General features: G+C 61.4%; 82 protein-coding genes, 1 other RNA gene and 3 pseudogenes. 57 read left to right on the top strand and 29 right to left on the bottom strand.

Annotation, left to right across the window (positions count from 1 at the left end):
• Positions 1-175: 175 nt before the first annotated feature.
• The gene (locus EP30_RS01685) at positions 176-334 is read right to left on the bottom strand and encodes an anion permease (protein WP_258185304.1); all 159 of its coding nucleotides are present in this window, start codon (positions 332-334) and stop codon (positions 176-178) included.
• 171 nt (positions 335-505) lie between these two features.
• Between EP30_RS01685 and EP30_RS01680 the strand changes: the two genes are divergently transcribed.
• Together EP30_RS01680 and EP30_RS01675 are read left to right on the top strand one after the other, a co-directional pair.
• The gene (locus EP30_RS01680) at positions 506-2,188 is read left to right on the top strand and encodes an NAD-dependent malic enzyme (protein WP_258185312.1); all 1,683 of its coding nucleotides are present in this window, start codon (positions 506-508) and stop codon (positions 2,186-2,188) included.
• A gap of 82 nt (positions 2,189-2,270) precedes the next feature.
• Entirely contained in the window at positions 2,271-3,236 is a 966-nt protein-coding gene (locus EP30_RS01675; protein WP_181160740.1) for a LysR family transcriptional regulator, read from the top strand.
• 416 nt (positions 3,237-3,652) lie between these two features.
• Here the strand turns inward: EP30_RS01675 and EP30_RS01670 are convergent.
• Positions 3,653-5,437: pseudogene (locus EP30_RS01670) on the bottom strand (bifunctional ADP-dependent NAD(P)H-hydrate dehydratase/NAD(P)H-hydrate epimerase); the annotation flags it as partial.
• A 220-nt stretch (positions 5,438-5,657) separates the two neighbouring features.
• On the opposite strand from EP30_RS01670, the gene EP30_RS01665 reads away from it, so the two are divergent.
• Together EP30_RS01665 and EP30_RS01660 are read left to right on the top strand one after the other, a co-directional pair.
• Positions 5,658-6,329 carry a GNAT family N-acetyltransferase gene (locus tag EP30_RS01665; protein WP_140555565.1) on the top strand — a complete coding sequence of 224 codons (672 nt, stop codon included), beginning with the start codon at positions 5,658-5,660 and terminating at the stop codon, positions 6,327-6,329.
• Entirely contained in the window at positions 6,326-7,045 is a 720-nt protein-coding gene (locus tag EP30_RS01660) for an SGNH/GDSL hydrolase family protein (protein WP_140555563.1), read from the top strand. Before EP30_RS01665 ends, EP30_RS01660 begins: the two co-directional genes overlap by 4 nt.
• Positions 7,046-7,056: 11 nt before the next feature.
• Here the strand turns inward: EP30_RS01660 and EP30_RS01655 are convergent, their stop codons facing one another.
• Positions 7,057-8,127 carry a glycosyltransferase family 2 protein gene (locus EP30_RS01655; protein WP_258185302.1) on the bottom strand — a complete coding sequence of 357 codons (1,071 nt, stop codon included), beginning with the start codon at positions 8,125-8,127 and terminating at the stop codon, positions 7,057-7,059.
• 146 nt (positions 8,128-8,273) lie between these two features.
• Here EP30_RS01655 and EP30_RS01650 point away from each other — a divergent pair, with 146 nt between their 5' ends.
• The 5 genes from EP30_RS01650 to EP30_RS01630 all read left to right on the top strand — a co-directional run bounded on the left by EP30_RS01650 (position 8,274) and on the right by EP30_RS01630 (position 13,199).
• Positions 8,274-9,263: a tyrosine recombinase XerC gene (locus EP30_RS01650; RefSeq protein WP_140555699.1), complete on the top strand. Its 990-nt coding sequence runs from the start codon at positions 8,274-8,276 to the stop codon at positions 9,261-9,263.
• 87 nt (positions 9,264-9,350) lie between these two features.
• Entirely contained in the window at positions 9,351-10,211 is an 861-nt protein-coding gene (locus tag EP30_RS01645; protein WP_140555561.1) for an exodeoxyribonuclease III, read from the top strand.
• A gap of 50 nt (positions 10,212-10,261) precedes the next feature.
• Complete coding sequence (locus EP30_RS01640) at positions 10,262-11,122, top strand: DUF3710 domain-containing protein (RefSeq protein WP_140555559.1); 861 nt, start codon at positions 10,262-10,264, stop codon at positions 11,120-11,122.
• A 6-nt stretch (positions 11,123-11,128) separates the two neighbouring features.
• Positions 11,129-11,878, top strand: a complete 750-nt coding sequence (locus EP30_RS01635) for a DUF3159 domain-containing protein (RefSeq protein WP_258185301.1) — start codon at positions 11,129-11,131, stop codon at positions 11,876-11,878.
• A 37-nt stretch (positions 11,879-11,915) separates the two neighbouring features.
• Positions 11,916-13,199: a class I SAM-dependent RNA methyltransferase gene (locus EP30_RS01630; RefSeq protein ID WP_140555556.1), complete on the top strand. Its 1,284-nt coding sequence runs from the start codon at positions 11,916-11,918 to the stop codon at positions 13,197-13,199.
• Positions 13,200-13,493: 294 nt separating this feature from the next.
• Here EP30_RS01630 and EP30_RS01625 read toward each other — a convergent pair whose 3' ends face one another.
• The 8 genes from EP30_RS01625 to EP30_RS01590 all read right to left on the bottom strand — a co-directional run bounded on the left by EP30_RS01625 (position 13,494) and on the right by EP30_RS01590 (position 23,840).
• Positions 13,494-15,881 carry a peptidase domain-containing ABC transporter gene (locus tag EP30_RS01625; protein ID WP_140555554.1) on the bottom strand — a complete coding sequence of 796 codons (2,388 nt, stop codon included), beginning with the start codon at positions 15,879-15,881 and terminating at the stop codon, positions 13,494-13,496.
• A 53-nt stretch (positions 15,882-15,934) separates the two neighbouring features.
• On the bottom strand, positions 15,935-16,741 hold the full coding sequence (locus EP30_RS01620) for an ATP-binding cassette domain-containing protein (RefSeq protein ID WP_258185300.1): 807 nt from the start codon (positions 16,739-16,741) through the stop codon (positions 15,935-15,937).
• Between the two features lie 3 nt (positions 16,742-16,744).
• Positions 16,745-17,479, bottom strand: a complete 735-nt coding sequence (locus tag EP30_RS01615) for a flavodoxin family protein (RefSeq protein ID WP_140555551.1) — start codon at positions 17,477-17,479, stop codon at positions 16,745-16,747.
• A 1-nt stretch (position 17,480) separates the two neighbouring features.
• Entirely contained in the window at positions 17,481-20,519 is a 3,039-nt protein-coding gene (gene lanM, locus EP30_RS01610) for a type 2 lanthipeptide synthetase LanM (RefSeq protein ID WP_181160739.1), read from the bottom strand.
• Positions 20,520-20,717: 198 nt separating this feature from the next.
• A complete protein-coding gene (locus EP30_RS01605; protein ID WP_140555547.1) occupies positions 20,718-21,353 on the bottom strand; it encodes a hypothetical protein in 636 nt (211 codons plus the stop codon).
• A gap of 92 nt (positions 21,354-21,445) precedes the next feature.
• Positions 21,446-21,646 carry a lichenicidin A2 family type 2 lantibiotic gene (locus EP30_RS01600; protein ID WP_140555544.1) on the bottom strand — a complete coding sequence of 67 codons (201 nt, stop codon included), beginning with the start codon at positions 21,644-21,646 and terminating at the stop codon, positions 21,446-21,448.
• 391 nt (positions 21,647-22,037) lie between these two features.
• Positions 22,038-23,150 (bottom strand): hypothetical protein, encoded by a 1,113-nt coding sequence (locus tag EP30_RS01595; RefSeq protein WP_140555541.1) that lies wholly within the window; start codon positions 23,148-23,150, stop codon positions 22,038-22,040.
• 18 nt (positions 23,151-23,168) lie between these two features.
• The gene (locus tag EP30_RS01590) at positions 23,169-23,840 is read right to left on the bottom strand and encodes a response regulator transcription factor (protein ID WP_181160738.1); all 672 of its coding nucleotides are present in this window, start codon (positions 23,838-23,840) and stop codon (positions 23,169-23,171) included.
• 135 nt (positions 23,841-23,975) lie between these two features.
• Here EP30_RS01590 and EP30_RS01585 point away from each other — a divergent pair, with 135 nt between their 5' ends.
• The 4 genes from EP30_RS01585 to EP30_RS01570 all read left to right on the top strand — a co-directional run bounded on the left by EP30_RS01585 (position 23,976) and on the right by EP30_RS01570 (position 30,611).
• The gene (locus tag EP30_RS01585; protein WP_181160737.1) at positions 23,976-24,485 is read left to right on the top strand and encodes a substrate-binding domain-containing protein; all 510 of its coding nucleotides are present in this window, start codon (positions 23,976-23,978) and stop codon (positions 24,483-24,485) included.
• A gap of 159 nt (positions 24,486-24,644) precedes the next feature.
• Positions 24,645-27,083, top strand: a complete 2,439-nt coding sequence (locus EP30_RS01580) for an HAD-IC family P-type ATPase (protein WP_094665191.1) — start codon at positions 24,645-24,647, stop codon at positions 27,081-27,083.
• 41 nt (positions 27,084-27,124) lie between these two features.
• Positions 27,125-29,824 carry an aconitate hydratase AcnA gene (acnA, locus tag EP30_RS01575; protein ID WP_094665044.1) on the top strand — a complete coding sequence of 900 codons (2,700 nt, stop codon included), beginning with the start codon at positions 27,125-27,127 and terminating at the stop codon, positions 29,822-29,824.
• Between the two features lie 172 nt (positions 29,825-29,996).
• The gene (locus EP30_RS01570) at positions 29,997-30,611 is read left to right on the top strand and encodes an isochorismatase family protein (protein ID WP_140555536.1); all 615 of its coding nucleotides are present in this window, start codon (positions 29,997-29,999) and stop codon (positions 30,609-30,611) included.
• A 702-nt stretch (positions 30,612-31,313) separates the two neighbouring features.
• Here EP30_RS01570 and EP30_RS01565 read toward each other — a convergent pair.
• Both EP30_RS01565 and EP30_RS01560 read right to left on the bottom strand, forming a co-directional pair.
• Entirely contained in the window at positions 31,314-32,279 is a 966-nt protein-coding gene (locus EP30_RS01565) for a DMT family transporter (protein WP_140555533.1), read from the bottom strand.
• A gap of 122 nt (positions 32,280-32,401) precedes the next feature.
• Positions 32,402-33,355, bottom strand: coding sequence for a Bax inhibitor-1/YccA family protein (locus EP30_RS01560; protein ID WP_140555530.1), 954 nt, complete (start codon positions 33,353-33,355; stop codon positions 32,402-32,404).
• Positions 33,356-33,576: 221 nt separating this feature from the next.
• Between EP30_RS01560 and EP30_RS01555 the strand changes: the two genes are divergently transcribed.
• Complete coding sequence (locus EP30_RS01555; protein WP_140555527.1) at positions 33,577-34,395, top strand: aldo/keto reductase; 819 nt, start codon at positions 33,577-33,579, stop codon at positions 34,393-34,395.
• Positions 34,396-34,531: 136 nt separating this feature from the next.
• Here the strand turns inward: EP30_RS01555 and EP30_RS01550 are convergent, their stop codons facing one another.
• The 9 genes from EP30_RS01550 to deoC all read right to left on the bottom strand — a co-directional run bounded on the left by EP30_RS01550 (position 34,532) and on the right by deoC (position 44,659).
• A complete protein-coding gene (locus tag EP30_RS01550) occupies positions 34,532-35,230 on the bottom strand; it encodes a GTP pyrophosphokinase family protein (protein ID WP_140555524.1) in 699 nt (232 codons plus the stop codon).
• 130 nt (positions 35,231-35,360) lie between these two features.
• Positions 35,361-36,746: an MFS transporter gene (locus EP30_RS01545; RefSeq protein WP_258185299.1), complete on the bottom strand. Its 1,386-nt coding sequence runs from the start codon at positions 36,744-36,746 to the stop codon at positions 35,361-35,363.
• Positions 36,747-36,890: 144 nt separating this feature from the next.
• A complete protein-coding gene (locus EP30_RS01540; protein WP_140555521.1) occupies positions 36,891-37,844 on the bottom strand; it encodes a nucleoside hydrolase in 954 nt (317 codons plus the stop codon).
• Positions 37,845-37,906: 62 nt separating this feature from the next.
• A complete protein-coding gene (locus tag EP30_RS01535; RefSeq protein ID WP_140555519.1) occupies positions 37,907-39,238 on the bottom strand; it encodes a NupC/NupG family nucleoside CNT transporter in 1,332 nt (443 codons plus the stop codon).
• Between the two features lie 163 nt (positions 39,239-39,401).
• On the bottom strand, positions 39,402-40,694 hold the full coding sequence (locus tag EP30_RS01530; RefSeq protein WP_219846784.1) for a pyrimidine-nucleoside phosphorylase: 1,293 nt from the start codon (positions 40,692-40,694) through the stop codon (positions 39,402-39,404).
• Positions 40,695-40,757: 63 nt separating this feature from the next.
• Positions 40,758-41,717 carry a sugar-binding transcriptional regulator gene (locus EP30_RS01525; protein ID WP_140555513.1) on the bottom strand — a complete coding sequence of 320 codons (960 nt, stop codon included), beginning with the start codon at positions 41,715-41,717 and terminating at the stop codon, positions 40,758-40,760.
• A gap of 87 nt (positions 41,718-41,804) precedes the next feature.
• Positions 41,805-42,518, bottom strand: a complete 714-nt coding sequence (deoD, locus tag EP30_RS01520) for a purine-nucleoside phosphorylase (RefSeq protein ID WP_140555511.1) — start codon at positions 42,516-42,518, stop codon at positions 41,805-41,807.
• Between the two features lie 97 nt (positions 42,519-42,615).
• Entirely contained in the window at positions 42,616-43,815 is a 1,200-nt protein-coding gene (locus tag EP30_RS01515) for a phosphopentomutase (protein ID WP_140555509.1), read from the bottom strand.
• Positions 43,816-43,987: 172 nt separating this feature from the next.
• The gene (gene deoC, locus EP30_RS01510) at positions 43,988-44,659 is read right to left on the bottom strand and encodes a deoxyribose-phosphate aldolase (RefSeq protein WP_140555507.1); all 672 of its coding nucleotides are present in this window, start codon (positions 44,657-44,659) and stop codon (positions 43,988-43,990) included.
• A gap of 214 nt (positions 44,660-44,873) precedes the next feature.
• On the opposite strand from deoC, the gene miaB reads away from it, so the two are divergent.
• The 9 genes from miaB to EP30_RS01465 all read left to right on the top strand — a co-directional run bounded on the left by miaB (position 44,874) and on the right by EP30_RS01465 (position 54,704).
• On the top strand, positions 44,874-46,343 hold the full coding sequence (gene miaB, locus EP30_RS01505) for a tRNA (N6-isopentenyl adenosine(37)-C2)-methylthiotransferase MiaB (RefSeq protein WP_140555505.1): 1,470 nt from the start codon (positions 44,874-44,876) through the stop codon (positions 46,341-46,343).
• A complete protein-coding gene (gene miaA, locus EP30_RS01500; RefSeq protein WP_140555503.1) occupies positions 46,327-47,364 on the top strand; it encodes a tRNA (adenosine(37)-N6)-dimethylallyltransferase MiaA in 1,038 nt (345 codons plus the stop codon). The genes miaB and miaA overlap by 17 nt, the downstream gene beginning before the upstream one ends.
• 104 nt (positions 47,365-47,468) lie before the next feature.
• A complete protein-coding gene (locus EP30_RS01495; protein WP_140555501.1) occupies positions 47,469-50,285 on the top strand; it encodes a DNA translocase FtsK in 2,817 nt (938 codons plus the stop codon).
• 136 nt (positions 50,286-50,421) lie between these two features.
• The gene (gene pgsA, locus EP30_RS01490) at positions 50,422-51,105 is read left to right on the top strand and encodes a CDP-diacylglycerol--glycerol-3-phosphate 3-phosphatidyltransferase (RefSeq protein ID WP_140555499.1); all 684 of its coding nucleotides are present in this window, start codon (positions 50,422-50,424) and stop codon (positions 51,103-51,105) included.
• Positions 51,102-51,641 carry a CinA family protein gene (locus EP30_RS01485; RefSeq protein ID WP_140555497.1) on the top strand — a complete coding sequence of 180 codons (540 nt, stop codon included), beginning with the start codon at positions 51,102-51,104 and terminating at the stop codon, positions 51,639-51,641. Before pgsA ends, EP30_RS01485 begins: the two co-directional genes overlap by 4 nt.
• 206 nt (positions 51,642-51,847) lie before the next feature.
• A complete protein-coding gene (locus EP30_RS01480) occupies positions 51,848-52,348 on the top strand; it encodes a helix-turn-helix domain-containing protein (protein ID WP_140555690.1) in 501 nt (166 codons plus the stop codon).
• A gap of 11 nt (positions 52,349-52,359) precedes the next feature.
• Positions 52,360-52,599, top strand: a complete 240-nt coding sequence (locus EP30_RS01475) for a DUF3046 domain-containing protein (RefSeq protein WP_094665077.1) — start codon at positions 52,360-52,362, stop codon at positions 52,597-52,599.
• Positions 52,600-52,840: 241 nt separating this feature from the next.
• Entirely contained in the window at positions 52,841-54,007 is a 1,167-nt protein-coding gene (recA, locus tag EP30_RS01470; RefSeq protein WP_140555495.1) for a recombinase RecA, read from the top strand.
• A gap of 1 nt (position 54,008) precedes the next feature.
• The gene (locus EP30_RS01465; protein ID WP_181160736.1) at positions 54,009-54,704 is read left to right on the top strand and encodes a regulatory protein RecX; all 696 of its coding nucleotides are present in this window, start codon (positions 54,009-54,011) and stop codon (positions 54,702-54,704) included.
• Positions 54,705-54,924: 220 nt separating this feature from the next.
• Here the strand turns inward: EP30_RS01465 and rnpB are convergent.
• Positions 54,925-55,280, bottom strand: an RNA gene (gene rnpB / locus EP30_RS01460) — RNase P RNA component class A.
• 199 nt (positions 55,281-55,479) lie between these two features.
• Here rnpB and hpf point away from each other — a divergent pair.
• From hpf to EP30_RS01440, 4 genes are all read left to right on the top strand, one after another.
• On the top strand, positions 55,480-56,145 hold the full coding sequence (hpf, locus tag EP30_RS01455) for a ribosome hibernation-promoting factor, HPF/YfiA family (protein WP_094665083.1): 666 nt from the start codon (positions 55,480-55,482) through the stop codon (positions 56,143-56,145).
• A 203-nt stretch (positions 56,146-56,348) separates the two neighbouring features.
• A complete protein-coding gene (secA, locus tag EP30_RS01450; RefSeq protein ID WP_140555491.1) occupies positions 56,349-59,291 on the top strand; it encodes a preprotein translocase subunit SecA in 2,943 nt (980 codons plus the stop codon).
• Positions 59,292-59,511: 220 nt separating this feature from the next.
• Positions 59,512-60,570: an anthranilate phosphoribosyltransferase gene (gene trpD, locus EP30_RS01445; RefSeq protein ID WP_094665087.1), complete on the top strand. Its 1,059-nt coding sequence runs from the start codon at positions 59,512-59,514 to the stop codon at positions 60,568-60,570.
• A gap of 294 nt (positions 60,571-60,864) precedes the next feature.
• Positions 60,865-61,815: an ROK family glucokinase gene (locus EP30_RS01440; RefSeq protein WP_094665089.1), complete on the top strand. Its 951-nt coding sequence runs from the start codon at positions 60,865-60,867 to the stop codon at positions 61,813-61,815.
• An 86-nt stretch (positions 61,816-61,901) separates the two neighbouring features.
• On the opposite strand, the gene EP30_RS01435 is transcribed toward EP30_RS01440, so the two are convergent.
• Positions 61,902-62,444, bottom strand: coding sequence for a hypothetical protein (locus EP30_RS01435; RefSeq protein ID WP_094665091.1), 543 nt, complete (start codon positions 62,442-62,444; stop codon positions 61,902-61,904).
• A gap of 50 nt (positions 62,445-62,494) precedes the next feature.
• Here EP30_RS01435 and EP30_RS01430 point away from each other — a divergent pair, with 50 nt between their 5' ends.
• Positions 62,495-63,184 carry a 1-acyl-sn-glycerol-3-phosphate acyltransferase gene (locus tag EP30_RS01430; RefSeq protein ID WP_094665093.1) on the top strand — a complete coding sequence of 230 codons (690 nt, stop codon included), beginning with the start codon at positions 62,495-62,497 and terminating at the stop codon, positions 63,182-63,184.
• Positions 63,185-63,312: 128 nt separating this feature from the next.
• Here EP30_RS01430 and EP30_RS01425 read toward each other — a convergent pair whose 3' ends face one another.
• Together EP30_RS01425 and EP30_RS01420 are read right to left on the bottom strand one after the other, a co-directional pair.
• Positions 63,313-65,337, bottom strand: coding sequence for a PASTA domain-containing protein (locus tag EP30_RS01425; protein ID WP_140555489.1), 2,025 nt, complete (start codon positions 65,335-65,337; stop codon positions 63,313-63,315).
• Between the two features lie 50 nt (positions 65,338-65,387).
• Positions 65,388-66,527 (bottom strand): polyprenyl synthetase family protein, encoded by a 1,140-nt coding sequence (locus EP30_RS01420; RefSeq protein ID WP_258185298.1) that lies wholly within the window; start codon positions 66,525-66,527, stop codon positions 65,388-65,390.
• Between the two features lie 211 nt (positions 66,528-66,738).
• Between EP30_RS01420 and EP30_RS01415 the strand changes: the two genes are divergently transcribed.
• The 7 genes from EP30_RS01415 to EP30_RS01385 all read left to right on the top strand — a co-directional run bounded on the left by EP30_RS01415 (position 66,739) and on the right by EP30_RS01385 (position 79,670).
• Positions 66,739-67,404 (top strand): hypothetical protein, encoded by a 666-nt coding sequence (locus EP30_RS01415; protein ID WP_140555487.1) that lies wholly within the window; start codon positions 66,739-66,741, stop codon positions 67,402-67,404.
• 105 nt (positions 67,405-67,509) lie between these two features.
• On the top strand, positions 67,510-68,823 hold the full coding sequence (locus tag EP30_RS01410) for an RNA polymerase sigma factor (RefSeq protein ID WP_094665099.1): 1,314 nt from the start codon (positions 67,510-67,512) through the stop codon (positions 68,821-68,823).
• Positions 68,824-68,950: 127 nt separating this feature from the next.
• Entirely contained in the window at positions 68,951-71,272 is a 2,322-nt protein-coding gene (locus tag EP30_RS01405; RefSeq protein ID WP_140555485.1) for a type IIA DNA topoisomerase subunit B, read from the top strand.
• Positions 71,273-71,450: 178 nt separating this feature from the next.
• Complete coding sequence (locus tag EP30_RS01400) at positions 71,451-72,755, top strand: hypothetical protein (RefSeq protein ID WP_094665103.1); 1,305 nt, start codon at positions 71,451-71,453, stop codon at positions 72,753-72,755.
• Positions 72,756-72,868: 113 nt separating this feature from the next.
• Positions 72,869-73,858, top strand: coding sequence for a ribokinase (locus EP30_RS01395; RefSeq protein ID WP_094665105.1), 990 nt, complete (start codon positions 72,869-72,871; stop codon positions 73,856-73,858).
• A gap of 4 nt (positions 73,859-73,862) precedes the next feature.
• Positions 73,863-74,879 carry a LacI family DNA-binding transcriptional regulator gene (locus tag EP30_RS01390; RefSeq protein WP_094665107.1) on the top strand — a complete coding sequence of 339 codons (1,017 nt, stop codon included), beginning with the start codon at positions 73,863-73,865 and terminating at the stop codon, positions 74,877-74,879.
• Between the two features lie 51 nt (positions 74,880-74,930).
• The gene (locus EP30_RS01385; RefSeq protein ID WP_181160735.1) at positions 74,931-79,670 is read left to right on the top strand and encodes a DNA glycosylase AlkZ-like family protein; all 4,740 of its coding nucleotides are present in this window, start codon (positions 74,931-74,933) and stop codon (positions 79,668-79,670) included.
• A 145-nt stretch (positions 79,671-79,815) separates the two neighbouring features.
• Here the strand turns inward: EP30_RS01385 and EP30_RS01380 are convergent, their stop codons facing one another.
• The gene (locus EP30_RS01380; protein WP_258185296.1) at positions 79,816-82,437 is read right to left on the bottom strand and encodes a DNA topoisomerase (ATP-hydrolyzing) subunit A; all 2,622 of its coding nucleotides are present in this window, start codon (positions 82,435-82,437) and stop codon (positions 79,816-79,818) included.
• 79 nt (positions 82,438-82,516) lie between these two features.
• Here EP30_RS01380 and EP30_RS01375 point away from each other — a divergent pair, with 79 nt between their 5' ends.
• Positions 82,517-83,737, top strand: a complete 1,221-nt coding sequence (locus EP30_RS01375) for an alkaline phosphatase family protein (protein ID WP_140555481.1) — start codon at positions 82,517-82,519, stop codon at positions 83,735-83,737.
• A 14-nt stretch (positions 83,738-83,751) separates the two neighbouring features.
• Here the strand turns inward: EP30_RS01375 and sepH are convergent, their stop codons facing one another.
• Positions 83,752-84,786, bottom strand: a complete 1,035-nt coding sequence (gene sepH, locus EP30_RS01370; protein WP_140555479.1) for a septation protein SepH — start codon at positions 84,784-84,786, stop codon at positions 83,752-83,754.
• Positions 84,787-84,925: 139 nt separating this feature from the next.
• Here sepH and EP30_RS01365 point away from each other — a divergent pair, with 139 nt between their 5' ends.
• The 3 genes from EP30_RS01365 to EP30_RS01355 all read left to right on the top strand — a co-directional run bounded on the left by EP30_RS01365 (position 84,926) and on the right by EP30_RS01355 (position 88,142).
• A complete protein-coding gene (locus EP30_RS01365) occupies positions 84,926-85,222 on the top strand; it encodes a DUF4193 domain-containing protein (protein WP_093961389.1) in 297 nt (98 codons plus the stop codon).
• A gap of 1 nt (position 85,223) precedes the next feature.
• Positions 85,224-85,697 (top strand): dUTP diphosphatase, encoded by a 474-nt coding sequence (gene dut, locus EP30_RS01360; protein WP_094665115.1) that lies wholly within the window; start codon positions 85,224-85,226, stop codon positions 85,695-85,697.
• A gap of 114 nt (positions 85,698-85,811) precedes the next feature.
• Complete coding sequence (locus tag EP30_RS01355) at positions 85,812-88,142, top strand: bifunctional (p)ppGpp synthetase/guanosine-3',5'-bis(diphosphate) 3'-pyrophosphohydrolase (protein WP_094665117.1); 2,331 nt, start codon at positions 85,812-85,814, stop codon at positions 88,140-88,142.
• 223 nt (positions 88,143-88,365) lie between these two features.
• On the opposite strand, the gene EP30_RS01350 is transcribed toward EP30_RS01355, so the two are convergent.
• A complete protein-coding gene (locus tag EP30_RS01350) occupies positions 88,366-89,784 on the bottom strand; it encodes a DUF349 domain-containing protein (protein ID WP_094665119.1) in 1,419 nt (472 codons plus the stop codon).
• 87 nt (positions 89,785-89,871) lie between these two features.
• Between EP30_RS01350 and hisS the strand changes: the two genes are divergently transcribed.
• From hisS to EP30_RS01260, 18 genes and pseudogenes are all read left to right on the top strand, one after another.
• The gene (gene hisS / locus EP30_RS01345; protein WP_140555476.1) at positions 89,872-91,254 is read left to right on the top strand and encodes a histidine--tRNA ligase; all 1,383 of its coding nucleotides are present in this window, start codon (positions 89,872-89,874) and stop codon (positions 91,252-91,254) included.
• 70 nt (positions 91,255-91,324) lie between these two features.
• Complete coding sequence (gene aspS, locus EP30_RS01340) at positions 91,325-93,124, top strand: aspartate--tRNA ligase (protein ID WP_094665123.1); 1,800 nt, start codon at positions 91,325-91,327, stop codon at positions 93,122-93,124.
• 163 nt (positions 93,125-93,287) lie between these two features.
• Positions 93,288-93,848, top strand: a complete 561-nt coding sequence (locus tag EP30_RS01335) for a YbaK/EbsC family protein (RefSeq protein ID WP_181160734.1) — start codon at positions 93,288-93,290, stop codon at positions 93,846-93,848.
• Between the two features lie 72 nt (positions 93,849-93,920).
• Positions 93,921-94,713 (top strand): annotated as a pseudogene (locus tag EP30_RS01330) (amino acid ABC transporter ATP-binding protein).
• A 92-nt stretch (positions 94,714-94,805) separates the two neighbouring features.
• On the top strand, positions 94,806-95,636 hold the full coding sequence (locus EP30_RS01325) for a glutamate ABC transporter substrate-binding protein (protein WP_140555681.1): 831 nt from the start codon (positions 94,806-94,808) through the stop codon (positions 95,634-95,636).
• 1 nt (position 95,637) lies between these two features.
• Positions 95,638-96,315: an amino acid ABC transporter permease gene (locus tag EP30_RS01320; protein WP_094665129.1), complete on the top strand. Its 678-nt coding sequence runs from the start codon at positions 95,638-95,640 to the stop codon at positions 96,313-96,315.
• A 4-nt stretch (positions 96,316-96,319) separates the two neighbouring features.
• Positions 96,320-97,531 carry an amino acid ABC transporter permease gene (locus tag EP30_RS01315; RefSeq protein WP_094665131.1) on the top strand — a complete coding sequence of 404 codons (1,212 nt, stop codon included), beginning with the start codon at positions 96,320-96,322 and terminating at the stop codon, positions 97,529-97,531.
• Positions 97,532-98,001: 470 nt separating this feature from the next.
• On the top strand, positions 98,002-99,678 hold the full coding sequence (kdpA, locus tag EP30_RS01310) for a potassium-transporting ATPase subunit KdpA (RefSeq protein WP_094665133.1): 1,677 nt from the start codon (positions 98,002-98,004) through the stop codon (positions 99,676-99,678).
• A gap of 75 nt (positions 99,679-99,753) precedes the next feature.
• Positions 99,754-101,850: a potassium-transporting ATPase subunit KdpB gene (kdpB, locus tag EP30_RS01305; RefSeq protein WP_375137727.1), complete on the top strand. Its 2,097-nt coding sequence runs from the start codon at positions 99,754-99,756 to the stop codon at positions 101,848-101,850.
• 24 nt (positions 101,851-101,874) lie between these two features.
• Positions 101,875-102,501: a K(+)-transporting ATPase subunit C gene (gene kdpC / locus EP30_RS01300; protein WP_094665137.1), complete on the top strand. Its 627-nt coding sequence runs from the start codon at positions 101,875-101,877 to the stop codon at positions 102,499-102,501.
• A gap of 152 nt (positions 102,502-102,653) precedes the next feature.
• Entirely contained in the window at positions 102,654-105,497 is a 2,844-nt protein-coding gene (locus tag EP30_RS01295) for an ATP-binding protein (protein ID WP_140555472.1), read from the top strand.
• Positions 105,475-106,182 (top strand): response regulator transcription factor, encoded by a 708-nt coding sequence (locus tag EP30_RS01290; protein ID WP_094665141.1) that lies wholly within the window; start codon positions 105,475-105,477, stop codon positions 106,180-106,182. Before EP30_RS01295 ends, EP30_RS01290 begins: the two co-directional genes overlap by 23 nt.
• A gap of 47 nt (positions 106,183-106,229) precedes the next feature.
• Entirely contained in the window at positions 106,230-106,958 is a 729-nt protein-coding gene (locus tag EP30_RS01285) for a ubiquinone/menaquinone biosynthesis methyltransferase (protein ID WP_094665143.1), read from the top strand.
• Between the two features lie 156 nt (positions 106,959-107,114).
• On the top strand, positions 107,115-108,533 hold the full coding sequence (locus tag EP30_RS01280; RefSeq protein WP_181160733.1) for a bifunctional UDP-sugar hydrolase/5'-nucleotidase: 1,419 nt from the start codon (positions 107,115-107,117) through the stop codon (positions 108,531-108,533).
• Between the two features lie 80 nt (positions 108,534-108,613).
• A pseudogene (locus EP30_RS01275) lies at positions 108,614-109,595 on the top strand (PPK2 family polyphosphate kinase).
• Between the two features lie 61 nt (positions 109,596-109,656).
• Positions 109,657-112,179 (top strand): RNA helicase, encoded by a 2,523-nt coding sequence (locus EP30_RS01270; protein ID WP_094665149.1) that lies wholly within the window; start codon positions 109,657-109,659, stop codon positions 112,177-112,179.
• Positions 112,180-112,246: 67 nt separating this feature from the next.
• The gene (locus tag EP30_RS01265) at positions 112,247-113,665 is read left to right on the top strand and encodes a replication-associated recombination protein A (RefSeq protein WP_094665151.1); all 1,419 of its coding nucleotides are present in this window, start codon (positions 112,247-112,249) and stop codon (positions 113,663-113,665) included.
• Between the two features lie 270 nt (positions 113,666-113,935).
• Positions 113,936-115,249, top strand: a complete 1,314-nt coding sequence (locus EP30_RS01260; RefSeq protein ID WP_094665153.1) for an MFS transporter — start codon at positions 113,936-113,938, stop codon at positions 115,247-115,249.
• Positions 115,250-115,343 lie beyond the last annotated feature (94 nt).

Genomic DNA, 115,343 nt, shown 5'->3' with positions numbered 1-115,343 from the left:
AGTGCCGAAACCCCTGCAGGAGTAACGTGAATATCGTTGGTGGGAAGCCCTGCCTCCGGATGTCGTTTCCCGGATGCAAACGGGGATGAGAAAACCTCTTCGCAGGCAATGATGCGCGAAGAGGTTTTTCTTTGGCCTATAACCCCCCTATAGCCCGTAACCTAGGACTCCGTAATCACCACAGGCCGATGATCTTCCACCATCCCATGCCCACGGTCAGCCATACCGCCACGGTGACGAGGCCGCACAGGAATCCGATCCGGAGAAACTCAGGGGTCTTGAGATATCCGGCGCCGTAGATCAGCGCGGCCGGACCCGAGGCGTAATGCGTCATCGTTCCGAATCGCAGATGTCAGCCGTAATAACCAACGGCAATATGGGGACGACCCACCGAAGAATGATCGTAAACCGTTGCAATATGAGGCATGTTGTCGTATTGCCGTTGATTATTTGTGCCGGTGCGGTCGGCTTCCTAAGTTGAAAGACAACAACCGGGCAACGAAGCCTGAACCACTCGAAGCCCACTCCCGAACACCGTCCAGCGCAAGAAACGAGGATGAACGACATGACCGGATTCACCACACTCAAGGATTCCTTCGCGACTAGGGGGCTTGCCTTCACCGCCGATGAGCGGGTGGCAATGGATGTCGACGGACTGCTGCCGGCCGCCGTGCAGACGCTTGATCTGCAGGAACAGGCCGTGTACGCCCGCTTCCGGAGCCTTGACAAGGACATCGAAAAGCGCCTGTACCTTATGGGCGTCTGCCGTGAGAACCGTCGCCTGTTCTATCACGGCATGGCGAAGCATCTGACCGAATACATGCCGATCGTCTACGCGCCCACCGTCGCCCAGTCCATCCAGCGGTACGGCGAGTTCTACTTCGGATCAGACGTGGCCTATGTGTCGATCGAACACCCCGAGCGAATCAAGGACGCCCTGCGCCATTACGCGCAGGGACGGGACATCGATCTGATCGTCGCCACCGATGGCGAAGGCATTCTGGGCATCGGCGACTGGGGCGCGCAGGGTGCAGAGATCCTCACCGGCAAGCTCGCCGTGTATACGGCTGCCGCAGGCATCGATCCCGCACGTGTGCTGCCCGTCATGATCGACGTGGGCACCGATCGCAGGGAACTGCTTGACGATCCGCATTACGTGGGCAATCGTTTCAAGCGCGTACGCGGCGAGCGCTACGACGATTTCATCGAAACGTTCGTACATGACAGCCTGGAGCTGTATCCGAACGCCCTGTTGCACTGGGAGGATTTCGGCCGTCCGTGCGCCGCTCCGATCCTTGATCGCTACCGTGGCGACGTGCTGACGCTGAATGACGACATCCAGGGCACTGGCGTGACCGTGCTCGCCGCTCTGGTGGCCGCACGTCGCATCGCCGGCACGAGCTATGACGACACCCGCATTCTCGTATTCGGAGCGGGCACAGCCGGCGTGGGCATCGCCGATCAGCTCGTCGACGACATGGTGCTCGAAGGCGGCATGGACCGTGCCGACGCCATGAGCCGTGTGGCGCTTGTGGACCGTTACGGACTCATCCTCGTCGGACAGGAGGGGCTGACCGAAGGGCAGGCCAAGTACGCGCATGATCCGTCCGAATTCGCCGGGCTCGACGACATCACCGACCTTGCGGCCGTGGTCGACGCGTTCAAGCCGTCCGTACTGATCGGCACCTCCACCCGTGCCGGAGCATTCGACGAACGCGTGGTGCGTGCCATGGCCTCCCATGTGGACCGCCCGCTGATCTGTCCGATCTCCAACCCCACCGAACTGGCCGAGGCCAAGGCGGCCGATGTGATCCGCTGGACCGAGGGCCGTGCGTTCGTGATCACCGGAACCCCATCCGATCCCGTGGAATACAACGGCGTGACCTACCACATCGGACAGGGCAACAACGCGCTCATGTACCCGGGCATCTGCTTCGGTGCCATCGTGGGCAAGGCCCGTCTGATCAGTGACCGCATGCTGCTTGCCGCCTCGCACGCCATCTCCGACATGATCGACGTGAACGAACCGGGTGCTGCCGTGCTGCCACCCGTGTCATCCCTCACCGAGATCTCCCGCCGTGTGGCCATCGCCGTCGCCGAGCAAGCCGTCGCCGAAGGACTCAACCGCGAGCCAGTGCCGGATGTGCCCGCAGCAGTGGAGGCCAACATCTGGCATCCCGAGGACTGACCCATGCCGGCATCGCCTCCCCACGCCGCCGAACCGTCCCATACAATGGATGGAGGCAACATGGCGGCAGGGGGAGGTGGCAATGGCGTCGATCGACAATGTGCGCGATATGGAACTGTTCCAATTGGTGGCCGAACTGGGGAGTTTCACCGATGCCGCCGCGGCCGCACGCGTTTCCCAACCCACGGTGTCGTTGGCCATCAAACGGCTGGAACAGCGGCTTGGGGCGACCTTGGTGGAACGTCATCGATTCGGTGCCAAGGGCGGTGTATCGCTCACCGAAGCCGGACTGGTGCTCATGCGGCACACCGCCTCGATTCTCGGCGAACTCGACCGGCTGACGGAGGAGCTGCAGCAGGCAGACCATGCCAGCCGGTACAACGTCGGCCTGCCACCCATCATCTCCGCCTACCTGCTCGGAGCCGAATCCATTGATACGCTCGCCAGCCGACTGGGCGGGGAGGTGGACGTGCAATCCGTGGGGTCACGGAGACTCATGCGACAGATCGAACGGCACGCCGTGGATTTCGGGGCCGTGGCCAGCGTGGGAAGCGCCCCCAGCGTGGGAGGCATCCAGACGTTCCGCATCGCCTCGTTCCCATTCGTGCTCGCCTACGCGGCGGACAATCCTCATGGCGTTACGGCCATCATGGGGGACCGGACGGTGTTCGACATCTCCGATCCCACGATGACCGGTTCGCTGCGGTTCGTCACGTTGGGCGACGATTTCGTTCACTCCAAGGCCGCCACCGCATACCTGCGTTCGCATGTGGATGCGACACGGCTCATCGAAGTATCCGACGTGAACACGATGAAGGCGATCATCATCTCCGGACTGGCCGTGGGACTCATGGCCTCCGTGGCGGTGGATCATGATGACCGTCTGTCGTCCATGCCGGTCGTGGGTGCCGACCTGCCCGACTTCGACGTCTATGTCTTCAATGACGAAACCCGAGAGGACCCCACGCGCGACGGCGACGGTGAACGGCGTGAATCCGCGTCGCAGAGGTTCCTTGGCATCATCGGGGAGCACCTCGCCTCCCGATAGCCGATCATTGGACATATCCGCACCGTCCATGACGAAACCCCCTCGATGCGATCCGCGAGGGGGTTTCATCATGTGGTTCTCGTCATACGGTATTGCGAAATGACAGATGACAGGCGATGGGCGAACGCCCGAACGCGTTACCGCTCGGGATCCTCATACTGGGCGAGAATCGCGTCGGCAAGCGCGTCCAGCTCCTCGTCCGTGTAGTCACGGTCCGCATCGAGCACGATTTCATCGTCATCGTCATCGTCACGCGGTCCGTTCGCCACGGTGCCATCGATGATTCCCGATCCGCCATCGGAGGAATACACGCGCACGGCGTCGGACCCGTCGGGCTTCGGGGAATCAGGAGCGGAACCGCCGTCATCACCGCCGTCGGACGAATCGTCGGAGTCATCGGATTGTTCGTCGTACAGACTCACCAACGTCCCGAACGCCAGCGGCAGCTGATCCGCCACGTCACCGGCGCGGATCGGAGATCCCAGCGTTCCCGTGATGGCATCGTCCGGCACATCGTCCGGCTCCATGGCCTGCAGGAACGCGATCGGATCCCGATCGTCGTACACCACCGGTTCGCACAGACCCGATTGCGTCGACGCGGAGGCCAGCGTCGCCGCCAGACCATGAATATACGCGCCGACCGCCGCATAGATGGCCGTCTGGTCGGGAAGCTGCTCCAGCGTCGCCGCATTCTGCGCCAGCACCGCACCCAACGTGCCGGCAAGCACATCGCCGGCACCCGCGCTCGCCAGCCAGGCCGGTGCGGATCCCGAGACGAAGGCCTGCGCGTTGCCTGTGCCATCATCACCGACCACCACGGTCACCGCTCCCTTGAGCAGCACGGTCGCACCGGTGAGTTCCCATGCGCGAGTAGCCCACGCCAGAGGTTCGGCCATCACATCCTCGGCGGTCACGTCCTCGTCGCGCTCGGAGATGAGTCGTGCGAGTTCGCCGGCATGCGGGGTGATCAGCACCTGAGGCACGCACGATTCGGGCAGCAGATCCAAGGCACCGGCATCTACCACGATCGGCGGCATCTCCTCGCTGCCGGCCTCATCCGCGGCATAATGGGCGAGCAGCGCGCCGATGCGCTTGCGCTGCTGATCCACATCGCCTTCATCAGGTCCGGCGGGCACGCCCGAACCCACCACCCAGGACTGTACATGGCCCTTGCCCATCACCGCCTCCGGCACACGGCGCAGGACCATGTCCTGCGCACGAACCGGACCTACATAGCGGACCATGCCCACGTTCGAGTTCGCGGCGGCCTCGCTGGAGAGCACGGCGGCCCCCGGGTATTCGTCCGAGCCGGTGACCAGTCCGACCACGCCACGCGAATACTTGGCATCGGTGATATGCGGCAGCCGGACGGCCTGCGCGGCGGTACGGCGGGTGACCGCCTCGACGGCCGGGGTGAAGGGCTCGGTGTCGAATCCGAAATCGACCAGCACCTGACGACCACACACATACGTGGCAGGCGGCAGCAGATCACAGGGCTTCAGTGCGCCGAACGTGATCGTCACATCTGCGGGAATATACGGGCCGGGCAATGTGCCGTCGTTGATGCCCACGCCGGACGGCGTATCCACGGCCAGCACAAGAGGGAACTCGTCACCGCTACGGCCATGCGGCAGCGCGATCGTGTCGGGAAGCTCACCATCCTCGCCCACTTCGGCGGCGATATGGGCGGGAATGCCCCGCAACGCTCCGTTGAGTCCGATGCCGGTCATGGCGTCGATGACCAGATGTGAGGTCTCGATCACACCGATCGCATCATCGAACAGGTCAGCAGCCTCCTGCGCGTCCTCGGGACCGGCGAATCCGGGGATATCCGCATCCGGATCGAGCACGATCAGCTCGCCTCCCTCGGCGCGTAACGCCGCAAGTCCCTGCTCGTGCAGGCTTCTGCCGACGGCCACCACGGTCACTTCCACGCCGTCATGCGCGAGTTCCGCCGCGGCGAACAGGCCATCGCCGCCATTGTCGCCGCCTCCGGCCAGCAGCACGATACGAGCGGTGTCAGGGGAGACATGGGCCCGGGCCATCATGACCCGCGCCGTCATGGCGGTGGCGGACGCTGCCATACGCATCAGCGGCATGCCGTCGTCAAGCAACGGCCTTTCCATGGCGCGCACGTCGTCCGAGGTGAATGCTGCGGACTTGAACTCGTCCTCCAGCTCGGCGTCGTCATCGAACAACATCGACATCATCGTACCCAGCCTTCCCGCCGGCGCCATGGTGACTCTTACCGTCGCCGGCCTGCACCCACCATTGTCCCTCACAGCGCGGAAAAACGCGGATGATTCGCTGAACGGCATGTGAATATTCCCGGTGCGTCTGCCGAAGACCATGACGGTGCAGTTGGCGTTCCACGCGGGCATCGGATAAGGTGAAGGTCGATTGAATGGAGGTTGTGCACCAATGTCGTCGCAAGCCGTGTTGAGGGCCATGCGTGCCGAGGACATGCCGAGGATCGAGGAAATCGTCTGCCGAACCTGGGGCTATGACGTCAGCATGTCCGCGCGTAACGCCGCACTGTTGGGAAAGATCGACGCCTACGAATGCCTGTCCCGTCGCACCTATATGAGGGTGGCCGACGTCGACGGAGAGGTGGCCGGACTCATCGTCGCCGCCGATCGTCGTCATCCACACATCGACCGGCGGATGCAGCTGATGCAGCTGGGAGCGGTGTGTGGACTGCTGACCAGCCGCGAAGGACGTCAGGGGCTGGGCATGTTCCGCCAGTACATGGCCGCCGACAAGGAGCTGTCGCGAGACGCCGAATCCCAAGGTAGACGATATGACGGCGAGCTTGTGCTGTTCATCGTCGACGGACAATATCGCGGCTACGGATTGGGACGGATGCTGTTCGACGACGCGATGCGATACTTCCGCGATCAGGGCATCGATGACTTCTTCCTGTACACCGACACCGGCTGCGACTTCGGCTTCTACGGGCATCGGGGCATGACCCGGCGTTGCGCGCGCTCCGTCTCGTTTCCCATAGGTGATCGGATTCGTACCGAGGAGATGTATATTTACGACGATACGGTATCGCATCAGATAAGCGACCATGGGGAGGACAGTCGATGAACGTCGCGCGCAGGGCCAGGGTGCTGGCCGAGGCATGGTGGGCCAAGCATCATGTGCATCTTGCAGCCGAGCCGGCGGGGGATCGTTCCGGCGTGGTCGGCCCGCTAGCCTCCGATCGAAGCCCGCTGAGTCTGGTGGCGGTGGGCGATTCCATGGTCGCCGGCTGCGGTGTCGACGATCAGAAGGACGGGTTCATTCCGGCGATCGCCCAGGAGATCGCCGGCGCATTGGGACGTCAGGTGCAATGGCGGACGTATGGCAAGCTGGGTGCCACCATGCGCCGCGTGCGTTACCGTCTACTTCCCGAGGTGGATGAGTCGCCGGATCTGCTGATCGTATGCGCCGGCTCCAACGACATCATGGCCCAGCGCAGCATCGACGAATGGACGACGGATCTTGCCGCCGTGCTTGACGAGGCCCAGCCGTTGACCGACAACATCGTGGTGTTCAGTTCGGGGCAGCTGTACAACAGCCCGTCGCTCGGACCGGCGTTGAGGGAGTTCCTTGAAGGGCAGATCGATGCGCAGACCAGGGCCAGTCGGAAGATCTGCGCCGAACGTGGCGTGTTCTTCCTCGACATGACCCATGAGGACGTGCGCTCCGACACGGATGCATTCTATGCGTCCGATCACTTCCATCCCGGCGCGTTCGGCTACCGGTACATGGCCGGCCGCAGCGTGGAGCTGCTGGACGACTATCTGCGGCGTTTTCGCTGAATCCTAGTCTCCTAGTTCACGCCGACGATATTGTGGGCGATGCCGTAGCCCACATGGATGAGCATGCGTCCGACGGGCCCGGGAATATTCAGCGCCCGTCCGATCATCGTCCGGCGCACCGCCTTGTCCGCCTCGGGCGCGTGTTCGGCGAGATACGCCCACAGTTCGTCCTTGCGGCGGTAGTTCTCCTTGTCCTTGGACAGCACCATGAACACGGAGTCAATGGCCATGTTGATGGTCAGATAGTGGATCATGTAGCGGTACAGTCCGGTCGGCACGGCATCGGGCGACGGCGTGGCGTCGATCATGGTGCGCACCACGCGGATCAGCTGGTCGATGCGGCGGATCATCGTGTCCTTCTCCACCGACTGCCCTTCGCGGCCGATGAAGTACCGGTACAGGTCCTCGTCCATGTACATGAGCGTGCGCACCTGTGGCAGGGGCGCATACGCATAGATGTTGTCCACGTAGAACGTGTGCTCGGGCAATGCGAGCCTCGCCTTCTCCCGCAGCACCTTGGTGCGGTAGATCAGCGAGTGCATGAGCAGGTTCTGATCGGGACGGAACCGTTTGACGTCGTTCCATCCGAGGGTCCGGTTGACGGGTAGCACGCCACGGTATCGAATCGTCTGCTTGATGCGCTTGCCCTGCTTCTCGTACGTGTAGTTGGTGATGAGCAGATCGATCGGAGCCTTGGCACGGGCCTGCGTACGCAGTTCGGCCAGCACATTGCGCAGCGCCATCATGTCGAGCCAGTCGTCGGCGTCGACGACCTTGACGTACATGCCCCTGGCGTTGGCCACGCCCGTGTTCACCGCGCCGCCATGGCCCTTGTTCTCCTGATCGATCACCCGGATCACGTTCGGATAGCGTTTCTCGTATTCTCGGGCGAGCGCGGCGGTCCCATCCTTGGAACCGTCGTTGACGATGAGGATCTCCGTGTCGCTCAGGTCCTGTTCGATGAGCAGTGAGGAGAGGCAGCGGCCCAGATAGTCCTCCACATTGTAGGAGGGGACCACGAAGGTGAGTACGATGTCGCCGGTTGTCTCGGCGGGGGTGATGGCGTTGTCGGTAGTGTTCACCTTTCTGTTAAACCATAGATTCCGCCGGAGGACAACCACCACGCCCGAAACAACGGCATGTCCTATCGTGGGAATGTCGCACTCGTCGTCATGATCAGGGACATGACCAGTGAGGAGTGCGCTGCATGCCGAAAGTGAGGAGCCGGATGGAGTATGACCGCCAGCTGGACGCGTTTCTGGAGTATTTGACGCGCAATCGCGGCCTGAGTGCGAACACCGTGCGCTCCTATGGGGCCGATCTGTCGGGATGCCTGCACATGCTGCACCTGTACGGCGTGACGTCGCTCAACGCGGTGACGGTGAATGACCTGCGGTCGTGGCTCGCCTTTGAGTCACGATCCCACGCGCGTTCCTCCATGGCGCGCAAGGTGGTGTCCGTGCGGTCGTTCTTCGCGTTCCTGCAGGACCGCGGCATGATCACCTCCGATCCGGCGGCGGGGCTCAAGACGCCGAAGATCCCCTCGACGCTGCCGGCCGTGCTGAGCGAGGAGCAAGCGGAGACGCTGATGAACAGCGTGGATGCCGCATCCGTCGCATCCTCGAAATCAGGCGAGGCCGGGGCGAATACGCCGAATGGGCGTGCCAAGTCGACGGATGACTCACCCGAGGGAACAGCCAAGCGGCATGCACTCGCCCTGCGCGATGCCGCCATCATGGAGCTGCTGTATGCCACCGGCATCCGCGTCTCGGAGCTTATCGGCCTGGATCTGCGGGATGTCGACTTCTCCGCGCGCACCATCCGCGTGACCGGCAAGGGCAACAAGCAGCGTGTGGTGCCGTTCGGCGTGCCGGCGGCCACGGCGCTTTCGCAATGGCTTGATGAGGGACATCCGTGGGTGCTCGAGCATGCCGGGCGCTCGTCGACGGCCGTGTTTCTCGGCGTGCGAGGAGGCCGGTTGGATGCGCGGCAGGCCCGCGCGGTGGTGCATCGCTGTGCGGCGGCCGCCGGCGTACCGGATATCAGCCCCCATGCGTTGCGCCATTCCGCCGCCACCCACATGCTTGACGGCGGCGCCGACCTGCGCGAGGTGCAGGAGATGCTCGGCCATTCCTCGCTGCAGACCACGCAACGCTACACGCACGTCTCCATCGAACAGCTCACCCAGCGCTACAATCAGGCTTTTCCCCGCGCCTGACTTGACACGGCCGCATATTCAGTCACGTGGCACCGTGCCGTCACGATGCCGCTGCCGTCGCATCGTCGCTACTACACTGGAGGAACCATGACGATTACGATCACCACTTCGAACATGAACGGCATTCGCGCCGCCCGACGCAAGAACGTAGGAAAATGGGTTGACGCCCATACCCCTGACGTGTGGTGCATGCAGGAGGTGCGCGCTCCCCAGAACGAGATCGATCCGATCTTCGACGACTTTGCACGACGATATGTCGACGCCGGTGCGCTGTCCGACCCCGGTGACCTGCATCGGCTGAACGAGGTTTGCCGGGTCAAGGGCCGGGCCGGCGTCGGATTGCTGTCCGCGCTGCCTGTAGTCGCCACTCGGCGTGGTCTGCCCGGACTGGACGAGGACGTGGACTCCGGTCGGTGGATCGAGGCCGACGTCACCACGCCGCAGGGCTATACGATCACTATCGCGTGCGTGTACGTGCACGCGGGCAGCGCCGAAGACGAGACGAAGATGGCGCAGAAGTACCGGTTCCTCGACCACATGCTCGTCCGGCTCGGCGAACTGCGCGACGAGGCCGCACGCGGCGGCAGACAGGCCGTGCTGTGCGGCGACTTCAACATCGCGCACACGCCGCTCGACATCAAGAACGCGAAAGGCAACGTCAAACACGCCGGATTCCTGCCGGAGGAGCGTGCCTACGTGGACCGGTGGCTCGACGAATACGAGTTCGTCGACGTGATGCGCGATCTCGCCGGAGACATTCAGGGACCGTACACCTGGTGGAGCCAGCGTGGCCGCGCGTTCGACAACAACGTCGGCTGGCGGCTCGACTACCAGTTCGCCACGCCGGAGCTGGCGGAGACCGCCTGCGGATTCGTCATCGACAAGGCGCCCACCTACGAAGCCCGATGGTCGGACCACGCTCCACTGAGCATCATGTACAACGTGTAGTCTATGTAACGGAAAAACTCACCGTTCGAACGTTTGAGAAACGAGGCACCATGGGACTGTTCGGATTCGGCAGGAAGAAGCACGCCGAGGAGGAAGCCAAGGAGAAGGACAAGGAAACGGACATCGACATCGTCGATGAGTCCAGTGACTCCGACGACGCCGACAAGTCCGCCGCCGAACCGCGTGCCGACCGTCAGCCCACCGCCGATGGCGAGCGCGGCGAGGATCAGGGCCCGTGGGACGTGGATGACGACAACATCCCCGACTACGACGACTACCTCGACATCGGCTCCCTCTACCTGCCGTTCCTCCAGGGCATCGAACTGCGCCTGAAGGGCAACCGCCAGACCAACCAGATTCTGGGTGCCACCATCACCTGGGGCGACTCCAGTCTGGAGCTGGAGGCGTTCGCGGCCCCCAAGTCCTTCGGCCTGTGGGACGACGTGCGCAGCGACCTCATGGACGCCAACCATGACGCCAAGGAGCAGGACGGCACGTTCGGCAAGGAGCTGATCCTTCCCGTCACGGTCGGCAAGAAGGTGCTCAAGACCCGCATCGTGGGCGTGGACGGACCGCGTTGGATGCTGCGCGGCGTGTTCTCCGGCCCTGCCGCCACCGATCCGGACAGCGAGGAGAAGAAGACGCTCGACAAGTACTTCTCCGACGTGGTGGTGGAGCGCGGCGATGAACCGCTTGCCCCCCGTGACCTGATTCCCATGCACCCGCCGATCGGCCCGGCCGAACGTGCCAAGCAGGCTGCGGCTGAAGGCAAGATCGAGGAGGGTGAAGACTCCGGCGAGTCCCAGGCTGTGGAGATCCCCGGCAAGCCCAAGGGACCGCTGAGCAAGACCCTCGAAACGGAAACACAGACCACGCTGCGTCGCGGCCCGTTGTTCTCCGAAGTGCGCTGATCCGGCATGGGCCTGTTCAATCACAAGACCGACCCCGGCGACACCGGCAAACGCAGCGGCATGGCGTCGCTGGCCAACGAGGACTTCTCCGTCATCGACGCCATCGGGGGCCCGCGCGGCGTACTCGAATCCGTACTGCCCGGCGTGGTGTTCGTGGTGCTGTTCGTCGCCACCCGCGACCTGCAGCTGACGATCATGGTTTCCGCGGCGCTCGCCGTGATCCAGGTGATCGTCCGCCTTGTGCAACGGCAGTCGGTCATGGGCGCGCTCGCCGGCGTGTTCGCGGTGGCGATCTGCCTGGTGTGGGCGTGGTTCAGCCATGATGCGCGCAACTACTATCTGCCGGGTTTCCTGGTCAATACGTTCTGGATCGTGGTGTTGGCGATTTCTCTGCTTGTTCGTATCCCGGGCATCGGCGCGCTGGTGGAGTTCGTGCGCAATCCGGTGATCGAGCACCCGCGCGCATGGCTGTCCGCGTGGCGTGACGACAAGCCGCTGCTGCGCGCGTACATGACCGTCACCGGGTTGTGGATCGTGGTGTTCGCCGCCCGTCTTGGCGTGCAGGTGCCCATGTATCTGACGAATCATGTGGGCTGGCTGGGCACGGCGCGGCTCATCATGGGCGTGCCGTTGTTCGCCGCTGCCATCTGGGCTTCGTGGCTGGTCATCGCCACGCCATTGCATCGTCATCGTCTTGCCGAGCGGGCCGCTAATGCAGAGTCCGCTAATGCAGAGTCCGCCGACGAGCAGGCATGACCGTCGCAGCCATCGCAACTGTATGAAAGGAAACCCTATGAACACTCAGGTCCGTATCGAACGCTATGCCGATCAGGGCCGGTGCGTGGCGCATATCGACGGACGGGTGGTGTTCGTTCGTTTCGCATTGCCGGGTGAATTGGTGGACATCCGTCTTGACGAGCCGCATGACCGGGATGACCGGTTCTGGACCGGCGAGGTCGTCGAGGTGATCGAACCGAGCGCCGACCGTGTGGACCCCGTCTGGCCGCTCGCCGGTCCGCTCGCCTGGGGCGGGGGAGTGGGTGGCGCCGACATGGTGCATGTGTCCATTCCGGGACAGCTGCGATGGAAGTCCTCGACGATCGGCGAACAGATGCGTCGTCTCGGCCATGTGGATGTCGAGGTGCCCGTGGTCGGCGTGCCTGATGATGTGGATCGCAACGGTCTCGGCTGGCGTACCCGCATCGAGATGATCGCCGATGATGAGGGCCGTCCGTCCATGCGCCGACGCGAGTCGCACATCCGCGTGCCGCTTGACGCGATGCCGCTCGCCACCGACGCGCTTAACGCCGTGGCTGATCGGCAGCGGGTCTGGGAGGGCGGATTCATCCCCGGATCCCAGATTCGTCTTGCCGTGCCCGAACCGCGCAATAATGCATCGTCGGATGACGATATTCCCGCAGCTGTCGGCGACAATTACGCTCTGCTTGTCGACGGCAAGCTGAAGTCCGGTTCCCAGACGCTCACTGAAACCGTGCGACTCAACGACGGCCATGAGTTTACCTACACCGTGGATGCCGGCGGCTTCTGGCAGGTGCACCATCAGGCGCCGATCGCCTTGGCGAACGAGGTGATCGATCTGGTACGGGAGCGACTTGACGGTGCCGAATCGGCCGTGTTGTGGGATCTGTATTCCGGGTCAGGCCTGTTCACGCTGCCATTGGCCGCCGCGACCGTCGAACGGACGCAGGTGCTCAGCATCGAAGGTGCCAAGACCGCCGTGAAAAGCGCCCAGCGCAATCTGCGTGCCGCCGGACTGGATAATGTGGATTTCCGCGCCGGCGATGTGTCGAAGACGCTGCGCAACATTCCGAAGAATCTCGCCCTGCCGGACGTGGTGGTGCTCGACCCGCCGCGCGCCGGCGCGAAGAGGCGCGTGTGCGAGCAGATCGCCGATTCCGGCACCCGCAGCGTGATCTACGTGGCCTGCGACCCGACGAGCCTCGCCCGCGACACGGCAACGCTCACTGATCTCGGCTACGATCTGGCACACATTCAGGGCTTCGACATCTACCCCAACACCCATCACGTCGAAACGGTGGCCCTCTTCACCAAGTGATGCTCCCGCAGCGTTCCCGCGGAGGCTCCCGTACCGGTGAGCATACTGCCTCGGTGTGTATTCGACGCATGGATACGTCGGATACACACCGAGGGAAGCGCCAGCTGCCCCATCCGACACATGCGTGTGTCAAACAAGTACCAGAGAATGGCCTCGATGCTCATGCGTTGCACACGTGCGACAAATAAGCATCGAGGCGATGGTTTCGTGCTTGTTCGGCGCAATCGTGTGACCAACAAGCATCCGCTGGTCGTGCGCCCCCCGAATCACGCCCATCCGCGATTACTCAGCGCGTCACTGGCCGCGTCCATACAATCCCGCATACACGCCGTCCAGCTGCATGAGCTCATCATGCGTGCCGCGTTCCACGATACGACCATGATCCATGACCAGAATCTCGTCGAACCGTCGGATCGCGTTCAGTCGATGAGCCACCACCGCGCACCCGCACGGCGAGGAGAGCAGATAGTCCATCACCCGCTGTTCGGATCGATTGTCGAGCGCGCTGGTCGGCTCGTCGAGCAGCACAAACGCAGGATCGGTCACCAGCGCACGGGCCAACGCGATCTTCTGCTTCTGCCCGCCGGACAGATTCATGCCGTGTTCGCTGATCATGGTGTCCAAACCCATGGTCGGGCTCATCATCGATTCGTCGATGCCCACGGTCTGGCAGATCTCCGCCAGCCGTTGCGGGGCGATATCGTCTCGATGCAGCAGAATGTTGTCGCGCAGCGTCTCGTTGAACACCATGGAGTCCTGATGCACGAACGCCAGATGTCGGGCTCTCCATTCGGAGGACTGTGCCGTCAGAGGATGCGCCGCGCCCGGCTCCTCCACCAGCATCCGTCCGCTGGTGGGTGCCACCAGTCCGGCGAGTATACGCAACACCGTGCTCTTACCTGAACCGGTCGGTCCGACGATCGCGATCTTTTTCCCTGCATCCAGATCGATGTCGATATGTTCCACCACCGGTTTGCTGAACACCGAATACGAGTAGGACACGTCAGCCGCATGCAGCCGTTGGGGGATCTCCCGAACCGGCAGAGCATTCGGGGAATCATCGGCACGAGCACTGTCTTCGTCGGCACTGTCTTCGTCGTTGGGAATGATCTCCATCACCTTGCGGATGTATGTGCCGATGGCGGCGAACTGACTGATCGACCCCATGATGCCGGCGAACGGCGTGGCGAACGACGATGCCAGTGTCATGAAACCGACGACTCCGCCGAGCCCGATCATACTGTGTCCCGCCAGCAGGGAGCCGAACATCACCACCGCCAGAGGCAGCGCGAAGATCAACGCTCCGGACAGTGACGACAGCCATGCCTCCAGCCGTCCACGCCGGGCTTGGAATCCCAACTGCCGTTCCAACGCGTCATGCCACTGGTCATGGAAATGCGATTCCAGATTGAGGCTTTTCACCGTCTCGATGCCGGAGAAGATCTCGATGAACGACTGCTGCACCGCGGACTGCGCCTGCGTCTCCTTGTCCACCAACATCTTGGACCGTGCCGCATACACCACGGATACGATCAGGATCAGCGCGCACACCGTCAGCGTCATCACGGTGAGCGGCACCGAATAGACGATCATCATGACCAGATACACGATGAGAAACACGAATGAGACGAGTGAGCCGATCAGACCGGTGGTCAGTGTCTGTTCGATCACCATCACCAGATTCGCACGGTAGATCAGATCACCGCTCGATCGGTTGATGAAGAACGCGTAATCGCGATCCAGTACGCCACGCATGTATCGGTCGAACAGGAACCGGCCGAACGATACCTGCAGACGAGTGAGCACCAGATCGTTGAATGCGTTAACGAAATATGACATCGCCAGCGAACCGGCCACCACGCATAGCGCGAGCATGAAGAACGAGTCCGTATCGGCCAACGTCTGATGATCCACCATGAACGTGGTGACCGACGGCACGATCAGCCCCAGACCCTGAATCGCAAACGACAGCAGTAGCGTCGCCGCGAATGCGAAGGGGGAACGTCGGATGAACTGCCCGATATGACGCAACGTGCCGGTGCCGATCAGACGCAACCGCAGACGGATACGATTCCTCAGCTTCCGCATGTCCGGGATCGCATCCTGATTCCCCGTGCCGTTTTCCCCGCCGATACCGGTCCGTTCGGCCTGTTCGGCTTCGGCGCCTTCACGATTCTCCTCATCATCGAATCCGTCGTCCTCGATGCTGGGGGTGCTGATGAGCATGACTCCCGAAAAATGGGCGACGAATTCCTCGTCGGTCAACGCGAGCCGTCCCCTGGCCGGATCAAGGATGCGGAACCGGCCAAACCGATAGCTTTCCAACACCACGAAATGCTGCTGATCCCAGAACATGATCACCGGCACCGCCAGTGACTTCATCGCACGGAGAACCCTAGGGGTCGGCCGGCCGGTCCCCTCGATGGTGGCGGGGCTGACTACGCCACGGCATGAGACACGGAAGTCGGTGAGCACGGTGACGATGTCCTGCATGCTCATGCCCCCGCGCGGCACGCCGTACCGGGTACGTAGATCCTCCAGACTGGTTCGCCGCCCGTAGGCGAGCAGCAGCATGGCGGCGCAGGCGAGCCCGCATTCGCTGTGCTCACCCTGCTCGACCAGCGGCACGTGGTACCGGCGGCGACGGCAGCGCCATAGTCTCAACGGCGACATGATGCGCATGATGAATGAATCCTCCGTAAATGGTTCCGGTCGGCCGAGTAACAGAGTGCCCGTCAGTCGTTGATGCCGAAATCGACGTGCGTCTTCTCCTGACCGAGGGTGGCGGCCTTTTCGAACTCCTCGAACGTGGGGAAATCGGCGATCATGTGATCGGCGATCAGACGCTTGTGATCGAGGATGATGATCCGGTCGGCCACCTCCCAGCAGTAGTGCAGGTCATGCGTGATGGTCAGAATCGTCCGACCATCCGCGCGCAGCTGGTTGATGTAGTCCACAAGCAGCTGTCGGGTGAGCGGATCCACCGAATTCGTCGGCTCGTCGAGCATGATCACATGCGGGTCGAGCAGCATGCCGGCCACGAGTCCGGCGCGTTTGCGCAGTCCCGAACTCAGATCCGACACCTTCTTGTCCAGATGCTCGCCGATGCCGAACGCCTGCACGAGCTTCTGATCCTCCAGCGTGGCAAGATCAATCGTCTTGGCACCGGCCTTGCGGGCCTTGCGATTGTCGAATAGGAGCTTGCGGAACTTGATGTTGTCGCGCACGGTCATCGAATTGATCATGTTCGCCTGCTCAGTCATTTCGAACACGTCGCGCATGGACGGTACGTAACGCTTGTTGATGATCGCCTGACCGGACCATGGGCGCAGCAGTCCGACGATGAGGTTGAACAACGTGGTTTTGCCCACGCCGTTGTAGCCGAGGATCGCCAGCGACTGTCCCTTGGGCACGTCGAAGCTCACGTGTTCGAGCACGCTCTGCTTGCGCTTGTATCCGAAGGTGATGTCCTGCACCGCGATGATCGGGGGTTTGCTCTGCTGGTTCTGTTCGTTTTCGTTCATCATTTCGTTGTCGCTCATCGTTCATCGTCCTTTCTCTGCTGTTTCCCGCTGCGCGACCAGTCGGAAGTATTCCTGCAAGGTGTCGCAGTCGAACATGCCATGCTCCTGCCAGTACCGGTGTTCGGCGTCCTCGTCTGGTCGTTCGATGTATTGCCGCTGATATGACTGGAACATCGCCTCCTGCCGCTCGTTGGCGTGCAGCACGGGATCCGCGCGGTTCAGCGCGGACCAGATCCTGGATGCCGTCTGCCGTGCACGCCTCGCATCAAGCGGGTCAGGAAACGTGGTGTACACGGTCGGGTCGTGGACCACCCCAAGCGTGTCGAGAAACTGTTCGAGCATGCCGCCGACCTTGAGGAACCCGTTGGTGCTGGCGGCCACCACGGCCATGCCTGGCTTGTTCGCCAGCCGGAACAGGTGCCCCCAGTAGGTGAGCCGGTCCATGAGGATCTTCAGATCGCCCGACACGTTGTGACCGTAGGTGGGCGAGCCGAGGACCAGATAGTCGCATTCCTCCATGAGCCGTTTGATCCTGCCGGAATCATCCTTCCCGGAGCGTTCTATATGGTCGATGCCAGTGAAGAATTCACGAGCGGTGCCATCCGACGGCAGAATCGTCAGATCCTGCGGTGTGAGTATCGTCCACTGCGTCGCGTCGGCGGCGATGTCGGTGAGCTGCTCCCAAATAAGTGTGATGGCCTGCAAAGTGCGGGATTCCGGGTTGCGAGACCCGCAATAGGCGAGGATTCGAAACATGTCACACCTCCAGTGACAACAGGGACGGTACGGTAGGGTGAGCGAGCCTCAGCAGCGCGTAGGCCGCACCGAGCGGACCGAGGAACACGGAAAGATCGGGGAACGCTGGGATTCGGCCGAAGTCGAAGCCACCGTGCCGTGCCTGTGCCTCGGCGATCATGCCACGCGCGATCGTGTGGGCAAGATCCCGATAGCGTTCGTCACCGGTGGTGTTCGCCACGGAAACCAGCACGTCGATACCGCCGCTACGTCCATGGCATAGACTGTCGTCCTGCCACCGGGCGTTCGCGAATCGTGCATGAACATCGGCATACGATACGAACGGCTTTTCGACGTCTTCGGTGAAGAAGCGGTGACGGTCATCGCCATACCGTTCCAGCTCGTTCTGCGCCCACAGCACGCCGAGATCACCACGACACCACTTGGAGGGGAAGACGGTGCCAGCGGCGGTCCGCGCGGCGCGGCGCGTCATGGCACGGTCCCATAGCTGGTGCGCGAATCCGGCGAATGTCTCATCTCCAGTGGCTCGAAACAGCCGCCACATCGCCACGGTGATGCCCTCCAATCCATGCGCGGCACCGGTGGGATAGACCGTCTCGCCGTCAACCGTGTCGAGATCCCAGTACTGCTTCACCAGCATGACGAGTTTTCGTCCCAGACATACCGTCTGCAAAAGGATGTCATCATCGCCCAGCTGCCGCCAGGTCTCGAGATAGGCGATGACCATGCCGGCGGCACCGGTCAGATAATCCGTGTGACAGGGCTTGTCGTCCGGCTTTGCCTGGGCGATGCGCTCGTCGAGATCCTTGGTCGTGTACGTGTCGAGATAGTTCACGGCACGCATCAGATAGTCATTGACATCATTGCCGGCCATGCCAAGATTCCTGAGCATCAGTGCAGGATAGAGATGCGAGGCAGGTCCGGTGAATGCGGATAACGAGGCACTGGGCATGACGCGATTGATCAGCGAATGCATCGTCATACGGGCGAGACGCTCATCCGCATCGCCAGATTTCCCCGTGCGAACATTGGCAAGCTGGGCAAGGAACATGGCCGCGCCGCCAGTACCCAGATAGACCTCATCCACAGGTGGAGCGGCGAGAAAATCCGGTTCGACGTCGTCGGCCTGATTTGGGTCGAGAACCCGCTGAGCAGCGACCCATGATACCGTCTTGTGCGTGTCGTCGTACACCGCTTGATCATGCAGATACCGTGCCGCGGCGGCAGGATACGCGGTGATGACTGTCTCGGCATCATCGACATCGAGGTCGGAATCACCGTCGAATTTCGCCATCGGAGATACTGGAAGCGGATCATTCACCGAAAGTCTCAGCGCATTGCGAATCAGCTGACGCTGGAATTCCGCCTCCCGCTCAAGATGCGCATACGTGTCCAGGATCCGTTCCGCCACGCTGCGTTCGAACACCGGTCCGATGGTGCCGCCGCCGGGCTCCTGCATGTCGCGACTGTTGAGCCGCGCAGTGAACATGGGGATGTCTCCCTCCATCATCTGCCGGTACTCGCTGAGGAAAATCGCCTTGTTGTGATAGGGGAACACGTACAGGTTCTCCAGCACGGCCTCCACCTTGGTCATATCCGTCAAAGCCGACGGATGATGGATGAAATCCTGGAACCGGGCATAGATGTTCGTGGCGCGCACCAGAATACGGCAGACATTGGCATCCCGTTCCACAATGCCGCGCAGCTCCGCCTCATCAACGGCGCGCAATGCGTCCATGGCCAGATCGAATCCGTGCAGCATCTCCCCGCCGTATCGGTACGGGTCCGCCAGCATGCCATTGATGTGCAGCAGATATTCACGCTTGCTGAACACACCATCCTGACGCTCGTAGCGAGCCTGATCGCTGTCGAGATCCACGGGAACCGCAATGGTGGATGGAATCCGCTGATCCTCGGGATTCAATGCGCTCAGATCCACGGCATGCCCCGCGGCATCAAGTATCATGCGCGTGGGCAGGAACGAACTGCCGGCAAGGGAGTCGCGGAGTCGTTGCTGCACCACCATGTCTGCGGAATCCTGCGGCAGGTCCATCATCACGTAATTCGTGGCGATGGTTTCATAGTCGATGATCTGCGGATATTCGCCGCATGGAATGATGTTCTCGTAGTGCATGTCATTGCCATGCAGGAACCACACCAGCCCCAACAGCTGACCGAACCGCGTATAGTAGCGGCGGACTTCATCCTCGGTAGTGCAGTCGCGTTTGGCGACGAATTCCTCGAACGCATACGTGCCCTTATCCAGAATGCCGGGCACATGCATCGGCAGAAAACCGGCATGGCGTTCGCAGGCATGAGTCAAATCGGCGAACATGGTGTGAATCGACAGATTACGCGGCTTATAGGCCACCTTGCTATCGTTGATGGTCAGCATCGCGGCGGTGCGACCATGATCATGCGAGTCGCCGCCGTCCAGCTCCATGGATTCCAACCGAAGCGGAGCTTCCGTATGCAGAAGCGTGGCGAGCTCCATGGCGTTGTCGTCCACACGTCGCACGATCTCCGACACGAACGTGATGAAATAATTCGTGGCCTGAGTGAGCATACGGGCAAGGACAGGGTACCGGTCGAACAGTGCGGTCCGGTATTCCGGCTGTGCGGCGATGCGGGTATATGCTGCGAATCGTGCGTGAGAGTCTTCTCCAGACAGGTGCCCATTCATGCGCTCGCGGTTGAGCTCCAATACCAGCGTTTTCAATCCAATGTTGAGCAAACGCGAACCAAGCGCAATCAGGCACTGCTCCATCACAGTGCCGGCATGCTCATTGTTCGCCATGCATATGGCATTGTCGAATGCATCGGAAAGCTTCTGATGCGCATATGCCACGAACGGCATGAATGCATTGAGATATCCGGCCTCCGCGTCGAACGGCGTTGCCTCGTCCGTGTTGCACTCCTCGATGACGGAAAAGAAATGATACCATGCTTCGCGCTCCAACAGCTCTTCATGACTCATTTCAGGAGCCTCGCTGACGCACTGCGCGTATCGATCCTTATCGTATCCGCGCAGTTTCAGCATCGAGTCGAAGTCTTTTGACGTCAACGAGGAGTTGCGGGAAGTCCAAAGGCGGAATGAGTCATATGCCATATTGCAGTGTGTGGAAGACTTGTGATGCTGATATCGTTCCGCGATGGAAAGGGTAGATGAGATTGAGGGGAGATTCATGATATGAAAGCTTTCTTTGATGTCGACATCTACGAAGGCAATATGCGATTCCTACTGGAGATTGGCAGGATACCGATATGCGAGAATGGCGCAGGCGACCGCTCCAATCACTAAGGCAATCATTGCCATAATAAAGGCAAATATTTCAATGGAAATGAGTGGTTTAAGGGCTGCTGGAATAGCCATTACGAGCGCTGGTATGAACATGATGAGTTCATCGGTATGCTGGATTTTCTTCTTGGTTGAGATATACAGTATTGAGATCTCCGTGGAAAAGAAGATGAAGGGAGCCATCCAAAGAATTTGCATGGCGCAGTAGGACAGGAATTTCGTACTCAAGGGCAAAAGACCGCGGTATACGAGGAAAACAGCATTGAGAATGCAGGCGAGAGATGCGGCAGCTAGTGGAAGGGCATTCTTTGCCAGCGCATATTGGACTACTGATCTTTCGGCCTGATGGAACTGTTCTATAATGTTCTCTCTTTTATCCTGCTCAACGGATAGGGTGCAAGCCAATGCAGGAGCATAGAAGAAGAAAAAACTAAGCGTATAGGTTCCTAGGCTCAGGATATTATTCTGGTAGACCGCAACGACTCCCAATGGCATGATGCAGGAAAGCAGGAAAAACAGGAGCAGATTTGTCGGCGTTGTGAAATAGCGAAAATCTTTCCACATGCAAGCTTTCATGATTGTCTCTTTCCTTTTGGTTAAATAGGTATAAATCGGCGTGCCTGTGGGAGGCTCGGAACTCTGCAGGCACGCTGAGTATGGGTTTTAGCTCAGTGCTTGCTGCACTTGAACTTCTTCGTTGCGAACCCGTAGGAAACAGTCACGACAAAACTGACGGTGACGGTTGTTGCCGTCGGTGTGGAGGCAGGTGCGACGTCGTTCGAGCCGCGGCCGGTGAGCATGGCCATGTCTTCGGTGTTGAGATCCTTGAACTCGTCGCCGACGATGCCGGTGATGTCCTTGTTGCTCATAATGAGCTCCTTCTATGTGCATTCATATTGAATGATCCTCCGATTTGGAGGATGACTTCAGTATGAATGCCACGGATATCGCGGGTCGAGCAAAGGTATCCCAAAAGAATACGATGTCGTGAATGCCAAAAGGGTATGTATCCCAGGGGAATACATACCGACGTTATGACAGAGGCGTGTGGCGTATAACAGCGATATCGATATACATCCTATGCAAGGAGGCCTTCTGATATGAAGACGACTGCCGCCATACTCATGACACTGGCTACGTTGTTCGGCTCTATGGCCAGCACGGGGGAGAATGACGCTAATCTCAATGAGCCTCAGCCTACGAATATTGGATGCATTATTCCCTGGCTGTTTCCTCTTGGTTGTCCTCATAGTAAATAAGCTAGCGCAATGGCATTTGAAGTATAACGTTCCATTGGTTGCCGTTTTTATGGCTTGTAAAGGTGCCTCCGAGCGAGGCTATCCGTTTGGTGTGCACCTTTAGCCCTTTGCCGTGGGGAATGGAACAGAGATGTTTGTCGCGGCAAGTATTGCTCGCAAGTATGCTGATGGAATTATCGATACTGATGGAGACCTTGTAGAAGAAATCGGGATTAGCGTGGCGCTCAATGTTGCGATAAATTTCGCTTAGTGCGTCCAATACGGCTTGGCCTCGTTGAGGATCGGATGAGTTGCCGACCCCGGTAATGGACGTAGTACCGACAAATCCGGCATTGTGTAGCGTGGTTTCCTCGAATTTTACGCAGGATTCCAATCGTTCCATGAACGACTGCCGAGGCTCGGTCTTGACCGATTGCTGATCGGCGTCGAGCAAGGCAATCACGTGGTGTACACCGTGGAGAGCCTCGGTCGCCTTGGCATTGATTAATTGCCAGTCGTCCTTACTGGCATCCTCCTTGTTGATGAGATGCATCTGGGTGACCTGCATGATGTTGCTGAGATTGGATGACGTCGTATCGTGGAGGGCAGTGGCAACCGTCAAGGTGTGCTGAAGATGACCGAGCTGCGATTTTAATACTGCGGCTTTGGCTGCTTGGTCTTTCCAACGTAAGGCGTATCCGATGAAGTAGCAGAGTGCCGTCAGCGCACACATGTTAACGGCACTGTATAGGTCAAAGTCCACTGGATATCTAAGCGCGATATTGATAAAAGGACAGACTATTTCCATACACCCGAGTATCAGGCCGAGTTTCGGCCTACAATATCCCAGTAATATCAAAGCGACCATGGCGGTTACTATGGGATTCGGGGAGACTGTTTGAGTGATCAGACTCCCAATGATGGAAAACGCCATCATGGAAACGCTGCCGATCATCGGACGGCAAGCCATGACTGCATCAAGTATCAGAAAAACACCAAAGTACCCGATTCCCAATGGTGTCCATGTTGCGCGCGATATTGCATCGACCATGGCAAGCGCCAATAAGGCCAGCGCGGCACTAAGATAGGGGAACTGTCGTGTAATCCATGCCGTCCATCGTGATTGATGTGTCATGTTACGTCCTCTCGTTTTTCAGCGTTTGTCGGTCCACCAGTGCACGATGACCTGTTGCCTTGAGGACAGGCCGAGCTTCTTCTCCAGTCGTGTGATGTGCGTCTTGACAGTGCCTTCCGATATGGAGAGTTTTTTGGCTACCTCGGCCATGTTGTCTCCATTGGCGTACAATTCCAATACGCGCTGTTCCGTGGGACTCAGCAGCTGGGATGGATCCTGTGCCGTACGGAGCCTCTGATGCGCGGTCTTGGCATCGTCGAACGTGACCGTGGGGGTCATGTCAATCGATGAATCCGAAAGGCTCTCTTTCTTCAGCACCGTGCCTATGGCGAGCGCGATATCGCGCATGTTCTCCTTGCCGAGAATCCCCTGGCCTCCGGCGTCGGCGAATCGTTGCGCATAACGGTCCAATGTGAACGACGTGATGCCCAGTATCCGCACCCGGTCGGTCCTTCGTCTGATTTCACGGCAAACACTGGCCCCGCTCATGTCACCAAGACTCATATCCACGAGCAGTATGTCGGGCTGTGCATCCGGTTCGAACACCTGCTGTATTGCCTTCTCTCCTGTGGTGCATGTCCAGAGAACCTGAATCATTGGATTGGTCTGCTGCAGAAACATGCTCAGGAATTTCAGCGACAGTGCATCATTGTCCACGATGGCGATCCGGATCCTCTGTGGGCGTGACATCTCGTTTCCCATGCAGGCCAGCATACCGTGACGTTGCGTACAATAACGATGATGAACAGTCGAATGGTGAGATGGGGCAGACATGCCATTGCAGTGGCCGCGCTGATGTGCATGATGCTGCCGTTGGCGGGGTGCATGCCGCAGGACAAGGCGGTGGGGGATACGCAGGAGACTGAGGCGGCGATCGCCCATGACGGCATCGACCGTGCCGACGCCACGGTCGGTGTGGTGGGCAGTGCCGATCCCGACAACGCGAATCTTGATTCCCGGATCGTGGAGGCGATCGGCAACGATCGCATGCCCGCGTTGTATGCCGCGGGGAACACGGACGCCGGCAGCCAGCAGCGTGCCGTCAGCGATTTTCTTGATCGCAATGTGAAGGCGATCGTATTGCACGCCGACCAGTCCACAGGCTGGGAGGAAGCGCTCACCAAGGCGCGCAAGGCGGGCATCCCCGTGGTCCTTCTGGCTAGTTCGATCGAACCCGACGACCAGACTCTATATGCGGCACGACTCGTGGTGGTGTCACACGATGCGCAGACCGGCGGGGTGAACTATGCCATCGGCGACGCGCTGATGCGGGTGATCGACGACAAGCCTCACACCAAGACCATGAACGTGCTGCTCACCGGAGTGGCGGAATAATACGTGAGGAGTGAGCGTGCCTGGCTTATCCTTGCTCATCCTCAAGAGTGATTTTCGCGGAGTTTCCGTGTGCGCAGAGCCGGGAGCCGCATTGCCGCTGACATAATGAATACGGTGCAGGAGCGGAAAGGCGGCGCAGTGGTGGCACAGCAGAACACGATGCCCGAAGTAGACATGACGGGACTTACCGGCGAACAGGTGAGCAAACGCGTCATGCAGGGTGAGGTCAACATCACGCAGGACAAGTCGTCCCGTTCGATCGGCCAGATCATCCGATCCAACGTGTTCACGTTGTTCAACGCGATCATCGCCGTGGCCATGGTCATGGTGCTGCTCACCGGACAATGGCGCGACTCCGTGTTCGGATTCGTGATCATCATCAACACGGGCATCGGCATCCTCACCGAGCTCAAGGCCAAGCGTACGCTCGACAAGCTTTCCATCCTCGTCGCATCCACGTATCTGATCCGTCGTGACGGCATCAATCAGGAGATCGCCCACGATCGCATCGTCAAGGACGATCTGCTCTGGGTGCGCGCCGGCGACCAGGTGCCCGCCGATCTGGAGATCCTGCGAACCTGGGGACTGGAACTCGACGAATCCATGCTCACCGGCGAATCCCGAACCGTGCGCAAGAACCCCGGCGACACCGCCTACTCCGGTTCCACCGCGGTATCCGGGCTCGCGCTTGGCCGGGTCACCGCCGTGGGGGCGCGCAGCTACGCGGCTACGCTCACCGCGCAGGCCAAGGTATACAAGAAAACGCATTCCGATCTTAACGCGGGCATCAACACCATCCTCAAATTCATGACGTTCCTCGTTGTGCCGCTGTGCGTGCTGCTCATCTGGACGCAGCTGAACACCGTGGGAGGCTGGGATGTGGCGATCGCCACCGGCGCATGGCGGCAGGCCGTGGTTTCCGCCGTCGCCGGTGTGGTGGGCATGATCCCCGAAGGACTCGTTCTGCTTACATCATTGAACTTCGCCGTGGCGGCCATGCGGCTCGCCCGCAAGAACACGCTCGTGCAGGAACTCGAATCCGTGGAGACGCTCGCCCGCGTGGATGCGCTCAACCTCGACAAGACCGGCACCATCACCGACGGCGGCATCGCCTTCGACCGGCTCGTCATGCTCGACGATGCGGTCGTCCAATCCGAACGGCATGCGGCCGAACAGGCGCTCTACGATCTGGCGAATGAAAGCCAGCCCAACGGCACCGGCCGCGCCATCCTCGCCGGACTGGGGGAGCAGGGCATCACCGCCGGCGATGTCGCGGATCGTATACCGTTCTCATCGGCGCGCAAATGGAGCGCCATCACCACGCCCGACGGTGCCACCTGGTATATGGGTGCCCCCGAAGTGGTGATCGCCGCACTCGCCGACAACCACTCCACGGTATTGCACGAAGCCAACTCCTACGCAGAACAGGGAAGCCGCGTGGTGTTGCTGGCACGATCCACGGCCCCCGTCTCCGGCGACGACCCGGCACTGGATCCATCGGCGGCACCCGTCGCACTCGTCGTCTGCACCGAACGCATCCGACCGGACGCGGAACGGACCCTTGCCTGGTTCCGCGAACAGGGCGTACGCTGCCGCATCATCTCCGGCGACAATCCACGCACCGTCGCTGCCATCGCCGGCAAGGTACATCTGACCGGCGACACAACCCCGCGATACATGGACGCACGCGAACTGCCCGACGACATTGACGCGCTCGCCGAAACCCTCGAGGACGTGGATGTGCTCGGCCGAGTCCTGCCCGACCAGAAGAAGGCCATCGTCCAGGCGTTGCACAAGCGCGATCACGTGGTCGCCATGACCGGCGACGGCGTCAACGACACGCTCGCCATCAAGGAGGCCGACCTCGGCATCGCCATGGGCAACGCCGCCCCCGCCACCAAGGCCGTGGCCCAGGTGGTGCTCGTCGACTCCAAATTCTCCCACCTGCCCGACGTGGTCGCCCGCGGCCGTCAGGTCATGGCCAACATGGAACGCGTCGCCAGCCTGTTCCTGGTCAAAACCGTCTACTCCGCCATCATCTCCATCGGCGTGGTACTCACCGCCATGCCCTACCCGTACCTGCCGCGCCACATCACCTACGTGGGCGCGCTCACCATCGGAGCCCCCGCATTCATCCTCGCCCTCGCGCCGAACACCCGCCGCTACATCCCCGGCTTCCTCAAACGCGTCGTCGCCTTCGCCCTGCCCGGCGGCATCGCCACCGGCCTGTCGGTATTGCTGTGCGCATGGATCGTGCCGCGCGTCATGCACTGGAACCTCGACAATCCCGCCGATCTGGAATCGCTGCGCGCCACCAGCGCCATCATCCTGTTCCTCATGGGCATGTTCGTGCTCTCCCGCGTGGCCAGACCCCTCAACTCGTGGCGTGGCGCGCTCGTCGCATTCTTCGCCATCTGTGGCGTGACCGGCATGCTCATCCCATTCGTCGCGAACTTCTTCGCCCTCATCATCCCCACAGGGCCCATGGTGACCGCAACGATCGCCGCACTGGCCATCGCCACGGTGATCTTCCTCGTCTGCATCTGGATCGTCCCAAAGATCGGGCGCATTATTACACACGAAACAAAAACACGCTAGAACTATGTTGTTATTGATTTCGTAAAGATCACGGAGGCCGTATGTCCATCCATGACGATCAGCTCACCACGCTCAACGTGGCGGGCAAGGATTATGACTACTATGCCATCGCCAACCTGCCCGGCATCGACCACCTGCCCTACTCACTGAAGGTGCTGGTGGAGAATCTCGTGCGCAACATCGACGGCGCCAACATCACCGACGACCACGTCAAGGCGCTGCTCGACTGGGACCCCAACGCCGAACCCAGCCACGAGATCCAGTTCACCCCCTCCCGCGTGGTCATGCAGGACTTCACCGGTGTGCCGTGCATCGTCGACCTCGCCACCATGCGCGACGCCGTCAAGGATCTCGGCGGCGACCCCGAGGTCATCAACCCGCAGGTCCAGTCCGACATGGTCATCGACCACTCCGTCCAGATCGACAAGTACGCGCTCGCCGACGCCGTCGAACAGAACATGGACATCGAATACCAGCGCAACGGCGAACGCTACCAGTTCCTGCGCTGGGGACAGCAGGCCTTCCGCAACTTCCGCGTCGTACCGCCGGGAACCGGCATCATCCACCAGGTCAACATCGAATATCTGGCCAAGGTGATCATGACCCGCGCCGAGGAGAACGGCAACACGCTCGCCTACCTCGACTCCTGCGTGGGCACCGACTCGCACACCACCACCGAAAACGGCCTCGGCGTACTCGGCTGGGGCGTCGGCGGCATCGAAGCCGAGGCGGCCATGCTCGGCCAGCCGATCTCCATGCTCGTTCCGCGCGTCGTCGGCTTCAAGCTCACCGGCTCCATCCCCGAAGGGGTCACCGCCACCGACGTGGTGCTCACCATCACCGACATGCTCCGCCAGCACGGCGTGGTCGGCAAGTTCGTCGAATTCTACGGTGAGGGCATCGCCTCCGTCCCGCTCGCCAACCGTGCCACCATCGGCAACATGAGCCCCGAATTCGGTTCCACCTGCGGCATCTTCCCGATCGACGACGTCACGCTCGACTACCTGCGCCTCACCGGCCGCAGCGACGAGCAGGTCGCCCTCGTGGAAGCCTACGCCAAGGCCAACAAGCTGTGGGGCGACGCCTCCGACCCCGACTACGTGGAACCGCAGTACTCCGAATACATGGAACTCGACCTCGGCACCGTGGTCCCGTCCATCGCTGGCCCCAAGCGCCCGCAGGACCGCATCAAGCTCACCGAATCCAAGCAGACGTTCGAAGACACGCTGCCCGCCTACGAGACCGACAAGACCGTCAAGGAGCCCGTGGCCGTGTCCACCGACTTCCGCGGCGACTTCAACCTCGAAAACGGTGCCGTGGCCATCGCCTCCATCACCAGCTGCACCAACACATCCAACCCGAGCGTCATGATCGCCGCCGGCCTCATCGCCCGCAACGCGCACGCCAAGGGCCTCACCCCCAAGCCGTGGGTCAAGACCTCGCTCGCCCCGGGCTCCCAGGTCGTGGCCGACTACCTCAAGGCCGCCGGCCTCCAGGACGACCTCGACGCCCTCGGCTACCAGCTCGTCGGCTTCGGATGCGCCACCTGCATCGGCAACTCCGGCCCGCTGCTACCCGAGATCAGCGAGGCGATCAACGCCAACGACATGACCGTCACCGCCGTGCTCTCTGGCAACCGCAACTTCGAAGGCCGCATCAGCCCCGACGTCAAGATGAACTATCTGGCATCCCCGCCGCTCGTCATCGCCTACGCGCTCGCAGGCAGCATGGACTTCGACTTCGAAACCCAGTCGCTCGGCACGGACAAGGACGGCAACGATGTGTACCTCAAGGACATTTGGCCCACCAACGCCGAGGTGGAGGCTGTGGTCAACGGCACCGTCAGCCGCGAGATGTTCCTCAAGGACTACGCCTCCGTGTTCGACGGCGACCACCGCTGGAAGGGCCTCGACGTGCCCGAAGGCGAACTGTTCGCCTGGGATCCGAAGTCCACGTACGTGCGTAAGCAGACGTTCTTCGATGGCATGAAGGCCACGCCGGACCCGGTCCAGGATATCCACGGCGCCCGTGTGCTTGCCCTGCTCGGCGACTCCGTGACCACCGATCACATCTCCCCGGCCGGCGCGTTCAAGGCGTCCAGCCCCGCCGGCAAGTACCTGACCGAGCGTGGCGTGGAGCCGAAGAACTTCAACTCGTACGGTTCTCGTCGAGGCAACCACGAGGTGATGGTGCGCGGCACGTTCGGCAACATCCGTCTGCGCAACCAGCTGCTCGCATCCACCGGCAACGAGGTGACGCCCGGCGGCTTCACCTACGATTTCACCACCGGCAAGCCGTCCACCATCTTCGACGCCTCGCTCAACTACAAGGCCGCAGGCACCCCGCTGGTCGTGCTCGCCGGCAAGGAGTACGGCACCGGATCCTCGCGTGACTGGGCCGCCAAGGGCACGCTCATGCTGGGCGTGAAGGCCGTGATCACCGAGAGCTTCGAGCGCATCCACCGCTCCAACCTGATCGGCATGGGTGTGCTGCCGTTGCAGTTCCCGGCCGGCGAATCGTACACGTCGCTCGGCCTGGACGGCACGGAGACGTACGACATCGACGGCATCGAGGAGCTCAACAACGGTGTGACGCCGAGCACGGTGAAGGTCACCGCCACCAAGGCCGACGGCTCCACCGTGAGCTTCGACGCCGTGGTGCGCATCGACACCCCCGGCGAGGCCGACTACTTCCGCAACGGCGGCATCCTCCAGTACGTGCTGCGCAACCTGATGAAGTAGTACGCTCAACGCCATGCCGATAACGGCTGGAATCGGCTGATGCCAGCCAGTGCCGCTGCCGTGACCTCGTGATGACGTGGTCACGGCAGCGGCATATTCATGCGGTTGCGGCAGAATGGAATGAAGCCGTGCACACGGCCATCATCAACGGCATGAAGCAGGGGAGTCAATTATGAGCAGGGCATTGATCATTGTCGACGTGCAGCCCACGTTCTGCGAGGGAGGTGAACTCGGCGTGGACGGCGGCAACGCCGTGGCGGAGCGCATCGCCGACTACGTGCGTGCGCATCGCGACGACTACGCGTTCATCGCCACCACTCAGGATTGGCACATCGTGCCGGGGCGGCATTTCTCCGAGCAGCCCGATTTCGTGGACACGTGGCCGCCGCACGGTGTGGCGGGTACGGTTAACGCGCAGTTGCATCCCGCCATCGCCGCGCTGAATGTGGACCATCATTTCAAGAAGGGTCAGTACTCTGCCGCCTACTCCGGGTTTGAAGGCATTGAGGACAACAGCGACCGTCAGCAGTCGCGCGCCGAAGTGCGCATCGCCACGGAGGAGGGGCATACATTGGTCAACGCACTGCGCAAGGCGGGGATCGACGATGTGGACATGGTCGGTATCGCAGAATCGCACTGCGTCAAGGAGACCGCGTTGGATGCGGTGAAATTCGGGTTCCATGTGCGCGTGTTCACGGATCTCACCGTTCCCGTGAGCGAGGAACTTGGCGAACTGGCCCGTAAGCAGATGGCCGAGGCCGGCGTTGTACTGGAACCGTCGCGCTGACATGTCGTCACGGCATCAAACACGACGCTGATGTGAGATGTGGTTGCCGTCGTGACGATCAGCCGCGTCGCGGACATGATGGGTGGCGAACGATTTCGGTGATTACGGATCGATGTCGATTCGAACGCCGACGGAATCGTAGTGCAAGCGATTGCCTACCAGGTGGAAGGGTGTATGTTTCGGGGGATGTGAGCGTGCACGCAACGACGCGACACGCTGAAACTGTTCATTATCTCACGTTTTCGATACGTGAACTGTACCTGGAGGGGGGATTGGTCTATGCTCGAAACAAGAAGGGCAATGAACGGCGCATGGCAGCGTATTCATCATCTTCAGAGAGAAGCTCATCAATGAGAGAAACCACAGGAACAAGGGGGTCCTTGACATGACAAGCAAACAATGCGCCGTAGTCGGTTGCGATCGACAGGCCGAATCCAACGGGATGTGCGAGATGCACTTTACGCGCGCGCTCATCTATGGCCAGGTGAGGACTCCACAGCACAAGACCGTGCTCGCTGCCACAACGAAAGTACGTTGTGCCATCTGATTGTTCGGATATCGTCCGTGAATCAGTGCATCGAAAGATGGAATGACGAAGGGGCGGATGGCGGGTGAACGACGTTGACGTCGTCCGCTCACCATCCGCCCCTTCATCGTCCTGATGAAAGAATCAGTGAATCGACCACTACGGAAGCATAGCCATCATAATGATTTGCCGGAACGATCGGCTTTGCGTTCCAGCAGACGCTTCGGCAACGACACCGGCATCTGCGCCAGCAGGGTGCCGATGAAGATCAGCGCACAACCCCAGTAGGAGCGGGCGGTCATCACCTCGCCAAGAATGATCGCCCCTCCCAGTGCTGAGAACAACGATTCCAACGACATGATCAGCGATGCCTGCGTTGGCGGCACCCACTGCTGGCCCACCACCTGCAACGTGTAGGCGATACCGACGGAACCGATGCCGGCGTACACGATCGGCATCCAGCCGGCCGCCGCGCCAGCCCAATCGATCGATCCATCGAATGCGGCTCCCACCCAACTGAGTACGGCCGACGTGACGAACTGGCAGAACGACAGCCAGATGGGATCCACCGAGGACCCGAACGTATCGATGATCAGAATATGGGACGCGAACAGCACGGCACAGCCGAACAGTATGAGATCGGCTCCGCTGACGGACCCGAATCCGTCGGTGATGCAGAGCAGGTAGAAGCCGATCACCGCGATGATCACGCTCAATATGGTGACCACCGTGACACGACGTCGAAGAAACACCCACGCCAGCAGCGGCACGATCACGATGTACAACGCCGTGATGAACCCGGCCCGTCCGGCCTCGCGCCCCCACAGCACGCCATACTGCTGCATCGTGCTCGCAGTGAACAGCACCAGACCGCAGATGCCGCCGATCAGTAGCGTGCGCTTCCAAGTGGCAGAGACAGTGGTAGAGTTCCGTGAGTTTCGGGAACCCCGAGACGAGCCGCCGGAGTCCGAGGCAGGAGCGTGCTTCCGACGCACGGTCAGCAGCAGAATCGGTATCAGCGACGCCGCTCCCAGTGTGAATCGTGTGGCATTGAAGAACAGAGGGGACACGGAGTCCATGCCTTGCACCTGAGCCACGAATGCCAATCCCCAGATCAGGGCCGTCAACAGTAGGCAGAACATGCCACCCAATTCTTTTCTCATCACGTCGCACAACCTACCGAGGTCAGATAACGAAAAAGCCGGTCGTCTCGCATAACGAAACGACCGGTCTTCACCGTCGCGGGTGCGATATCGGCGGGCGACTACTCGCGCGAACCGAGCAACTGCAGCAGATTGACGAAGAAATTGATGAAGTCGAGATACAGGTTCAGCGCGCACAGGATCGACACGCGCTTGATCATCGTCGCATCATTCGCATACTGCTGGAACAGCGCTCGCGTGGCCTGCGCGTCATACGCTGTCAGACCGGCGAAGATCACTAGCGCGATCGCGGAGATGATCATCGTCGTGGTCTGACCGGGCATGACGAACATCATGATCAGTTCGGCCACGATCAGCACGATCAGCGCCACCATGAGAATCGGACCGGCCTTGAGCAGATCGGCTTTCGTGGTCAGCGCCACCATCGTCAGGCACAGGAAGAATCCGGCGGTCATCGCCAGTACCAGCACGATGCTGCCCAGCGAGTAGACGGCGAAGATCGAGCTCAGAGTGAATCCCATCAGCGCCGCATACACGTAGAACAGCACGCGTGCGACGGCGGGGTTCATCGTCATCACCTTCCAGCCGAGCACCACGGCAAGCGCCACCTGGGCGATGACTAGGCCGATCCATCCGATCGAACCGAACGCCATAAGAAACGCGTACAACATGCCGGTGGCCTGGGTGAGCAGCGCCACTACGGCGGTAACCAGCAGGCCGGCGGTCATCTCGCCGTATGCCTTGGCCGTGGAAACGCGTGTGGCCTTCAGATAGTTCTCCTGCGTGTAGATGGCCTGTGCATCCATCACCGGCTGGCCATAGGCGGCCCCTGCGTAACCGTTCTGCGCGTATTGAGGCTGACCGTACTGCGGTTGCGTGTACTGGGGCTGTGACTGCTGCGCGTACTGGGGCTGTGCATACTGCGGCTGCTGATAACCCTGCTGACCGTAAGGCTGCTGATACTGCTGCTGTCCATACGGATTCTGCCCATACGGGCTCTGCGCATTATTGGAATTGAATTGATTTCGGGGCTGGCCATTATCACCAAATGCCATGATCGCTCCTTCTGTTCATCATCACGGCCAGTTTACGGGGGTCACCTGAGGAATCCCTGAACACGATTACGCTGAGAACGATACCAAACGGACGTGGGCGGTGTGGCATACCGACGGCACCCACGCGCTCCAATAGGATGGGAATCGGGCTGAACACCCAACGTCATCGCATGATCGCACGGTTTCGGTGCGATCGATCAACGATCGATCAAGGAGGATTCATGGAATTCATCACGCTCAACAACGATGTGACCATTCCGCAACTGGGACTTGGTGTCTTCCAGACACCGGAAGGCGAACAGACCGAAAACGCCGTACGCTGGGCGCTCGCCAACGGCTACCGCCATATTGACACCGCCAAGGTCTACGGCAACGAGGAATCGGTGGGCAAGGGCATCGCCGAATCCGGCGTGGATCGCAAGGACATCTTCCTGACCACCAAACTGTGGAATGAGGACATCCGCCAGCATCGCGCCAAGGCTGCCTTCGAGGAAAGCCTCAGGCGACTCGGCACCGACTATGTCGACCTCTACCTGATCCACTGGCCCGCCGATGGTTGGCAGGATGCGTGGAAGGACATGATCGACCTGTACCACGAGGGTCATATCCGCGCCATCGGCGTGAGCAACTTCCAGATTCATCACCTCGAGGACCTGTTCAAGATCAGCGACGTGGTTCCCGCCGCCAACCAGATCGAATCCTCGCCCGATTTCCCCAACAATGAGGTCATCGCCTACTGCAAGGAGCATGGCATCGCCGTCGAGGCATGGAGTCCGCTCGGCGGTACTGGCGGCAAGCTGCTGTCAAGCCCGGCGCTCGCCGAGATCGGCGCGAAATATGGCAAGTCGGCGGCCCAGGTGGTCATCCGATGGCATCTGCAGCGTGGCGTGGTGGTGATCCCCAAGTCCGTGCACGAGGAGCGTATCCGCCAGAACATCGACGTGTTCGACTTCACGCTCACCGATGCGGATATGGCCGCGATCGAAGCGGCCGGCAGTGGTCACCGCAACGGTTCCAGCCCCGACGATTTCGACTTCTAATCGATCTCAATCGCCCTCATTGGGCTTGGTGAAGTCGGTGGTGCACGTGTGTGTCATCAAGGCGCGGACGGTGAAGGCGTACAAATGGTACGTCGGGCCGTCCGCAACGCGGATGACACTCCGTGCACCACCGACTTCACCCGATTTCCTGGTGGATTTGTTGCATCCTATCCTCAATATCGGCAAGTTGCCGTGCGCATTCCTTGAGTGTTTCGAAGTGCCGTTCCCTTGCCGTGTCCTCGATGCTGTTCTTGTAGCGGAGACGATGTTCGAGGCTCGCCCAGTAGTCCATGGCGCTGGTGCGGAACTGGACTTCCACGGGTGTGGGGTGAGGGCCGTCGGAGAGGAATACCGGGACCTGGTAGATCACGTGGAGACTGCGGTAGCCGTTGGGCTTGGGATTGCGAATGTAGTCCTTGATGCGGATCACTTCGATATCGGACTGTTCGGACAGCGTGTTCGCTACGGCATACACGTCGGTCACGTAGTTGCAGATCACGCGGATGCCGGCGATGTCGTACAGATTCTGTCGGATCGATTCGACAGACAGCGGTAGATTGCGTTTACGGAGCTTGCCGATGGTCGAGTCGATGCTTTTGAGTCGGCATTCCATGTGGTGGATCGGATTGTGCTTGTTCTTTAGCTGGAATTCGTCGTCGAGGTTCTCCAGCTTGGTGCCGATCTCGCGCATGGCACCGGAATAGATCTGCTCAAGTTCGGCGTATGCCAGAATCTGTGAGCCTTGGAATACGTCGACGCCGATGTTGGTGGAGATCTGCTCTATCTTGGAACGGATCTCGGGAACGTTGAATCGTTGTTTGCGTTCGAGCATCATGGGAACTGTTCTCCTTGCTAGGGCCGAGGGGAGTTTAGCAAACGTTCCGGAGAGTTTGCTGAAAAGATCCGTTTCGGCCCAAGCGGGCGATACCAGGCATATGCGAACGGCTGGCGGTTTCGGTTGACGGCTACTTCCGGTTGGCGATCGACCTGCGGAAGACCAGGAACCATGCGACACCGAACGCCATGATCGCCGCGTAGACGAGCAGTAGGTTGGAGGCGTTCGCCGCCGCGCCGGTGGCTCCGATCAGACTGCCGGAGGCGAATGGCTGCATGACGATCGGACCGCCGAACACGGCGATGCCGATGGCACCGGCTCCCTGCATGGCCAGATCGTTGAGTCCCACGCCACGGCCGGACTGCTCGTGGGTGAGCGTGCCGAGCACTGTATCCACGGTGGGGGAGTACAGCATGGCCATGCCTCCGTAGAACAGGCACATCGTTATCGCCACGGCGATAGGGCCGAGTCCGAGGCAGAACGCGCTGCCGAGCATGCCGAGTCCCATGAGCGAACCGCCGGTGAGGATGGCGTGCTCGCGGCCGATCGCCTTGGCGATCCTGCCGGAGCAGGTGCCGGAGACCGTGGCGAGGATCAGGGCGGGCAGCAGCATCAGCGAGATCTGCGAGCTGGTCATGCCGTAGACCTCGGATCCGAAGGCGTTGACGAGAGGGGTGACCGAGAAGTTGATGAAGTAGAAGATCACGATGAGCATCACCGACTTGATCCAGCGGGCGTTGCGGAAGAAGTCCGGCGTGATGAACGGGTCCTTGGCCTTGGTGATGTATATGGCGAACGCCGCGAAGAACGCCAGCGACACCACGATCATCCACCATTGCAGCATGGAGAAGAACAGGGTGAGCAGCAGCACCGCCACGCCGAAGATCGCGAATCCGGGAACGTCCACATTGCCGTGGCCGCTGTGGGAATCGGGAAGATCCTTGATCAACGGCACGAGGACGAGCAGGGAGATCAGGGGAATGAGGAACAGGTACGCCCAGTCGATGGAGACGAACAGGCCTCCGGACAGCACGCCGATGGCCGTGGCCAGCTGATAGTCGGCGGTGAACAGTCCGAAGTACAGCAGTTTCTCCTCCGGTTTCAGATACTTCGCCACGATGACCAGATACACGGATCCGGCGGCTTGGAATCCGATGGTTTGGATGATGCGGAATGCGATCACCAATGGAAGATTGCCGTGCAGCAGGAATCCCAGAACGGATCCGGCGCAAAGCAGTGTCACACCGAACAGGGTGATGCGTTTCAGTGACAGGAAGTCGCCGAGCGATCCATAGATGAAGCAGACGATGCCCAGCACCACTCCGGGGATGGCGGTGATCAGCGAGGCCTGGTCGGGTGCGCCCAGATCGGAGCCGATGTGTTGAAACACCAGATTGAACGCTTGCAGGCATACGGTGCCAAGCAGGTAGATGACCAGCAGGGGGATGAGGGTTCGGCGGGCTTTCGCCGCCGTGGTGTTGCTGTCATGGGTGGTCATGGAACGGTCCTTAATCATTGATTTTCCTTGCAGAAATGACTCAGTCTTGTGCGGGGGAGTCGGAGGGCCGCGGGTAGCAATCCACGGACAATGATGCCCCGCGTCTTCGACAGGAGAGCGGGGCATCGGAATGGTCGCCGATGATTCATCGGCAACCGGGCATCACGCCTTGGCGAGGTTGGTGATGCGGGTCATGAACTCGTTCAGGAAGCGAGGCACGTCGACGCCCACCGCGACCTGCATGGTTTTGACCGGATCGTTGAGGCGATCGTTGTCGCCGATGGTGCGTCCACGGGTGGGACCATCCACGTCGACCTTCATGTTGATCTTCAGTGTGTCCACCAGGGTCGGGTCCACAGCCACGCCCACGGCGAGCGGATCGTGCAGTCCGCATCCGCCGAGCTTCGGGGCGGTGGTCTCGTAGGCCTTGATGTAGAAGTCGGTCATATCGGCGAGGAAACGACCTGCTGGGGTGCCCAGTTCACGCCACGTGGCGGTCTCCTTGTATGTGAGCAGCGTCTGCAGCGTCACGTCGAGGCCGACCATCGTCACCGGCGCGCCGGAGCGGAACAGCTCATCGGCGGCGTCCGGATCCTGCGAGATGTTTGCCTCCTGCCACGGGTCGACGTTGCCGCATACGGTCAGCGCGCCACCCATGAGCACGATCTTGCCGATCTCATCCTTGATCTCCGGGGCCTTGGCCAGTGCGGCGGCGATGTTGGTCATCGGGCCGGTGGGCACGTAGACCAGATCCTCGCCGTAGGTCTTGACCGCGTCGATGATGAAGTCCACGGCGGAACCGGACTCGGGGGAACGATCCGAGTCGGGGATGTCCACGTCGCCGATGCCGTTCTGCCCGTGGATGAACGCGGACACGGGCAGAACCTCGAAGGAATCCTTGCGGCTGGCATGCGACAGGCCGGCGTAGACCGGGACCTCGGGATGTCCGAACAGGTCGGTCACGGCCAAGGCGTTGCGCACGCCCTGCTCCACGAGCACGTTGCCGTATGTGCCGGTGATGCCGATGAGCTCCACTTCGGGGCTGCCCAGGGCGTAGGCGATGGCGAGCGTGTCGTCAATGCCGGTGTCGAGGTCAAGGATCATCTTTTTGCTCATATCGAGCTCCTTACCGTAACGGTGCGGCGGCCCGGAGACCGCCACGAATCATTGGTTGGTGATTACCAGACGAACAGGCCGACCATGGCGGCGGACAGCAGGGAGACCAGGATGCCAGAGAGCAGCATGCGGCCGACCTGCTTGGAGATGGCGTCGTTCTTCTCCTTGTCCACGATGCCCTTGAAGCAGCCGATGACCATGCCCAGCGTGGAGAAGTTGGCGAAGGAGGTGATGAACACCGTGAGCACGGCCTTGTAGTGGGCCGCGTAGGAGGCGACCTCGCCGGTGATCTGACCCATGACGACGAACTCGTTGGTCACGAGCTTGAGGCCCATGAGCTGCGAGAACTCCCAGGCGGTGCCCGGGTCGAGACCCAGCAGCCAGGCGGGCACGTACATGACCACACCGAGGATGGATTCGAGCGACAGCTTGTCCCAGATCATGCCCAGGAAGGCGTCGATCAGGCCGGCCAGGGCCACGAAGGCGATCACGTTGGCGGTGATGATGAGGATCAGCTTGCCGGCACCCAGGATCGAGTCGCCCAGGAAGGAGAAGAACGGCTCCTTCTTCGGGGCTGCCGGGTCGTGCTTGTAGATCTTCTTGTACCAGGGCAGGGCGTTGTACTCGGCCACGGCCTTGTCCTTGGCCTGCTGCTCGGCTTCGGTCAGTTCCGGAACGTCGTCCTCGGAAGCGGGGTCGCCCAGCGTGTAGATGACGTCCTCGTCCTTGGTGACGGTGACCGGGTAGAGCATGTGGCTGACGATCAGGGCGTTGATGCAGTTCAGCGGGATGGCGGTGATCACGAACTCACCGGGGACCATCTGGATGTAGGAGCCGATGATGGCGGCGGTCACACAGCTCATCGACATCATGGCCAGCGTCACGTTACGACCGGCCTTCATGCGCTGCAGCTGGATCTTGGAGACGGCCAGCGCCTCGGTGTTGCCGAGGAACATCATCTCGACGGCGTAGAAGGTTTCGAACTTCGGACGACGGGTGACAAAGCTCAGGCCACGGCCGATCCACTTGATGATCCACGGCAGGAATCCGATGTAGGTGAGGATGTCGAACAGCGGCACGATGAGCAGGATCGGCAGCAGGGCGCTGACGATGAAGTTCACCGGAGCGGGATCGGTGCCGGTGGGGCCCACCCAGTTGGCCACGGCGAAGTTGATGCCCTTGTACGAGATGTTGACGATCCAGGCGAATCCGTCGGCGGCTGCCTTGACGGCGTCACGTCCCCACTGGAAGCTGGTGAGCAGCCAGGTGATGGCGAGGTTCAGCACCACCATGCAGCCGACGGACTTCCAATCGATGCCTTTGCGGTCGTGGGAGAACACCCACCCCAGGGCCAGGAAGACCAGCAGGCCCAGAATATTGACGGCTAGATACATGTTTTCCTTCTTTCCTTATGCCGGGAGACGGCCGATTCCACGGTCTTAGTGGATGACGGAATGCGCCGGGCCGTTCTCTCTCCGGAACGGTTTCCAGCGTACTCTAGAAGTGTTCCGGTTATTGGATATCCGATATGCCTTGATTATGTCTTGATGGCTTGCTTCAGACGATGACCTGATGGATCAGCGTAATGGGTTCGGTATGGTCGCCGATGACGATGTTGTCGAGGATCAGGCGTTTGATGTTCTCGACATCCTCTCGGTTGGCATGGATGGTCAGTAGGCGATCACCGGCCTTCACCGTGTCACCCACCTTGCGATCCAATGTCAGGCCCACCGCATAGTCGAGCTTGTCATCCTTGGTGGCGCGTCCGCCGCCGAGCATCATGGACGCCACGCCCATCTCGTCGGCGCGCATCGAGGCGATCACGCCGTCCGATTCGGCGAACACCGGAATGTGGTATTTCGCCTGCGGCATGATCGTCGGGTCGTCGACCACCCGACCGTCGCCGCCCTGCGCCTCGATCATCATGCGGAAGCGTTCCAGCGCCTTGCCGTTGGTGATATTCTCCTCGAGCATGGCGCGTGCTTCCTCCAGAGATTCAGCCTTGTCGGCCATCACGGTCATCTGGCTGCCGATGGTGAGCACGATGTCGAGCAGATCGTCCGGTCCCTCACCCTTGAGCAGGGCGATCGATTCCTCGATCTCCAGGGCGTTGCCGATGGCGCGGCCAAGCGGCTGGTTCATATCGGAGATCACGGCCATGGCGTTCATGCCCACACCCTTGCCGATGTTCACCAACGCGTGGGCGAGCGCCACGGCATCCTCCTCGCGCTTCATGAACGCGCCGGATCCGGTTTTGACGTCCATGACCAGCGCATCGGTGCCGCTGGCGATCTTCTTGCTCATGATCGAGCCGGCGATCAGCGGGATCGAGTCGACGGTGTCGGTCACGTCGCGCAACGCGTAGATCTTCTTGTCGGCCGGGGCGATGTTGCCGGTGGCTCCGGCGATGATGCATCCCACTTCGCGCAGCTGGCGCTTGAACGCCTCCTCCTCGATCTCCACGGTGTACCCGGGAATCGCCTCGAGCTTGTCAAGCGTGCCGCCGGTGTGGCCCAGACCACGGCCGGAGATCATCGGCACGATGATGCCCAGCGACGCGACCAGCGGGGCAAGCGGGATGCTCACCTTGTCTCCCACACCGCCGGTGGAGTGCTTGTCCACCTTGACGCCGGGAATGTCGGACAGGTCGAGCCGGTCGCCCGAGTGCAGCATGTCCATGGTCAGGTTGCGGGTCTCCTCGTCGCTCATGCCGTTGAACCAGATGGCCATAAGCAGGGCGCTCGCCTGATAGTCGGGGATTTCGCCGGCGGTGTATCCGTCGACGAAGAATTTGATCTGTTCGGCGGTCAGTGCGCCGCCGTTGCGTTTGGCGTCAATGACGTCGACCATACGCATGATGTGACTCCTTTGTCGTGATGTGGTCTGTCGTGATGTGGTCTTGTGGTTGTCTGACTAGCGTTTCGCCATCGGTTGATCCAGCAGTTCAGCGGCGCTGACCTGATCGATCACCAGTGTGTTGGCGTATCCGGCGACCAGTGCGCCATGCGTGGCCGGCACCTTGGACGGGGATGCGACCACGAGGATGGAATGCGGTTTGGCTCTGAGATCGTCGAGATCGATGCCCACGGTTCTGCGGTTGATGTCCTCGTCCGCGGGATTGCCGTGCGTGTCGATGAATCGTGAGATCACGTCGCCCACTGCGACCTCCTGAAGGCGGTGCTGCTCCTCCCCGGTCAGGTAGCCGAGGCGGAACAACAGGGCGGAGTCGCGTACGGTTCCCACGGTGAACACGGCGATGTTCGCCCGTCGGCCCATGTCGATGATGCGCCGGATGTAGGTCTCACGCTCCACGAGCTCCTTGGTCTGGATGTGCTCGAAGATCACGGGAAGCGGCAGGTACTGCGGCAGCGTATGGAACGCGTTCGCGAACGCGTTGGCGCTTTCGAAGCCGTAGTTGTTGCTTTCCGTGTTCGATACGGAGCCCTTGATCTGCACCACGCTCACGCGGCGCACGTCCTTCGGTGCCAGATGGCTGCCGATGCTGTAGAGCGTGCGCCCCCATCCGATGCCGATGACGTCGTCGTCACGGACGATGCCTTCAAGGTACAGCGCCGCGGCCTGGGCCACGGTGTCGAGCCGGTCCTTGGGCGCCACCCCCTGAATCGGCACGACGATCACCTTGTGCAGCCCGTATCGTTGCTGGATGCCGTCGGCCATTTCGGTCGCGTCGGTCATGGGATCGGAGATTTCGATGCGGACCAGTCCCATGTCCCTGGCGTACTGCAGCAGCCGCGAGACGGTGGGGCGGGAGATAGACATGATCTTGGCGATCTCGTTCTGGCTGTAATCCTGCTGATAGTACAGCTTTGCGACCCTGAGGCTGTCGGCGTTCTTCCGCGCCTTGGCGTCCATCTTCCGTCCCCTCCTTCGTCGTGGCTACCGGTGGTCATGCGGTATGTCGCATGACGCTTCTATGACCGTTTCCGGTCTCGTGTGGGGCTACTTGCCGGCGATCGCGGTTTCCAGCGCGATCGTGATCATGTCGTTGAACGTCTTCTCGCGTTCCTCGCTGGTCGTCTTGCCTTCGCCGAAGATCAGATCGGAGACGGTGAGGATCGACAGCGCGCGGAAGCCGAGCTTGGCTCCGAGCAGGTAGAGTCCGGCGGATTCCATCTCGGTGCCGAGCACGCCATAGTCGGCCAGCTTCTTCATGTCGAGTTCGTCGTTGTAGAAGCGGTCGGCGGCGAAGATGTCGCCCACCTTCACGTTGACGCCCTGCTCCTTGGCCACATGGTAGGCGGTGTCGAGCAGCTCGAAGTTGGCCAGCGGTGCGTAGTGCACGCCATGGCCGAACGTGTTGGTCACCACGGCGGAGTCGGTGGTTGAGCCGGATGCGAGCAGCACGTCGCGCAGCTTCACGTCCGGGGCCATGCCGCCGCAGGATCCGACGCGGATGATGGTCTTCACGCCGTAGATGGTGGCGAGCTCGTTGGTGTAGATCGACAGTGAGGGGATGCCCATGCCGCTGGCCTGGACGGATACCTTGTGGCCCTTGTAGGTGCCGGTGAATCCGAGGCAGTTGCGTACGCCGTTGACCTGGACGACGTCCTTGAGGAAGGTCTCGGCGATGTATTTGGCGCGGAGCGGATCTCCGGGCATGAGCACGACGTCGGCGTAATCGCCCGGTTCTGCTTCGATGTGGGGAGTGGCCATGATGATGGTCCTTTCTTGTTTGCTACGGGTTCCTGTTGATGATGACCGGATTCGGGTCGGTCCGAATCCGGGTTATGGATCGGGATTGCGGTTCGGATCAGCTGATCTGTTCGAGGAAGCTGGTGCCTTCGCCGTTGCCTTCGACGCCGAAGTTGTCGAGGATGGTGGCTCCCATGTCGGATGCGGTGTCGCGGATGCCAAGCGAGGTTCCGGGGTTCGGCATGCCGGGGGAGTAAGCGAGGATCGGCACGTATTCGCGGGTGTGATCGGTTCCCTTGTAGGTGGGGTCGTTGCCGTGGTCCGCGGTGATGAGCAGCAGATCGTCGTCGTGCATGTTGTCCATCACGTGGCCGAGACGCTCGTCGAACGCCATCAGCGCTTCGCCATCGCCCTGGGCGTTGCGGCGGTGCCCGTACATGGCGTCGAAGTCGACCAGATTGGTGAAGCACAGTCCGGTGAAGTCCGAGGCCATGGCCTCGTCCACATGGTCCATGCCGTCCATGTTGCTCTTGTTGCGCCACCCCTTGGTGATGCCGTGACCCGAGAAGATGTCGTTGGTCTTGCCCACGGCAAGCACGTCGTATCCGGCCTCGTTGAGGAAGTCCAGTACGGTCGGCTTGATCGGCTCGAGTCCATAGTCGTGACGGTTCGACGTGCGGGTGAAGTGGTCCTTGTCCGGTCCGACGTACGGGCGGGCGATCACGCGTCCCATGACGATTTCCGGACCGTTGATGAGCGTGCGCGCATATTCGCAGATGCGGTACAGCTCGTCGACCGGGATCACGTCCTCATGCGCTGCGATCTGCAGCACGGAGTCGCCCGAGGTGTACAGAATCAGATCGCCGGTGGCCATCTGCTGCTCGCCGTAGTCGTGGATCACCTCCGTGCCGGAATACGGCTTGTTGACGATGACCTTGCGTCCGGAGAACCGTTCGAGATCGTCGACGATGTGCTGTGGGAATCCGTCGGGGAACGTCGCCATCTCGAATCGCACGGGAAGACACATCATTTCCCAGTGGCCGTCGAGTGAGTCGTTGCCATGGGAGGTGATGGTCATCTTGCCGAAGCAGCCTTCCGCCGGCTCGACGGGCGGCACGCCCATGATCGGATCATCGGCGCGGATGTTGCCCAGACCGATGCGAGCGAGATTGGGTAGATGCAGTTTTCCATCGAAGAACTTGCCGATGTGGCCGAGGGTGTCGGCTCCGACGTCGTCGAAGCGGGCGGCATCGGGGGCCTCGCCGATGCCGATGGAGTCGAGTGCGATCGCGAGCACACGTTTGTAGGTGTATGACATTCGTCGTCCTTCCTTCGTCGTTGAAGGTCGCATGATGATTGATGGTTGGTGACGTTGATTCCGTCGATGGTGTCGTCCGGCTCCGGGTCGCGGTTGGTCCCCGTGCCGGACGACTGATGATTATGGTCGACGTATTGACTACGACGCATCGGCCATGATGTGGTCTTTTCGACTACTGACGGGCCGCTTCCTCGAGGATGGCCACGGATGCGGAGACGCCGAGTCGGGTGGCACCGGCCTCGATCATGGCGTAGGCGTCGGCCAGATTGTGGATGCCGCCGGCGGCCTTCACACCGAAGTCGGGGCCTACGGCCTCGCGCATCAGCTTGACGTCGGGGGCGGTGGCACCGGCGGTGGAGAAGCCGGTGGAGGTCTTGACGAAGTCGGCACCACCCTGCACGGTGAGCTTGCTGGCGCGGATCTTCTCGTCGTCGGTGAGCAGCGCGGTCTCGATGATCACCTTGAGCAGCTTGCCCTTGGCGTGGGTGGCTTCGGCCACGGCGGTGATGTCGGCGAGCACCACGTCATCATGTCCGGCCTTGAGCTCGCCGATGTTGATGACCATGTCGATCTCGTCGGCACCTTTGGCGATGGCGTCGTTGGTTTCGAACACCTTGGTCTCGGTGGTGTTGGCGCCCAGGGGGAAGCCGATGACGGTGCAGGTGGCGATGTCAGTGCCGGCGAGCGCGGCGTGCACGCGGGGAATCCAGTAGGGGTTGATGCAGACGGATGCGGTGTTGTACTTGATGGCCTCGGCCACGACCTTGTCGATCATGTCCTCGGTGGCGTTTGCCTTGAGCAATGTGTGGTCCATGTACTTGGCGAGCTGGGACTGGGTGAGCATTTCCGGTGTTCCTTCCCTGTGTGATTCCGCCTTCGTTGGCGGGTTTACCGTTTTATCATATCACCGTTTTTTACATACGTCCACCTGAAATAGGGCACATATGTTCATTTTATGATGGGGAAACGCATGAACCGACGTCCTGCAGCGAATGACGGCATGATGCCCCGATCCGCCATTCCATGCCGCTCCAAGTCAGTCGGTAGGATGGGTCGTTATGAATGAGGACATGATGACGATCGAGGAACGAAATCCCCTGCCGGCAGCCGCGCTCACGGGAACGGACGACGGGGCGATCTCCAAGGCCCGAGGCAAGGGCGTATATTATGTGCACACACTTGGATGCCAGATGAACGTCCACGATTCCGAACGCATCGCCGGAGTCCTGGAATCTGACGGCTACGTGCAGGCCACGGACGAACAGGTGCAGGCCAAGGACGTCGATCTGATCGTACTCAACACATGCGCGGTGCGCGAGAACGCCACTGAACGCATGTACGGCACCATCGGCCTTTGGGCCAAGCTGAAACGCCGTCGGCCGCATATGCAGATCGCCGTTGGCGGGTGCATGGCCCAGAAGGACCGCGAGCGTATCACCAGTCGAGCCCCCTGGGTCGATGCGGTCTTCGGCACCAAGAACATCGGATCCCTGCCCAAGCTGCTGGACGATGCGCGCGCCGCAGGCCATTCTCAGGTGGAGATCTCCCAGGACCTCGAATACTTCCCCAGCCAGCTGCCCACATCCCGCGCATCCAGGATCTCCTCATGGGTGTCGATCTCCGTGGGATGCAACAACACCTGCACGTTCTGCATCGTGCCCGCGGTGCGCGGCAAGGAACGCGACCGCCGACCCGGCGACGTCCTCGAGGAGATCCAGCGCTGCGTCAGCGAAGGGGCCAAGGAGGTGACGCTTCTCGGACAGAACGTCAACTCATACGGGTATTCCATGGGCGACCGCATGGCCTTCTCCAAACTGCTGCGCGCCTGCGGCACGATCGACGGTTTGGAACGTGTGCGCTTCACCTCGCCACACCCCGCCGCCTTCACCGACGACGTGATCGAGGCCATGGCCGAAACCCCCAACGTCATGCATCAGCTGCACATGCCCCTGCAGTCCGGTTCCGATCGCATCCTGCGCGCCATGCGTCGGTCCTACCGTTCGTCCAGGTTCATGGACATCCTTGGACGTGTCCGCGCGGCCATGCCGGATGCCCAGATCAGCACCGACATCATCGTCGGATTCCCGGGGGAGACCGACGAGGACTTCGAACAGACCATGCGCGTGGTCGAACAGGCCAGATTCTCCTCCGCCTTCACCTTCGAATATTCGCCTCGCCCGGGCACTCCCGCCGCGGTGATGGAACAGGTGCCCCACGAGGTGGTCCGCGAGCGTTACGACAGACTGCATGCGTTGCAGGAGAGGCTTACCGTCGAGAACATGAAGGGATTCGAAGGACGCGACGTCGAGGTGATGGTCGCCGCCACCCAGGGGCGACGGGACGAGGCGACCCATCGCGTCACCGGACGCGAGCGCACCGGCGTGCTCACCCATATCGGCATCCCCGAGGGCGAGCCCATCCCGCAGGTCGGCGACTTCGTCACCGCAACGGTCACCCGTGCCGCCGACCACTACATCATTGCCGATCCCGATCCGAAGGCAGGGCAGACCTATGCCGTCCGTCACTGATTCCGGTACCGAGTCCCGATCGACGGCACCGCGGTCCGTCTCCATGCGAGTGGTCTCCATCATCGGGCCCACCGCATCCGGCAAGACCGGACTGGCCATCGCGCTCGCCAAGGCGCTCGCGGATCGCGGGCAGCGCGCGGAGATCGTGAACGCCGACACCTATCAGATGTACCGGGGCATGGACATCGGCACGGCCAAGGCGTCGGCCGAGGAGCAGGCCGCGGTTCCGCACCATCTGCTCGACATCATCGAACCGGATGATACCATGACCGTGGCGCGTTTCCAGACGCTGGCACGTGAATGCATCCACGATCTGCTGTCCCGTGGAATCCGTCCGATCCTCGTCGGCGGTTCCGGCCTGTATGCCCGGGCGGCGATCGATGACATCTCCTTCCCGGGAACCGATCCCGAGGTGCGTGCGAGGCTGGAGCAGCGGGCCGAGGAGGAGGGGCCGGGCCGGTTGTTCGAGGAACTGGCGGCCAAGGATCCCGAGGCCGCGTCCCGAATGGATGCCCATAACGTGCGCCGTACCATCCGCGCGTTGGAGGTCATCGAGATCACCGGCCGGCCATTTTCCGCGAGCCTGCCGAGATATCGGTATGTCATTCCCACCGTGCAGATCGGTCTTGACCTGCCACGGAAGGAACTGGACCGTCGTATCGCCGAACGCACGATCGCCATGCGTGATCAGGGCTTCCTTGCCGAGGCGGAAAGGCTGCGCGACCATCTCGGTCCCACCGCTGCCAGGGCTCTGGGTTACCAGCAGATGATCGATGTGCTCGACGGGCTCATCGATGAGAACGAGGCGTTTGCGGACATCGCGCAGAAAACCCGCCGCCTCGCCCGCAAGCAAATGGGGTGGTTCGGTCGGGACCCGCGCATCCACTGGTTGCAGGCGCTCAATCCCGCCCTGCTGGACAATGCCATGGGTATCGTCCAGCACGCCGATGCCGGTGACTACGATGCGATCGACGCGCAGGTGGACGAGTACGTGCAGCATCATCTCGGCGATATCGACTAACGTCCTTATTGACGGCCGCGGCTGCTCGGGAACGGCCGAATGATGTGAATATCATGGGCTGCGGCCAACTGTTTCCTGACTGGACGGTATTATCGGGCAGTGCTATGGCACAGAAATCATCTCCGCGCTCGACTACGAGCCGAACCACGAGTTCACGCAGGACATCGTCGAATGGGGGAGGCGGTCAGGGACGACAGTCCTTGCCCACCGGACCCGAGTCGGCGTGGCATCGCACCATGCTGTTTTTCGGCCTGTTGGTTGCCGCGGTGCTGTTCTGCGCCAGTGAATGGTTCCGTGTCAATGGTTCGATCGGCCAGTTCCTGCACACCATCGCGGCCACGCTGTTCGGTGTGATGAGCGTGCTGCTGCCGGTGATACTGCTGTATGCCGCACTCTGCGTGGTCAGCTCCACGCTGCGATCTCTCAACAAGCCGCGAGTACTGGCGGGTCTGGGCCTGCTGCTGTGGTCGGTGTGCTCTATCATCGACGCCGTTCGCATCGGTAACGTCCACGGGTTCGATCTGGCCATGGTGCAGGGCTCAGGAGGCGTTCTTGGGTTCGCGTTCGGCTCCCCGCTGACCTGGGGATTGTCCAAGGCGTTCTCCGTCATTCTGTTCGTTATCGTGGGACTGCTGTCGCTGCTGCTGATCACCGGCATCACCATGACCGATATCTCCGCATACGGGCATAGTCTCCGACTTCGCATGGAGGATGAACACGACAGAAAGGCCGCTGACGAATCGTCCGGCAAATCCGATCGGAAAGATCGGGGAACCGAGGCCCCGGCCGCTGCCGATGAAACGCTGGTGCTCGCCGACGGCGTTCCGACCCATGAGGAGACGGCAAAGTCCGAAACCCGCTCCGACGGTTCATCATGGAAGACGTGGTGGCGGCGTCTGTTCTCCGGCACTTTGGGATCCAAGGACGATGACGGCAAGCTTGATTCGTATGCCGCCGACACCGCATTCGACAAGGCCGCACGTTCCCACGGCGACAGCGCCGAAACGACCGTGGAATCCGTTGATGGACTCCCGGCGCACGCGCCACGATCCGTATCCTCCGCCGGAGGTCCTGCCACACATCCGGAGCCGGAGACCCGTGCCATGGGTGTCGACCCGTGGGCCACAGCCATACTTGATCCGGTTGCGACGGGGGAGGAGGGACCATCCGGCACCACCGTGCTCAGTCAGGGATCGCCCATCGTCTCCGCACCCGCTGCGGATCCCGTCATCTCGGGGACGACGTCAGACGAGATGCCGCGGCCGGTCACCGCTCCGGCGGCCAATGTGGATGCCGTCTCGGGAGCCGTGCCTGCGACAGCCGTGGCCGGTCCCGCATCCGCAACCCCGGTGGGCACGGACGCAAAACCCGTGCCCACCGACGGCTATGAATACCATCTTCCCGATCTCGAACTGCTCGCCCATGGCAAGCCGCACGCGGCACGCACCCCGGCCAATGACAAGGTGATCGCCGCGCTGCGCTCCACCTTCCAGCAGTTCAAGGTCGACGCCAAGGTCGTGGGATTCCTGCGTGGTCCCTCGGTCACCCAATACGAGGTCGAACTCGGCCCCGGCGTCAAGGTGGAGAAGGTCACCAATCTTCGACGGAACATCGCCTATGCGGTGGCGAGTTCCGACGTACGCATCCTGTCGCCGATCCCGGGCAAGTCGGCCATCGGCATCGAGATCCCGAACGTCGATCGTGAGATCGTGCATCTGGGCGACGTGCTCAGAAGCGACGAGGCCATCCGTGACCATAACCCCATGCTCGCCGGCGTGGGCAAGGACGTGGAGGGACGATTCGTCACCGCCGATCTGACCAAGATGCCGCATCTGCTCGTGGCCGGTGCCACCGGTTCGGGAAAGTCCAGCTTCATCAACTCCATGCTCACCTCCATCGTCATGCGCGCCACGCCGGAACAGGTGCGGCTGATCATGGTCGACCCCAAGCGCGTGGAACTGTCCGCCTATGCCGGAATTCCGCATCTGCTCACTCCCATCATCACCGATCCGAAGAAGGCCGCGCAGGCGTTGGAGTGGGTGGTCAAGGAGATGGATTCCCGATACGACGATCTGCAGTATTTCGGATTCCGTCACATCAAGGACTTCAACGAGGCCGTGCGCGCGGGCAAGGTGCATGCGCCCGAAGGCTCCAATCGCAAGATCGCCCCCTACCCGTACATTCTCGTGGTCGTTGACGAGATGGCCGATCTCATGATGGTGGCGAAGAACGACGTGGAAAGCTCGATCCAGCGCATCACGCAGCTTGCACGAGCCGCCGGTGTACATCTGGTGCTGGCGACGCAGCGCCCGTCCGTTGACGTGGTCACCGGTCTCATCAAGGCGAACATTCCCTCGCGTCTGGCCTTCGCCACCTCCTCGGCCACCGACTCCAGGGTCATCCTCGATACGACGGGCGCCGAAAGCCTCATCGGTCAGGGTGACGCTTTGTTCTTGCCTATGGGCGAGGCCAAGCCGAAGCGTGTGCAGGGATCGTGGGTCTCGGAATCCGAGATCCGCGCGGCGGTGGATTTCGTACGCACCCAGCGCAAGCCCAAGTATCGCGAGGACATCGAGCAGATGGCCAAGGAGGCGGAGAAGAGCGGTCTCGAACCGGACGAGGACATCGGCGACGACATGGAGGTGTTGCTGCAGGCGGCCGAACTGGTGGTCACCTCCCAGTTCGGATCGACATCCATGCTGCAGCGCAAGCTTCGCGTCGGATTTGCCAAGGCCGGACGGCTCATGGATCTTCTGGAATCACGAGGAGTGGTGGGCCCCTCCGAGGGTTCGAAGGCGCGTCAGGTGCTCGTCCAGCCGCAGGATCTTCCGCAGGTATTGGCGTTCATCCGTGGAGAGACCGCGTCGATCACGCCCTCGCAGCCGCAACCCGACGGCGGTGCCAACCCGGCAGGGGAATGATGGGGCTCGAACGATCGCCGTATGCGTTTCCCCGAGGCGGGGCGGCATACCATGCGCTACCCTAGGGAATCGCAGATAAGCTTTTCGGTTGATGATCCGCGAACGTCTGCCGTGCAAGCGGATCGAGGAGTGAACGATGTCAGACAAGAACAATGCGTCGCAGAAGGTAAAGAATCCCCTGTTGGTGGGGTGGAACACGCCGGCGAATCTCGTCACCTACGCCCGCATCGTGCTCGTCATCGCCTACATTGTGCTGACCGTGCTGGCTGGCCCCCTAGGGCGTGACGATCTGACGTTGCGATGGGTGGCTGCGGTGCTGTTCATCGTGGCGGCGAGCACCGACAAGATCGACGGCTATCTTGCCAGGTCTCGCAACGAGGTCACCGAGCTGGGCAAACTCATGGACCCCATCGCCGACAAGCTGCTCATGTGCTCCGCGTTGATTGTGCTGTCCGTGTTCGCCGAGTTTCCGCTGGCATGGCTCATCACGGCGCTCTTCCTGATCAGGGAGATCGGCATCACCGTCATGCGTTTCTTCATCATCGACACCGGCGGCAAGGTGATCGCTGCGGCATGGCCGGGCAAACTCAAGACCGTGTTCCAGTCCGTGGCACTGTCGTTCTACATGTTGCCCATGTGGTCGCTGGCCGGCACAGATGCCGGTGCCAATGGCGTGTTTACTGGCTGGGTCCGTTGGTACTACCTGCTTGCCTACGCGCTGCTCGTCGTCGCCCTGGTGCTGTGCCTCTACTCGGGATACGAATATCTCAAGGGCTCGCTCGTCAGGCCGAAGTCATCTGATACCGGAGACGCGCGATGAGTTCCGAAGCTCAGGATCAGGAGCGAAGGGACGACCTTGCGGCGCACGCGTTACGCATCTGCGAAGAACGGTCCCTGCTCATCGCAGCAGCCGAATCGCTGACCGGTGGTCTGCTCGCCGACGCGTTCGTCCGAATCCCAGGCGCATCCAAGGTGTTCCTCGGCTCCGCGGTCACCTACGATATTCACGCCAAGGCAGGTATTCTTGGCGTGGATTCGGATCTGCTGGAGCGCGAAGGTGCGGTTCATCCGCAGGTGGCCATGCAGATGGCCCGCGATACGGCGAAGCTTTATACCACGCTTCCCGAATATCGTGATCGAGTGGTCGGACTCGCCACTACAGGTGTGGCCGGTCCGGGGCCGGACGGAGACAAGCCGGCCGGGCTGGTCTACATTGGACTGAGCCTGCCATGTGATGGACGTCCGGGGGAAAACATGGTGGAAGCACGTGAGCTGCATCTTTCCGGTACGCGAGGGCAGGTGCGTCTGCGTGTGGTCGAGGTGGTTCTCGAACGGTTGAACGAACTGCTTGACTGATTCGTCAATCGTCCGTCGGAAGGTATCAGATGGTGCTGGTATCGAGTATGGGTAGCAATAATCCTGTGAAGTGAATCACATTTGATACCGAAGCGGAATATCCCATCCTGTCATCGGTTGTGCTATATAGAGAATTTCGAGAAAACGGGTTGGACAAAGGAGTGGATATGACGACTACGGCAACATGCTACGACAACGAAATCAAGATGCGTTCCGCGGCGGAACGTTCCGCGGTCGCCGTTCCGGACGGCAAGGCCATGGCAAAGAATCTTACGCCGGCGCAGAAGCGTGCCGTCGCTTTCGCACAGCAGCAGATTCTGCGTGCCCGCGCGGCCAAGAAGGCCAAGGATGACCGTCAGGCGGCGCTCAGCCGCATGTGGGCCAATGCCGATCGCGAGGACGGCATGGCGGACAAGGCCAATGACGCGGAACGCGCTCGTGTGGTGGCGAATGGTGACGGGCAGATCTCGCTGCGCAAGGTCATCGGCGAGGTGCTGCGTTCACTGCGCACCAAGGACCACAAGACGCTGCGCGAGGTGAGCGGCAAGGCCGGTGTCTCCCTCGGCTACCTTTCCGAAGTGGAACGCGGACAGAAGGAAGCCAGCTCCGAACTGCTGGTGTCGATCACCCAGGCTCTCGGTGTGCGGCTGAGCGACATGCTGGTGATGGTCGCCGACCGCGTTCGCGAGGTGGAATCCCGCAGCTAGGCTTATTCGGCATGAAGGAACGTGAATTCTGGCAATTGGTGGATGAGGTCTTCGGCCATTCCTACGGCCGAAGCCTGTCCCGTGATCAAAGTCTGACGGCGCTTGACGCGATGACGCCGGTCGAGGCATTGGAGGCCGGTGTGCAGCCACGCGTGGTGTGGAATGTGCTGTGCGATCAGATGGATGTTCCGGACTCTCGCAGATGGGGGAAGGGTCATAACGCACCGCCGATGCCGGCCGGTAGTTTCTGATGCCATGGTTTTGTGCGTGTTTTTTGTGTTGTTTCGGAGTGTCGTACAACTTCGAACAAATGTTCGGCTATAGTCAGAGGTAGCTATCGAACATGCGGATGCACTCTGGCCCTGATTTGGATATTATCAATGTCGTCATGGATGGAGGGGGTTCCGTTTGTTCACATCATCGGAGCGGCTGGCGTTTTCGACGTCGCCGTGCGTACGGTGAAAACGTCGGAAACGTTGCAAGGAGACACTGATGGCACAGCAGACTAAGAAGGATTCGGCCGATCAGCTGGCTGCACGGAGGCAGGCGGCTCTGGATACGGCACTGGCGCAGGTGGAGAAGAGTTTCGGTAAGGGCTCGGCCATGCGCCTGGGCGACAAGCCCATTCAGAACGTCGAGGTCATTCCCACCGGATCGTTGGCCTTGGATCTGGCTCTGGGTATCGGAGGTCTGCCGAAGGGCAGAATCGTGGAGGTCTATGGCCCCGAGTCGTCCGGCAAGACCACCTTGGCGTTGCACGTGGTGGCCAATGCGCAGAAGAACGGCGGTGTGACGGCGTTCATCGATGCCGAGCATGCACTCGATCCTGAATATGCCCGCAAACTTGGTGTCGACACCGATGCGCTGATCGTCTCCCAGCCGGACAATGGCGAGCAGGCGTTGGAGATCGCCGATATGCTGATCCGTTCCGGTGCCCTTGACGTCATCGTCATCGATTCCGTGGCGGCATTGGTGCCCAAAGCCGAGATCGAGGGCGATATGGGCGACAGTCATGTGGGTCTGCAGGCGAGGCTGATGAGCCAGGCGTTGCGCAAGATGACCGGAGCCCTGGCGCAGGCGGGAACCACCGCGATCTTCATCAACCAGCTCCGTGAGAAGATTGGCGTGTTCTTCGGATCCCCCGAGACCACCACCGGTGGTAAGGCGCTGAAGTTCTATGCGTCGGTGCGTTTGGACATCAGGCGTATCCAGACGATCAAGGTCGGCGACGATGCGGTCGGAAATCGCACCAAAGTCAAGGTCGTCAAGAACAAGATGGCACCGCCGTTCAAGTCCGCGGAATTCGACGTGCTGTACGGCGAGGGCATTTCCAGGGAAGGCTCCGTGCTGGACATGGCTCTGCAGAGCGGCATCGTCAAGAAATCCGGTTCCTGGTTCACGTATGACGAGGACCAGCTCGGTCAGGGCAGGGAGAAGGTCCGCCAGTTCCTCAAGGATAACCCGGGACTTACCGACGAGATCGAGCACAAGGTCAAGGTGTCGTTTGGTGTGGAGCAGCCGGATGAGCGGGATGCTCAGCCGTCGGATGCCGACGACCAGAATCAGGCTTCCGGCAAGGCCTCCGATGGTCCGGCCGCCCAGGGTCAGGGAGCCGCCGATACCAAGCCCGCAGCTTCCAAGTCCGCTGCAAAGGCTTGATGTGATCTCCGCAAAGGATTTTCTTCGTTCGAATCCCGTCCGTATTCAAGCTGCCGATTCTGCTGAGCTCGCCGCGTCTGTCATTGACGGATCGGAGGCCGTTTCCGACGTGGATTCCGACCACGGAAATCTCGTCCGTGGTCGGGGGCGGAAAAGGATCGCACCCCGACGTGGCGGATTCGGCTCCCGTGGCTCTCTCGGGGAGGGCCCGGAAAATCCGCAGGATGCCGATGCATGCCGTGAGGCCGCGTTATGCTTGCTCGATGCGGCCCCGCGCTCGTCGGGAGAGATGATCGAACGGCTCGAGCGCAAAGGATACGCAGGGTCGACCATTGCCGACGTGGTGAATGGGCTGATCCGATCCGGTCTGATTGACGACGAACAGTATGCGCGGTCCATGGTTAGGTACTGTCTGTCCCGCCATCTTGGGGAGCGAGGGACGGTACGAGAAATGATGGGGCGGGGAGTGGACCGGTCGCTCGCATCCCGGGTGGCGTCCGAGGCCGCCGAGGACGGAGAGTTTGTGGAGTCGGCATACGAGCTTGGGCGTGTCGTGGCGCGTCGCACCCAAGGCATGGAGCGCGAGAAACGACTGCGACGACTATGGTCGGCCGGAGGCAGAAAGGGTCATGATCCGAGTCTGATCCGTCAGGTCGCGGCCGATCTGTTCCGCGCCAGTGACGATGACGACATGTGACGCGTAGAGCGCATGGAGATCATATGGTTGTTACGTAGAGTATGGTTGTTACGTAGAGTGGTCGGCATATACCGCCTGCAGGTGTCGGCCACCCCGCGTGTCTATTGCATGATTGCCTGAATTGCTTGATCTTCATGTCTCGACGGTGTTCATGCCCATACTCAGGATCGTGTACGTCATATGCGGTCAAATACATGCCGATCGCAAGCGGGGGAAAGAAAAAATGAGACCTCCGATACCCCGGGTTCTGTCGCGTGAACCAGTCACGCGGATGGCCATCCATCTCGACTTGACGTCGCCGTCAAGCTCTAGCAGCCTACCCGAAGACACGAGCGAGCAGCTCTTATCGCCTTCTGCTTGGCCTTGCTCCCGATGAGGCTTGCCATGCGGCCCCTGTTACCAGCGGCCCGGTGGTCTCTTACACCGCCGTTTCACCCTTACCGGCCGAGGCCGGCGGTCTGTTCTCTGTTGCGCTATCTCTCAGGTCACCCTGGGCGGACGTTATCCGCCATCGTGCTCTATGGAGCCCGGAAGTTCCTCAACGGCATATGCCGTCGCGGCCATCAGGAGGTCTCGGCGGACAAGCATACCATGTGCCTCGACATCCCATGCCCATATCAGACGAGTTAGGGAGAATCCATAAAAAGAAACGATGATATTCGTTGCGCGGATTTCCGACAAAAGCATGAATTGTCGGTTAAGATAAAAGCAACCTTTCGCGAAGATGCTGTTAGGTGTCCACAGCGGCTTCGGCCGCTCGATAAAGGAGGTTCACATGGAAATCGTCGTTACCGGACGTCACACGCAGATCAAGCAGCGGTTCCGTGATGTCGTAGAGAGCAAGATGAATCGTGTGACCGCAATCGCTCCCGATGCCCAGCGCGCTCAGGTGGTGGTGACCCATGAGGGCAACCCCCGTCAGGCAGACACCGCCAAGAAGGTCGAGATCACGGTGATCGCCGGCCGTACCGTCGTGCGTGCCGAGGCTTCCAGTGCCGACGAGTTCAGTGCCCTCGATCTGGCTCTGGACAAGCTGACCCTGCGTCTGCGCCGTTCTCGCGATCGTCGTAAGGACCATCGCCGCGGCTACACCAACCCGCAGCCCGTCGACCTTGGTGTCGTCGAGCCGCCCCAGGCCGAAGAGCCCGTCGTCGAAGAGCCGAGCAACAGCCCGGCCGATGCCGTGGCCGGAGATCTGGGTCCGGGCGAATCCGTCGAGGTTCAGGTCGGTGACACGCCGATCGTCATTCGCCGCAAGCTGCACATCGCCGAGCCGATGAGCATCGACGAGGCTCTGTACGAGATGGAGCTGATCGGACATGACTTCTTCCTGTTCGTCAACAAGGAGACCGGCCGTCCGTCCGTCGTCTACCACCGTCACGGCTGGAGCTACGGCGTCTTCGAGATCGACACCCCCGAGAACGTCGATAAGGCCAAGTAGAACCTGACCCGTTCTTTCTGAGTACATCAGTACATCAGCGCCCTCGGATTTTTCCGGGGGCGTTTTTTTATGCCAACATATGCGATGTTGATCCGATTAACCGGGAAAATCGCAACAATCGCGTAGTATGGTTGCAGTTTGTGCCCGAATGAATAATATCGGGCCTGACCGCCAACTTACCGTCAAACTTGAGGAGACGACTCGTGGTAGCAGTTCTGGACAAGGTCCTGCGTATAGGCGAAGGACGACAGCTTCGCAAACTCCAGTCAGTGGCGGAAGCGACCAACGCCTTGGAGGATGAGATCTCCTCGCTGTCCGATGACGAACTCAGGGCGCAGACCGCCAAATTCAAGCAGCGTATCGAGAACGGCGAGGATCTCGACAAGATCATGCCGGAGGCGTTCGCTACGGTGCGCGAGGCTTCCAAGCGTACGTTGGGCATGCGTCACTTCGATGTCCAGCTCATGGGCGGCGCGGCCCTGCATTGGGGCAACATCGCCGAGATGAAGACCGGTGAGGGCAAGACCCTGGTGGCCACGCTGCCGAGCTATCTCAACGCGCTCGAGGGCAAGGGCGTGCACGTGGTGACCGTCAACGACTATCTGGCCAGCTATCAGAGCGAGCTGATGGGTCGTGTGTTCCGTTTCCTGGGCATGACCACGGGCTGCATCATCACGGACCAGAAGCCGCCGGAGCGTCGCAGGCAGTACGCGGCGGACGTGACGTACGGCACGAACAACGAGTTCGGTTTCGACTACCTGCGTGACAACATGGCGTGGGACAAGGCCGATCTGGTGCAGCGCGAGCATCATTTCGCCATCGTCGACGAGGTCGATTCCATCCTGATCGACGAGGCGCGTACCCCGTTGATCATCTCCGGTCCGGCCGAGGGCGACGTGACGCGCTGGTACCGTCAGTTCGCGAAGCTGGTGCCGAAGCTGACCCGTGACGAGGATTACGAGGTCGACGAGAAGAAGAAGGTCGTCGGCATCCTGGATCCGGGCATCACCAAGGTGGAGGACTATCTCGGCATCGACAATCTGTACGAGCCGAGCAACACGGCGCTGATCGGCTATCTGAACAACGCGATCAAGGCCAAGGAGCTGTTCCTGCGCGACAAGGACTACGTGGTGCAGGGCGGCGAGGTGCTCATCGTCGACGAGCACACGGGCCGCATGCTGCCGGGCCGTCGCTACAACGAGGGTCTGCATCAGGCCATCGAGGCCAAGGAGGGCGTGGAGATCAAGGCGGAGAACCAGACCTTCGCGACGATCACGCTGCAGAACTACTTCCGTATGTACGACAAGCTCGCGGGCATGACCGGTACGGCCGAGACCGAGGCCGCCGAGTTCATGAACACGTACAAGCTGGGCGTGCTGCCGATCCCGACGAACCGTCCGATGATCCGTCAGGACAAGGACGATCTGATCTACCGCACCAAGAAGGAGAAGCTGGCCGCGATCGTCAAGGACGTGGCCAAGCGGCACGCCAAGGGACAGCCGGTGCTGCTGGGCACCGCGTCCGTGGAGTCCTCCGAGGTCGTCTCCTCGCTGCTGGACGTTGCCGGCATCCCGCATCAGGTGCTCAACGCCAAGCAGCATGCGCGCGAGGCCGCTGTCGTGGCCGTGGCCGGTCGCAAGGGCGCGGTGACCGTGGCCACCAACATGGCCGGCCGTGGTACCGACATCATGCTCGGCGGCAACGTCGAGTTCCTCGCCGATCAGGAGCTCAAGAGGCAGGGCTACTCGCCGGAGGACACTCCGGAGGACTATGAGCGTCTGTGGCCCGAGACCCTGGCCGCCGTCAAGGCTCAGGTCAAGGACGAGCACGAGGAGGTCAAGAAGCTCGGCGGCCTGTACGTGCTGGGCACCGAACGTCACGAGTCCCGTCGTATCGACAACCAGCTGCGTGGCCGTTCCGGCCGTCAGGGCGATCCGGGCGAGTCCCGCTTCTACCTGTCGCTTGAGGACAACCTCATGCGTCTGTTCAACACGCAGCTCGTGGCCCGTGTGATGGCCAAGGGCATGCCCACCGGCGAGCCCATCGAGGCCAAGAGCGTGTCCAAGGGCGTGCGCAACGCGCAGAAAGCGGTGGAGTCGCGCAACTTCGAGATCCGCAAGAACGTTCTCAAGTACGACGACGTGATGAACAAGCAGCGCACCGTCGTGTACGCCGAGCGTCAGCTCGTGCTCAAGGGCGAGGACATCAGCAAGGACATCAAGCTGTTCCTGTCCGACACGGTCTCCTCCTACATCAGAGGGGCCGCCCAGGGCAGCGACAAGCCCGCCGACTGGGATCTCAAGGGCCTGTGGAAGGCGCTGGGCCAGATCTACCCGATCGGTCTGGACGTCGAGGACGGCGAGAAGGCCGTCGAGGGCCTCAAGTCCGACAAGGCCATCGAGAAGCTGCACGACATGATCGTCGAGGACGCCGAGGCCAAGTACGCCGGGCTCGAGAAGATCGCCGGCTCCGACGCCATGCGTCAGCTCGAACGCCGCGTGGTCCTCGCCGTGCTCGACCAGAAGTGGCGCGAGCACCTGTACGAGATGGACTACCTCAAGGACGGCATCGGCCTGCGTGGCATGGGACAGCGCGACCCGCTGACCGAGTACCAGCGCGAGGGCTACCAGATGTACAACTCCATGGTCGAAGGCATCAAGGAGGAGTCCATCCGCCTGCTGTTCCACGTGGACATCCAGCAGTACGCACACGCCGAGAACCCCGACAGCAACGCCGACGAGGATGAGGCCGTCGCCGCAGCCGCCAAGGCCGAAGGAGACGCCGAGGACAAGCCCTCAACCGACGAATTGGAGACCAGCGCCCCCGCCGAGCCGGAAACTGTGGACGAGGACGCCGACGAGGCCGAGGTCGCCGAACCGGAGATTGCCGACGCGGATGAGGCCGAGGAACCTGAGGAGGAACCCACGGTTGCCGAACCGGTCCGTACCGAAATGGGCAGTGTGACCGGTCCCAAGCCGATCAGCCATGCTGATGCCAAGGTTCCTGCTTCCAGAAGGCCGAAGAGCAACGAGGCGCATGCTCCGGAAGCTGATGGACGCACGTTCGAAGGTACGCCGCGTAATGCTCCGTGCCCCTGCGGATCGGGCAAGAAGTACAAGCTCTGCCACGGCAAGAACGAGAAGTGAGTTCAGTGTTCGTGGCAAGGCTGTGATGAGCGCAATGGGTTCGCAGTCAACATAGCCGATAGGGGAGGCTCCGGAAACCGGGGCCTCCCCGTTGTCGTATGATCACAGCTCTTTTCGCATAATGGACTCCTTCATGATGGTGCTAGTGCCCGCAACATGCAGTCGTTACAATGGCAACTGAATTTTTACCAGGCGCGACAAGCGCCAAGGAGGAACAGCCATGTCCGAACCATTCACGTGGAAAGCCATCCTGACCAAGCTCGTCGGGGGCGAGCATCTGAGCGCCGAGGAAAGTGAGTGGTACGTCGATGACCTCATGAAGGGACAGGCCAATCCCGCTGCCGTCGGCGCGGTGCTGGCCACTCAGCAGCAGCTCGGACTCACCAGCGAGGAAGTGTCCGGCGCGGCCAAGGCCATGGTGGCTCATGCCGTACCGCTGAAGGTGCAGGGTGAAACGACCGATATCGTCGGCACCGGTGGCGACGGCGCATCCACGGTGAACCTGTCCACTATGGGTTCCGTGGTGGCAGCGGCCGCTGGTGTGAAAATCGTCAAGCATGGTAACCGCGCGGCGTCGAGCAAGTGCGGTGCGGCAGACTGCCTCGAACAGCTTGGGCTGCCACTGACGCTCGCCCCCGATGCCGTTGGCGAGGTCGCCGATGAGGTTGGAATCACCTTCGCATTCGCCAAGACATTCCATCCGGCCATGCGCTTTGTGGGGCCGATCCGTGCGGCTCTGGGCATTCCCTGCGTGTTCAATGTGCTCGGTCCGCTGACCAACCCCGCCAATCCCAAGCACGTCGCCATTGGTTGCGCGAAGCGTGCCATGAGCCCGATCATGGCACAGGTGTATGCGAACCGCGGACAGGATGGCATGGTGTACACATCCTCCGAGGGGCTGGATGAGATGGCCCCGACCGGACCGGTGAGCGTCTGGGAGATTCGTGATGGCAAGGTCACGGAGACGGAATTCGATCCCACCGTCGAACTCGGGCTCGATCGCATCGTCGTATCCGATCTGCGCGGTGGCGAGCCGGAATACAACGCGCAGGCCATGCGCGATTTTCTGGCGGGTAAGGACGTGCCGTTCCGCACCACCGCGTTGCTGAACGCCGCGTCCGCCATCGTGGCGGACCACAGCCTGCTGCCGAATCCCGAGGGCACTCTTGCGGAACGGTTCAAGGCCGCCTACGATATCGCCGCCGAGGCCGTGGACTCCGGCAAGGCGACGGATCTGCTCGACCGTTGGATCGCCGTCGCCAAGTCCAAGGATGAGTGACTCCTCGCGATCTGCATATGATCTGAACCCGACGTCAGCGCATTCGGGCGCGAATCGTCGGATATCGACATTGGTCCCGTTCCGGATATTCGGAACGGGACTTTTGTTCTCTGTATTGTTGCTCGCGATGTTCCATGCCGGCAATTAATAACCGACCGTTTGGTAGGCGCTTCGGCGTGTCGCTGGAAACGCTGTTATCATGAAACTGTTGTTGAACGTTCTAATTCCTTGCTGTCGAGGAAGACGAATCAGTGATGAGCATCTTCCCGGCACGGCCAACTGATGGAGGTTTACATGTACACGCTCGGCATTGACATCGGTGGAACCAAGATCGCTGGCGCGGTCTGTGACGAGAATGACAAGATTCTCAGCCAGTGGCGTGTTCCCACGCCGACGGATCCCGATGAGATCAACGAATGCATCATCGAGATTTACAACGAGGCGCTCAAGCTGCATGACGAGATCCCGACGATGGGCATTTCCGCCGCCGGCAACGTCAAGGCCGATCGCCGTACGATGAGCTTTTCCGCCAACATCGCCAAGTGGATCGACTATCCGCTGGCGGACCGCATCGAGGAAATGACCGATCATAAGTGCAAGGTGGTCGTGGAGAACGATGCCAACTGCGCCGGTTGGGGCGAGTACATCCTTGGTGCAGGACGTGGCAGCCGCAACATGGTCATGCTGACCGTGGGCACCGGTCTGGGCGGCGCCATCGTCATCAATGGCGAACTGTACCGTGGTTCCTTCGGCATGGCTGCCGAGCTCGGTCATCTTCCCATGGTCTCCGATGGTGATTTCTGCGGATGCGGTCTTCGTGGTTGCGCCGAGCGTTACACCTCCGGAAACGCTCTTGAACGTTTCGCCCGCGCCGGCATCCGCCGCATGCCGCAGAAGGCCGATCGTCTGCTGGAGCTGTGCGGTGGCGATGTGCACGCATTGGAAGGCAAGATGGTCTCCCAGGCCGCTCAGGAAGGCGATGAACTGGCTTTGTACGCCTTCGGCAAGATCGGCGAATGGCTGGGACGTACCATGGCCGCCATCGCTGCGGTGATCGATCCTGACGTCTTCGTCATCGGCGGCGGCGTGGTCTCTGTCGGCGACATTCTGCTCGATCCTGCGCGTTACAACTACGTGCGATTCCTGCAGGCCGCGGCGTACCGTGAGCATGCCCAGATTCTGCCGGCGACCGCCGGTGGCGATGCGGGCATGATCGGTGCCGCCGATCTGGCCCTGCACGTCTGATTCGGATTATGCTGATCCCCGTCGCGGGTCTTTGACAATCGGCTGGTAACGGCCGGTCGCCAAAGACCCGCGATTTTGCATGTCGTCTATACGCGCGCGCCGTCGTCGAACATGTCGGTGCGCGTTTCCGTATGCCCTTTGTGCTGGGCGAACATGCCAGCGGCACCGATAAGCGTCATCACACCGCCCGCGGTTCCCAGCCAAGCGGACAGCGCCGGGATCAGAATGGACGCCGTCAGCGTGATCACACCGATTACCAGTAGCACGACAAACAGCATTGTGGATTTGCGGACCGAGCCGATCGACGGGTTCGGGGGGACGAATGATGAATCGTCATCGTTCAGGACATCGTCGGTGTCCAGCCAGCTGCGGCCTTCGAAATCACGCGGTCCGGCGGCGCGCGCGAACGCCTCCGGCTTGAGGTCGTCGATGCTCAGTTGCGCCTGCTTTTCCGCCTTGCGGGCGGCCTTGTTGAATTTACGGGCCGTGCGTGACCGTTCCACGTCGTGAAGCTCATCCTGATGGGAGGACACGAACTCCTCCCATGCGGCATCGACCCCGTCGGAGCCGTTTGCTGAGCCGTCGCTTGAGGGCGATCGGTTCTCGTTGCTATTCTTGTTGCCAGTCATATGTATAACTGTAGCCGTGAAATAGACGTTTTCGCGGTACGGAGGTCGTTGTGCTGTATTGGTTTTTCGTCAAGGGATTCGGACCCATTGCCCGTCATCGTCTTGGACCAAGCGCCAAGGGCGTGAACAACATTCCCCGCAAGGGCGGCGGCATCATCGCGGCGAATCATCTTGCGGTCATCGATGATGCGCTGATCCCGCTCACCTGCCCGCGCATGGTGCACTTCATGGGCAAGGCCGAGTATTTCGAAGGCAAGGGCATCAAGGGCAAGTTCAAGAAGTGGTGGTTCACTTCCGTCGGCGTGTTCCCCGTGGATCGTTCCGGTGGTTCCAAATCCCTCGGCGCTTTGGAGCATGCCCGGGAGATTCTGGAGGAAGGCCATCTGTTCGGCATTCACATCGAAGGAACCCGCAGCCCCGATGGGCGTCTGTACAAGGGCCATACCGGCGCGGCCAGACTGGCCTTCGAAACGGGATGCCCGATCATTCCCACGGCGATCATCGGATCGCGGGAACTGCAGAAGCCGGGAACGGTGATCCCCGCCAAGGGCACCACACAGGTGATCTATGGTCGTCCGATCCCCGTCACTCGCAACCTCGAAGCGACGCACGACGATCTGCGTGAGCTTACCGACCGCGTGACCCGGGAGATTCAGGCCATGAGCGGTCAGGAGTATGTGAATGAGTACGCCCAGAAGGTGAAGGAGCGTCTCGCCGCCCAGCAGCAGCCCCGGCAGTGACGACACGGTAATGAAAACGTGGCGGGATTCCGATGACGATACGTCGGAATCCCGCCACGCTGTTATCCGCTCGATAGCCGTCTGCACATCGCAACCCGCGATCTATCCATCTATTCAGCAGCGGGGAATCACACGACGGTAAGCGTCACCGTCGTGGCATTGCCCTTCATGTCGCGTAGCCGAACCTGCTGGCCGGGGGCGGGATCCTGCAGACGTACGGTCTGTGTCAGGTCCCCGAGGGGAGCGGTGATCTCCACTTTCAGACCGAGCGCTTCCAGCGTCTGCTTGGCTTCGCTTTCGCTCTTGCCGCGAACATCAGGAATCGTCACCATTTCAGGGCCCTTGGATACGACGATATTGACCGAATCACCCCAATGCATCTGGGTTCCGGCCTTCACCGACGCGGAGATGACCGTGCCCGACTCCACGGTATCGGAATACATCTCCGACGTGGTCACCTTGAGCTTCGCATCGTTCAGCGAGGACAATGCATCCTCCTTGGATTCGCCCACGATATTCGGCATGCTCACCGGCATCGGACCCTTGGACAGTGTCACGGTGATCGGATCCCCATGACGAAGCGTGGTGCCGGGCTGGGGATCGATGCTGAGCAGTGCGCCTTCCGGCACATCAAGCGAATACTGATCCCGCTCCTTATCATGGGTCACATTGTCGAATCCCAGTTGTTGCAATGTGTTCAGTGGCGTTTTGCCATTGTCGCTCGATGCGTCGGTGATGTCCTCGGGAATGGTGGCTTCGCGTACGCCCTTGGAGACGATGATCGTCATCGTGTCGCCGTTGCGTTTACTCACACGATCGCCGACATTGGCCGGATCGGAGGAGATCACGGATCCCTCCGCTACATCGTCACTGTACTGTCCCGTGGTCGTATATGGGATGCCGGCCACCTTCAGGGCGCGCTCGTACTTGGCGAAATCGGCCCCCTTGAGTGAACAGTTCTGCCCGGTCTCGCAGGACACATCGTCCGCAGACGGCACCGTCCAATAGCTGCCCGGTCCAAGGAAATACCACCAGGCGTAGCCGCCGCCTATCATGACGGCCAACAGCAGAGCCGCTCCCGACACGATGGCGATCCTCCGCAGATTCCCCTGTCGCGCCTGATGAGTCATAGTCTCGCCATCAGCGGCAGTGGCGTCGACGATTTGCGTCTCCGTCTCATCCGGAGAAGCCTGCGTGGCCGTCTGGCCCATGTCGTTGCCAGTCGTCGAAGCCATGTCCGAGGGAAGTACGCTGGTTGCGGTTTCCCCATTGTTGCGGGTTCGATACGACAGTTCGGCGGGGGAGAGCGTCGTGGTCAGCGCATGCAGCTCCCGTAATGCCGATGCCGCGTCGGCCGGGCGCTCCGCGACCTGTCTCGCCGTCAGATGGGCGATGAAATCGGATATGGACTTTGGCATGCCGGGGTGGTCGGCGGTCAGTCGGGGAATGTCCTCATGCACATGCTTGAACACCATGGTCACCGGGTTGTCGGATGCGAACGGCACCTCGCCGGTCAGCATCTCCCATGCCATGATTCCCACGGAATACAGGTCTCCTTGCGGAAGAGCCTGATTGTTCTCGATCATTTCCGGTGCGAGATAGGCGGCGGTGCCCAGTAGCATGCCGGTGGTGGCAAGCGTCGCCTGGGACGCCGCCTTCGCCAGACCGAAATCCGTGATCTGCACCCGTCCGCGGTCGTTGAGCAGGATGTTCTCCGGCTTGATGTCCCGATGCACCACGCCCACGGCATGCGCGGCGGATAACCCATCCAGAACCTCGCCCACAATGCGCAACGTCTCCCTGACGGTGAAGACCCCCTGCTGGCTCATCTCGTATCGCAGGTTCACGCCATGCACGTATTCCATGACCAGATAGTCGAGTCCTTCGAATTCACCGGTGTCATAGATCTGCACGATGTGCGGATTCGCTATGGCGGCGGCGGAACGTGCCTCCCGTTGGAATCGTTGAACGAACTGATCGCGATGTGGCCCCTGCGCCAGCTGGGTGTGCATGATCTTGATCGCCACCGTGCGGTCCAGACGCACGTCGGTCGCCTCATACACCGTGGCCATGCCGCCTTCGGCGATCTTCCTCGTCACCTGATATCGAGCGTCGAGGACATGCCCCACGGGATTTTCCATCGCTTCGTTCATATTCTCATCCTACGTTCGTGTGAACAGGCCGTTTGGTGCTCCTGCGTCGTTCAGTCACGAATATCCGCGGGAACGAACCGTGCGCACATGACGTGCAGTGATGCCAGTGCGTCGTCGTCCAGATCAAGTGCGCGTCCGGTATCGGCGATGGCGGTCTTCGTCTGCGACCACAGCGACGCGATCCGCTCGCGGGAGCGACGGACCGCAGACGTCTCAGTGAACAAATCGATGACATGCCGCACGACTTCGGCATCGCGTTCCTGGGCGACGAAGCAACGACGGAGATATGCCGCCTGCTCCGGGCTTGCCCCGGACAAAGCGTCGGCCAGCAGTACGGTGCGCTTGCCCTCCCGAATGTCGCCGCCCACGGGCTTGCCCGTCACTTTGGGGTCTGAAACCACGTCGAGCAGATCGTCCGCCAATTGGAATGCCAGGCCAAGCGGCATGCCGATCGATTCCGCCGTCGTGGAGGCTGTGCCGCCGTCGACGCCGGCGGCCAGCAGCGCGAGACGGATCGGTGCGATGGTGGTGTAGCTGGCGGTCTTCCAACGGAACACCGCCAATGAGTTGCGGGCAAGATTCTCGGGATCGTCCAACGATAGGTGCTCGGCGGCAAGATCGAGCACCTGCCCGATCTCCACTTCCCGGTGCATGGTGAGGAATCCCGACATGATGCCTTCGTGGTTCGGCAGTTCCACGGCCGCTGCGTTGACAATGTCCACGCTGGCGGTGGCGAGCAGATCGCCCAGCATGATGCCCAGTCCCGATCCGAAGGACGCCGCTGATGCGACGGTCGTGTCGTCGTATCGTTCGGCTGCCATTGAGGCCAGCGCCTTATGGGCGGCCGGCTTGCCCCGACGTACGTCGGCCTCGTCGATGATGTCGTCGTGCACGAGCGCCGCGGTCTGGAACACTTCGATGGCGCACGCCAGATCCAGTGCTCTGCCTCGTGCGTTCGCGTCGGACGAGGTGCCGGTCAGCGCATCGTAGAACGCCATCAGCAGACGTGCCCGTAGCCGCTTGCCTCCTTCGCTCGACACGCACGCCTGACGGACGACATCGTCATACAGTCGTCCGCAGTCGAATCCGGACAATGCGTCGTTCATGGGGGAGCAGTGCCGGACGATCAGTTCGCCGATGCGGGACTCGATGTCGTTGCCGGTGATATGCGAAGAAGCCTGAACAGTCATATTAACCAGCCTATCGAACCGGTATTGACAAACGGTGATATTCCGGGCGGGGTTTCCATTCGACCACATTGGCCGCGAATACTAGGCGTGCGCGATGGCGGCACGCATAGTGGAAACGGGACGGAGGAACGACGGAATACGACCCTCGTTTCATCCGGGCCGATGAATGGACCGGACGAAACGGGAGCACGGACGCAAGGAGGCGACCACAATGACGATCGAAGTAGGGCTCAGACCGCTGGAAGGAGCCTACGCCACCGCAGAGGGGCGTGAAGCAATGAGAATGGACGACGCGGAGATCACCGAGCTGCGGCGGCGTTTCCGAGCCAACCGCAGAACTCAGGGAATACGACAGGCGGACATCGACTGGTTCCGGGACCCGTTCGATGTCTGGCATCGATGGCTGGTCAATGGTCTTGTCGAGGTTGCCCCCGAAGCGCTGATGAAGCTGTGCGTCGGCATGAACGAGACGCTGGCCATGCGAGACGCGATCATCCTTGCGCCGATGACGGGTGTGAGCAAGGACGATCTGTTCGAACTGGTGACGAACCCGCATTCGGAATCCAGCTCCGCGCTGGTATGCAACACGTTGACCCGCGGGTTCGAGGACCCGTCCCTGTCGCCGAACCCGCAGCGCTGTCAGCGCAGCATCGATGCACTGGCGTATATGATCACGCTGGCTCCCGAGGATTACGGCGCACAGCCATTGGCGGCACTCGCATATCTGCTGTGGTGGGTGGGCAGGGACGACCAGTCGCTGGCCTGTTCGCTCAGGGCGCTATATGTGGATGATTCCTGCACAATGGCCACGATTCTGCTGGGCGTCGTACAACGGGACATCCATCCGGCATGGATTCATGCCGCCAAACGGGAATAATCGTCCTTGGAACGTGGTTCACTCTATTAGTTGACAATTTGCTCTTGCCATAAGTGTGTCTTCGTGCTATAGGAGACGCCGACAGGACGAACCAGGAGGACAAGTTTGGCCACCGAGAAGGCAACACGGAAGACGACCCGTACCAGGAAGACGTCAGGTGCCGCAAAGACGACGAAGACTCGCAAGAGCGCCGCCGCCAAGAAGGCCGAGCAGGAGCCGACCAAGCAGAACGGTGATCTGCTGGAAGGCGACGACCTGCTGGACGACGTCGAGGACATCGACGACGAGGATTTCGACGAGGACGATGTCGAAGACGTTGACGACGACACCGACATCGAGGAATCGGACGACGACGAGAACTCGGGCGACGACTCCGAAGAGGAGGAGAAGCCCAAGCCGCCGGAACAGCCCAAGGAGAAGGGCGCGTTCGTCGTCACCGATCTGGATGACGACGACAACTACACCCCTTCGGGCAACCCGAAGCGTCGTGTGATCGCCACCGGTGCCACCGCGGACCCCGTCAAGGATTACCTCAAGCAGATCGGACGCGTCAGCCTGCTGAACGCCGAGCAGGAGGTCGACCTGTCCGAGCGCATCGAGGCAGGCCTGTACGCGCAGCATCTTCTGGACACCGAAGGCGACCAGCTTGACTTCAAGCGCAAGCGCGAGCTCAAATGGGCCGCGAACGACGGACGCAAGGCGAAGGACCACCTGCTGGAGGCCAACCTCCGACTCGTGGTCTCCCTGGCCAAGCGCTACACCGGACGAGGCATGCTGTTCCTGGACCTGATCCAGGAGGGCAACCTCGGTCTGATCCGCGCCGTGGAGAAGTTCGACTGGAAGAAGGGCTTCAAGTTCTCGACCTACGCCACCTGGTGGATCCGTCAGGCCATCACCCGAGCCATGGCCGATCAGGCCCGCACCATCCGCGTGCCCGTCCACATGGTCGAAGTCATCAACAAGCTCTCCCGCGTGCAGCGCCAGATGCTGCAGGATCTTGGTCGCGAACCCACGCCGGACGAGCTGGCCCGCGAGCTCGACATGCCGGTCGAGAAGGTCCAGGAGGTCCAGAAGTACGGTCGCGAGCCCATTTCGCTGCACACCCCGTTGGGCGAGGACGGCGATTCCGAGTTCGGCGATCTGATCGAGGACACCGACGCCATCGCGCCGTCCGACGCGGTCGCGTTCTCGTTGCTGCAGGAACAGTTCAAGCAGGTCCTCGAGACCCTGTCGCCGCGTGAGGCCGGAGTGATCAAGATGCGCTACGGTCTGGAGGACGGTCAGCCCAAGACCCTGGACGATATCGGCCGCGTGTACGGCGTCACCCGTGAACGCATCCGTCAGATCGAATCCAAGACGATGTCGAAGCTGCGTCACCCGTCCCGCTCCCAGACGCTGAGGGACTTCCTCGATCAGTGACCGGGTGACCGAAACCGGTTCCGTTCATTCGCTCCTCCGCCATACGGGGGAGCGTTTCCATGTGGGCATGCCGCGACGGCATGCGATATAGGCGACGATACACGAGTCGCGTTAGCGAAGGAGGGCCATGGCGGCGCAGAAGGAAGAATACGGCGCGAAGGACCTGGCGGTTCTCGAAGGATTGGACGCGGTTCGCAAGCGTCCTGGCATGTACATCGGCACCACTGATTCCCAAGGACTCATGCACTGTCTCTGGGAGATCATCGACAACTCGGTGGATGAGGCGCTCGCGGGCTTCTGCACGCGGATCATCGTAACGCTGCACACCGATGGATCGATCACCGTGGCCGACAACGGTCGTGGCATTCCTGTCGACAAGGAACCCAAAACCGGTCTGAGCGGCGTGGAGGTGGTCCTCACCAAGCTGCATGCCGGCGCGAAGTTCGGCAATTCCTCATATAACGCCGTCGGCGGTTTGCATGGCGTGGGCTCCTCCGTGGTCAATGCGCTGAGCTCCCGACTGGACGTCGAGGTTGACCGCAACGGCAAGACCTATCGTATGGAGTTCCGCCAGGGGCATCCGGGGGTCTATTCCGACGCCGACCCCGAGCATCCTTCGCCGGATTCCCCCTTCAAGAAGACCCGCAAGCGGTCTCCGACCGAACTGCGTGAGGTGGGCACGGTGGACGCCAATGTCACCGGCACCCGCATCCGCTACTGGGCGGACCCCGAGATCTTCAACCGTACTGCGAAATTCAGCTACGAGCAGCTGATCGACCGCGTGCGGCAGACCAGCTTCCTCGTTCCGGGACTGTCGATCACCGTGATCGACGAGAACGTGCCGGAAACCGGTGACGAATCCATCGACGACGTGCGTGAGACGGATGATACGTTGCGGGAGCAGCGGGTGCGCTCCGTCGAGGAGACGGTCGATGTCGATGACGCCGGAAACGTTACGGATGAGCCGGACAATACAGGTGCTACGACCGGTGAGACGGCTGATGCCGAGACCGCCGGCGACGAAATCCCCGCATCGGCGACAGTGAAAGAGCGTTCCGGTCACGCCCGCGTGGAGGAGTTTTTTCACACCGGCGGCGTGGTGGATTACGTGGACTTTCTGTCCAAGGGCGAGCCGGTATGTGGCATCTGGCATATCTCCGGCGAGGGCACCTATGAGGAGGAGACCCAGGTGGTGGGTCCCACCGGCGACCTTCACGCCCAGATGGTCGAGCGCACCTGCGGGGTGGATATCGCACTCCGCTGGACCAATGATTATGACACCACCATCCGTAGCTTCGTCAACGTAGTGGAAACCCCCGGCGGGGGGATGCACGTGGATGGGTTCCTCAATGCGATCACCCGGCAGGTGCGCAAGACCGTGGAGGCCAATGCGCGTCGGCTCAAGGTGAATCTCAAGGACTCCAGTACCAAGATCGAACGCGATGATGTGACCACTGGTCTGGTCGCGGTGGTCACGGTGCGCATCGCCGAGCCGCAGTTCCAGGGACAGACCAAGGATGTGCTCGGCACAGCGCAGGTCAAGCCGATCGTCACCAGGCTCACCGACAAGCAGTTCGGCGAGATGATCACTGGTGCGAAACGCGGCTACAAGGAGCCGTCCTCCCGCGTGCTGGAGAAGATCGTCGGTGAGATGCATGCCCGCATTCAGGCACGCAAGACCAAGGAGGTCACGAGGCGGAAGAACGCGCTGGAATCCGCATCCATGCCGTCCAAGCTGTCGGACTGCCAGCCGGGCAACGACGATATCGCCGAGCTGTTCATCGTGGAGGGCGACTCCGCACTTGGCACCGCCAAGGCCGCCCGCAATTCCGGCTTCCAGGCCCTGCTGCCCATTCGAGGCAAGATCCTTAACGTGCAGAAGGCGTCGATCTCGCAGATGCTGGCGAACAAGGAATGCGGTGCGATCATTCAGGTGGTCGGTGCGGGATCGGGGGTGACCTTCGATATTTCGCAGGCGCGATACAACAAGGTCATCATGATGACCGATGCCGATGTGGATGGCGCGCACATCCGCATCCTGTTGCTCACCCTGTTCTACCGGTACATGCGGCCGCTCATCGAAGCCGGTCATGTGTATGCCGCCGTACCGCCACTGCACCGCATCGCGTTGACGGGCAAACGCAAGGGCGAATACATCTACACGTACTCCGATGATGAGCTGGCGTCGAAGCTCGAGCAGCTCCGACACGATCGTATCGGGTTTGATGAGGACATCCAGCGGTACAAGGGCCTGGGTGAGATGGATGCCGATCAGCTGGCCGACACGACCATGGATCCGCGTACGCGTATGCTGCGTCGCATTCGCATGGAGGACGCCGCCCAGGCCGCGGACATCTTCGACCTGCTTATGGGCGGTGAGGTGCCTCCGCGTAAGAAGTTCATCGTGGACAACGCCGACGACTTCGATCGGTCCAATATCGACGCCTGACGATTCGTGGCATGCCACTCGGTTGGTGCCGTGAAATGTGGATAACTTTTCAGTTATTCCACTTATCCACATTTCTGCACCGGTCGGTGGCAGCTGATTTTCCAACGTGCCATAGTGTGCCTTGCACAGGCCTTCCGGAAGGTCCGGCAGGGACAATGGTGCGCAAAGAAGGGTAATCATGTCCACGAAATTCAATATGGATGCCAGGGGATTCCTGCAGACGCTCAACAAGCTCGAGCGTCGGTTCGACGAGCTGACCTCGCGGGAATCGCAGCGGCGGGTGTACGAGAACAACGGCGTCAACCCCGAACCGCTTGACCATCGCCTGTATGTGCTGGCGCATGAGGTGTTCACCAATACCGGATGGTCCATGGACCTGTTCTCGGCGGCCGCATGCTTCGATGTGGCGCTGATGGACGAATGCCGGAGGTTCCTGCGAGGCTCCGCCTCGGTGGTGCGTCGGTATGGCCTGCCGGTATGGCTGTACGATCTGATGAGCGCGTCCACGCTCGCCGCCTATACGGGGGAGCCGTCCGACCGCATGCCGAAATGTATTCGCGTTCTCACCCCGCGTGAGCTCGCCATTCGCGGCATGGCGAAGGGGCGCAAGCGGTTTGGCACCAAGAAGCAGCGCAAGGAGGACGTCTGGCAGTTCGTTCGTGAGACCCATCGTCTCGGTGCCTTCACCATGCTCAAATGGGGCGAACAAGAGCCGAAAAGCCTGTCCATCGCCCGCATGATGCTCACTGATCCGGGCATCGGCATGAGCATGCTCCGCGACGACGCCGGCGTGGATGACATGGGTGCCGTTCCCGATTACCGGTATCGTCGTGTGGTCGCCTATGAGGAGGAGCTGATGGACGAGGTCGGTCGGTGGGACGCCGAACATCGGGATGGCGTCTCCGCGACCGATGATGGGTGCGGCTTTGCGGCCATCGGCGCGCGATATCTGCGTGACGCCGAGCGGCTGATCGAGGCGTATCGCCAACTGTGGGATACGGAGACGCCTCGATCACGTGATGTGCTGCTGTCCGCGGGCAACCGGGACGGCGATCGGGATATGCCGTTGTGGCAGAATCCGCTGACGTTGCGCAATCTCGCCATATCGTTGCTGGGGTCCGCTCTGTCGTCCGACCTGATCGTCGGATTCGAGGAGCGGGACCGCAGGACGTTCAATCGGGGTGTGGAGCAGCTGCGAGAGGCGATGACGATCGTAGGGGAGTCCGGTTTCGCCATGATGCCGAGGCTGCTGATCGATCGGTATGATCCCGGCGTCGAATCCCTGCTGTACTGCAGCGAGGAGGAATCCGAAACGCAGCAGCGATTGTTCCGGGACCTGTGCGAGGGCATGGCCTGTGTGGTGCTGCACCGAGTGACGGATGATCTTCCGGTCCGGCAAATGGCGATTGCGTTGATCGAATGCGAACTTGGCCAATACGAGGACCTGATCACTGATTGCGAGACCGCCGCTTGCCAAAAGTAGTTTAACGTTTTACCGTAGGATAGGATGGTCGTTATGGCGGTCCTCGTGACGACGTTACGACGAAAACGACTCGCCGATGGCTCGTGCCCTTGGCCCAACGAAGGAGTTGTCATATGTCTCAAGCAAGCAATCGGGATGAGGTGTTCTCACTGCTCGAATCCTTTGCCTCGGCCGACGAAGCCATCGCTGTGGTGGGTTCGATGAACGCCGACTATACCGTGACTACCGAGCGTCTTCCCAAGCCGGGTGAGACCGTGAACGCCGGACCGTTGCGGGTACTGCCCGGCGGCAAATCCGGAAATCAGGCTGCGTCCGCAGCCCGGATCGGCGCACGGGTGCGTCTGCTCGGTGCCGTGGGACAGGATGCGAACGCCGAGTTCCTGCTCGGTAAACTGAAGGACGCCGGCGTCGACGTGTCGGACGTGCTGCATGTCCCCGGTCCCAGCGGCACCACGGTCATTACCGTGGACGCAAACGGTGAGAACACGATCGTCTATTCGCCTGGCTCCAATGCCAAGGTGGATGTCGACTACATCCATGACCACGCATCCGTCATCACCGAGGCCGCTGTGCTGGGACTCTGCCTGGAAAGCCCGCTGCCGGCTGTGATCGAGAGTGCGCGTATCGCCCATGAGGCCGGCGTCAAGGTGTTGGTCAACGATTCCCCGTTCATCCCGGAACTGCCGGCCGAGTTGATCGCCAATTCCGACATCCTTCTCGTCAACGAGCATGAAATGAGCCAATTGCTTGGAGTGGACGAGCCGGAGGACGGCGATTGGGACGGCATGGACTGGACGTCGGTGGCGGCTGCGCTGCACGACTTCGGCTATGAGCAGGCCGTGATCACACTCGGCGGCGACGGCAGCGTGGTCATCGACGGAGAAACCGTGGAACGCATCAGCCCGGTGCGCGTGAACGCCGTGGATACCACGGGCTGCGGCGATTCGTTCATGGGTACCATTCTCGCCGGCCTCGCCTCCGGCCTCACGCTGGGCAGGTCCGCTCAGGTGGCGTCCTATGTGTCCGCTTACGCGGCCACCGGCTCCGGCGCTCAGGCCTCCTACGGCGATGTCCGTCAGATCCGAGAGCTGTTCGGCGTCTGATCATATGGGAGGACGAACGACGATCCGAGACGTCGCCGCTGAGGCCGGCGTCTCGGTCACGGCTGTGTCTCTGGTACTGAACAACCGACCGTCGCGGGTCTCCGAGGAACGTCGCAGAATCATACTCGAGACAGCCGAACGATTGCACTATGTACCCAATCAGGTTGCCCGCACGCTGGTGACACAGCGGTCCATGATGCTGGCCCTCGTCGTACCGGACATCCAGAACCTGTTCTTCGCCGCCTTGGCGAAACGCGTGGAGGATGAGTGCCGGCAAGCGGGGTATTCGTTGATAATCGCCAACAACTCCGATTCCCGTGCCGCGGAGTCGGATATCATGCGCAGATTGTCCGCCCGCGGGGTGGACGGCATATTCCTGATCGCCGCAGGGGAATCCTGCGTGGATGTGGATGACCTGCGGTCGGATGTGGCTGAATGCCGCTGCCCGGTGCTGTTCGTCGATCGCCTTGTCGATCTCGACTGGATCGACGGCGTCGGTATCAATAACCGTGCCGGAGGTCGTATGGCGGCGCAGTTCCTGCTGGAATGCGGGCACCGGCGCATCGCCTGCATATCCGGCGACATTCGCGTCGGCAATGCCTACGAACGCCGGGAGGGATTCATTCAGGCGCTGTGTGATGCCGATGGCATCACACCGGTCATCGTGGCCGAGGGCGACTACCGGTTCGAAGGCGGATACGATGCGGCGGACTCCGTACTGGACTCGGACGCCACCGCCGTGTTCTGCTGCAACGATCTGATGGCCATGGGACTAATGCGACGCATGCATGAGCGAGGTATGAACGTGCCTGATGATATGTCCGTGATCGGATACGACGGCATAGCCGAACGATTCGGATTCGACAATCCGCTCACCACTGTGGGACAGAAAATCGGATGGCTGGCCCACGAGACAGTGAAACTCATGCTGGAGCGTATCGAGCAGGACAAGGAGTCGGAGCCCCGACACGTCATCCTGCCGCCGGAACTGATCCGCCGAGGAACCGTACGGATCATCTGAGCACCGGTCGTCGGAACCTGTATGTCGGAGCGGATGGCAAGAATCAAAGACATGAGTGACATAACCCTTCCGGAATGGTTCTCCATTGAGACCCGGGACTGGTTCGTTCACGCCTTCGGATCTCCCACCGACGTGCAACGTGCGGCGTGGGATGCGATCCGATCCGGCGGCAACGTGCTGGTCACCGCGCCGACCGGATCGGGAAAGACTCTCGCCGCGTTCCTGTCCGCCATCGATGCGGTGATCCGGGACCGGATGGCCGGTCACGGCGATGCGACGGATGTCACGGATACCAAAGCCAAGCCGAAGCGCAACGGCGTCAGTATCCTGTACATCTCCCCGCTGAAAGCGTTGGGGACGGATGTGGCCAGAAACCTGCGTCAGCCGATCGATGGCATCGCCGAACAATTCGACCGGAACCATCGTCAGATCCCCAGGATCACCATAGGAGTACGCAGCGGCGATTCCACACCGCAGGAACGCCGCGCCATCGCGTCCCACCCGCCCGACATCCTCGTCACCACGCCGGAATCCCTGTACCTGATGCTCACATCGAAGACCCGGCGGATTCTCTCCACGGTGAATACGGTGATCATCGACGAGGTCCACGCCCTTGTCGGCACCAAACGCGGCGTGCATCTGACGCTCATCCTGGAACGACTGGAACACCTGGCCGGGCCATTCCAACACATCGGACTCAGCGCCACGATACGTCCTGTCGAAACGGCGGCCGAATTCCTCGCCGGCGACCGTGCCGTCTCCATCGTCGCTCCGAAGGGATCCCCGTCATTCCAGCTGCACATCATCAATCCCGCCGACGCCATGAACGACATGGAGATCTCCGCATCCGCCGACGAAGACGACAATCATGGGTCGGTATGGCCAAAGGTCGAACAATCGATACTGGACGATGTCCTCGACCATCACACCACCTTGGTATTCGTCAATTCACGCGGACTATGCGAAAAACTCACCGCTCGGCTTAACGACCTGTACGCGGAACGACTGCACGGCGATCTGCCAGTCCGTTATCGAAACCGTACTCATTACGACGCCGTGGCCGGCTCCAGCACCATGCTCGTGCACGACCATGCCCCCGACGACATCATCGCCATGGCCCACCACGGGTCTGTATCCAAGGACAGACGACGTCAAGTGGAAGCCGACCTCAAGGAAGGCCGACTCAGATGCGTGGTGGCCACCAGCAGCCTCGAACTCGGCATCGACATGGGGGCGATCGATCTGGTCATCCAGGTGTCCCCGCCATTCTCGGTGTCCAGTGCCCTGCAGCGCGCCGGACGCGCTGACCATCACGTTAACGGCACATCCCAGACCCGATTCTATCCACTCACCAGAGAACAGATACTGCTCACCACCGCCACCGTCGAGGCCATGCGGTCCGGAAGCATCGAGCCGCTGTCCATTCCCGCCAATCCGTTAGACATACTGGCGCAGCAGACGGTTGCGGCGGCGGCCATGGACAACCTTGATCACGACGACTGGTACCACACCGTCCGTCGCGCAGCCCCCTACCGTCACCTCGATCATGCTGCATTCGACGCGACGATCGGCATGCTGTCCGGACAATACAACGGGGAGGAATTCTCTCTGCTCCGCCCCGCGCTGGTATGGAACCGCGATACCGGAACCATCAGCGGCAGACCCGGAGCACAGCGTCTCGCCGTGACCTGTGGAGGGACCATCCCCGATCGAGGCACCTACAGTGTGGTCCTGACCGACGAAGCCGCAGGAGGAGGCCCCAAACGCGTCGGGGAACTCGACGAGGAAATGGTCTACGAGTCACGCATCGGCGACGTGATCACCCTTGGCACCTCCACATGGCGCATCCACGACATCACCCACGACCGCGTCATCGTCACGCCAGCATCGGGACAGACCGCACGACTGCCCTTCTGGCATGGAGACGGCCCCGGCAGGGACGCCGCCAGCGGTCGCGCCATAGGACGTACCACCCGCGAACTGTCCTCCGGCATCCAGTCCGATGGACGGTTCGACGCCACCACGCTCCGCCGGTTGCACGGCGACGGGCTCGACGACCAGGGCATCGACGAACTCGCCCGGTTCCTCACCGAACAGCGCACGACCACGGGAACCATCCCCGACGACCGCACCCTGCTCGTCGAACGATGCCAGGACGAGGACGGCGACTGGCGAGTGATCATCCACTCACCATACGGCCGACGCATCCACGAGCCCTGGGCCATGGGCATCGACATGCGGCTACGCGAACGGTACGGCTATGAAGGACAGACCATGGCCGCTGACGACGGCATCGTGCTCCGGGTTCCCGACACGGATACGCCGCTGCCATGGAAGACGCTGATCATCTTCGACCCGGTTGAGCTCGAAGCCCTCGTACGGCAGCACGTCGCCGGCACGGCGCTGTTCGCCGCGCGATTCCGAGAAAACGCCGCACGTTCCCTGTTCATGCCGCGCATGAACCCCGGCAAGCGCGTCCCGCTCTGGCAGCAACGACTCCGCGCAGCCCAACTGCAGACCGCGGCATCCGGCATCCCCGGGTTCCCGCTCATCCTCGAAACCGCACGAGAATGCCTCCAGGACGTCTATGACATGACGGCATTGCGGGACATGATGGCCGCGCTCGCCGACGGACGCATCGCCGTGGTCTGCTCCCAGACCGCCTCACCTTCACCATTCGCCCGATCGCTGCTGTTCGGATACACCGGCGCCTACATGTATCAGTACGATGTTCCGCAGGCCGAACGTGCCGCGGCCACGCTGGCATTGGACCCCGATCTGCTCGCCGGCCTTCTGGGCGATGACACCGCCCCAACCGGACTGCTCGACTCGCAAATCGTCACGGACGCCGAAGCCGAATTGCAGTGCCTGATCCCGGACCGTCGCAAACACGGCAAGGAGGGCGTGGCGGACCTGCTACGCCTGTTGGGGCCGCTTACCGTGGGCGAGATCGCGGCACGACTCCGAGACGGCGATTTGGCGGAGGAGCATGTTGAACGGTTGCGACACGAACATCGGGCAATCTCGTTGGATATCCGTGGCATCACCTATTGGGCGGCACCTGAGGACGGCCGCCGTCTCGATGAGGATCCGGATGATCTGATTCTTCGGTACGCCGGGACGCATGGTCCATTCACAGCGGAGACCATCGCCGCCCGATTCGGACTGCATCTGGGGCAGACCCGTGCCGAGCTCAACGATCTCACGGAGGAGGGTCGGCTGTTGCGGGGCTCCTTCATTGCCAATGGCGATGGTGTCGATGTCGGCGCCAACGAGAGTGATATCGAGGATAGCGGCGCAGTCGGCGGCACGGATATGGTGCACTGGCTGCATCCACGGGTCTTCCGCATGCTTCGTCGGAGGTCGCTGAACAAGGCCCGTGCGGCCGTGCGGCCGGTCTCCTGCAATGCATATCAGGAGCTGGTGATGCAGCGGCTTGGTCCCCAACAGATCGGAGGACAGCGCTACGAGGGAGTGGACGGACTGTTCGACGTCATCGAACTCATGGAAGGTGTCGCGTTGCCTGCGCACGTGTGGGAATCATCGGTGTTCCCTTCCCGCGTGCGGGGATACCATGCCGGTATGCTCGACGAATTGTTGGCATCCGGCGATGTGTTCTGGGTGGCGAAGACAGGCAAGGGAACGGCGAGAACCATCACCTGGTATCTTGCGGACTCCCCGTTATCACAGGACAACGTGGTGAGCGATGATGAGCCGGGAGTGTCCGTCCCCTTGCTGGACGGTGATGCCCGATACGCTCGCGAGCTCAAGCCCGACGACATGTCGAGCGATGCGTTTCTGGACCGGATGAGGACACTGATGTGGAATGGGCTGATTACCAGCAGCTCGTTCGCGCCGGTTCGGTCGGTGATCGATGGCTGCGCGACTCCAACACGGCGGGCATCCCGTCGGCGATCACGTGCCGTCGGTTTCATGGGAAGAGGTTCACGAGGGCGTGTCCGTCCGACCATTATCGATGCCGAGCTACCGGGACTGTGGTCCCTGACGTTCCCCGGTGGACGGAGTCAGGATGACCATGCCGGACACAATCATGCCGGACCGGATCATGACGAGTTGGATTCCCCACGCAACGAATCGACGGATATGGCCAGAATGGCGGCGCGACGAGCCGTGGACACCGTCGATGGACTGCTGAACCGCTACGGTGTGGTCAGCGCATCGCTGATCGACATGATCGGTCTTGCCGGAGGCTTCTCCGGGATCTACCCGGTACTGCGACGCATGGAGGATCGGGGGGATGTGATCCGCGGCATGTTCGTGGACGGTTGCGGTGCCGCCCAGTTCGCCAGGAGGGATACGGTTGACGCCTTGCGCGGCATCACCGAGGAACGCTCCCACGAACGTCGTGGGCATGGATACCCGGTCGTCATGGATGTGCTTGATCCTGCGTGCCTGTTCGGGGCCATGATCCGTTGGCCGGACCCAATGCCGATCACAGGGCCGGCTGATGTGGAGACACGTGCCGTCATACGTCCCACGCGCAGGGATGGCACGTTGATCGTGGTGTGCGAAGGCATGGCGATACTGTACGCCATGCCGCGGAGCCATCACCTGGTGGTGTTCGTCGATCCTGATGGGGGCATCTATGATGATGACGTGCTACGACGGTCCTTCAGTGAACTGGCATATGCATGCCGTGGCAGATTCCGATCAACGACGTTATTCTGCGACGTCAACGGCGTGCCGCTGACGCGTGTGAATCCGCTATGGCGGATCATGCACGCCAGCGGATTCGCGCCCTCTCCGCAGGGACTGAAGATATATCCGTAGTGTGTGACCTGACGGTTCCGTTCCTCCGCCATTCGCGATAGATCCTGCAAATGAGTCCGCCCGTGCACACGATCATGAACACGTACACGGGCGGGTTGAATGATGCGGGACGGATGCCGGACACCATCCCACGGGACCATGCCCGTCAGGCCACGAATGCGATGGGGGAGTCCAGATCCACACCGGATCCATCGCGGCGCATATCCGGCGCAGGCAACGTGACGGGCGAGCCCGAGCCACTGGATGCGAGCAGCGGCCACAACCCCACCTTGGCCAGGATCAATGTGTTCTGGCCCTTGAGGAACCGCTGGGAGCGCACGCCGCCGGTACCACGGCCCTTGGTCGGATACAGCTCCAGCGGCGTGACCTTGGCACTGCCGTTTTCCGTGCCCTCGAGCGCATCGGAATCACCGGCGACGGTAAGCACCACGGCCCCCGAATGCACGGGATCACCATTCGCGTCCTCCGACTCGGTCCAAGCCAGTCTGCCGGCGGACACGACCGCGAACTCGGCCACCCGGCATCCTTCGGCGAGACGGATGCCTGCCATACCGGACGAGTTGCGTCCCTGAGCGCGGACATTGCCGGCGTCAAACGTCAGCAACGAGGAATCCGTGGACACGAACACCAGTCGATCCTCGTCGGCGGCCGGGGCGGCGGCGAGCGCCACGTCACCGTCCTTGAGATCGATCACACTCCAGGAGTCCATGGTGGTCGGGGATTCGCGGTTCCATCGTTTGATCACGCCGCCGCGCGTGCCGATGGCCAGTGGTCGCTCATCGTCCAGGGCCACGGCGGCGATGACATGCTCGCCGTCGACGGGCTTGGTGTTCTCCGTCATCGTCAGCAGTTCGTCCGCGGGCACGCCCCCGGAGACGTTCGGCTCGGCGATGGCCGGGAGAGCAGGCAGATCCGCCACATGGGCCAGCACAAAACGTCCGGCGGATGTCACCAGACCGTAATCGGATGTCGTGGTGGTGCGGAACGCCGAGATGATCTCATCATTCGCGCAGCGTGGCGTGTCGGTGTTGCGCGCGTTCAGGGCGTCGATCGCGCTTTCCCCGTTGCGGGCGATCAGTCCGGATGCGGAGAGCAGCACGGTGCATGGCTCGTCACTGATCGTCAATGGAGTGGAGGCGTCTGCCTGGACGGACGCGGCCTTGGCCATGCCCGTCGCATTGCTGATGGCCTTGGCCGCAACGGCATCAGCACCGGAGAGGTTCGATGCCTCGCTATGCACGGGGGAGAGCTCGCCGCTCGGCGCGGAATCGAGGAGCACCGTTCGACGGGGAGTGCCCCACTGGGCCACCGCCTGATCCATCTCATCGGTCACCACACGATCCAGTCGATCGTCGGAGCCGAGAATCTCGTCAAGCTCCTCGATGCGGCGGCGAAGATCGTCACGCTCGGCCTCCAGTTCGATACGGCTCATTCGGGTCAGGCGACGGAGCCGCAGGTCAAGAATGTACTGCGCCTGGATGTCATCGAGATCGAACACCGCCATCAGACGGGTCTTGGCCGTATCGGCGTCCTCGGATCCGCGGATCACTTGGATCACCTCGTCGATGTCGATCAGAGCCAGCAGCAGGCCTTCGACCAGATGCAGGCGTTCCTGGGCCTTGCGACGACGATAGGCGCTACGCCGACGCACCACGGTCCGACGATGATCGATCCACACCTGCAACAGCTCGCGAAGCCCCATGGTACGGGGGCGGCCGTCCACCAGGGCCACGTTGTTGATCGTGAACGAATCCTGCAGCGGCGTGTGCCTGAACAGCTGGGCGAGCACGGCCTCGGGATTGAATCCGGTCTTCACCTCGATCACCAGACGTGTGCCGTTATGACGGTCGGTCAGATCGATCGCACCGGTGATTCCCTCGAGCTTCTTGTTCTTCACCCCTTCGGAAATGCGCTCGAGCACCTTCTCGGGCCCTACCATGAACGGCAGCTCGGTCACCACAATGCCCTTCTTGCGCGCCGTGATGTTCTCGACATGCGTCACCGAACGTGTGACGAACGAACCACGGCCGTTCTCGTAGGCATCACGGATGCCGTCGCGGCCGATGATGATGCCGCCGCCGGGCAGATCGGGGCCGGGGACATACCGCATCAGGTCATCCACGGTTGCCTCGGGATGGGTCATCAGATACTTTGCCGCGGCCACCACCTCGCCAAGGTTATGGGTGACCATGTTCGTGGCCATGCCCACTGCGATTCCCGACGATCCATTGACCAGCAGGTTCGGAATCGCGGCCGGAAGCACCTCAGGCTCCTGCAGCTTGTTATCGTAGTTCGCGCGAAACGCCACGGTGTCCTCGTCGATGTTGGCGTTCATGCCCAATGCCGCCGGTGCCAGACGCGCCTCGGTGTAACGGGATGCCGCCGGACCGTCATCAAGCGAACCGAAATTGCCGTGACCGTCGACCAGCGGAAGGCGCATGGCAAACGGCTGTGCCAGGCGGACCATGGCCTCATAGATAGCGGAATCGCCGTGCGGATGGAGCTTGCCCATCACCTCGCCCACCACACGGGCCGACTTCATATACGAGCGGTCGGGAGTCAGATTCATCTCACCCATCTGATAGATGATGCGCCGCTGCACGGGTTTGAGTCCGTCACGGGCGTCCGGCAGCGCGCGAGCGTAGATCACCGAATACGCGTATTCAAGGAACGAATGGCTCATCTCCTCGTTGAGCGGCGTGTCGACGATGTTCTCCTGCACCGTGCGAGGATCGAACGAGGGCTTGGTCTTATGCTTCGTGGCCAACGCTTGAACTCCTTTGCGAACGTAAATCAACCATCCATATTACGACGACTTGACGGGAAGCAGTGGTTCAATGGAAGGCATGAGTGTGGAAGTGCCCGACCCTAACGAGTTGCTGAGACTGCAGCCGACCGTACGATACGACGACAGGAACGAACAGGGCCGTGGAGGCGCACGTCACCTGAGTGCGGTGCTGCCGGCGATCAGCGCCGCCATGGGGCACCCCCTTCCGACGCCGGTCCACAGCGATCCCGAATTCGCCCGCGAGCAGCTCGGACTGCCCGAGGCGGCCAGCGTCGTCGTCGTTCTGGTCGATGGACTCGGATTTTGGAATCTGGCCATGCGCCGCGGCCATGCGCCGTATCTGCGTTCGCTGCTCGATGATTCGTCCTGCTCGACGCCGATCTCCACCTGCTATCCCAGTACCACCGTCGCCGCCATGAGTACATTCGGGACCGGCACCTGCCCGGGATTGACCGCGATGACCGGATACACCCAGCTGAATGTTCAGACCAACGAGATATGCCAGCTCATTCAATTCAAGGGTGCTCCGGAGCCTCTGGAGTTGCAGCGTCAGCCGACGATCTTCGAACGGCTCAGCGCCGAAGGCGTCCGGGTCACATCCTCCGGGCTGCCGAAATTCGCGGCGTCGCCACTCACGCAGGCCGCCTTCCGTGGTGCCGACTACGTCTCCAACGTGCTGCCCAGGGACCGTGTGCTCGCCGCGGCCAAGGCCGCCCGCACGCCAGGTCTCACCTACCTGTACATTCGTGATGCGGATAAGACCGGACACAACTACGGTTGGGATTCCGATCGGTGGGTCGGTGCGTTTGAACGTATCGATGCCCAACTTGGACTGTTGAAGCGCAGCGTGCCCAAGGGGACCTTGATTGTGGTGGTCGCCGATCACGGCATGATCTCCACGGATCCCGATCTGCGCATCGATATCGCCCAGGAGCCGATGCTGGCACAGGGCGTCCAAGCCGTGGGAGGGGAGCCGCGGGCGCTCATGCTGTATCTTGAGCCGGAGTGCTCCGCCGATGAGGTGGTCGATCGATGGCGGGAGCGACTGGGGGACAGGGCGCTGGTTCGAACCCGTGATGAGGCGGTGGCCGATGGGGTCTACGGTCCGGTCGATCCTCGTGTCGTGCCGATGATCGGAGATGTGCTGGTGAGCGCCGCCGGACGGACGACCATTGTGGATTCCCGCATTCAGACCGATAAGGCGACCCGTCTGCCATCCGTGCATGGATCGCAGACATCCGCCGAAATGGACATCCCGCTGCTGATCGACATGGCCTGACGGCGTCGATCCGGTTATTCTCCGAACAGTATCTCGTCCCAGCTGGGAACGGCCGACCGACGGCCTTTTCGCCGTGGTTTCGCCGACGGCTCGCCAACATCGGTCGCATCGCCATGCGCGCCCGGCACCAGTGACGGAACCCCATCATGATCGGGTTCCGCCGATCCGGACGTTGACGGCTGCGGGGCGTCCGGAGCGGTTTCCTTGACTGTGGTTCCGTCTCCCTTTCCGTACAGCCACGCGTCCGTGGTCGTGGATGCGCCGTCGCCGGATTGCTTCGGTGAATCCTTGCGATACTCTGACGAATCCGGAATCCGTGCCGCGATGGCGGTCGTTTCTTTCGAAGCGCCGGAGGAAACGCCATGAGTGTCCGAAATATGGACGCCGTTATCGGAATTTTTGGACCGCTGTTCATGGTCGGAACGGAAAGGGGATTCCGGTGGTTCCCCTCCGTTTGGTTCAAAGCGTTTGGCCTTCATCAGCATGCCTGCCGTGGAATTCATCGGCGTGACGGAATTGTCGCGCATATCCCATGCCCATTCCGCTTTGATCAGGCGGCCCGCAGTTTCGAACGACGCGTGAATCCGCCACGGTTCGCGCGCATGACGAGTGGCCGACCAGCGGACCGTATCCATGGGAATGTGCGCCGCCCTCAGTGAGGCCTCGACCACGTCGACCATGCTCCTGCTACGCGAGGTTCCGGAGGCCGGCGCGGAGAAGAACTGGTTGATGGCGTACTTCTTCTCCGTCTCCACGGGCTGGGAGAAACGCCGTACCAGCACTTCGCTGATGGAGTAGTTCTTTGCCACTTCACTGGGGCTGTGCCCGGCTCGAATCATCGATTGGATCATGGAAATGGGGATCGTGGCACTGGACTGTGGATCCGGGGCGTCTCCACGTTCCACCCGGATCTGCTTGCTGGTGAGAATGCCTTGTTCAAGGCGGTCATCGATACGTACGAGGAAGGAATGACCATCCATCGAGAAGACCAGATCGCCATTTGTATCGACACGTTCGAAATGCGCCACCTTGAGCGTTTCATCCGACATACAGGTACCCGACTTCCTACAAAGATCACCAATACTTCTATTGTGCCCCACGTGTCGGAATTTTGCGGGTATTTGAAATCGTGTATCCTATGGCGCAGAACATGACACCATGTCTTTCGAACAGGAAAGGAGCCCCATCATGGCGCAGGATTACGATACCCCCAGAAGCAAGGACGAGGACGAGGAGTCCATCGAGGCCCTGGGCAAGAGTTCACGGCAGAATCAGGCCGGCGACATCGACGATGATGAGAACGCCATTGCCGAAGACTATGAGCTGCCCGGTGCCGATCTGAGCAACGAGGATTCCTCGGTGACCGTCATCCCGATGCAGGGCGACGAATTCGTCTGCTCCGAATGCTTCCTCGTCAAGCATCGTAGCCAGCTGGCCTACACCACCGACGACGGCGACCCCGTGTGCGAGGAGTGCGCCGGCTGATATGGCATACGACGAGACATACAACGGTCCGGAAAACGTGGAGGTGCTTGTCAGGTCGCTGACTGGCGAGCCCGTCGACCTGCATTACGCCCATGGCGGGGATGCAGGTGCCGACCTGCGGACCACCGAGCGAGTGGAGCTCAGACCCTTCGCGCGGGCTTTGGTGCCTACCGGTGTGGCCATGGCGCTTCCTGCGGGGTATGTGGGGCTGGTTCATCCCCGTTCCGGACTGGCGGTCAAGCAGGGTGTGACCGTGCTGAACGCCCCGGGAACGATTGACGCCGGATATCGCGGAGAGATCAAAGTGCCGCTGATCAACCTCGACCCCGAACACACCGTGGTCTTCGAACCGGGGGATAGGATCGCGCAATTGGTCATCCAGCGATACGTCGAGGCCAGATTCATCGAAGCCGAGCGACTGCCTGGATCCGATCGTGCGGAACGCGGATTCGGCTCCACCGGCGTGCGTTCCTGAGATGGAACGGTGTATCTTCGCGAACCGGAGGCGAATGCAACGGTTCGCGGGGAAACTCATTACAATGGGCAACACTACAGCCGCGTAAGAGACGCGTAGGAGAGGAGAGCATTTATGGCCGAACAAGGCGATGACAAGCCCAAGGATATCTCCGCACACGCGTTGGGTTGTGAGATCAGCGCAGACCCTCTCAACCCTTTGCTGCCCATTCGGCAGATGTGCGAATTGCACCATCCCGACGATGATCTGTCGATCCTGCAGCGGGCGTATGACCGAGCGGTGATCCAGCACGCCCCACAGCGGCGCAAGTCGGGCGAGCCATATATCATCCATCCGCTGGCGGTGGCACAGATCCTCGCCGATCTGGGCATGGGGCCGCTGGTCGTGGCCGCGGGACTGCTGCACGACACCGTGGAGGACACCGACTATACGCTCGATCAGTGTCGCAAGGAGTTCGGCGATACCGTGGCCGGTCTCGTCGACGGCGTCACCAAACTGAGCAAAATGGATTATGGCGATTCCGCGCAGGCGGAGACCATCCGCAAGATGGTGGTGGCGATGAGTCGCGATGTCCGTGTCCTTGTCGTCAAACTGGCCGATCGTGTGCACAACGCCCGTACCTGGCGCTACGTCAAGACACCCAGCGCTCAACGCAAGGCCCGGGAGACGCTCGACGTGTATGCGCCGTTGGCGAACCGTTTGGGTATGAACGCCATCAAGACCGAGCTTGAGGAACTGAGCTTCAAGGTTCTTCATCCGAAGATCTACAACGAGATCGTCGTGCTGGTGGCGCGTCGCGCCGGACAGCGTGAGGTCTATCTCAAGCAGATTCTCGAAGAGGTCAACGCCGATCTGAAGAAGCAGAACGTCAAGGCGTACGTGACCGGTCGGCCCAAGGACTACTTCAGCATCTACCAGAAGATGATCGTTCGAGGACATGATTTCGAGAACATCTACGATCTGGTGGGCGTGCGCATCATCGTCGATTCGATCCGAGACTGCTATGCGGCCCTCGGTGCCGTGCATGCACGATGGAACCCCGTTCCCGGACGGTTCAAGGATTACATCGCCATGCCGAAGCTCAATATGTATCAGAGCCTGCACACCACCGTGGTGGGCCCGGGCGGCAAGCCTGTGGAGATCCAGATCCGCACGTGGGATATGCATCGTCGTGCGGAATTCGGCATCGCCGCCCATTGGAAGTACAAGGAGAACGGTCAGGCCGGCCGTGCCCTGTCCTCCCCGGACAAATCGGATCGCAAGCGCGAAAGCCAGGACGACTACAAGGAGCTTTCTGAGGCCGACAACCTCAAGTGGATCCAGCAGCTCGCCGACTGGACCAGCGAGACGCCGGACTCCGACGAGTTCCTTGGATCCCTCAAACAGGATCTCGGTTCCGCCGAGGTCTACGTGTTCACGCCGAAGGGCAAGATCGTCTCCCTTCCTGCGAATGCCACACCCGTGGATTTCGCCTATGCCGTGCACACCGAAGTCGGTCATCGCACCATGGGCGCCCGTGTCAATGGGCGTCTGGTCCCGCTGGATACCAAACTCGACAACGGGGATACGGTGGAGATCCTCACCTCCAAATCCGACACCGCCGGACCGTCTCGTGACTGGCTGAGCTTCGTCAAAAGCCCCAAGGCCCGCAACAAAATCCGTCAATGGTTCAGCAAGGAGCGTCGCAGCGAGGCCATCGAGGAAGGGCGCGACGAACTGACCCGCGCCATGCGCAAGCGCAACATGCCGATCTCCGCGCTGTTGACGCCTGAAGCGCTTATCGGCGTGGCGGAGGAACTCAACTATCCTGATCCGAATGCGGTATTCGCGGCGATCGGCGAGGGACAGGTCTCCACGCAGAACGTCATCTCCCGACTGGTCAAGGACGTCGGCCCCGCTGAAGTGGACGACGAGGTGGAGCAGGAGGCGCTGCCGTTGCAGCGCGTGCGCAACGTCGACAACACGCCGGGCATCTCCGTCAAGGGGGTCAGCGACGTGTGGGTCAAGCTGGCCAAATGCTGTATGCCGGTTCCCGGGGACGCCATCGTCGGCTTCATCACCAAGGCCCAGGGAGTCTCCGTGCATCGGGCCGACTGTCAGAATCTCATCGACCTGAAGAAGCATCAGGGTGATCGCATCGTCGAAGTGTCATGGAACAGCACGAACGGGACGTTCCTGGTGAAGATCCAGGTCGAGGCGCTTGACCGCCCTCATCTGCTCAGCGATGTGACCCGCATGCTGTCCGATCATGGGGTGAACATCATCTCCGGCACGATCTCGACGGGCGACGACCGCGTGGCTACCAGCCAGTTCGTGTTCGAAATGGCCGACCCCCAGCATCTCAACACACTGCTGTCCGCGGTGCGCAGGATCGATGGCGTATTCGACTGCTATCGCATCACCGGAGCCAAGGACAGCGCTGAGCCACGGCTGCGGCATATGTGACATGTGACCAGAAATCGTAATTCATCTGGGTTCACGGAAGCCGGTCGGATGGGGAATGACCATCCGACCGGCTCCTTTGTACTTGGACCCTGTCCACTGTCCACTACTTATTGTCGCAAAACGCAGGAAGGTCCCTTCACTCCCGAAAGGGCCAAAAGGCGGGACGGGAGTGAAGGAACCTTCCTGTCGGTGTATCCGGGTGCTTATCCGGAATCGTGAACAACTACTTCACGGCGTTGAGCCACTGCTCCTTGGTGGCCTTCTCGGCCTCAAGCGCGGCCTTCTTCTTCGGATCGGTCTCGGTTTCGATCTTCTTGGCCAGCTCGGCGAGCTGAGCGGTCAGCTGCTCCTCGAAGCTGGACTTACGGGCATCGGTCTCCGGATCGGTCTGCGTCCATTCGGCGTCCTCGACGGCCTTGATCTGCTTCTCGACGGCGTCAAGACGGCTTTCGATGCGGTGCACGTCGCCACGCGGCACGTAGCCGATCTGATCCCACTCGTCCTGAATCTTGCCCAGGGCTTGACGGGCCTCCTTGGCGGCCTTGACATCCTTCACGGGCAGCAGGGCCTCGGCGCGAACCAGCAGAGCCTCCTTGGCGGCGAGGTTCTCCTTCTCACTGGAGTCGATCTGGTCACGATCGGCCTGACGGGCGTTGAAGAAGGTGTCGGCGGCCTCACGGAAACGGTTCCACAGCGCATCGTCATCGTTGCGTCCGGCACGACCGGCCTTCTTCCAACGGTCCATCAGCTCGTTGAACTTGCGCGAGGTCTCTCCCCAGTCGGTGGAGTCCTTGATGCTGTCGGCTTCCTCGATGATGGATTCCTTGACGCTCTTGGCATGGGCGCGTTCGGCGTCGCGGTTCTGCGCCCACTTGCGACGGGACTGGTTGAAGACGGTACGGGCGGAGGAGAAGCGCTTCCACAGCACGTCGGCCTGGGCCTTGTCGATGCGCACGCTGGTGCGCTGATGGGCCTGCCACTCGTCGAAGAGGGCACGGAACTTGTCCGCAGTGGAACGCCAGTTCGTGCTGTCGCCAAGGGATGCCGCCAATGCCTCGGCCTTTTCCACGATGGCGGTACGTTCCTCGATTGCCTTGGCCACGGCGGCCTTGCGGGCAGCGGACAGTTCTTCCTTCTTCTTGGTACCGGCGGCCTTCAGCGCCTCGAACTGCGTGTTCAGCGCCGCGAGATCGCCCACCACCGGCGGGTTGGAGATCTCCTGCTCCAGCAGCTTGATGGAGTCGTCAATGTCGTGGGGCTTGATGCTCTGAGACTTGAGACGGGTTCCCAGGAAGTCCAGCTTCGCCTTGAGATCAAGGTAGCGGGTCGCATACAGACGCAATGCGGATTCCTTGTTCTTGTCGCCCTCGGCGAACTGTCCGACCTCGCGTTCGCCGTCCCCGTCCTTCACATACACGGTGCCATCGTCGGCGACACGCCCGAACGCTTCGGCCTTGGCGAGCTCCTCGTCGGAGTACGAGCTCTTGACCGGAGCCACCTTCGGCGTCTTCTTCGCGAAGGCCGCGGGGGAGGGGGCGTGCGGTTTGGGGGCCGCCGGCTTCGGTGCTGCCGTCGAAGGCTCGGAAGCCTTCGGGGCGTTGGCGGATACGTTCTCGGGTGTGGTTGCAGTCTCGTCCGACATGACCAGCTCCTTGTGTTCTTGCGTGAGAGAGATTGGGAAGAACCGAATGTCACGATTTTTCCACAACTAGACCTATTATATGGACTCGTGGCAAAAGGCGCATCATTATCAGGTTTCCCGGAGTGGCTCCCCGAAGAACGGGTCGTCGAGCAGCAGGCTATCGACACGCTCCGCAGGATTTTCGAACTCAATGGATTCCTCGGCATCGAGACCCGTGCCGTGGAGCAGGGCTCCAGCCTGCTGAAGAAGGGCGAGACCAGCAAGGAGATCTACCTGCTGAGCCGTCTTCAGGAGGTAGGACAGGACAACGACACCCCGGTGGAGGATCGGCTTGGCCTGCACTTCGATCTCACCGTGCCGCTGAGCAGGTATGTGGTCGAGCACTCCGGCGATGTGGCGTTCCCCTTCAAGCGCTGGCAGATCCAGAAGGTCTGGCGTGGCGAGCGCCCGCAGGAGGGACGTTTCCGCGAATTCATCCAGGCCGACATCGACGTGGTGGGCAACGGCGAGCTTCCCTCGCACTATGAGGTGGAGCTGCCGCTGGTCATGGTCTCCGCGCTCGAGGCGCTGCGTGCGTTCGGTCTGCCCAAGGCGACCGTCCACGCCAACAACCGCAAGCTTTCCGAAGGCTTCTATCGTGGTCTTGGCCTCGAGGACATCGAAGGCGTGCTGCGTGAGATCGATAAGCTTGACAAGATCGGGGCCGAAGAGGTCTCCAAGCTGCTGATCTCGGAATGCGGTGCGAACGAGGCTCAGGCGGCGGCTTGTCTGGAACTGGCGGAGCTGAGCGCGTCCACCGGTGAGGAGCTGGAGCGTGAGTTCCGCGCGCTGTGCGCACGGCACGGCATCGAAGAGTCCTCCGACGCATACGCGCTGGCTTCCGAAGGTCTCGCCACGCTCGCCATGATCGTGGACGACGCCGCACGCATCCGTCCCGGCTCCGTGGTGGCGGATCTGAAGATCGCCCGCGGTCTGGACTACTACACCGGTTCCGTGTACGAGACCTTCCTCGACGGTGCCGCGTCTCTCGGATCGATCTGCTCCGGTGGCCGTTACGACAACCTTGCCACCCAGGGCAAGAAGAAGTATCCGGGCGTGGGCCTGTCCATCGGCCTGTCCCGTCTGGTCTCCTACATGCTGCACACGGCTGGCGCCCACGCGAACCGTCAGTCTCCCGCTGCGGTGCTTGTCGCGGTATGGAACGAGGAGGAGCGCGGCGAGGCCAATCGCATCGCCGAGGCCCTGCGTTTTCGCGGCATCGCCACCGACGTGGCGCCCACGGCCGCCAAGCTCGGCAAGCAGATCAAGTACGCCGACAAGCTGGGCATTCCGTATGTGTGGTTCCCCGGACAGGAGGGAGCCGGCGACGAGGTGAAGAACATCATTACCGGAGACCAGCAGGCCGCTGACCGCACGTCGTGGCAGCCGGATACTGTGTACTCCCGGCAGACCGTCGAATACGGGGACTGATATCCGCATTTGATCCGAACATTTTCCGCGTGACTGTTCATCACGGGGAACCGACAACAAAGGACGGAAGATGAGCCAGACGGCTTACAGAACACATCATGCGACCGAAGTGACCGAGGCGCTCGTAGGGCAGAAGGTCACCCTTGCGGGCTGGATCGATCGTCGCCGCGACCACGGTGGTGTCGCCTTCATCGATCTGAGGGACAACACCGGTCTGGTGCAGGTGGTGATCTACGACGAGGAGATGGCCCGCCCGCTGCGCAGCGAGTTCGTCGTGCAGATCACCGGCGAGGTGCGCCTGCGTCCGGAAGGCAACGAGAACGATCATCTGGCCACCGGCAAGATCGAGGTCGTCGTTGAGGACCTCAAGGTGCTTGCCAAGTCCGACGCGCTGCCCTTCCAGGTGTCCACTGCGCTCGAGAACGAGTCCGAGAACAAGCTGCCGGGCGAGGACGTGCGTCTCAAGTACCGTTATCTTGATCTGCGTCGTCCCTCCATGCAGCACAACCTCAAGCTGCGTTCCGACATGGCCAAGGCGGCTCGTCACGCACTTGAGGAGATGGACTTCACCGAGGTCGAGACCCCGACGTTCATCAAGTCCACCCCTGAGGGCGCCCGCGACTTCGTGGTGCCGGCACGTCTGGTGCCGGGCTCTTGGTATGCGCTGCCGCAGTCCCCGCAGCTGCTCAAGCAGCTGCTCATGGTCTCCGGTGTGGAGCGTTACTACCAGCTCGCCCGCTGCTACCGCGACGAGGACTTCCGCGCCGACCGTCAGCCCGAGTTCACCCAGCTCGACATGGAGATGGCCTTCGTCGATCAGGAGGATGTCATGGCCATGGCCGAGAAGGTCATCGCCGCCATCTGGAAGTCCGCCGGCTATGACATCCAGCTGCCGATCGCCCGCATCTCCTGGCAGGACGCCATGGACAAGTACGGCTCCGACAAGCCGGATCTGCGTTTCGGCAACCAGATCGTCGAACTGACCGAGTACTTCAAGGACACGCCGTTCCGCGTGTTCCAGGCCCCGTACGTGGGTGCCGTCGTCTATCAGGGTGCCGCGGATCTGCCGCGCCGTCAGTTTGACGCATGGCAGGACTGGGCGCGCCAGCGCGGAGCCAAGGGACTTGCCTACGTGCAGTTCACCGAGGACGGCACGCTCAAGGGACCTGTGGCCAAGAACCTTTCCGATGCGGAACGTGAGGGTCTGCGTGAGGCCGTCGGCGCCCAGCCCGGTGACGCCGTCTTCTTCGCCGCTGGTGCCCGCGAGTCCTCCCAGCTGCTGCTCGGTGCCGTGCGTGTCGAGATCGCCCGTCGTCAGGGTCTGCTCGATCCGAAGAAGTTCGCGTTCACCTGGGTCGTTGACTTCCCGCTGTTCAAGCCGACCGACGATCCGGATGACGATGACGTGGCGGTCGGCCACTCCAAGTGGACCTCCATGCACCACCCGTTCACCATGCCGTCTGCGGATTGGATCGACAAGTTCGACAAGGATCCCGAGCACGCCATGTCCGACTCCTACGACATCGTCTGCAACGGTGAGGAGATGGGTGGCGGTTCCGTGCGTATCCACCGCGACGACATTCAGGATCGTGTGCTCAACGTCCTTGGCATCGAGCCCGAGGAGGCGAAGGAGAAGTTCGGATTCCTGCTCGACGCCTTCAAGTTCGGTGCGCCGCCGCACGCCGGCATCGCCCTTGGCTGGGATCGTACCGTGTCCATTCTCGCCGGTGCCGATTCCATCCGCGACGTCATCGCCTTCCCGAAGGCTGGCGGCGGCCGCGACCCGCTGACCGGCGCCCCGGCTCCGATCTCCGACGAGCAGCGTGCCGAGACGGGTGTCGACTACGACCCCAACGAGGACGAGGACTGACCGGTTTCCTCCGCGGTATTTCCCAATAGGAAACTCACCGGGGTTGAATAACGGTCTATAGGTATTACGAATAGCGCCATCGGCATGTGCCGGTGGCGCTTTCGTTATTCTCAACACCAGTGACGAGCCGGGGAACCGGAAATATGTCGGGATCGGGGGATACATGGCGTTGGAAATACTGGACTGGCATGATGGAAAACTGCTGGCGAAGCCGGTGTTCGACGCGTTGAATGCATTGATCGCCAATGGCGTGGATGAGAACCTGGTCATCGGGGTCACCGAAAACACCGACGAGGAGTCGGACACCGACCTGTGGTGCCCGAAGTACGGCATTCCTTTTGCGACGACCGGCAATGTCGTAGTCGTCCACACGCATAAGACCCGCAAGGCTCCGCCGTTGTTCGCGGCCGCATTCGTCACCGCGGACAGTCGCGCCGATCTCAATGGTCTGGTCAAGCACACGCTTGAGGTCAGCAAGGTCTCCTTCGCGCCCATCGCCGCCGCCGTTGAGGCCACTGGCATGGAATCCGGCGGCATGTCGCCGATCGGCCTGCCCGCCGAATGGCCACTGCTGGTGGACCGTCGCATCCTTGACATTCCGAGGCTGTATCTCGGTTCGGGCATCCGCCCGTCCAAGCTTGTCGTAAACGGTTCCATCTTCAACCATATTCCGGGCGCGCGCATCGTGGAGAATCTGGGGAAGGCCCGTCCCGATCAGCAATAGATCCGACGGCGGTATCGGCGTCGTCCTTTGCCGATCCCGTTCAGTGGGCGTGTCAAACGATTGAACCTTGGCATGGGCTATACTGCCCCTATGTCTGAAGAGAAGATTCTGAATACCGAGGGCGCGGAGCGTCCGCTCGTGGAACTCACCCACGTCGAAAAGCATTTCGGCGACCTTCATGTCCTCAAGGACATCAACCTTAAGGTGGCCAAGGGAGAAGTGCTTGTTGTCGTTGGGCCGTCCGGCTCCGGCAAGTCGACCATGTGCCGCACCATCAATCGTCTGGAAACCATCGATTCCGGCGACATCCGTATCGACGGCCGACCGTTGCCGCAGGAAGGCAAGGAACTTGCCAACCTCCGTGCCGAGGTGGGTATGGTGTTCCAGTCGTTCAACCTGTTCGCCAACAAGACGATCCTTGAGAACGTCACTCTGGCTCCCCATGCGCGTACGTCACATGGACAAGAAGGAGGCCGAGGATCTGGCCATGGATCTGCTGGCCCGAGTCGGCGTCGACTCCCAGGCCAACAAGATGCCCTCCCAGTTGTCCGGCGGCCAGCAGCAGCGCGTGGCCATCGCCCGCGCCCTGGCCATGCAGCCCAAGGTCATGCTGTTCGACGAACCCACTTCGGCGCTGGACCCCGAAATGGTCAACGAAGTGCTCGACGTGATGATCGAACTGGCCCATGAGGGCATGACGATGATCTGCATCACCCATGAGATGGGCTTTGCCCGTCGAGCGGCCGATCGCATCGTGTTCATGGCCGACGGCGAGATTCTCGAGGAAGCCGCTCCCGACGAGTTCTTCGACAATCCGAAGACCGAACGTGCCAAGGACTTCCTGTCGAAGATCCTGACGCACTGAGATTCACACACATCGATGAACCATGTGAGCCATTCCGTCGTATATGCGTATATGTGCACGGCGGAGGAAAACAAGTGAGAAGAATGAACACAATGATTATCAGTCTGCGACGGCTGGGACGAAAGGTGCTGGCATGCGTGTGCGCACTGGCCTGCCTGGTGTCCCTTGCCGCCTGCGGGTCGGACGAGGAGGCGGGCAAGATCCGCATCGGCATCAAGTTCGACCAGCCCGGACTCGGCTTCAAGAAGTCCGGAACCTACGTGGGATTCGACGTTGACGTTGCCCGGTACGTTGCCCGGCAGCTCGGCTATTCCGAGGATCAGATCATATGGAAGGAAGCGCCGTCCAAGCAGCGTGAGGCCATGCTGCAGAACGGTGATGTGGACATGATCCTCGCCACGTATTCGATCACCGACGCACGTAAGAACGCGGTCTCGTTCGCCGGACCGTACTTCGTGGCTGGTCAGGATCTGCTCGTGCGCAAGGACGACACGTCCATCAACGGTCCCGAGGATCTGAACGGCAAGCGCCTGTGCTCGGTGACCGGATCGACGTCCGCGACCACCGTCAAGGAGAAGTTCGCCAACGAGGTGCAGCTCATGGAGCAGCCCGGCTACGCCGAATGCGCCACGGCACTGTTCTCCGGCATCGTCGACGCGGTGACCACCGACGACATCATCCTCGCCGGTCTGGCATCGGCATCCCGCGGCAAGCTGCGCGTGGTCGGCAAGCCGTTCACCCAGGAATACTATGGCGTGGGCATCAAGAAGGGTGACAAGGAATTCGCCAGAAAGATCAACGCCGCAATCAACGGAATGATCGAGGACGGCGCATGGCAGCGCGCCGTGACGGATAACACCAAGGGCACCGGGTACAAGCCGAACGCGCAGTACAACCCGCCGAAGGCCAAGGAAGGGGAGTGACATGGAAAGTCTCATCAGCCTGTTCAGTGAATACGACATTCCCGCCGCATTCCTCGTCAACATCGAACTGACTCTCTGGTCCACGCTCTTCTCACTGATTCTCGGCGTGATCCTGGTCATGATGCGCATCTCGCCGATCGGCTCGATGCGCACCGTCGCAGGCGGCTATGTGGAGTTCTTCAAGAACATGCCGTTGACGATCATCATGGTGTTCATGGTGCTCGGCGCATATGCCCAGCTCAAGCTCACGTTCTCCGACACGTTCGCGACGAACTTCTTCTGGCTCGCCGTCACCGGTCTGAGCCTGTACACGGCGGCGTTCGTCTGCGAATCGCTCCGCTCGGGCATCAACACCGTGCCGATCGGACAGGCCGAGGCGGCTCGCGCGCTGGGACTGAGCTTCATGCAGTCCGCCACGCAGATCATCCTGCCCCAGGCATTCCGAGGATCGGTGGCACCGCTCGGCAACACGTTCATCGCGCTGCTGAAGAACTCCACCGTGGCGGCCGCGGCCTCCGTGGCCACGGAGACGTCATCGCTGATGAGCGAGATGATCGAATACCATCCCGACGTGATCGTCTCGATCTTCCTGATCTTCGCGTTCGGCTACGTGATCCTGATCATCCCCATCGGCATGCTCACCACGTTCCTGTCCAACAAGCTCGCAGTGAGAAGGTGACCAGATGAACAACACCTCATCATCCGTCCTGTTCGACCAGCCCGGTCCCAAGGGACGTCGTCGCATCACGATCATCAACTGGGTGGCCGGCGTCTGCTTCGCCATCATCCTCCTGCTCATCCTCATGCGTCTGCACAATCCTCCGAACGGCGAGAACCAGCTGAGCTGGGAACTGTGGAAGCCGGCATTGGAGAAGGAGGCGTGGACCGACTTCTACCTGCCCGGTCTGTGGATGACCATCAAGGCGTCCGTCCTCGCCGTGATTGGTTCCGTGGTCTTCGGCCTGCTGTTCGGCATCGGCCGACTGCTGCCGAACGTGATCATACGAATGGTCTCCTCCGTGATCGTGGAATTCTGCCGCGCCGTGCCTGTGCTGCTGCTCATGATCTTCTTCTGGCGCTGGTTCGCGTTCACCGGCATGGCATCGCCCTCCTACTGGGCGGTCGTGCTCGCTCTGGTGCTCTACAATGGCTCCGTGGTGGCCGAGCTCGTCCGATCCGGTGTGGGCAATCTGCCCGGCGGTCAGCGTGAAGCCGCGCTCGCACTGGGCCTGACCCGCACCGAGTCCCTCATGCAGATCGAGGTTCCCCAAGCGGTCACGGCCATGCTGCCCGCCGCGGTCACCCAGCTCGTTGTCGTACTCAAGGACACGGCTCTGGGCTCCATCATCATGTACACGGATCTTCTGCAGGAATCCCGCCGCCTCGGATCCATGTACTTCAACATTCTGCAGACCTTGGTCGTGGCCGGCATCGTGTACTTCTTCGCCTGCTGGCTGCTGTCCCGTCTGGCCGAGTGGCTTCCCGAGCACATGCAGAAACGCACCGCCGCTCCGGTGGATACCGAGCCGGTCGCCCCGATCGCCGTCATGGACCCCTCCAACGTCAATCAGATCGCCGTGGCCAAGGAGATGAAGGAGCTGCCGCTCGGCGGCACGCCGCGCAAATACCATGCGCATCATCGCGGCACGAACGCGTCGATCCATAATTGGCGTCGTACTCGCTACGAGCAGGGGTATGACCAGACGCATCCGGAGACTCAGGACAGACAGTCTTCCGAGGACAAGTCAGTCAGTGCGCCAAAGAAGACCGAGGATCGTCACGAATCCAGAAAGAGCTTCTCAGGAGACCATCATCGATTCGGCGCAGCCACGTTCAAGCATGGTGCCGACATCGGCAAGGGACACACCGACATCGGCGGAAAGCCAGAGATCTGATCCGCCTGATCCGATTCCACGTATACAGGGACCGCACCCGTTTTCCGGGGCGGTCCTTTTTCGTTAATTCGGTGTTAGTGGCATGCCGCGTTTCACCGCCAAAGCCATATGTAAACCGTTAGGATTCCGATCCGTTCGTCGCGCCATCTCTAGCATTGAATCCGTAATGGCCGGTCGGCGCGATGAAGCACGGAAGTATGTGAGTGCCTGCGTCGACCGGTTTTCGTTTGACCAAAGGAGAGGACATGCCTTGGTGGGTTGATGTCGCCTACGTCGTTGGCACGGTCGTCATATTCATTGTGTTCGATCTGTGTGGAAAGTGGGTGGACAAGCTATGATGGCCGTTTTTACCACATTGGGTGTGATTCTGGGAATCGTCGGAGTCGTTTACATGATGTACTCCCTGTGCCGTCCCGAGAAGTTCTGATATCGGCTCGGATTCATACAAGGTCAAGGATCAAGGTTTCGATATGGTTTATCTGTTCGCTGTTCTGGCATTCGCGTTGATTGCCATCATCCTGGCGGTGATATACAAACCGCTGGGCGACTACATGTACGAGGTCTTCAACTCCGACAAGGATCTGTTCTTCGAGCGCTGGATCTACAAGATCATCGGCGTCGCCTCCAACAAGGAACAGAACTGGAAGGCCTACCTGCGCGGCGTGCTTGGATTCTCGCTGATGAGCGTGCTGTTCCTCTACCTGCTGCAGCGTGTGCAGCAGTGGCTGCCGTTCTCGCTGGGCTTCCCGAACGTCGAGGGGCCGCTGGCGTTCAACACTGCAGCATCGTTCGTGACGAACACGAACTGGCAGTCGTATTCGCCTGATGTCACGCTGGGCTACACCGTGCAGTTCGCCGGTCTCGCCGTGCAGAACTTCGTGTCCGCGGCCGTGGGCATTTCCGTGGCCATTGCGCTGGTGCGCGGCTTCGCTCGTCGCAAGTCCGACACGATCGGCAACTTCTGGGTGGATCTCACCCGTTGCACCATGCGTATTCTCATGCCGATCGCTATTGTCATGGGCATCATCCTCATGGCGCTTGGCGTGGCTCAGAACTTCGCCGGCTTCGTCGATGTCCAGACCATCGCCGGCGGTAGCCAGTCGATCATGCAGGGTCCCGTGGCCTCCCAGGAGGTCATCAAGGAGCTCGGTACCAACGGTGGTGGTTTCTTCAACGCCAACTCCTCTCACCCTTACGAGAACCCGAATATGTGGACGAACCTCATCGAGATCCTGCTCATGCTGTGCATCCCGGTGGCACTGACCCGCACCTTCGGCCGTATGGTTGGCAATATCCGTCAGGGCTATGCGCTGCTCGGTGCCATGGTCACCTTGTTCGGCATCAGCTTCCTCGCCGTGGTGACCGCTGAATCGTTCTCCAACGATCCGATCACCAGCCTGACGGGCGGCTCGATGGAAGGCAAGGAGGATCGCTTCGGCATCGTCTGGTCCGGCCTGTTCGGCACGACGTCCACGTCCACGTCCACTGGTGCCGTCGACTCCATGCATGACTCGTACACGGCTCTTGGCGGCATGATGTACATGTTCAACATGATGCTCGGCGAGGTGAGCCCGGGCGGTGTGGGTGCCGGTCTGTACGGCATTCTCGTCATGGCCGTCGTGGCTGTGTTCATCGCCGGCCTGATGGTGGGACGTACCCCGGAGTACTTGGGCAAGAAGATCGGCCCCCGTGAGATGAAGATGGCATCGCTGTACTTCTTGGTCATGCCTATCACGGTCGTCGTCGGTGTGGCGCTGAGCTTCGCTCTGCCGTTCGCCCGCCAGTCCGTGTTCGACACCTCGTTGGCCAATGACGGCAACCATGGCTTCTCCGAGGTCGTGTATGCGTTCACTTCAGCGGCCAACAACAATGGTTCCGCATTTGCCGGCCTGACGGCCGATACTCCATGGTTGGATACCGCTCTTGGCATGGCCGTGCTGCTGGGCCGGTTCCTGCCCATCATGCTGGTCATCGCTCTGGCAGGCTCCCTCGCCAAGCAGGATGTGGTTCCGGAGACCTCCGGAACGATGAAGACCGACAATAGTCTGTTCGTCTTCCTGCTGGTGTTCGTTATCTTCATTATCTCCGCGCTGACGTTCTTCCCGACGCTTGCTCTGGGACCGTTGGCTGAAGGATTGGTGGCGTAAGCAATGTCTACCGCAACTGCGAATGGCGTCGCGAACGATATCGCGTCCGACGTCAGGAATTCCAACAACAAGTCCATGGGTGCCATGCTCATCAAGAGCCTGCCCGACGCGTTGCGCAAGTTCGATCCGCGCAACATGTGGCACAACCCTGTCATGTTCATCGTGTGGGTTGGCGCTGCGTTCCTTACCCTGCTTGGCATTGGGCAGCTTTTCGCCCCGGCCGAGCTTTCCCAGGGACAGCCGGTGTATTTCACGTGGATCATCGCCATCGTGCTGTGGTTCACCGTACTGTTCGCGAATCTCGCCGAGGCAGTGGCCGAGGGGCGTGGCAAGGCTCAGGCCGATGCGCTTCGCAAGACCCGCACCACCACGCCGGCTCACCGTGTGGTGTGCTATGACGAGGAGAACGATCCCGATGTCCGTGGTCCGGAAAAGGGAGAGGGTCCGTCGTCCATCGTCGAGGTTCCCAGCTCCGATCTGAAGCTTGGCGATGTGGTTGTTGTCGAAGCCGGCGATCTGATCCCCGGCGACGGTGACATCATCTCCGGTATCGCATCCGTGGACGAGTCCGCCATCACCGGTGAGTCCGCTCCTGTGATTCGTGAATCCGGCGGCGACCGTTCCGCCGTCACCGGTGGTACTCGCGTGCTGTCCGACCGTATCGTCGTGCGCATCACGCAGAAGCCGGGCGAGAGCTTCGTGGACAAGATGATCGCCCTCGTTGAGGGTGCCAACCGTCAGAAGACCCCGAACGAGATCGCCCTGGACGTGCTCTTGAGCTCGCTGACCATCATCTTCCTGATCGTGGTGCTCTGCATCAATCCGCAGGCTTCCGCGGTGGGCGCCTCCGTGAGCCTGACCGTGCTGATCGCCCTGCTGGTGTGCCTGATCCCGACCACGATCGGTGCCCTGCTGTCCGCTATCGGCATCGCCGGCATGGATCGTCTTGTCCAGCGCAACGTGCTGGCCACGTCCGGTCGAGCCATTGAAGCGGCCGGTGACGTCACCACCCTGCTGCTCGACAAGACCGGTACCATCACGTACGGCAACCGTCAGGCTTCCAACTTCCACGCCCTGCCCGGTGTGGACCATGATGAGATCGTGCGTGCGGCCGCGTTGAGCTCGCTTGCCGACTCCACTCCGGAAGGCCAGTCCATTGTGGATCTGGCCCGCAAGGAGGGCATGGAACTGAAGGATATTCCGGGTGCCATTGCTGTGCCGTTCACCGCTGAAACCCGTATGTCCGGTCTGGATCTGCCCACCGGCGAGCGCATCCGCAAGGGTGCCACCTCCGCGATCGAGCATTGGGTTGCCGAGGAGGGTTCCGGCGTTGGCCAGGAGATCCTCGACGCTATGCACGACCGTGTGGAGAGCGTCTCCAACGCCGGCGGCACGCCGCTGGTGGTCGCCGAGCAGGATGCTTCGGGCGTCGTCAAGATCCTGGGTGTCGTCCAGCTGAAGGACGTCGTGAAGGAGGGTCTGCGCGAGCGGTTCGCCGACATGCGTGCCATGGGTATCCGTACGGTGATGGTCACCGGCGACAACCCGCTGACCGCTGCGGCCATCGCCAAGGAAGCAGGTGTCGACGATTTCATCGCCGACGCCAAGCCTGAGGACAAGCTCGCCTACATCAAGAAGGAACAGGCCAAGGGCCAGCTCGTTGCCATGACCGGTGACGGTACCAACGACGCACCGGCGCTTGCCCAATCCGATGTCGGCGTGGCCATGAACTCCGGTACCTCCGCTGCCAAGGAGGCCGGCAACATGGTCGACCTCGACTCCGATCCGACCAAGCTCATCGACATCGTGCAGATCGGCAAGCAGCTGCTCATCACCCGCGGCGCGCTGACCACGTTCTCGATCGCCAACGATATCGCGAAGTACTTCGCCATCATTCCGGCCATGTTCATGGAGCAGTTCCCCGGACTCGGTGTACTGAACCTCATGGGTCTGCACAGCTCGCTGTCCGCGGTCCTGTCCGCGATCATCTTCAACGCGATCATCATCGTGCTGCTGATCCCGCTGGCACTGAAGGGTGTCAAGTACCGTGCGGAATCGTCGGAGAAGATCCTTGGCCGTAACCTGTCGATCTACGGTCTGGGCGGCATCGTCGCACCGTTCGTCGGCATCTGGATCATCGATCTGTTCGTCCGTCTGATTCCCGGGTTCTGACCCGAGGCTTGAAAGAAGGCATCTATGAAGAACGCAATGGCGCTCAACATGCGCAGCTATTGGGCCGGTCTTAGGGCGGTCCTGGTGTTCACGGTCATCGTGATCGTCTACACGTTCGCCATGTTCGGCATCGGCCAGCTCGGCATGCCGGATAAGGCCAACGGTTCGCTGATCACCGACGAATCGGGTCAGGTGGTTGGCTCCTCTCTGATCGGACAGTCGTTCACCGATTCCAAGGGCGAGGCGTTGCCGCAGTACTTCCAGTCCCGTCCGTCGGCGGCTGGAGCCAGCGACGACAACCCGTCCGGGTACGATGCGTCCGCATCGTCCGGAACGAACCTCGGTCATCAGGATGAGGGTCTTATCAAGGATGTCACGACGCGTCGCGCCGAGATTGCCAAGCGTGAGGGCGTGAACGTCAAGGATGTTCCTGCCGACGCCGTGACCGCATCCTCCTCCGGACTCGATCCGCACATCAGCCCCGAATACGCGGCCATTCAGGTTCGCCGCGTGGCCAAGGAGCGTGGCATCAGCGAGGAGAAGGTAGAGCAGCTGGTCAAGGACAACACCACCGGACGTGGACTCGGTTTCATCGGCGAGCCCGTTGTCAACGTGGTGACCCTGAACAAGGCGCTTGACGACCTGTCCTGATCCATGTCATCCGTTCCGTCAGGGGCGGTGAGCCCGTTCCCGCGATTCATGTCGCGGGAACGGGCCTTCGTTCGTTCGGAACATGCATCCTCTACAGTGGGGGTGGGTCTGAAATCCCGAAATCATGCATCGCAGAAAGGATCGCATCGTCAATGGCAAGGGCGCGAGGATCATTCCGGGTTTTGCTTGGTGCAGCCCCCGGCGTAGGCAAGACCGTGGCCATGCTCAAGGAGGGGCATCGGCTCAAGGATGATGGCAAGGATGTAGTCATCGCCCTGCTGGAGACCCACGGTCGTAAGGTCACCGAGCAGTCGGCGGATGGACTGGAGATCGTTCCCCGACGTCGTCAACGGTATCGTGGGATGACGCTTGATGACATGGATCTGTTCGGCGTCATCGAACGGCATCCGCAGGTGGCATTGGTCGACGAGCTCGCCCACACGAACATCCCCGGTTCCGTGCACGAAAAACGATGGCAGGATGTCGAAGATCTTCTTGACGCTGGTATCGACGTGATCACAACCATCAACGTGCAGCATATCGAGTCCTTGAACGATGTGGTGCGTGAGATCACCGGCAGCACGCAGAAGGAGACCGTTCCAGACAAGGTGCTGCGGTCCGCCACACAGGTCGAGCTGGTCGATCTTCCCCCGGAGACGCTTCGTGAGCGTCTGGCCGCGGGTTTCGTGTACAAGCCCGATCGGGTGGATGCCGCATTGAGCAACTACTTCCGTGTAGGGAACCTTACCGCGTTGCGAGAGCTTGCCTTGCTCTGGCTTGCCGGACGTGTGGACGAGGCGTTGAAGGAGTATCGCAGCGAGCATCACATCAAGGCCAAATGGGAGACCCGAGAGCGCGTGGTTGTGGCGTTGTCCGGTGGACCGGAGGGTGACCAGCTGCTTCGTCGTGGCGCTCGTGTGGCGCGTGCTTCGGGTGGCGGCGACCTGATCGCCGTGCATGTCACTTCGGAGGACGGCTTGGCCGGCTCGGATCCTAGTCTGCTGACCAGGCAGCGTAATCTTGTGGAGAAGCTTGGCGGCACCTATCATCAGATCGTCGGTGAAGATATCCCCGACGCCTTGCTGGATTTTGCGCGGGCGAACAATGCGACGCAGGTCATCGTCGGAGTGTCGAGACGCAGCCTGCTGTCGCGATGGCTTGGACGACCGTCCGCGACGAGCGGGATCGTCGCCAAATCCGGCGACATCGATGTGCATATTGTCACCCATACGTTCGCCAACCGCGGTCTGCGGCTGCTTCCCCGATACCGGCAGTCCCTCGGATTGGGCAGAAGGATCGTGGGGCTGGTATTCGCATTGTTGTCGGTCCTCGGCGTCAGCTGGTTGTTGGCGATGTTCTCTTCAGTACAGTCGGCCCAGCGTGACGCGTTGATCCTGCAGCTGCTGGTCGTGGTGTCCGCTGTGATCGGCGGACTGATTCCCGCGACCGTGGCCGCCGTGCTCAGCGGTCTGGCGCTTGATTTTCTGTATACCGCGCCGGTGGGTACGCTCCATGTGCTGCGCATATCGGATGTTGTGACGATCATCCTGTATGTGGTTGTGGGTCTGATCGTCGCGATCGTGGTCGACAACGCCAGCTCCCGTGCCCGTCAGGCGCAACGTGCCAGGGCGGAGTCGGAGATGCTGGCAAGCGTGGCCAGCGCCGTGCTCCGCAGTGACGACCCGTTGCGCGCGATCGCGCACCGTACCCGTGAGGCATTCGGCTTCGATTGTGTCCGCATTCTTGACAAGGGCCGGCTTCTCGTCTCCGATGGAGAGCCCTTGACCTCATTGGGCATAGCAGCCGGCGAAGGGATCGAGCATGACACGATCTCGCTGAACGATGGTGGGCCATCTCTTGAACTGTACGGGCATACGGTCGAGGCGGGCGATCAGCGCATGCTCATGGCGATCCTTTCCCAGGTGCAGACCGTGATCGAACACAATGATCTGGAACGCAAGGCGAGCGAGGTTGAGCCTCTTGCCGCTGCGGAGAAGATTCGCACCGCGCTGCTCAACGCCGTCAGCCATGATCTCCGCCGTCCCCTCGCATCCGCCACCACGGCGGTGTCCGGTCTGCAGCGCATGGGCGACAAGGTGAGCGCACAGGATCGTGTCGAGCTGCTCAAGGTCGCATCCAACGGCCTCAAGCAACTCACCAATCTGGTCACCGATCTGCTGGATGTGTCCCGACTGCGTGAGGGCGCACTGCCGTTGTCACTGGTCGCCACCGACGTGGTGGAGGCCATCATGCCGCTGTTCGATGAACTGGGCATTGGCCCCTGGAAGGTCGATCTCGACATCGCCCCCAACCTGCCCTCCGTGGTGGCGGACCCGTCACTGCTGCGTCGGGCGCTGTCCAACGTACTGGTCAACGCGTTGCGATTCACTCCTTCGGACAAGCGGGTGCGCATCGCCGCATCCACCTTCAACGGCGTCGTCGAAATCCGCATCGTCGATCAGGGCCCCGGCGTGCCCGATGATCGCAAGGAGGATATCTTCGTGCCGTTCCACCGGCTGGGCGACACCGACAACACCACCGGTCTGGGACTCGGCATGGCCCTGTCGAAGGGATTCGTCGAATCGATGGGCGGCACGATCGAACCTGAGGATACGCCGGGCGGAGGCCTGACCATGGTCATTTCGCTACGCGTCGCGGACCCGGCCTTGTACCCGGGGCAGCCCATCCCTCATGCGGAGCGTCCCGACCCCTCGCAGATGCTGGGGGAGAACACCCTCAATCTGTCCGGTGCGATCTCCGACGTCATACTGCCCCTGTCGGGCGAAGGCCCCTCCGAGGAGCGGGGGCTTGACCGGTTCATCAACTACGGCATCACGCGATCCTCAGACGGGACGGGGGACGAGTCCGCCGATGACCATGCCCCAGATGAGGCGCCAACACCTACGCCGACGGCGACAGCAACGCTCACCACGGAACCAGCCGTGAAGAATGAGAACGAGAAGGACGGACATAATGAAGATATTGATCGCGGATGATGATCCGCAGTTCCTCAAGGCGTTGAAGATCACGCTGCACTCACAGGGATACGAGATCGTCACCGCACGCGACGGCGTGGAATGCATCACCGTGGCGGTCCGGGAGCATCCCGACCTGTTCATGATCGATCTTGGCATGCCGAAGATGGATGGCATGGGTGTGATCCAGGGCGTACGAGGATGGACCGAAGCGCCCATCCTCGTCGTTTCCGGACGCACCAACGAACGGGAGAAGGTCGCCGTACTCGATGCCGGTGCCGACGACTACGTGACCAAACCGGTGCCGATCGACGAACTGCTTGCCCGAATCCGCGCCCTGCTACGCCGTACCCGCAAAGAGGATTCCGACGCGCCATCCTCCACGTTGACCTTCGGTGATGTGACGGTGGACCTGGCCGCCCACGCGGTATTCCGAGGACGCAAGGGACGTCAGGTCCGCGTACGACTCACCCCCACTGAATGGAAGGTCCTCGAGGCACTCGCCCGCAACGCCGGACGACTTGTGACCAGACAGGACCTGCTCACCGAAATATGGGGCGCCCAGCATGTGCGTGACACCGGATACCTCCGGCTTTACATCTCCCAGTTGCGCAAGAAGATCGAAAGCGACCCCTCGCACCCGCGCTACCTGAAGACCGAACCCGGCATGGGATACCGGCTCGACCTCGACGAACCCGAGCACTGACGGGCCACCGTGCACGGCATGATGGAAAGCACGGTATCGTGTGCGGTATGCATACCCAGAAAGCCGCGCTCAAGGACCCGGCACAACAGTCGACCATGTTTGCCCGGATAGCACGCCACTACGATCTGATCAACGATCTGGCTTCGTTGGGGCGAGACCGCGCATGGCGTCGTGTCGTGGCCGACGAACTCGAACGAGGGTGCCACGGGCTTGCCGACAGAATGATCCTTGACGTGGCCTGCGGCACCGGTGCCTCCTCGCGCGCGCTCGCATCCCGTGGCGCCCTGGTCACCGGTTGCGACATCAGCGCCGGCATGCTCGACATCGCACGCCGACGGGAATCCGAACGGGGGAGCGGCGCACGGCCGTCCATCCGGTATGAGCGATGCGACGCCCAGCGGCTGCCGTTCCCCGATCACCGGTTCGACGCGGTCACCACGTCGTATGGCTTGCGCAACATGCCCGACCCTATAGCGGTGCTCGCCGGCATGCGGCGCGTGTGCCGTCCCGGCGGGATCATCGTCGTGCTTGATTTCGACACCCCTGACAATCCGGCATGGCGCATGCTGTATGAACGGTATCGCACGATCATGCTGCCGATGCTGGGAAACCTGTTTGGAGGCAACGGCGACGCCTACCGGTATCTCGACGACTCGATCGACGCGTGGCCGGGACGCGCCGGCGTCGCCGCGATGCTGCGGAAGACGGGATGGCATGACGTGGCCTACCGTACGTTGTCGGGTGCGATCGCGTCGATCTGCCGTGCCCGCGCCTGATCCGACTCATTGTCGACGGGAGTTCATGTCAGCGTAGCCGACACGTTCGTCTATCGATCATTGCCGGCCACCTTGTGTCGATACCGTGAACCTGTGGTTTTCGAGGGAATGCACGGTGACGGTCTGCGCTTCGCCTGGCCTCGCCCGGCAAAGATCATGACACTGCTGATTGCGGCGACGCTTCTCGCCAACCCCGGCAACACGGTCTTCGTATCGACCGGGGATCTGGTGGGCGGATCCCCATACCCTTCAGCGGTCCAGCAGGATCGTCCCACGCTGGACATGGCCGGCATATGGGGGCTGACCGTCAGCGCGATGGGCAATCATGAGCTGGATCGCGGCGTCGATGACTTCAACGATCGGGTCGCAGCCCCGAACAACGGCATAGACTGGCTTGCCGCCAACGTGGAACGGACCGAACAATTCTCCAACCTACGCGATTACACCATGCGAACCGTCAACGGCACGCGCATCGCCTTCGTCGGAGCGGTCACCGATCATCTTTCCTCGGTGCTGTCCGCAAGCATCATGAAGGACGTCCATCTGAAGGATACGGCTGTACGCAGTGTCAATCGGGTGGCCGATATGCTGTCCGACGGTGACGAGTCCAACGGCGAGGCCGACGTGGTGGTGGCGCTCATCCATGATGATGCGGATATCGTGGCCCGCGACGAGACGGGACTGAACGGCAACATCGACCTCGTCTACACAGGGCACACCCATGCGAACAAGACCGGACGGCACACCCGTTTCGGCGCGCCCATCATCGAAGCCGGCAGTTATGGCAATACGCTCGCCGTGCAGGATCTGCTGGTCTCCGGAAGCGGCCGGGATGCGCGGGTGGTCGTGCGCGATTCGTTCGGCGTGCCACTGCAGCGACGCTCCGACGCCGTGTTGCGGTCGGCTGCGGCGACGTCGCTCCAGACGGATACGCGGGTGACCGATCTCGTCCGTGCGGCGAACGCGTCAGCCCACGCCACCGGGGATGTTCCCGTCGCAAACGTGAGTCAGCCGTACGACAAGACCGACGAACAGGGCAGGATCGCATTGCATACGCTCATCGCCGATGCGGCCTTGGATGGGGCGCGACGTACGAGCGACGGCGCCGGTGCCCGTGTCGGATTCTCCAATCCAGGCAGTCTGCGCACCCAGGCCCTTGATCTGGATGGCGACGGCACGGTCACCGTCCGTGAAGCCCGGGACATGATGGCCCTGCAGTTCGACAACGCGGTGGTCACACTCGACGGTGCGCATGTCAAACGTCTGGTGGCCAGACAGTGGCGGCATGACCGTGACGGTGTGTGGCATCGCGACGCGCTGGGCGTCTCATCCAACGTATCCGCCGACATAACGTTCTCCGATCGCGGAGTGGCCGTTAACGCGCTCAGCATTGACGGCGTACCGGTGGATGACGCGCAGCCGATCCTTGTGACGGGTAACAGCTTCCTGCTGACGGGAGGAGACGGGTTCTCGGACTTCCTCACCGGCAACGACTATCGGGACACGGGCGTTCCCTACGCCCAGACCCTCATCGATTTCCTGCGCGCCGGTGGGAGGCCCCAGAGCCGGTCGTAGGACACGACCGATATGTGCATCGGATCGGTGTCGAAGCGACTACAGTGGGCTGAACGAACTCGACGCTGAGGGAGACCGTCATGGCAGACACTCGATACATCAACAACGCGCTCAACAGCGCATCCAACGCAAGCCGAGGACTTGACAAGGCCATCAAACGACGCAAATCACTGCAGGATCGTCTGAAGCTGGCCGGCGAGACATCGGCCCTGCTCAGCTCGGTGTGGAGCAAGCACCCAACCACCCGCCTGCGGTTCGGAACCGGAGTGGACGATCTGTCCGACGTCAAAGGGGGATCCACCCCAGGCTTCCACGCCACCAGCGAGGAGGGGGGAGCGGTTCATCGCGTTGAGCTCCACCGAGATCGCCCGATACCAGAGCCTGCTGTACGCCAACGGCGCATCGGGCGGACATCGGCGGCTGCTCATCGTGCTGCAGGGCATGGACGCCTCAGGCAAGGGCGGCATCGTGCGCCACGTGTTCCGTCAGGTCAATCCCATGGGAATCCACTATCACGGGTTCGGCAAACCGACCGCGGAGGAGTCCGCCCACGACTTTCTATGGCGTGTGCGACGCGAGCTGCCGGCCGGTGGCTGGATCTCCATATTCGACCGGTCTCATTACGAGGACGTGGTGATGCCCCACGTGTATCACACCATGGACGAGACCGAATGGCGATCCCGGTATGAGACGATCCGACGATTCGAGAAGGAACTGGTCGCCGACGGCTGCGCGATCATCAAGATCTTCCTCGTCGTCTCCCGCGACGAACAGCGCAGACAGTTCCTCGAACGCCTCGACGATCCGACGAAGCATTGGAAGTTCGACGTCTCCGATCTGGACGCGCGCGCACGATGGGACGACTACATGGCCGCATGGCAGGACGTGTTCGAACAGACCGGCACCGACTACGCCCCCTGGTATCTCGTCCCCGCCGACAACCGCTGGTACTCGCGGGCGGTCGTATCGGAGCTGCTGCGAGTCACGCTCAAAAGCATGGAACTGTCCTGGCCGGCAGCCGACTACGATCTCGACGAGGCACGCCGCAGACTGAACGAATAGGTTCATCGGATCCAGCGGCGTTCACGCTAGACTTGATCGAGTGGAACGGACTTTACAGGACATGATTCCGGGGCGTGGCGATGACGACCGCAGCCTCGACGCCGACGACATCTACGACCGATTCTTCTCTTGGGTCGAATCACGGGGCATCACACCATGGCCCCATCAGGAGGAGGCGATCATGTCGCTGCTCGCCGGGGATCACGTGATCCTCTCCACACCCACCGGATCCGGCAAGTCCCTCGTCGCGCTCGGACTGCACTTCGCAGCCCTGTGCACAGGACGCCGCTCCTACTACACCGCGCCGATCAAGGCGCTGGTCTCGGAGAAGTTCTTCGATCTCGTGGCCACGCTCGGCCGAGACAACGTCGGCATGATCACCGGCGACACGCACATCAACAGCGATGCGCCGGTGATCTGCTGCACCGCGGAGATCCTCGCCAACCAGGCGTTGCGCGAAGGCCGCCACGCCGACATCGGCTGCGTGGCCATGGACGAATTCCACTACTACGGCGACCCGGAACGAGGGTGGGCATGGCAGGTCCCCCTGCTCACCCTGCCCCGCACCCAATTCCTTCTCATGAGCGCCACGCTCGGCAACGTCGACGGCATCGCCGACACCCTCGAAACCCACACCAGCGCCGACGTGGCCATCGTCGACGACGCCAAACGCCCCATACCGCTCAGCTATGAATACGTCGACACACCACTCGCCGCAACCGTGGAACTGACCATGCGTCGCGGCGAATCACCCATCTATGTCGTCCACTTCTCCCAGGACGCGGCCCTCGAAACCGCACAGGCCCTCTCCAGTGCGGGAGTCACCACCAAGGAGCAGCGGGCCAGCATCGCGGAAGCCATCAAAGGTACCAAATTCACCACCGCATTCGGCAAGATCCTGCAACGACTGCTCCGCACGGGCATCGGCGTCCACCATGCCGGCATGCTCCCCCGATACCGGCGACTCGTCGAACAACTCGCCCAGCAGGGACTCCTCCCCATCATCTGCGGCACCGACACACTCGGCGTGGGCATCAACGTTCCCATCCACACGGTGATCCTCACCCAGCTGACCAAATTCGACGGCTCACACATGCGCCGCCTCCGCGCCCGCGAATTCCACCAGATCGCCGGACGCGCCGGACGATCCGGCTTCGACACCGAAGGCCTCGTCATAGCCGAAGCCCCCGAATACGAAATCGAAAACGCGCGAGCGCTCGCCAAAGCCGGCAACGACCCCAAGAAACTCAAGAAGATCAAACGCAAGAAGGCCCCCGAGGGATTCGTCACCTGGAACAACGCCACCTTCGACAAACTCATCGACCAGCCGCCGGAAACCCTCACGCCCCACCTGCGCATCACCCACTCCATGGTCCTCGCCGAAGTCGAACAAGGCGGAGACGCGCGCAAGCGAGTCAACGACCTCATCGACGACTCGGCACAGACACCACAGCAGAAGGACAAGCTCCACGCCCGCGCCGACGAGATCTTCCAGACACTCATCGACACCCAGGTCATTGAAAGCGAAACCAACACCGACGGCACCGTCGACTACTACACCACCGTCGACCTGCCCGAAGACTTCGCCCTCGACCAGCCGCTCTCACCCTTCCTGCTCGCAGCGCTCGAACTCCTCGACCCGGAAAGCGACACCTACGCCCTCGACGTCATCTCCATGGTCGAAGCAACGCTCGAGGACCCGCGCCAGGTGCTCCGGGCCCAGGAACGTCAGGCCCGAGACAAGGCGCTCGCCGACATGAAGGCCGACGGCCTCGAATACGACGAACGCATGGACAGGCTTCAGGAGATCACCTATCCGAAACCGTTGGAGGACATGCTCGACGCGGCCTTCACCCAGTACCGCAAGGACGTGCCTTGGGCCAACGACTACTGGCTCAGCCCCAAATCCGTGCTGCGCGACATGATCGAAACCGCCTCCGATTTCACCGGCTACATCGCCCGATACGGCATCGCCCGTTCCGAAGGCACACTCCTGCGGTACCTGTCCGACGCCTACCGTGCGCTCGAACGAACCGTACCTCCGGAAAAATGCGACGAGCAACTTGATGACATCATCGCCTGGCTGCGCGTCATCGTACGCGGCATCGACTCCAGCCTCGTCGACGAATGGGAGAACTCCGGCAGAACCGACGAAGACGCCGCCACCGCCGCGCCGCCCACACGCGACAGCGTCGTCCAGGATCGACGAGGACTCACGGTTCTCGTCCGCAACGCACTCTTCCACCGCGTCGAACTCATCGACCGCGAAGACAGCCGCACCCTCGCATCCCTTGATGATCAATGGGGTATGGGACTACGAGACTGGGAAGACACCCTCGACGACCTCTACGACGACCACGAATACATCAACGTCGACGCACAGGCCCGATCCGCAGACTACTTCATCCTCGACACCAAACACGAAAACGACGAGCACACCTGGCACGTCCGCCAGATCCTCGACGACTCCGACGGCGATCACGACTGGGCCATCGACGGCATCGTCGATCTCGACGCCACCCAGGACAGCGCCGAAGTCGTCTTCGCCGACTACGCGGTCGGCCCCATCGAAGAACTCCGATAATCCAACAGTCCCACCACGGCCCACGGTATAGAACACGCGTTCGAAGCCGTGGGCTACACTGGGACCCATGCCGGAAGATCTCTTTGGCGCCGCCGACGCCACACAGGAACCTACACGCCCGCTCGCCGTACGCATGCGCCCCACCAACCTCGACGACGTGGTCGGACAGCAGCGCATTCTTGGCAAAGGCTCACCGCTGCGCCGCCTCGCATCACCCTCCAGCCGCCGATCCCTCACCGCCCCCAGCGCCATCATCCTCTTCGGACCCCCCGGCGTCGGCAAAACCACCCTCGCCTACATCGTCGCCCGCCAATCCGACCGCGCCTTCGAAGAACTCTCCGCCGTAACCTCCGGCGTCAAAGACATCCGCGCCGTCCTCACCCGCGCCCACGAACGACTCGTCACCAGCGGCCAGGAAACCGTACTCTTCATCGACGAAGTCCACCGATTCTCCAAAACCCAGCAGGACGCACTCCTGCCCAGCGTCGAAAACCGAGACATCACCTTCATCGCCGCCACCACGGAAAACCCCAGCTTCTCCATCATCTCCCCACTCCTGTCCCGATCCGTCGTCGTCAAACTCAACCCACTCGACAGTCACGACCTCACCACGCTCATCCAACGCGCGCTCACCAGCCCGCACGGACTCAACAACCAGGTCACCGCCACCCCACAAGCCATAGACGACATCATCCGCATGGCCGGCGGAGACGCCCGCAAAACCCTCACCATCCTCGAAGCCGCAGCCGGAGCCATCCCGCAACGCAGCACAAGCGACACCGACGACACCATCCCCACCATCACCCCAGACATCGTCGCCAGCGTCATGGACCGCGCCACCATCCGATACGACAAAAACGGCGACGACCACTACGACGTCGCCAGCGCCTTCATCAAATCCATGCGCGGATCCGACGTTGACGCCGCACTCCACTACCTTGCCCGCATGCTCCGTGCCGGAGAGGACCCACGTTTCATCGCCCGACGCATCATCATCGCCTCAGCGGAAGAAGTCGGCATGGCCGCGCCCCAAATACTCCAAACCACCGTCGCCGCAGCACAGGCCGTGGCCCTCGTCGGCATGCCCGAAGCCCGCATCATCCTTTCCGAAGCCGTCATAGCCGTCGCCACAGCCCCCAAATCCAACGCCAGCTACAACGCCATCAACGCCGCGCTCGCCGACGTGGACGCCGGCCTGTCCGGCCCGGTTCCGCTGCATCTGCGCAACGCCCCGACCAAGCTCATGAAGCAATGGGGCAACCACGAGGGCTACCAGTACGCGCATGACGCGCCCGGGGCCATTGCCGCCCAGCAGTACATGCCGGACGAGCTCGTGGGCAGGGAATACTACCATCCGAACGACAGGGGATATGAGCGGGAGATCGGACCCCGACTGCAGCGCATCCGCGAAATCCTCCGCGATGGGACGGAACAGAACGAGCGACAGTCGCGACAGCATCCGCAGGATGATCGCCATTCCGACTGAGCTGACTGGAACCGGCCGTGCCTCTCCGGTCGGCTGAAACCGTGACGGCCATAATGTGCGACGTATCACAGTACGAGAAAAACTGTCCAATATCCGGAATAAAACACAGGGGACACGCCAATCCGACAACAATGTGAAGCGATTCCCTAAGAGGGGGAAATGATCAACCTTCGCGCCGTTGCCAAGCGTTGACTTGGCACGGCCCGAACATGGCCAGCCGGTCACGATTGACGCGCGGCGCGTATTGAGACATATGAGAGGAACAGCGATATGTCCACCACAACAGCATCGCTAAGCGGCGCAAAGACGGTCAAGAAAGACTCCGTCGCCGAGATCATCGCCGCATCCATGGTCGGCACAGCCATCGAATTCTACGACAACTACTGCTATTCCATCGCAGCCGCCAGCTACTTCGGCACCATCTTCTTCACCACGGTCGCCAAATCCAACCCCGCGCTGGCAACCCTGATGTCCTTCGTCACCTTTGCCGTCTCTTTCCTTGCCCGCCCCTTCGGCTCCATGCTCTTCGGACACTTCGGCGACAGAATGGGCCGCAAGAAAACACTCGTGATCGCCCTGCTGACCATGGGCATCTCCACCTTCGTCGTCGGCCTGCTGCCCGGCTATGAGCAGATCGGCGCATGGGCCGTCGTCATCCTGTGCCTCTGCCGCGCATGCCAGGGCGTCGGCCTCGCCGGAGAATGGTCCGGTGCCGCCCTCGTGGCCACCGAAAACGCCCCCGCCGACAAGCGCGCCCTCTACGGCTCCTTCCCGAACCTCGGCGCCCCGATCGGCTTCTTCTGCGCATACGGCATCAACCTGCTGCTCACCACCCACCTGAGCAAGGCCCAGATGATCGCATTCGGCTGGCGCATCCCCTTCCTGCTCTCCGCCATCCTCGTCATCGTCGGACTCTACGTGCGCGCCCGCATGAGCGAAACCCCCGTGTTCCGCAAGGCAGCCGAGGAAAAGCGTATCGTCCGCCACCCGCTACGCTCGCTCGTGCCGTACTGGAAGCAGGTCGTGCTCGGCACTCTCGCCATGGGTATCACCTACACGCTGTTCTACACACTGGGCACTTGGTCGCTGAGCTACGGCGTCGCCAACCTTGGATTCAAGCAGCCTGAGTATCTTGCCATGCAGATGGTCTCCGTGTTCTTCTTCGCCGCATTCATCGTTGTCGGATGCCTGTGGGCCGACAAGGCCGGACGCAAGAAGGTGCTGATCGCCACCACGGCGGTCACCGTGGTCTTCAGCTTCTTCGCTCCCGCGTTGCTGCAGCACAATGTCGCATCCATCATGCTGTTCCTGTGCCTCGGCTTCGTGCTCATGGGCGGACTGTTCGGTCCCTCTGGCGCCTATCTGCCCGAGCTGTTCCCGACGAACGTCCGCTACTCCGGTGCCGGCCTGTCCTACAACCTCGCCGCGATCTTCGGTGGAGCCTTCGCTCCGTCGCTGGCCACGTGGCTGGTTGAAAAGTACGGCATCATGTCCGTGGGCTGGTACCTTGCCGTCATGGCGGTGATCGCCCTGATCGCGCTGTTCCTCATCAAGGAAAGCAAGGATATGGATTACACCCGTTGATCCATCCGTGCATTGGAACGCCAATCGTTGTTGACGATCGGCGTTCCAATGCGATGATATGAGAATCCGGTAAGGGCCGGCGACCGCACATGGG

It is taken from the genome of Bifidobacterium sp. UTCIF-39, assembly GCF_006408715.1.
Taxonomy (GTDB): domain Bacteria; phylum Actinomycetota; class Actinomycetes; order Actinomycetales; family Bifidobacteriaceae; genus Galliscardovia; species Galliscardovia tissieri.
This window is presented reverse-complemented; position numbering and strand designations above follow the sequence as displayed.

Bases quoted from the DNA above. Each gene is read 5' to 3' on its own strand.
- EP30_RS01560 (WP_140555530.1), bottom strand. From the start codon at position 33,355: ATGGCATTTGGTGATAATGGCCAGCCCCGAAATCAATTCAATTCCAAT.
- EP30_RS01405 (WP_140555485.1), top strand. From the start codon at position 68,951: ATGGCGGCGCAGAAGGAAGAATACGGCGCGAAGGACCTGGCGGTTCTC.
- hpf (WP_094665083.1), top strand. From the start codon at position 55,480: ATGGAAATCGTCGTTACCGGACGTCACACGCAGATCAAGCAGCGGTTC.
- kdpA (WP_094665133.1), top strand. From the start codon at position 98,002: ATGGTTTATCTGTTCGCTGTTCTGGCATTCGCGTTGATTGCCATCATC.
- EP30_RS01280 (WP_181160733.1), top strand. From the start codon at position 107,115: ATGACACTGCTGATTGCGGCGACGCTTCTCGCCAACCCCGGCAACACG.
- EP30_RS01665 (WP_140555565.1), top strand. From the start codon at position 5,658: ATGTCGTCGCAAGCCGTGTTGAGGGCCATGCGTGCCGAGGACATGCCG.
- EP30_RS01580 (WP_094665191.1), top strand. From the start codon at position 24,645: ATGCCCGAAGTAGACATGACGGGACTTACCGGCGAACAGGTGAGCAAA.
- EP30_RS01315 (WP_094665131.1), top strand. From the start codon at position 96,320: ATGAACAACACCTCATCATCCGTCCTGTTCGACCAGCCCGGTCCCAAG.
- EP30_RS01295 (WP_140555472.1), top strand. From the start codon at position 102,654: ATGGCAAGGGCGCGAGGATCATTCCGGGTTTTGCTTGGTGCAGCCCCC.
- EP30_RS01620 (WP_258185300.1), bottom strand. From the start codon at position 16,741: ATGAGCGACAACGAAATGATGAACGAAAACGAACAGAACCAGCAGAGC.
- trpD (WP_094665087.1), top strand. From the start codon at position 59,512: ATGTCCGAACCATTCACGTGGAAAGCCATCCTGACCAAGCTCGTCGGG.
- EP30_RS01265 (WP_094665151.1), top strand. From the start codon at position 112,247: ATGCCGGAAGATCTCTTTGGCGCCGCCGACGCCACACAGGAACCTACA.
- EP30_RS01260 (WP_094665153.1), top strand. From the start codon at position 113,936: ATGTCCACCACAACAGCATCGCTAAGCGGCGCAAAGACGGTCAAGAAA.
- EP30_RS01650 (WP_140555699.1), top strand. From the start codon at position 8,274: ATGGAGTATGACCGCCAGCTGGACGCGTTTCTGGAGTATTTGACGCGC.
- EP30_RS01375 (WP_140555481.1), top strand. From the start codon at position 82,517: ATGAGTGTGGAAGTGCCCGACCCTAACGAGTTGCTGAGACTGCAGCCG.
- EP30_RS01325 (WP_140555681.1), top strand. From the start codon at position 94,806: ATGATTATCAGTCTGCGACGGCTGGGACGAAAGGTGCTGGCATGCGTG.
- EP30_RS01525 (WP_140555513.1), bottom strand. From the start codon at position 41,717: ATGGACGCCAAGGCGCGGAAGAACGCCGACAGCCTCAGGGTCGCAAAG.
- EP30_RS01515 (WP_140555509.1), bottom strand. From the start codon at position 43,815: ATGTCATACACCTACAAACGTGTGCTCGCGATCGCACTCGACTCCATC.
- EP30_RS01365 (WP_093961389.1), top strand. From the start codon at position 84,926: ATGGCGCAGGATTACGATACCCCCAGAAGCAAGGACGAGGACGAGGAG.
- EP30_RS01550 (WP_140555524.1), bottom strand. From the start codon at position 35,230: ATGATGCTCGAACGCAAACAACGATTCAACGTTCCCGAGATCCGTTCC.
- EP30_RS01350 (WP_094665119.1), bottom strand. From the start codon at position 89,784: ATGTCGGACGAGACTGCAACCACACCCGAGAACGTATCCGCCAACGCC.
- EP30_RS01645 (WP_140555561.1), top strand. From the start codon at position 9,351: ATGACGATTACGATCACCACTTCGAACATGAACGGCATTCGCGCCGCC.
- EP30_RS01290 (WP_094665141.1), top strand. From the start codon at position 105,475: ATGAAGATATTGATCGCGGATGATGATCCGCAGTTCCTCAAGGCGTTG.
- EP30_RS01475 (WP_094665077.1), top strand. From the start codon at position 52,360: ATGAAGGAACGTGAATTCTGGCAATTGGTGGATGAGGTCTTCGGCCAT.
- EP30_RS01355 (WP_094665117.1), top strand. From the start codon at position 85,812: ATGGCCGAACAAGGCGATGACAAGCCCAAGGATATCTCCGCACACGCG.
- EP30_RS01495 (WP_140555501.1), top strand. From the start codon at position 47,469: ATGGCACAGAAATCATCTCCGCGCTCGACTACGAGCCGAACCACGAGT.
- EP30_RS01585 (WP_181160737.1), top strand. From the start codon at position 23,976: ATGCCGCAGGACAAGGCGGTGGGGGATACGCAGGAGACTGAGGCGGCG.
- EP30_RS01425 (WP_140555489.1), bottom strand. From the start codon at position 65,337: ATGAACGAAGCGATGGAAAATCCCGTGGGGCATGTCCTCGACGCTCGA.
- EP30_RS01630 (WP_140555556.1), top strand. From the start codon at position 11,916: ATGAACACTCAGGTCCGTATCGAACGCTATGCCGATCAGGGCCGGTGC.
- EP30_RS01420 (WP_258185298.1), bottom strand. From the start codon at position 66,527: ATGACTGTTCAGGCTTCTTCGCATATCACCGGCAACGACATCGAGTCC.
- kdpB (WP_375137727.1), top strand. From the start codon at position 99,754: ATGGGTGCCATGCTCATCAAGAGCCTGCCCGACGCGTTGCGCAAGTTC.
- EP30_RS01285 (WP_094665143.1), top strand. From the start codon at position 106,230: ATGCATACCCAGAAAGCCGCGCTCAAGGACCCGGCACAACAGTCGACC.
- EP30_RS01675 (WP_181160740.1), top strand. From the start codon at position 2,271: ATGGCGTCGATCGACAATGTGCGCGATATGGAACTGTTCCAATTGGTG.
- EP30_RS01595 (WP_140555541.1), bottom strand. From the start codon at position 23,150: ATGACACATCAATCACGATGGACGGCATGGATTACACGACAGTTCCCC.
- EP30_RS01570 (WP_140555536.1), top strand. From the start codon at position 29,997: ATGAGCAGGGCATTGATCATTGTCGACGTGCAGCCCACGTTCTGCGAG.
- EP30_RS01605 (WP_140555547.1), bottom strand. From the start codon at position 21,353: ATGAAAGCTTGCATGTGGAAAGATTTTCGCTATTTCACAACGCCGACA.
- EP30_RS01385 (WP_181160735.1), top strand. From the start codon at position 74,931: ATGAGTGACATAACCCTTCCGGAATGGTTCTCCATTGAGACCCGGGAC.
- EP30_RS01545 (WP_258185299.1), bottom strand. From the start codon at position 36,746: ATGATTAAGGACCGTTCCATGACCACCCATGACAGCAACACCACGGCG.
- kdpC (WP_094665137.1), top strand. From the start codon at position 101,875: ATGAAGAACGCAATGGCGCTCAACATGCGCAGCTATTGGGCCGGTCTT.
- miaB (WP_140555505.1), top strand. From the start codon at position 44,874: ATGAATGAGGACATGATGACGATCGAGGAACGAAATCCCCTGCCGGCA.
- EP30_RS01685 (WP_258185304.1), bottom strand. From the start codon at position 334: ATGACGCATTACGCCTCGGGTCCGGCCGCGCTGATCTACGGCGCCGGA.
- EP30_RS01530 (WP_219846784.1), bottom strand. From the start codon at position 40,694: ATGGTCGACGTCATTGACGCCAAACGCAACGGCGGCGCACTGACCGCC.
- EP30_RS01535 (WP_140555519.1), bottom strand. From the start codon at position 39,238: ATGTATCTAGCCGTCAATATTCTGGGCCTGCTGGTCTTCCTGGCCCTG.
- EP30_RS01640 (WP_140555559.1), top strand. From the start codon at position 10,262: ATGGGACTGTTCGGATTCGGCAGGAAGAAGCACGCCGAGGAGGAAGCC.
- EP30_RS01435 (WP_094665091.1), bottom strand. From the start codon at position 62,444: ATGACTGGCAACAAGAATAGCAACGAGAACCGATCGCCCTCAAGCGAC.
- EP30_RS01390 (WP_094665107.1), top strand. From the start codon at position 73,863: ATGGGAGGACGAACGACGATCCGAGACGTCGCCGCTGAGGCCGGCGTC.
- EP30_RS01635 (WP_258185301.1), top strand. From the start codon at position 11,129: ATGGGCCTGTTCAATCACAAGACCGACCCCGGCGACACCGGCAAACGC.
- EP30_RS01540 (WP_140555521.1), bottom strand. From the start codon at position 37,844: ATGAGCAAAAAGATGATCCTTGACCTCGACACCGGCATTGACGACACG.
- dut (WP_094665115.1), top strand. From the start codon at position 85,224: ATGGCATACGACGAGACATACAACGGTCCGGAAAACGTGGAGGTGCTT.
- EP30_RS01590 (WP_181160738.1), bottom strand. From the start codon at position 23,840: ATGTCACGCCCACAGAGGATCCGGATCGCCATCGTGGACAATGATGCA.
- EP30_RS01400 (WP_094665103.1), top strand. From the start codon at position 71,451: ATGTCCACGAAATTCAATATGGATGCCAGGGGATTCCTGCAGACGCTC.
- EP30_RS01555 (WP_140555527.1), top strand. From the start codon at position 33,577: ATGGAATTCATCACGCTCAACAACGATGTGACCATTCCGCAACTGGGA.
- EP30_RS01440 (WP_094665089.1), top strand. From the start codon at position 60,865: ATGTACACGCTCGGCATTGACATCGGTGGAACCAAGATCGCTGGCGCG.
- acnA (WP_094665044.1), top strand. From the start codon at position 27,125: ATGTCCATCCATGACGATCAGCTCACCACGCTCAACGTGGCGGGCAAG.
- pgsA (WP_140555499.1), top strand. From the start codon at position 50,422: ATGTCAGACAAGAACAATGCGTCGCAGAAGGTAAAGAATCCCCTGTTG.
- EP30_RS01565 (WP_140555533.1), bottom strand. From the start codon at position 32,279: ATGTTCTGCCTACTGTTGACGGCCCTGATCTGGGGATTGGCATTCGTG.
- EP30_RS01480 (WP_140555690.1), top strand. From the start codon at position 51,848: ATGCGTTCCGCGGCGGAACGTTCCGCGGTCGCCGTTCCGGACGGCAAG.
- miaA (WP_140555503.1), top strand. From the start codon at position 46,327: ATGCCGTCCGTCACTGATTCCGGTACCGAGTCCCGATCGACGGCACCG.
- deoC (WP_140555507.1), bottom strand. From the start codon at position 44,659: ATGCTCACCCAGTCCCAGCTCGCCAAGTACATGGACCACACATTGCTC.
- EP30_RS01320 (WP_094665129.1), top strand. From the start codon at position 95,638: ATGGAAAGTCTCATCAGCCTGTTCAGTGAATACGACATTCCCGCCGCA.
- EP30_RS01485 (WP_140555497.1), top strand. From the start codon at position 51,102: ATGAGTTCCGAAGCTCAGGATCAGGAGCGAAGGGACGACCTTGCGGCG.
- EP30_RS01335 (WP_181160734.1), top strand. From the start codon at position 93,288: ATGGCGTTGGAAATACTGGACTGGCATGATGGAAAACTGCTGGCGAAG.
- EP30_RS01270 (WP_094665149.1), top strand. From the start codon at position 109,657: ATGATTCCGGGGCGTGGCGATGACGACCGCAGCCTCGACGCCGACGAC.
- recA (WP_140555495.1), top strand. From the start codon at position 52,841: ATGGCACAGCAGACTAAGAAGGATTCGGCCGATCAGCTGGCTGCACGG.
- EP30_RS01600 (WP_140555544.1), bottom strand. From the start codon at position 21,646: ATGAGCAACAAGGACATCACCGGCATCGTCGGCGACGAGTTCAAGGAT.
- deoD (WP_140555511.1), bottom strand. From the start codon at position 42,518: ATGGCCACTCCCCACATCGAAGCAGAACCGGGCGATTACGCCGACGTC.
- lanM (WP_181160739.1), bottom strand. From the start codon at position 20,519: ATGCTGAAACTGCGCGGATACGATAAGGATCGATACGCGCAGTGCGTC.
- EP30_RS01395 (WP_094665105.1), top strand. From the start codon at position 72,869: ATGTCTCAAGCAAGCAATCGGGATGAGGTGTTCTCACTGCTCGAATCC.
- EP30_RS01625 (WP_140555554.1), bottom strand. From the start codon at position 15,881: ATGCGCATCATGTCGCCGTTGAGACTATGGCGCTGCCGTCGCCGCCGG.
- aspS (WP_094665123.1), top strand. From the start codon at position 91,325: ATGAGCCAGACGGCTTACAGAACACATCATGCGACCGAAGTGACCGAG.
- EP30_RS01415 (WP_140555487.1), top strand. From the start codon at position 66,739: ATGACGATCGAAGTAGGGCTCAGACCGCTGGAAGGAGCCTACGCCACC.
- EP30_RS01660 (WP_140555563.1), top strand. From the start codon at position 6,326: ATGAACGTCGCGCGCAGGGCCAGGGTGCTGGCCGAGGCATGGTGGGCC.
- EP30_RS01615 (WP_140555551.1), bottom strand. From the start codon at position 17,479: ATGTTTCGAATCCTCGCCTATTGCGGGTCTCGCAACCCGGAATCCCGC.
- sepH (WP_140555479.1), bottom strand. From the start codon at position 84,786: ATGTCGGATGAAACGCTCAAGGTGGCGCATTTCGAACGTGTCGATACA.